General features: G+C 66.3%; 92 protein-coding genes and 2 pseudogenes (2 of these 94 only partly in view). 45 read left to right on the plus strand and 49 right to left on the minus strand.

Annotated features, from left to right (window positions below; genetic code table 11):
* From F6B93_RS01775 to F6B93_RS01790, 4 genes are all read left to right on the plus strand, one after another.
* A protein-coding gene (locus F6B93_RS01775) for a PE family protein (protein WP_211697455.1) crosses the window boundary here: on the plus strand, positions 1-1,705 show its end. The gene continues 4,772 nt to the left of window position 1, outside the view; only the last 1,705 of its 6,477 coding nucleotides appear in the window; its start codon lies off the left edge, out of view; it ends in the stop codon at positions 1,703-1,705.
* A 189-nt stretch (positions 1,706-1,894) separates the two neighbouring features.
* Positions 1,895-3,406 carry a class I adenylate-forming enzyme family protein gene (locus F6B93_RS01780; protein ID WP_211697456.1) on the plus strand — a complete coding sequence of 504 codons (1,512 nt, stop codon included), beginning with the start codon at positions 1,895-1,897 and terminating at the stop codon, positions 3,404-3,406.
* A 20-nt stretch (positions 3,407-3,426) separates the two neighbouring features.
* Positions 3,427-3,723 carry a hypothetical protein gene (locus F6B93_RS01785; RefSeq protein ID WP_211697457.1) on the plus strand — a complete coding sequence of 99 codons (297 nt, stop codon included), beginning with the start codon at positions 3,427-3,429 and terminating at the stop codon, positions 3,721-3,723.
* A gap of 108 nt (positions 3,724-3,831) precedes the next feature.
* On the plus strand, positions 3,832-4,911 hold the full coding sequence (locus tag F6B93_RS01790) for an NAD-dependent epimerase/dehydratase family protein (protein ID WP_211697458.1): 1,080 nt from the start codon (positions 3,832-3,834) through the stop codon (positions 4,909-4,911).
* 23 nt (positions 4,912-4,934) lie between these two features.
* On the opposite strand, the gene F6B93_RS01795 is transcribed toward F6B93_RS01790, so the two are convergent.
* Positions 4,935-5,555, minus strand: a complete 621-nt coding sequence (locus F6B93_RS01795) for a TetR/AcrR family transcriptional regulator (protein ID WP_246541075.1) — start codon at positions 5,553-5,555, stop codon at positions 4,935-4,937.
* A gap of 192 nt (positions 5,556-5,747) precedes the next feature.
* On the opposite strand from F6B93_RS01795, the gene F6B93_RS01800 reads away from it, so the two are divergent.
* Positions 5,748-6,581: a crotonase/enoyl-CoA hydratase family protein gene (locus F6B93_RS01800; protein WP_211697459.1), complete on the plus strand. Its 834-nt coding sequence runs from the start codon at positions 5,748-5,750 to the stop codon at positions 6,579-6,581.
* On the opposite strand, the gene F6B93_RS01805 is transcribed toward F6B93_RS01800, so the two are convergent.
* From F6B93_RS01805 to F6B93_RS01815, 3 genes are read right to left on the minus strand one after another with little or no spacing between them, the layout of a single operon-like run.
* Positions 6,582-8,051 carry an aldehyde dehydrogenase gene (locus tag F6B93_RS01805; protein ID WP_211697460.1) on the minus strand — a complete coding sequence of 490 codons (1,470 nt, stop codon included), beginning with the start codon at positions 8,049-8,051 and terminating at the stop codon, positions 6,582-6,584.
* 47 nt (positions 8,052-8,098) lie between these two features.
* On the minus strand, positions 8,099-8,944 hold the full coding sequence (locus tag F6B93_RS01810; protein ID WP_211697461.1) for a class I SAM-dependent methyltransferase: 846 nt from the start codon (positions 8,942-8,944) through the stop codon (positions 8,099-8,101).
* Between the two features lie 17 nt (positions 8,945-8,961).
* Positions 8,962-10,173: an IS110 family RNA-guided transposase gene (locus tag F6B93_RS01815; RefSeq protein ID WP_211697462.1), complete on the minus strand. Its 1,212-nt coding sequence runs from the start codon at positions 10,171-10,173 to the stop codon at positions 8,962-8,964.
* Positions 10,174-10,442: 269 nt separating this feature from the next.
* Between F6B93_RS01815 and F6B93_RS01820 the strand changes: the two genes are divergently transcribed.
* On the plus strand, positions 10,443-11,642 hold the full coding sequence (locus tag F6B93_RS01820) for a glycosyltransferase family 4 protein (RefSeq protein WP_211697463.1): 1,200 nt from the start codon (positions 10,443-10,445) through the stop codon (positions 11,640-11,642).
* Here F6B93_RS01820 and F6B93_RS01825 read toward each other — a convergent pair.
* Positions 11,639-13,444, minus strand: a complete 1,806-nt coding sequence (locus tag F6B93_RS01825) for an MmpA family trehalose lipid delivery protein (RefSeq protein ID WP_246540966.1) — start codon at positions 13,442-13,444, stop codon at positions 11,639-11,641. The two genes, F6B93_RS01820 and F6B93_RS01825, sit on opposite strands and share 4 nt — an antisense overlap.
* 19 nt (positions 13,445-13,463) lie before the next feature.
* Positions 13,464-14,762 carry a cell envelope lipid trafficking protein PgfA gene (gene pgfA, locus F6B93_RS01830; protein ID WP_211697464.1) on the minus strand — a complete coding sequence of 433 codons (1,299 nt, stop codon included), beginning with the start codon at positions 14,760-14,762 and terminating at the stop codon, positions 13,464-13,466.
* A 197-nt stretch (positions 14,763-14,959) separates the two neighbouring features.
* On the opposite strand from pgfA, the gene F6B93_RS01835 reads away from it, so the two are divergent.
* Complete coding sequence (locus F6B93_RS01835; protein WP_211697465.1) at positions 14,960-16,165, plus strand: acyltransferase family protein; 1,206 nt, start codon at positions 14,960-14,962, stop codon at positions 16,163-16,165.
* 72 nt (positions 16,166-16,237) lie between these two features.
* Here the strand turns inward: F6B93_RS01835 and F6B93_RS01840 are convergent, their stop codons facing one another.
* Complete coding sequence (locus tag F6B93_RS01840; protein WP_211697466.1) at positions 16,238-17,218, minus strand: phosphotriesterase family protein; 981 nt, start codon at positions 17,216-17,218, stop codon at positions 16,238-16,240.
* 132 nt (positions 17,219-17,350) lie between these two features.
* Between F6B93_RS01840 and F6B93_RS01845 the strand changes: the two genes are divergently transcribed.
* The 3 genes from F6B93_RS01845 (at position 17,351) to F6B93_RS01855 (ending at position 20,855) form a co-directional block, all read left to right on the plus strand.
* Positions 17,351-19,063, plus strand: coding sequence for an acyl-CoA dehydrogenase family protein (locus F6B93_RS01845; protein ID WP_211699217.1), 1,713 nt, complete (start codon positions 17,351-17,353; stop codon positions 19,061-19,063).
* Between the two features lie 157 nt (positions 19,064-19,220).
* On the plus strand, positions 19,221-19,895 hold the full coding sequence (locus tag F6B93_RS01850; protein ID WP_211697467.1) for a TetR/AcrR family transcriptional regulator: 675 nt from the start codon (positions 19,221-19,223) through the stop codon (positions 19,893-19,895).
* Positions 19,896-19,910: 15 nt separating this feature from the next.
* Entirely contained in the window at positions 19,911-20,855 is a 945-nt protein-coding gene (locus F6B93_RS01855; RefSeq protein ID WP_211697468.1) for a R2-like ligand-binding oxidase, read from the plus strand.
* Between the two features lie 21 nt (positions 20,856-20,876).
* On the opposite strand, the gene F6B93_RS01860 is transcribed toward F6B93_RS01855, so the two are convergent.
* The 6 genes from F6B93_RS01860 to F6B93_RS01885 form a co-directional block, all read right to left on the minus strand.
* Positions 20,877-22,250, minus strand: coding sequence for an NADP-dependent succinic semialdehyde dehydrogenase (locus F6B93_RS01860; RefSeq protein ID WP_211697469.1), 1,374 nt, complete (start codon positions 22,248-22,250; stop codon positions 20,877-20,879).
* Between the two features lie 104 nt (positions 22,251-22,354).
* Positions 22,355-23,749 carry an HNH endonuclease signature motif containing protein gene (locus F6B93_RS01865; protein ID WP_211697470.1) on the minus strand — a complete coding sequence of 465 codons (1,395 nt, stop codon included), beginning with the start codon at positions 23,747-23,749 and terminating at the stop codon, positions 22,355-22,357.
* 82 nt (positions 23,750-23,831) lie between these two features.
* A complete protein-coding gene (locus F6B93_RS01870; RefSeq protein WP_211697471.1) occupies positions 23,832-24,866 on the minus strand; it encodes an FUSC family protein in 1,035 nt (344 codons plus the stop codon).
* Positions 24,867-24,873: 7 nt separating this feature from the next.
* The gene (locus F6B93_RS01875; protein ID WP_211697472.1) at positions 24,874-26,334 is read right to left on the minus strand and encodes a lipase maturation factor family protein; all 1,461 of its coding nucleotides are present in this window, start codon (positions 26,332-26,334) and stop codon (positions 24,874-24,876) included.
* Positions 26,335-26,420: 86 nt separating this feature from the next.
* Entirely contained in the window at positions 26,421-30,758 is a 4,338-nt protein-coding gene (locus F6B93_RS01880; RefSeq protein ID WP_211697473.1) for an alpha-(1->3)-arabinofuranosyltransferase, read from the minus strand.
* 10 nt (positions 30,759-30,768) lie between these two features.
* Positions 30,769-30,942, minus strand: coding sequence for a DUF2613 domain-containing protein (locus F6B93_RS01885; RefSeq protein WP_023369784.1), 174 nt, complete (start codon positions 30,940-30,942; stop codon positions 30,769-30,771).
* A gap of 227 nt (positions 30,943-31,169) precedes the next feature.
* Between F6B93_RS01885 and F6B93_RS01890 the strand changes: the two genes are divergently transcribed.
* Both F6B93_RS01890 and F6B93_RS01895 read left to right on the plus strand, forming a co-directional pair.
* Complete coding sequence (locus F6B93_RS01890) at positions 31,170-32,345, plus strand: glycoside hydrolase family 3 N-terminal domain-containing protein (RefSeq protein ID WP_211697474.1); 1,176 nt, start codon at positions 31,170-31,172, stop codon at positions 32,343-32,345.
* Between the two features lie 66 nt (positions 32,346-32,411).
* A complete protein-coding gene (locus tag F6B93_RS01895; protein WP_211697475.1) occupies positions 32,412-33,038 on the plus strand; it encodes a TetR/AcrR family transcriptional regulator in 627 nt (208 codons plus the stop codon).
* Between the two features lie 6 nt (positions 33,039-33,044).
* Here F6B93_RS01895 and F6B93_RS01900 read toward each other — a convergent pair whose 3' ends face one another.
* Positions 33,045-33,857: a M15 family metallopeptidase gene (locus F6B93_RS01900; protein ID WP_246540968.1), complete on the minus strand. Its 813-nt coding sequence runs from the start codon at positions 33,855-33,857 to the stop codon at positions 33,045-33,047.
* Positions 33,858-34,004: 147 nt separating this feature from the next.
* Here F6B93_RS01900 and F6B93_RS01905 point away from each other — a divergent pair, with 147 nt between their 5' ends.
* On the plus strand, positions 34,005-35,285 hold the full coding sequence (locus F6B93_RS01905) for a chloride channel protein (RefSeq protein WP_211697476.1): 1,281 nt from the start codon (positions 34,005-34,007) through the stop codon (positions 35,283-35,285).
* Here F6B93_RS01905 and F6B93_RS01910 read toward each other — a convergent pair.
* Together F6B93_RS01910 and F6B93_RS01915 are read right to left on the minus strand one after the other, a co-directional pair.
* Positions 35,280-36,131 (minus strand): MaoC/PaaZ C-terminal domain-containing protein, encoded by an 852-nt coding sequence (locus tag F6B93_RS01910; protein WP_211697477.1) that lies wholly within the window; start codon positions 36,129-36,131, stop codon positions 35,280-35,282. The two genes, F6B93_RS01905 and F6B93_RS01910, sit on opposite strands and share 6 nt — an antisense overlap.
* A 32-nt stretch (positions 36,132-36,163) precedes the next feature.
* Positions 36,164-37,540 carry a 3-oxoacyl-ACP reductase gene (locus F6B93_RS01915; RefSeq protein ID WP_211697478.1) on the minus strand — a complete coding sequence of 459 codons (1,377 nt, stop codon included), beginning with the start codon at positions 37,538-37,540 and terminating at the stop codon, positions 36,164-36,166.
* Between the two features lie 151 nt (positions 37,541-37,691).
* On the opposite strand from F6B93_RS01915, the gene F6B93_RS01920 reads away from it, so the two are divergent.
* Positions 37,692-39,044: an acetyl-CoA C-acetyltransferase gene (locus F6B93_RS01920; protein ID WP_211697479.1), complete on the plus strand. Its 1,353-nt coding sequence runs from the start codon at positions 37,692-37,694 to the stop codon at positions 39,042-39,044.
* Between the two features lie 114 nt (positions 39,045-39,158).
* On the opposite strand, the gene F6B93_RS01925 is transcribed toward F6B93_RS01920, so the two are convergent.
* Entirely contained in the window at positions 39,159-40,994 is a 1,836-nt protein-coding gene (locus F6B93_RS01925) for an acyl-CoA dehydrogenase (protein WP_211697480.1), read from the minus strand.
* A 326-nt stretch (positions 40,995-41,320) separates the two neighbouring features.
* Between F6B93_RS01925 and F6B93_RS01930 the strand changes: the two genes are divergently transcribed.
* The gene (locus F6B93_RS01930; RefSeq protein ID WP_211697481.1) at positions 41,321-41,809 is read left to right on the plus strand and encodes a flavin reductase family protein; all 489 of its coding nucleotides are present in this window, start codon (positions 41,321-41,323) and stop codon (positions 41,807-41,809) included.
* 27 nt (positions 41,810-41,836) lie between these two features.
* Here F6B93_RS01930 and F6B93_RS01935 read toward each other — a convergent pair whose 3' ends face one another.
* From F6B93_RS01935 to F6B93_RS01970, 8 genes are all read right to left on the minus strand, one after another.
* Entirely contained in the window at positions 41,837-42,583 is a 747-nt protein-coding gene (locus F6B93_RS01935) for a succinate dehydrogenase/fumarate reductase iron-sulfur subunit (protein ID WP_211697482.1), read from the minus strand.
* Complete coding sequence (locus tag F6B93_RS01940) at positions 42,583-44,517, minus strand: fumarate reductase/succinate dehydrogenase flavoprotein subunit (RefSeq protein ID WP_211697483.1); 1,935 nt, start codon at positions 44,515-44,517, stop codon at positions 42,583-42,585. The genes F6B93_RS01935 and F6B93_RS01940 overlap by 1 nt, the downstream gene beginning before the upstream one ends.
* A gap of 61 nt (positions 44,518-44,578) precedes the next feature.
* The gene (locus F6B93_RS01945) at positions 44,579-45,400 is read right to left on the minus strand and encodes a hypothetical protein (RefSeq protein WP_211697484.1); all 822 of its coding nucleotides are present in this window, start codon (positions 45,398-45,400) and stop codon (positions 44,579-44,581) included.
* Positions 45,401-45,478: 78 nt separating this feature from the next.
* Positions 45,479-45,775 carry a hypothetical protein gene (locus F6B93_RS01950; protein WP_211697485.1) on the minus strand — a complete coding sequence of 99 codons (297 nt, stop codon included), beginning with the start codon at positions 45,773-45,775 and terminating at the stop codon, positions 45,479-45,481.
* Between the two features lie 470 nt (positions 45,776-46,245).
* Complete coding sequence (locus tag F6B93_RS01955; RefSeq protein ID WP_211697486.1) at positions 46,246-46,737, minus strand: hypothetical protein; 492 nt, start codon at positions 46,735-46,737, stop codon at positions 46,246-46,248.
* Entirely contained in the window at positions 46,734-47,957 is a 1,224-nt protein-coding gene (locus tag F6B93_RS01960) for a hypothetical protein (protein WP_211697487.1), read from the minus strand. The genes F6B93_RS01955 and F6B93_RS01960 overlap by 4 nt, the downstream gene beginning before the upstream one ends.
* Complete coding sequence (locus F6B93_RS01965; protein WP_211697488.1) at positions 47,958-48,269, minus strand: hypothetical protein; 312 nt, start codon at positions 48,267-48,269, stop codon at positions 47,958-47,960.
* Between the two features lie 239 nt (positions 48,270-48,508).
* Positions 48,509-48,988 (minus strand): Hsp20/alpha crystallin family protein, encoded by a 480-nt coding sequence (locus tag F6B93_RS01970; RefSeq protein ID WP_211697489.1) that lies wholly within the window; start codon positions 48,986-48,988, stop codon positions 48,509-48,511.
* Positions 48,989-49,203: 215 nt separating this feature from the next.
* On the opposite strand from F6B93_RS01970, the gene nirB reads away from it, so the two are divergent.
* A complete protein-coding gene (gene nirB / locus F6B93_RS01975) occupies positions 49,204-51,792 on the plus strand; it encodes a nitrite reductase large subunit NirB (protein WP_211697490.1) in 2,589 nt (862 codons plus the stop codon).
* Positions 51,793-51,861: 69 nt separating this feature from the next.
* Positions 51,862-52,218, plus strand: a complete 357-nt coding sequence (gene nirD, locus F6B93_RS01980; protein WP_211697491.1) for a nitrite reductase small subunit NirD — start codon at positions 51,862-51,864, stop codon at positions 52,216-52,218.
* Positions 52,219-52,224: 6 nt separating this feature from the next.
* Here the strand turns inward: nirD and F6B93_RS01985 are convergent, their stop codons facing one another.
* From F6B93_RS01985 to F6B93_RS02015, 7 genes and pseudogenes are all read right to left on the minus strand, one after another.
* Positions 52,225-52,680, minus strand: a complete 456-nt coding sequence (locus F6B93_RS01985) for a TetR/AcrR family transcriptional regulator (protein WP_211697492.1) — start codon at positions 52,678-52,680, stop codon at positions 52,225-52,227.
* A gap of 31 nt (positions 52,681-52,711) precedes the next feature.
* On the minus strand, positions 52,712-53,521 hold the full coding sequence (locus tag F6B93_RS01990; protein WP_211697493.1) for a sirohydrochlorin chelatase: 810 nt from the start codon (positions 53,519-53,521) through the stop codon (positions 52,712-52,714).
* On the minus strand, positions 53,518-54,663 hold the full coding sequence (locus tag F6B93_RS01995) for a uroporphyrinogen-III synthase (protein WP_211697494.1): 1,146 nt from the start codon (positions 54,661-54,663) through the stop codon (positions 53,518-53,520). Before F6B93_RS01995 ends, F6B93_RS01990 begins: the two co-directional genes overlap by 4 nt.
* 171 nt (positions 54,664-54,834) lie before the next feature.
* Positions 54,835-55,380, minus strand: coding sequence for a GNAT family N-acetyltransferase (locus tag F6B93_RS02000; protein ID WP_211697495.1), 546 nt, complete (start codon positions 55,378-55,380; stop codon positions 54,835-54,837).
* Between the two features lie 9 nt (positions 55,381-55,389).
* Positions 55,390-56,294, minus strand: a pseudogene (locus tag F6B93_RS02005) (5-oxoprolinase/urea amidolyase family protein).
* A gap of 49 nt (positions 56,295-56,343) precedes the next feature.
* Positions 56,344-57,003 carry a 5-oxoprolinase subunit B family protein gene (locus F6B93_RS02010; RefSeq protein WP_211697497.1) on the minus strand — a complete coding sequence of 220 codons (660 nt, stop codon included), beginning with the start codon at positions 57,001-57,003 and terminating at the stop codon, positions 56,344-56,346.
* A 112-nt stretch (positions 57,004-57,115) separates the two neighbouring features.
* Positions 57,116-58,147, minus strand: coding sequence for an ABC transporter substrate-binding protein (locus F6B93_RS02015; RefSeq protein ID WP_211697498.1), 1,032 nt, complete (start codon positions 58,145-58,147; stop codon positions 57,116-57,118).
* A gap of 238 nt (positions 58,148-58,385) precedes the next feature.
* On the opposite strand from F6B93_RS02015, the gene F6B93_RS02020 reads away from it, so the two are divergent.
* Positions 58,386-59,786 (plus strand): MFS transporter, encoded by a 1,401-nt coding sequence (locus tag F6B93_RS02020; protein WP_211697499.1) that lies wholly within the window; start codon positions 58,386-58,388, stop codon positions 59,784-59,786.
* On the opposite strand, the gene F6B93_RS02025 is transcribed toward F6B93_RS02020, so the two are convergent.
* Entirely contained in the window at positions 59,787-61,025 is a 1,239-nt protein-coding gene (locus F6B93_RS02025) for a DNA polymerase domain-containing protein (protein ID WP_211697500.1), read from the minus strand.
* A 67-nt stretch (positions 61,026-61,092) separates the two neighbouring features.
* Here F6B93_RS02025 and fadD2 point away from each other — a divergent pair, with 67 nt between their 5' ends.
* Entirely contained in the window at positions 61,093-62,781 is a 1,689-nt protein-coding gene (gene fadD2, locus F6B93_RS02030; RefSeq protein WP_211697501.1) for a long-chain-fatty-acid--CoA ligase FadD2, read from the plus strand.
* 5 nt (positions 62,782-62,786) lie between these two features.
* On the opposite strand, the gene F6B93_RS02035 is transcribed toward fadD2, so the two are convergent.
* Positions 62,787-65,012: an acyl-CoA dehydrogenase family protein gene (locus tag F6B93_RS02035; RefSeq protein ID WP_211697502.1), complete on the minus strand. Its 2,226-nt coding sequence runs from the start codon at positions 65,010-65,012 to the stop codon at positions 62,787-62,789.
* A gap of 281 nt (positions 65,013-65,293) precedes the next feature.
* On the opposite strand from F6B93_RS02035, the gene F6B93_RS02040 reads away from it, so the two are divergent.
* Positions 65,294-67,114, plus strand: a complete 1,821-nt coding sequence (locus F6B93_RS02040) for a PE family protein (RefSeq protein WP_211697503.1) — start codon at positions 65,294-65,296, stop codon at positions 67,112-67,114.
* Between the two features lie 143 nt (positions 67,115-67,257).
* Here F6B93_RS02040 and F6B93_RS02045 read toward each other — a convergent pair whose 3' ends face one another.
* The 4 genes from F6B93_RS02045 to F6B93_RS02060 form a co-directional block, all read right to left on the minus strand.
* Entirely contained in the window at positions 67,258-69,258 is a 2,001-nt protein-coding gene (locus tag F6B93_RS02045) for a PE family protein (protein WP_211697504.1), read from the minus strand.
* A 222-nt stretch (positions 69,259-69,480) separates the two neighbouring features.
* Entirely contained in the window at positions 69,481-70,461 is a 981-nt protein-coding gene (locus F6B93_RS02050) for a 2-hydroxyacid dehydrogenase (protein ID WP_211697505.1), read from the minus strand.
* Positions 70,452-71,585, minus strand: coding sequence for an alpha/beta hydrolase (locus F6B93_RS02055; protein WP_211697506.1), 1,134 nt, complete (start codon positions 71,583-71,585; stop codon positions 70,452-70,454). The genes F6B93_RS02050 and F6B93_RS02055 overlap by 10 nt, the downstream gene beginning before the upstream one ends.
* A 1-nt stretch (position 71,586) precedes the next feature.
* Positions 71,587-72,225 (minus strand): TetR family transcriptional regulator, encoded by a 639-nt coding sequence (locus F6B93_RS02060; protein WP_211697507.1) that lies wholly within the window; start codon positions 72,223-72,225, stop codon positions 71,587-71,589.
* Between the two features lie 113 nt (positions 72,226-72,338).
* Here F6B93_RS02060 and F6B93_RS02065 point away from each other — a divergent pair, with 113 nt between their 5' ends.
* Positions 72,339-72,920, plus strand: a complete 582-nt coding sequence (locus F6B93_RS02065; protein ID WP_211697508.1) for a VOC family protein — start codon at positions 72,339-72,341, stop codon at positions 72,918-72,920.
* Between the two features lie 10 nt (positions 72,921-72,930).
* Here the strand turns inward: F6B93_RS02065 and F6B93_RS02070 are convergent, their stop codons facing one another.
* Entirely contained in the window at positions 72,931-73,617 is a 687-nt protein-coding gene (locus F6B93_RS02070) for a TetR/AcrR family transcriptional regulator (protein WP_211697509.1), read from the minus strand.
* An 83-nt stretch (positions 73,618-73,700) separates the two neighbouring features.
* Here F6B93_RS02070 and F6B93_RS02075 point away from each other — a divergent pair, with 83 nt between their 5' ends.
* Positions 73,701-74,621 carry an oxygenase MpaB family protein gene (locus F6B93_RS02075; RefSeq protein WP_211697510.1) on the plus strand — a complete coding sequence of 307 codons (921 nt, stop codon included), beginning with the start codon at positions 73,701-73,703 and terminating at the stop codon, positions 74,619-74,621.
* A 40-nt stretch (positions 74,622-74,661) separates the two neighbouring features.
* Here the strand turns inward: F6B93_RS02075 and F6B93_RS02080 are convergent, their stop codons facing one another.
* On the minus strand, positions 74,662-77,409 hold the full coding sequence (locus F6B93_RS02080; RefSeq protein ID WP_211697511.1) for a PE family protein: 2,748 nt from the start codon (positions 77,407-77,409) through the stop codon (positions 74,662-74,664).
* Between the two features lie 313 nt (positions 77,410-77,722).
* Here F6B93_RS02080 and F6B93_RS02085 point away from each other — a divergent pair, with 313 nt between their 5' ends.
* From F6B93_RS02085 to eccE, 13 genes are all read left to right on the plus strand, one after another.
* The gene (locus F6B93_RS02085; RefSeq protein ID WP_211697512.1) at positions 77,723-79,399 is read left to right on the plus strand and encodes a PPE family protein; all 1,677 of its coding nucleotides are present in this window, start codon (positions 77,723-77,725) and stop codon (positions 79,397-79,399) included.
* A gap of 71 nt (positions 79,400-79,470) precedes the next feature.
* Entirely contained in the window at positions 79,471-80,391 is a 921-nt protein-coding gene (locus tag F6B93_RS02090) for a class I SAM-dependent methyltransferase (RefSeq protein WP_211697513.1), read from the plus strand.
* 312 nt (positions 80,392-80,703) lie between these two features.
* Complete coding sequence (gene eccA, locus F6B93_RS02095; RefSeq protein WP_425518521.1) at positions 80,704-82,545, plus strand: type VII secretion AAA-ATPase EccA; 1,842 nt, start codon at positions 80,704-80,706, stop codon at positions 82,543-82,545.
* Complete coding sequence (eccB, locus tag F6B93_RS02100; protein WP_211697515.1) at positions 82,542-84,152, plus strand: type VII secretion protein EccB; 1,611 nt, start codon at positions 82,542-82,544, stop codon at positions 84,150-84,152. Before eccA ends, eccB begins: the two co-directional genes overlap by 4 nt.
* Positions 84,152-88,159 (plus strand): type VII secretion protein EccCa, encoded by a 4,008-nt coding sequence (gene eccCa / locus F6B93_RS02105; RefSeq protein WP_211697516.1) that lies wholly within the window; start codon positions 84,152-84,154, stop codon positions 88,157-88,159. The genes eccB and eccCa overlap by 1 nt, the downstream gene beginning before the upstream one ends.
* Before the next feature lie 3 nt (positions 88,160-88,162).
* Positions 88,163-88,471, plus strand: a complete 309-nt coding sequence (locus tag F6B93_RS02110; protein ID WP_211697517.1) for a PE family protein — start codon at positions 88,163-88,165, stop codon at positions 88,469-88,471.
* Position 88,472: 1 nt separating this feature from the next.
* Entirely contained in the window at positions 88,473-90,044 is a 1,572-nt protein-coding gene (locus tag F6B93_RS02115; RefSeq protein ID WP_211697518.1) for a PPE family protein, read from the plus strand.
* Between the two features lie 48 nt (positions 90,045-90,092).
* On the plus strand, positions 90,093-90,386 hold the full coding sequence (esxG, locus tag F6B93_RS02120) for a type VII secretion system protein EsxG (RefSeq protein WP_211697519.1): 294 nt from the start codon (positions 90,093-90,095) through the stop codon (positions 90,384-90,386).
* Positions 90,387-90,416: 30 nt separating this feature from the next.
* Positions 90,417-90,707: a WXG100 family type VII secretion target gene (locus F6B93_RS02125; protein WP_211697520.1), complete on the plus strand. Its 291-nt coding sequence runs from the start codon at positions 90,417-90,419 to the stop codon at positions 90,705-90,707.
* A 20-nt stretch (positions 90,708-90,727) separates the two neighbouring features.
* Entirely contained in the window at positions 90,728-91,609 is an 882-nt protein-coding gene (locus F6B93_RS02130; RefSeq protein ID WP_211697521.1) for an ESX secretion-associated protein EspG, read from the plus strand.
* Between the two features lie 78 nt (positions 91,610-91,687).
* Positions 91,688-93,091, plus strand: coding sequence for a type VII secretion integral membrane protein EccD (gene eccD / locus F6B93_RS02135; RefSeq protein WP_211699219.1), 1,404 nt, complete (start codon positions 91,688-91,690; stop codon positions 93,089-93,091).
* Positions 93,088-94,524, plus strand: coding sequence for a type VII secretion-associated serine protease mycosin (gene mycP / locus F6B93_RS02140; RefSeq protein ID WP_211697522.1), 1,437 nt, complete (start codon positions 93,088-93,090; stop codon positions 94,522-94,524). The genes eccD and mycP overlap by 4 nt, the downstream gene beginning before the upstream one ends.
* Entirely contained in the window at positions 94,521-95,468 is a 948-nt protein-coding gene (gene eccE, locus F6B93_RS02145) for a type VII secretion protein EccE (RefSeq protein WP_211697523.1), read from the plus strand. Before mycP ends, eccE begins: the two co-directional genes overlap by 4 nt.
* Here the strand turns inward: eccE and F6B93_RS02150 are convergent.
* Positions 95,455-96,675 carry an alpha/beta hydrolase family protein gene (locus F6B93_RS02150; RefSeq protein ID WP_211697524.1) on the minus strand — a complete coding sequence of 407 codons (1,221 nt, stop codon included), beginning with the start codon at positions 96,673-96,675 and terminating at the stop codon, positions 95,455-95,457. The two genes, eccE and F6B93_RS02150, sit on opposite strands and share 14 nt — an antisense overlap.
* 154 nt (positions 96,676-96,829) lie before the next feature.
* Between F6B93_RS02150 and F6B93_RS02155 the strand changes: the two genes are divergently transcribed.
* Positions 96,830-97,615: a trans-aconitate 2-methyltransferase gene (locus F6B93_RS02155; RefSeq protein WP_211699220.1), complete on the plus strand. Its 786-nt coding sequence runs from the start codon at positions 96,830-96,832 to the stop codon at positions 97,613-97,615.
* Here the strand turns inward: F6B93_RS02155 and stf0 are convergent.
* The 4 genes from stf0 to F6B93_RS02175 all read right to left on the minus strand — a co-directional run bounded on the left by stf0 (position 97,604) and on the right by F6B93_RS02175 (position 101,053).
* Complete coding sequence (gene stf0, locus F6B93_RS02160) at positions 97,604-98,407, minus strand: trehalose 2-sulfotransferase (RefSeq protein WP_211697525.1); 804 nt, start codon at positions 98,405-98,407, stop codon at positions 97,604-97,606. The genes F6B93_RS02155 and stf0 overlap by 12 nt on opposite strands.
* A 10-nt stretch (positions 98,408-98,417) precedes the next feature.
* The gene (locus F6B93_RS02165) at positions 98,418-99,842 is read right to left on the minus strand and encodes a sulfatase family protein (RefSeq protein ID WP_211699221.1); all 1,425 of its coding nucleotides are present in this window, start codon (positions 99,840-99,842) and stop codon (positions 98,418-98,420) included.
* The gene (gene bluB, locus F6B93_RS02170; RefSeq protein ID WP_246541077.1) at positions 99,832-100,446 is read right to left on the minus strand and encodes a 5,6-dimethylbenzimidazole synthase; all 615 of its coding nucleotides are present in this window, start codon (positions 100,444-100,446) and stop codon (positions 99,832-99,834) included. Before bluB ends, F6B93_RS02165 begins: the two co-directional genes overlap by 11 nt.
* A 124-nt stretch (positions 100,447-100,570) precedes the next feature.
* Positions 100,571-101,053 (minus strand): hypothetical protein, encoded by a 483-nt coding sequence (locus tag F6B93_RS02175; RefSeq protein ID WP_211697526.1) that lies wholly within the window; start codon positions 101,051-101,053, stop codon positions 100,571-100,573.
* 57 nt (positions 101,054-101,110) lie between these two features.
* Here F6B93_RS02175 and F6B93_RS02180 point away from each other — a divergent pair, with 57 nt between their 5' ends.
* Positions 101,111-101,818: a phosphatase PAP2 family protein gene (locus tag F6B93_RS02180; RefSeq protein ID WP_211697527.1), complete on the plus strand. Its 708-nt coding sequence runs from the start codon at positions 101,111-101,113 to the stop codon at positions 101,816-101,818.
* A gap of 16 nt (positions 101,819-101,834) precedes the next feature.
* Here F6B93_RS02180 and F6B93_RS22645 read toward each other — a convergent pair whose 3' ends face one another.
* Positions 101,835-103,469, minus strand: coding sequence for a PE family protein (locus tag F6B93_RS22645; RefSeq protein ID WP_246540969.1), 1,635 nt, complete (start codon positions 103,467-103,469; stop codon positions 101,835-101,837).
* A 117-nt stretch (positions 103,470-103,586) separates the two neighbouring features.
* Positions 103,587-104,999 (minus strand): annotated as a pseudogene (locus F6B93_RS22650) (PE family protein); the annotation flags it as partial.
* Between the two features lie 207 nt (positions 105,000-105,206).
* Between F6B93_RS22650 and F6B93_RS02190 the strand changes: the two are divergent.
* A complete protein-coding gene (locus F6B93_RS02190; protein WP_211697528.1) occupies positions 105,207-105,863 on the plus strand; it encodes a L,D-transpeptidase family protein in 657 nt (218 codons plus the stop codon).
* 96 nt (positions 105,864-105,959) lie between these two features.
* On the opposite strand, the gene F6B93_RS02195 is transcribed toward F6B93_RS02190, so the two are convergent.
* Positions 105,960-106,451 (minus strand): nuclear transport factor 2 family protein, encoded by a 492-nt coding sequence (locus F6B93_RS02195; protein ID WP_211697529.1) that lies wholly within the window; start codon positions 106,449-106,451, stop codon positions 105,960-105,962.
* Positions 106,452-106,497: 46 nt separating this feature from the next.
* On the opposite strand from F6B93_RS02195, the gene F6B93_RS02200 reads away from it, so the two are divergent.
* From F6B93_RS02200 to F6B93_RS02215, 4 genes are all read left to right on the plus strand, one after another.
* A complete protein-coding gene (locus tag F6B93_RS02200) occupies positions 106,498-107,727 on the plus strand; it encodes a hypothetical protein (protein WP_211697530.1) in 1,230 nt (409 codons plus the stop codon).
* A gap of 154 nt (positions 107,728-107,881) precedes the next feature.
* Positions 107,882-109,858, plus strand: a complete 1,977-nt coding sequence (locus F6B93_RS02205) for an Hsp70 family protein (protein WP_211697531.1) — start codon at positions 107,882-107,884, stop codon at positions 109,856-109,858.
* A gap of 224 nt (positions 109,859-110,082) precedes the next feature.
* Positions 110,083-111,585 carry a DUF7159 family protein gene (locus F6B93_RS02210; protein ID WP_211697532.1) on the plus strand — a complete coding sequence of 501 codons (1,503 nt, stop codon included), beginning with the start codon at positions 110,083-110,085 and terminating at the stop codon, positions 111,583-111,585.
* A gap of 65 nt (positions 111,586-111,650) precedes the next feature.
* On the plus strand, positions 111,651-112,064 hold the full coding sequence (locus F6B93_RS02215) for a hypothetical protein (RefSeq protein ID WP_211697533.1): 414 nt from the start codon (positions 111,651-111,653) through the stop codon (positions 112,062-112,064).
* A 9-nt stretch (positions 112,065-112,073) separates the two neighbouring features.
* Here F6B93_RS02215 and F6B93_RS02220 read toward each other — a convergent pair whose 3' ends face one another.
* Complete coding sequence (locus F6B93_RS02220; RefSeq protein WP_211697534.1) at positions 112,074-112,775, minus strand: DUF3060 domain-containing protein; 702 nt, start codon at positions 112,773-112,775, stop codon at positions 112,074-112,076.
* A 126-nt stretch (positions 112,776-112,901) separates the two neighbouring features.
* Here F6B93_RS02220 and F6B93_RS02225 point away from each other — a divergent pair, with 126 nt between their 5' ends.
* The 3 genes from F6B93_RS02225 to F6B93_RS02235 all read left to right on the plus strand — a co-directional run.
* Positions 112,902-113,921: an NADP-dependent oxidoreductase gene (locus F6B93_RS02225; protein WP_211697535.1), complete on the plus strand. Its 1,020-nt coding sequence runs from the start codon at positions 112,902-112,904 to the stop codon at positions 113,919-113,921.
* 100 nt (positions 113,922-114,021) lie between these two features.
* Positions 114,022-114,906: a glycoside hydrolase family 16 protein gene (locus tag F6B93_RS02230; RefSeq protein ID WP_211697536.1), complete on the plus strand. Its 885-nt coding sequence runs from the start codon at positions 114,022-114,024 to the stop codon at positions 114,904-114,906.
* Between the two features lie 168 nt (positions 114,907-115,074).
* A protein-coding gene (locus F6B93_RS02235) for an MFS transporter (RefSeq protein WP_211697537.1) crosses the window boundary here: on the plus strand, positions 115,075-115,343 show its 5' portion. The gene runs 1,066 nt beyond the window's last position; the window shows 269 of its 1,335 coding nt (coding positions 1-269); its start codon is at positions 115,075-115,077; its stop codon lies beyond the right edge, outside the window.

Here is a 115,343-nt window from a genome sequence, read left to right on the forward strand (position 1 = left end):
CGGTGGCGACGGCGGTGGCGGCGGTGACGACGCCCGCCTCTTCAGTGTCGGCGGTGCCGGCGGTAACGGCGGCGCCGGTGCCAACGGCACCGGCGTGGCTGGCGGCGCCGGTGGGGCCGGTGGCATAGGCGGTGACGGCGGGAACAACTCCGGCTCTGTCAGTCAAGGCGGTAGGGGCGGTTTCGGCGGTACCGGCGGCACGAGCAACGCCAACGCTGGCGGCACAGGCGGCGTTGGTGGCGCCGGCGGTGATGGCGGCAGGAACGCCACTACCGACAGTATCGGCGGTGACGGCGGCGACGGCGGTCGCGGCGGCGCAAGTAACGGTACTAGTAAAGCGAGCGGTGGCATCGGCGGTGCCGGCGGCAAGGGCGGTGACGGCGGCGACGTCGCCGGCCGCAACAGTATCGGCGGTGACGGCGGCAACGGCGCCACCGGCGGTACCACCACCGCGACTGACGATGCCAGTGCCGGCGGTGCCGGTGGTGCAGGCGGTGCCGGCGGTGACGGCGGCGAGAACGCCACTCAAATCAGTCAGGGTGGCATCGGTGGTGCCGGTGCCGCCGGTGGTACGGGAACCGCGACAGGCGGTGCCGGCGGTTCCGGCGGTGACGGTGGTAACGGCGGTGGCGGAGCCCGCGCCATCAGTCTCGGCGGAGCCGGCGGTACCGGCGGTGTCGGTGCCACTGGCGGCAATACCGGCGGTGGTGGCGGTGACGGCGGCAGCGGAGGTGCCGGCGGCGACGCCGCCCGCTTGGACAGTCTCGGCGGCAACGGCGGCAAGGGTGGCGTCGGCGGCTTTGGCCTCACCAAGGGTGGTGACGGTGGTGACGGTGGTGCGGGCGGTGCCGGCGGCAAGGACAGCCAGGGAACCAGTGGCGGTGGCGCCGGCGGTGTTGGCGCCGCCGGCGGTGACGGCACCGCATCCGGTGGCAATGGCGGTAATGGCGGTAACGGTGGCAACGGCGGCACAGGCGCCCGCACCGTCAGTGTCGGTGGTGAGGCTGGTGGCGGCGGTGTCGGCGGCAACGGCAGCACCGGGGATGGTGGCATCGGTGGTAAGGGCGGTATCGGTGGTAGCGGCGGCAACAACGCCGGCGACAGTTTAGGCGGCAAAGGCGGTTTCGGCGGTACCGGCGGCCACAGCGTCCTTGGTGAGGGCGGTGCCGGCGGTGTCGGTGGCGCCGGTGGTGACGGCGGCCTCGGCGCCGTTACCGACAGTGCCGGTGGCGCTGGCGGCAACGGCGGTCTCGGCGGAACCGGCTTGACCTCCGGCGGTGACAGTGGCAAGGGCGGCGCCGGTGGTAACGGCGGCGACAACGCCGGCCGCGACAGTATCGGCGGCACGGGCGGCCGCAGCGCCACCGCCGGCACCGGCGTCAACGGGTCCGGTGGTAATGGTGGTCAGGGCGGTGACGGCGGTGCCGGCGGTAGCGCCGTCCGAAACAGCGTCGGCGGCGGCGGCGGCAACGGTGGCCTCGGCGGCGTTGGCGTCAACGGTAACGGTGGTAACGGCGGTGGCGGCGGTAACGGCGGTAACGCCGACACCGGTGCCTCAAGTGTCAGCGGCAACGGCGGCAACGGCGGCAACGGCGGCGACGGCGGCGACGGCAAAGTCGGCGGTGAAGGGGGTTCCGGTGGTGCCGGGGGTACCGCCGGGATCCAGGGTATCCCCGGTCAGCCCGGTATCGACGGGTCGCCGTGACGGACGCGACGAGGTCCGCCTAACTGGAGATCCTCTATTCCGGCAATCTATCGCTGCGAGCCGCCTATCAGTGCTGCCCGCTTGGATAAGCTGTGTCGCGGCGAGTTGGGAGTGGCAGACGACCGCCCCTGTTGAGTTACACTGCGACCTAGGTTTGTAAAGTGGCGGGGGATCCAGAAGGACTCGAGGATGAGTGTTTCGCTGCTGCTCGAGATGGCCGCGTCGAGCAATCCCGACCGCACCGCCGTTGTTTGCGACGGGGTTTCCGGAGATGTTCGGCTCACCACTCAGCAGCTCAGCGATCTTGCGGATGGCGGCGCGGGCGTGGTCGCGGGAACCAATGCCCGCCATGTGGTCTACCTCGGCGCCGGCGGGATGATGCTGCCGCTGCTGATCTTCGCCGCCGCGCGCGCCGGGCTGGCCTTCACCCCACTCAACTACCGGCTCTCCGCGGACGGCATTCACGCGCTGATCCGTCGGCTGCCCGAACCCCTGGTGATCGTCGACTCGCGCTACCGGGAGATGTTTCCCGAGCCAACGCCGCTGCTGATGTCCTCTGACGAATTCCTGACAGCCGCCGGCACCACGGAACCGACAACGGTGGTTGCCGACCCGGATGATGTCGCGATTGTGCTCTTCACCTCGGGCACCACGTCAGTCCCGAAAGCCGTCGAACTGTCGCACAACAACCTGACCAGCTACATCACCGGCACGGTTGAATTCGACTCGGCCGCGCCCACCGACGCGGCATTGATCTGTGTGCCGCCGTACCACATCGCCGGGGTCAGTGCCGCGCTGTCGAACCTGTACGCCGGACGCACCATGGTTTACCTGCCCGACTTCGATGCCCGCGAATGGGTCCGGCTGGCCAACGCAGAGCGGGTCACCACGGCCACCGTGGTGCCCACCATGCTGGAACGCCTGGTCACCGTGCTAGAGACGAGCCACGACAAGCTCCCGTCGTTGCGGAACCTTGCCTACGGCGGCGCCAAGGTGGGCTTGCCGCTGCTTCGGCGGGCCCTCGAACTGCTGCCTGACGTGGGTTTTGTGAACGCCTATGGCCTGACCGAGACCAGCTCGACGATCGCTGTCCTGACGCCCGAGGATCATCGCACCGCGCAGGCAGCATCGGATGCGGTTGTCGCCAACCGATTGGGCTCGGTCGGCCGGCCGGTGCCGGGTATCGAGGTACAGATTCGTGACGACGATGGCTCGGTTGTGCCTCCGGGGCGCACTGGTGAGCTGTTCGTCCGCGGTCCGCAGGTATCCGGCCGCTACACCGGGATCGGCTCGGTGCTGGACGAGAACGGCTGGTTCCCGACAAAAGACCACGCCATGCTGGACGAAGAGGGCTACCTGTTCATCCGCGGGCGCAGCGACGACACCATCATCCGCGGTGGCGAGAACATCGCTCCCGCCGAGTTGGAGGAGGTGCTGATCGAGCACCCGCAGGTGCGCGATGTCGCCGTGGTCGGTGTCGACGATTCACACTGGGGCCAGGCGATCGTTGCGGTCGTCGTGCCGTCCGCGGGCATAGACCCAGACGCGGAGGAACTACGCAACTATGTGCGCAAGAGTTTGCGGGGGTCGCGTACCCCCGACCGAGTAGTGTTTCGCGACGAGCTGCCAACTACCGCCACCGGCAAGGTTCTACGCCGCGAGATCGTGCGCGAACTGCTCGCCGCACCGGCCGAACACTAAGCGTTGGAGGGACGACCATCATGATCAAGAACGGAACCCGCCTGGCCAGTCAGGTGTGTGACACCCAGGTCATCATCGTCAGAAGCGCGGAGAGCCTCGATGATCTGCGTTGTGGCGGCGCAGCGATGGTGGGAATCGGCGCACCACGCTCGGGCGAACTGGATCCCGCATTCGCCGACGGCACCGTGATGGGAAAGCGCTATACCGACGACACCGGCGCCGAGGTGCTCGTGACTAAGCCCGGCGCGGGGACGTTGAGCATTGGCCCAACCCCGCTGCAGCTCAAAGAGGTTAAACCGCTGCCGGCCAGCGACTGAACCCAACTCGGCGGCGGGATCGGCGACATCTCATCGTCCACCGACTCCGATTTTTGCACTCGGTAGGTTGGACACGGTTGCGCAGGCATCGGAGGAAGGGAGTTCGCGATGACCGCCGAGCTGGAATTGTCGGGGATCGATGTTGACACGAGCGCTCCGGTGCTCGTCACCGGCGCGACCGGGTACGTCGCGGGATGGATCATCAAAGGCTTGCTGGGTGCTGGCGTTACCGTCCATGCTGCCGTTCGTGACCCGAAGAACACGGCCAAGATTGCGCACCTGGTCGACATGGCGGAGACGTCGCGCGGTGACATCCAGTTCTACCGCGCTGACCTGTTGGCCGAAGGCTCATACACCGAGGCGATGACGGGCTGCGGCATCGTGTTCCACACGGCCTCCCCCTTCGTCCGCGCGGTTGACGATCCCCAACGTGATCTGATCGATCCGGCCGTCAAGGGCACGACCAATGTCTTGTCCGGCGCCAACGAGGTCGCATCGGTGTCTCGGGTCGTCGTGACCAGCTCATGTGCGGCGATCTATACCGACGCCGTCGACTGCGAGAACGCTCCGGGTGGCACCATCACCGAGGAGATCTGGAACACGACGGCCTCGCTGACACACGAGCCGTATAGCTACTCCAAGGTGCTTGCCGAGCGGGAAGCGTGGCGGATCGCGGATGACCAGGATCGTTGGCGGCTCGTCGTCGTTAACCCCTCGCTGGTGATCGGCCCAGCGCAGGGGCCGGATCCGACCTCGGAGAGCTTCGCCATTGTCAAGCAGATCGGCGACGGGACAATGAGAATGGGTGCGCCCCAGATGGGGATGGGGGTAGTCGACGTTCGCGAGGTTGCGCGCGCACACATTGCCGCTGCCTACCTGCCAGAGGCGCATGGACGCTATATCGTTTCAGGCCACAACACCGACATGCTCGAGCTGGCCCAGTCGTTGCGGCCGCGTTTCGGGCGGGACTTTCCGCTGCCGAAGCGCGCGCTGCCGAAGTTCATGGTGTGGCTTGCCGCCCCATTCGTGGGTCTTAGCCGTGAGTTCGTCGCCAAGAACGTTGGCCACGTGTGGCGGGCCGACAACGCAAAAAGCCAGCGCGAGCTCGGCGTCACCTATAGGCCGATGCAGGAATCGATGGAAGACATGTTCTCCCAAATGATCGAACGCCAGGCCTTGGCTTCATAGGGCACCAATCGCTGCAGCCATCGCTACGATTGCTGGGCCCTGTTCGTGGTGACGAATTCTTTTGCCGTGATGAGGAATTCGAGCTGTTCGCTAACCTCACGCAGCGGGTCGGCGCTCCGCGTCGAACGACACAGCACGATGGCGCCTTCCAGCGCGGCGATGGACATCACCGCCAGCGAGGCCGCGCTCTTCTCGTCGAAACCGTCGGCCACGAAGGCCCCGGTCAACGCGGCACACCAGCGGTTCAGTATGACGCCGGCTTCGACCGATAGCGCGGGCTCGTCGTCGCCGGAACCGATCGCGGCCGCCGCCACCGGGCAGCCGGCGTTGAAGTCACCATCGGTCAGTACTCGTTCCCAGAACCGGACAAAACGTTGCAGGAGGACTCTGGCGCCGCGGTCGGCTGCACCATCGATCAAAGCGGTGATGGAGTCGCCGGCGAAAGACAGCGCCTCGGTCAGGATTTGGTTGCGCCCGTTGGGAAAGTGGTAGTAAACCGAGCCGCGGGGAGCGCCGCTTCTGGCGAGCACGGCATCGATGGTCACTCCCGAAGCTCCGCATTCACGCATCACCTCGGCCGCGCTGATCAGCATTTTTTGCCGGGTGTCGCGGCGCTTTGCGGTGGGACTGGGGTCAGTTGCCATCATGCGCTCGGCGACGAGTGGCGGCACAGCGATGTCGTCTGACGCACCCACCGTGATCCATAAATATGTTAGATACCATATCTGTGCGGGCCAGACCAGCGTTTTGCGCGGCATATTTCAGATTCTTCTTTCGAAATGGCCCAAATAATATGTACTCTTGCATAATAGCGATTGGTGCGGTTCACTGAGTTCATGACTGTTGCTTCCCAGAATGCTCCCCAGACCTCACCCCTTGAGCTGCCCAACCTGGAGCATGTGACGCTGGAGCGTGACGGTCATGTGCTGCTGATCGGTCTGAACCGGCCACAGAAGCGAAACTCGTTCAACCGGGCGATGATCGCCGATCTATCCCGCGCCTACGCACTGGTGGAATCGGATCCCTGGGTACGCGCCGGGGTGCTGTTTGCCCATGGTGACCACTTCACCGCCGGGCTGGATCTCGTTGACGTCGGTCCGAATATCGCCAGCGGCGAGACGTCGTTCCCGGACGATGGCCGCGACCCGTGGCGGTTGGACGGCTCGTGGACGACGCCGGTGGTTGCCGCGGTATATGGCTGGTGCATGACGCTGGGCATTGAATTGCTGCTGGCCGCCGACATCCGCATTGCGGCGGCCGGCACCAGGTTCACGCAGCTCGAGGTGCAGCGTGGGATTTACCCGTTCGGGGGTGCGACGATCCGGATGCCCCGCGATGCCGGCTGGGGCAACGCCATGCGGTGGCTGCTGACCGGCGACGAGTTCGACGCCGCCGAAGCGCACCGAATTGGGTTGGTCCAGGAGGTTGCCGACGATGCGTCGGCAGCCGTGTCACGGGCGCGCGAGATCGCGCACACCATTGCCGATCGTGCCGCACCCCTGGGGGTGCGGGCCACCCTCGAATCGGCGCACCTGGCACGCCAGCAGGGCGAGGCCGCCGCGGCCGAGCGCCTGCTCCCCGACATGAGGACGCTATTCACCACCGAGGATGCCGCTGAGGGCATGCGGTCGTTCGTCGAGCGCCGGCCGGCCCGATTCGAGGGCCGCTAGCTAGCTGACGGTGTAGCCCATTGGCAGCAGCACGCTCTTGTGCTGGGTGAAGTGCTCGACGCCTTCGGGCCCGTTCTCGCGGCCGATGCCGGAGTTCTTGTAGCCGCCGAACGGGCAGCCGGGGTCGAAGGCGTACCAGTTGATGCCATAGGTACCGGTGCGGATCTTCTGTGAGATCTCCATGCCTTTCGGCACGTCGGCGGTCCACACGCTGCCAGCCAGCCCGTATACCGAATCGTTGGCAATCGTGACCGCGTCCTCCTCGGTGTCGTAGGGGATGATGCTGAGCACGGGGCCGAAGATCTCCTCTTGGGCGATCGTCATCTTGTTATCGACGTCGGCGAAGACCGTGGGCTGTACGAAATAGCCGCTGTCGAGGCCCTCGGGGCGGCCGCCGCCGCAGACCAGCCGAGCGCCCTCTTCGATGCCCTTGGCAATGTAGCCCTCCACCCGGGTCCGCTGCTTCTCGGAAATCAGCGGACCGACCTGGACGGCCGGATCCGACGGCAGCCCCACCGGCAGCGCCTGAACGAAACCGCTTATCGCGTCCACAATTTCGTCGTACCGCGAGCGCGGTGCCAGGATGCGCGTCTGGTTCACGCAGCCCTGTCCAGCGTTCATCACCCCGGAAAACACCATCATCGGAATCGCGGTCGCCAGGTCGACATCCTCGAGGAGGATGGCCGCCGATTTGCCGCCGAGTTCCAGCGTGCAGGGTTTGAGCAGGTCCGCCGCGCGTTTGCCGACCTCTTTGCCGACGGACGAGCTGCCGGTGAAGGTGAACATGTCGACGTCGGGGTTGGATGTCAGTGCCTGTCCCGTTTCCACCCCGCCGGGTACCACCGACAGCACTCCTTCGGGCAGACCTGCCTCGGCGAACAGCTCTGCCAAAGCGTTTGCGGTGAGCGGGGTTTCTGCTGCTGGCTTGAGCACCACCGTGCAGCCGGCCAGCAGTGCCGGACCCAGCTTGTTGACCGCCAAGAACAACGGCACGTTCCACGCCACGATCGCGCCCACCACGCCCACCGGCTCGCGATGGACGATGGTCTGCCCGTATGAGCCCGTGCGGGTCTCGGTCCACTTGACCTGATCGACGGCGCTGGTGGCAAAGAAGTTCATCGCCCCCATGGTCCCCATCCAGTGCATCGTCTCGATGATGGTCGGTGGCTGGCCCGTTTCGGCTGCCAGCAAGGTGGTGAATTGATCCTTGCGGTCCTCCATCAACTTCACCACCGCGGCGAGGACGGCAGCGCGCTCTTTCGGCGGAGTCGACGGCCAGGGACCGCTGTCGAACGCGGCCCGCGCCGCGGCGACCGCGGCGTCGACGTCGGCGGCTGCGGCCGATGGCACCTTGCCGACGTACTCGCCGGTTGCCGGGCAATGCACCTCAATGACATCCGAGGTCGATGGATCCACCCACTTGCCGCCGATAAAAAGCTTGTCGTATTCCGTCGTGACGCTGTTGGTCATAGACGCCACCCTACCCAAGGTGAAAGCAAAACGAGAACACGTTTCAGTCAAGTATCCCCGCGGGCGTACCGGGGCTGTAGCACGAGCACCAGATTGCTCACCAGGAACTCGCGTAGCACCGGCACAGACGTCACCCACCATGCCCATCGTGGGTGGTAGCGAGGAAATGAGCCGACCAAAGCTCCGGTGTTGGCTGCCCAGCTCAGGCCATCGGCCGCGGACACCGCAAACAACGACGATCCGTAGTTGTTCTTTGCCGGATGTCCGTGTTTACGCAGGTATCGCGCGGCGGCGCGGGCGCCGCCGAGGTAGTGCGTGAGGCCCATCTCGTGCCCGCCGAACGGGCCTAGCCAGACGGTGTAGGAGAGCACCGCTAGGCCCCCCGGCCTGGTCACCCGCAGCATTTCGCGGCCAAGCTGCCACGGTCGCGGCACATGTTCGGCCACGTTCGACGACAAACAGATGTCCACAGAATCATCGGCAAATGGCAACGCCATGCCCGACGCCCGGACGAAGGTGCCCGCCCCAGCGACGGCAGGCGCGGCCGCGTGCATCTCGTGAGGCTCTGGTTCGACGCCGATGTAGCGAAGGCCGGCATCTGCGAAAGCTGCCGCGAAGTATCCCGGCCCACCCCCCACATCGAGCAACGTGCGGCGCATAGGCGGCTCCCCGTGCGTCGCGAGCCAGAGCTCACCGACCATGGCCGCGGTGTCGGTCGCCAGCGCACGATAGAACCTCGCGGGTTGCGACCGCTCATGGCGGAACTCGGCCAGCAGCCGCAGCGAGCGCCTCAGCGTCGCCCGATGGGCGAAGACGTCGGTGATGTGAGCAGTGCGTGCCACTGCGGACACCCTACGCAGTCGGCTGACCGGCGGTCCCCACCGTCTAGACATCCCAGGGTTTTAAGGTGTCAAGCGGCAGTTGGGGTGCGGTGTGCCCAGGCGGTGTGTTCGTTGTATCGGGTGTGGTGTCGTAGGCAGCCGTGCAGGATGGCGACGAGACGGTTGGCTAGGGCGCGTAAGGCTTGGTGGTGGGTGTCGCCGGCGCCGCGGTGTTGGTCGTAGAACGCGCGGGCGCCGGGGCTGGCCACCAGGGCGCAGAAGGCCCATTGGTCGATGGCGTCGTAGAGACGGCGGTTGCGTGCGTGGCGGGCCAGCACGGCGCGTTTCTTGCCCGACGCGACAGTCAAAGGTGAGGTTCCGGCGTAGTTTTTGCGAGACTTGGCATCGGTGTAGCGATTCGGGTCGTCCCCGAACTCACCGAGCACCCGGGCGCCGAGTACAGCGCCGAGTCCTGGCAGGGAGAGGTAGATGTCGGCGTCCGGGTGTGTCTCAAAATGGTCGGCGAGGCTGGCCTCGAGCTCGTTAATCTGGCGGTTGAGCTCTGCGATGATGCTGACCGCGGCGCGGGTGCTGGCCGCGAACGCGGCGCTGACCGCTGCGGGTGCCGATAGCTGCTCGGTGCGCAGCGCGGCGAGGATTTCGCGGGCGCGGGCGGCGATATAGCGCTGGCGCCCGCCGCGTTTGAGCGCAGACTGGATCGCTGGCAGGCTCAGCCGGGTGGCCTGTTCTGGGGTAGGGGCGCGCCTGAGCACCTCCAGGGTGTCGCCGTGGGCGAGGTCCTCGAAAGCCGCCAGTGCGCTCGGGTAGTACTCCCGCAACGTGCTGCGCAGCGCGTTGGTGTGGCGGGTGCGTGCCCAAATCAGGTTCTGATGTGCGCGGGCCAGAACTTTGATGGCTTCAGCGGTGGAGCTGTCGCCGGCGAGCGAGCGATGGTTGTGTCGATCAGTGCGCACCAAGTCAGCCAGCAGTTTGGCATCGCTGGCATCGGATTTGGCTCCCGAGACGTGGTGGCGATCGCGGTAGCGGGCCACCGCCAGGGGATTGATCGCAAACACCTGATAGCCGGCCGCCGCCAGGGCGCCCACCCACAAGCCCCGGTCGGTTTCGATGCCGATCACCACCTGACCTGGCTCCTCGGCGTGCGCCGCGATCAGCTCGTGGAGCTGGCGAACGCCGGTCAGGCCTTCAGAGAGCCGCCGTGACGCCAACCGCGTACCGGCCTGGTCCATCACATGCACGTCGTGATGGTCTTCGGCCCAGTCGTCTCCGATGAAAATCACCCGATGTCCTCCTCCGATTTCCGGTTGTGGGATGAGCCGAGGGCGCCCGGGCGGCAACCTAATGGATCAGTGCTCCACACCGGCACGACATCCCATCAGCGCTACGGGCAACCCCACCATCCGACCGGGGCACGATCTAGTCGTAGAAGTCCACACTCGCTTCAGGCTGCAGAAGTGCTCACCGGCCGGTGGCTCTCAGACCAGCCTCTCCCAACCGAACCCTTACCGATGGAAGCCCCGCCGATCCATTCCCATTAGGCTGTTGAGCGATGTCTGCCGTACGCCGTGAGCTGAACGCGGTACTGCTGTTGTGCTGGCGAGACACCGGGCATCCCCAGGGCGGCGGCAGCGAAACCTACGTGCAGCGCATCGGCGCTCAGTTGGCCGCATCCGGCGTTACGGTCACGCTACGCACCGCCCGCTATCCGGGTGCGCCCCGACATGAGGTGGTCGACGGCGTGCGGATCCGCCGTGCGGGTGGACGCTACACGGTGTACATCTGGGCACTGCTGGCGATGGCCTTCGCGGAGTTCGGAGCAAGGTTGGGGCTGCCGCGATGGCGCCGGGTGCGGCCCGACGTGGTCGTCGATACCCAAAACGGCCTGCCGTTCATGGCGCGGCTGCTGTACGGCCGGCGGTCGGTGGTGTTGGTGCATCACTGCCACTGCGAGCTATGGCCGGTGGCCGGTCCGGTGATGGGCCGACTGGGCTGGCTTGTCGAGTCGACGGTCTCGCCGCGGCTGCATCGGCGTAGTCAGTACGTGACCGTGTCGCTGCCGTCAGCCAGGGACTTGGTTGCGCTCGGCGTCGACAACAAGCGGATCGCCGTGGTGCGCAACGGTCTCGACGAGGCACCCGCACCGTCGTTGTCGGGCCCGCGGGCGGCCGCGCCGCGGGTGGTAGTGCTGTCCCGGCTCGTGCCGCACAAGCAGATCGAGGACGCCATCGACGCAGTCGCGCGACTGCGGCCGCGGGTGCCGGGCCTGCACCTCGACATCGTCGGTGGCGGCTGGTGGCGGCAGCGACTTGTCGACCATGCGCACAAGCTCGGCATTGCGGGAGCGGTGACCTTTCACGGCCATGTCGACGATGTGACCAAACACCAGCTGCTGCAACGCGCATGGGTGCATCTGCTGCCCTCCCGCAAAGAGGGGTGGGGTCTGGCGGTCATCGAGGCCGCCCAGCACGGCGTACCAACGATCGGGTACCGATCGTCCGGCGGCCTGTCCGACTCGATCATCGACGGGGTGACCGGAATGATGGTGGATGATCGCGTTGAGCTGGTGGCGCGACTCGAACAACTCCTATCGGACTCGGTGCTGCGTGATCAACTGGGCGCAAAGGCGCAGGCACGCAGCAGCGAATTCTCCTGGCGGCAAAGCGCCGATGCTATGCGAACCGTGCTCGAAGTGGTACAGCGCGGCGAGGTCGTCGCCGGCGTCGTCTGCCCGCCGCCTCCCGAGGCTTAATCCGCGGCGCCGCCTAGCGGCGTGTCTTCGCCCTGGTTTATGTGTCGGCGCACCCGACAGGCGGCCATGCCGGCCCCGCTGAGAAGCAGCAGCGCCAACCACGCCAGATGGGCGGCGACGGTCGCGCGCCGGCGGTTGGGTGCGATGTCGCTGCTCTCGCCGCCAATGCGGTAGGCGGCAAGGTGTTGGTCGCGGTAGACCGGTGGCAGCTCGTCCAGAGTGCGGGCGGCCAAGCCCATGTCGCCAGGGCTGTCGGATTCGACAACCAGCCAGGCCACTCCCGCCGCGGCCAAGCTCGACGGGTCGGATCCAGCCAGCAGCAACTCCTGCACCGCCCTGGCGTGGTCTCCCTCCCCGATTACGGTGACCCCCGATATGACCAGATCACCCGTGGTCAATACGTCCGCGCGCACCCATCGGGGCAGCGGATCGAGCACCGGTGCCGGACCGGCCCACGAAAAGCGTCGCATCGTGCCCGCGGGCAAGACGGCGACGGTCCCCGGATGTGCGTTGATCACCGCCGCCACGGCGGCCCACCCGGGCGGGTAGCGCACCGGCTCGACTCTGCCCCAGACGCCCCAGGCCAGATCGGGCAGCGCCACGATCAGCGTCAGGCAGCATGTCAACGCCGTCACCGCGGGCCGCAGCCAGCGCCGCGGCGTCACCACCGCGCCGGCTGCGGACAGCGTGTATCCGGGCATCGCCAACGCCACCCACTTCTGCCCGTCGCGCAGCACGCCGAAGCCGGGCGCAAGGTCGGTGACCGCCCGCAACATCCCAAGGCCAGGGCCGGTCGCCAAGACCGCCGGCACTAGCACTGCGCACGCGGCCAGCACCAACAGAGGTACTGCTCTCGGCCGGCGCGTCACCGTCGGAAGCCCAAGGGCCACCACGCCCAGTAGTAGGGCGGCCGAGGCCACCGCGAAAAGCGTTGTCCGCGAACTAGGTACGGCCTCACCATTCCAGATCCCGCCAAGACTGGCCAGGCTGGCGAGCGTACCCAGCCCGGGCTCCGCGCGCGGCGCGAACGCAGCAACTCCCACCGTGTTGGCGGATGTGTGCGGGGTCAGTGATGCGCCGAGAGCCGCGGCGGTGAGCCACGGCAGGGCACTGATCGCCGCGGTAGCGAACGTCGCTGCCGCACATCGCCAGCGTGGCCAACCCGAGCCCGGTGCCGCGACGCAGACCACGGCAACGGTCGCGGCAAGCAGCAGCCCGGTCGGGGTCAGTCCGGCCATCGCAATCCAGAACGCCAGGCCGAAGAGCCCCGACCAGCCGGCGCTATTGGTCGACCGCAGCGTTAAGACCGATGTCGCAACCCATGGCAGCACGCCATAGCCGACGAGCAGGCTCCAATGGCCTTGCAGGAGTCGTTCGGCTACGTAGGGGTTCCAGATTGCCAGCGTGGTCGCCACGAATTGGCCAGCCATGCCCGCCACCGGCAGTGTCGTCGCGACCAGATGCGCCGCACCCCATCCCGCCAGCCACAGCCCCACGATCAGCAGGGTCTTTACCACGACTCCGCCGTCGAGTACGCCCGACGCCAGCGCCACCGCGAAATCCTGTGGTGTGGCTCGCGGCGCCGCGGTCAAGCCCAGAGCGCCATCGGAGAGATACGACCGCGGCGTGGACACGGCATCGCGCAGCAGCAGGTATCCGGGGCATAGCAGCGGTCCGGCCACCACCAACGCCAGAATCAACGCGTAGCCCGGCACTGCCGACCGAGCGACGCCGCTCAGCACGGTCCGCCGCGAGCGGGCCGGACCCCGAGCGGGGCCGGAGGTATCCCCACCTCGGGCCATGGCCCGCATCGTCGGCGAGCTAGGACCGCTCCGGCGGGCTGGAGCCGGCGGGTGGACTGGAGTCGGGAGGCTCTGAATCACGCGGCGGCTCGGCAGAGCCCAGCTGGGGCGGATCAGAACCGGGCGGCGACGATTCCGGCGCCAGATCGGGGCGTTGTGTCGGCAGCTTCTCGGTCTCGGCCTCGGCCCCGGGCACCGGCTCCGCAGCGCCACCGCGGTAGAGGTCATCATCGGCGCGATCGAGGCCGGGATCGATCAACGCACTCTCGGTCCGCAAGCTGAACGACGCGAGCACGCCGCCGCCGATCAGTGCAATCAGGCCGGTCGCGGTAAAGGTGATCGGCAGCACCCGCGACCAGAGCGCCAGCCGGTCACGCTCGTCGCGAGCCGCATTGACCTGGGATTCGACCGTCTCTTCGGTCGAGGTGACCTCGTAGTCGGCCATCGTCAACTCTGGCTTCAGCGCGTCGCGGGCGAAGTAGTGGTTGGCGTGCTCGGTCTCCTTGACGATCGTTCCCGACACCGGGTCGACCCAAAAGCTGCGTTGTGCGGCGTAGTAGCGGGTCATGGTGATCTGCTCCATCGGATCACCCGGCAGCCCCCACATCGCCGCTGGCGCGGTGACTTTGCTGTCGTCTTCGCTGGCATACAGGGACGGATACTTCACCGGCGCCACCAGCTTTCCGTCGGCGCTGTAGCCGATGTTCTGCGTGAATCGGTACGTGGTGAGACCGTTGACGTCCTCTTCGCCCTCGTAGTTGGCGTCGAACGGCTTCTGCGCGATGGGATCGAAGTAGGGATAGGACTTCTTCTCGGTGTGGAACGGGAATCGGTAGGACAGCCCCTCGTGCCGCAGCGGGATCGCAGTGGGCGGACTCTCGTCATTGAAGCCGCGCGGCTTCTGGACCGCGCCGCCGGTGTGCGCGTCGTCGGAAACAGACATCGCCGTCTCCCGGTTGAGCGTGACGGTGTCGACGATCGCCAAGAGCAGCCCGCTGTCCTTCTGCCTGTCGGTGCGCCGGACCGACGTTCCGACCTGGAGGGTGACCACGACGGCGTTGGCGGGCGACTCGACGGTGACTTGCTGCTGTGACACCAGCGGCACGTTCTTGTTGGTGACGATGTGCTGTTCCGACAGAGACGCCGAATCGATCGCGGTTCCGCTGCCGTCGCTGACCAACGTGGTATCGATATCGAGCGGGATTCTGGCGATCCTGCTGCTGGTATATGTCGACAGCAGCAGCGCCGCGATCAGCAAGGCGGATCCGAGTCCGATACTTCCGCATGCAGCGATCCGCAACATGACTGCCCGGTTCACGTTGCTGTGACCTCCTTATGGTCCATGGACTCGTCGGTCGGAACCCTGTTCCGGCCTGACCAAGCGGCGAGGCAAAACCCGTTTGACCCTAACAGCAGAACGTAGGGGCTCGGCGGACGAACCTGTCGTGACATTTCCGTTATGCGGGGTGTCGGCTACGGTATGCCGATTCGCCAGCTGGACATCACAGGCACACTGTGTTGGTGACCGATGACCGGCAGGTAGGGGGGACCCGCCGTTTCCTGCCCGCCGTTGAGGGCATGCGCGCCTGCGCAGCGGTCGGGGTAGTGGTCACGCACGCCGCTTTTCAAACGGGGCACTCCAGCGGCGTCGCCGGCCGGTTGTTCGGCCGTTTCGATCTGGCGGTGGCGGTGTTTTTCGCTCTGTCGGGGTTCCTTCTGTGGCGCGGACATGCCGCGGCCGCGCGGGATCACCGGTCGCGCCCGTCGACAGGTCACTATCTGCGATCGCGGGTTGTCCGCATCATGCCTGCCTATGTGGTGGCGGTCGTCGTTATCCTGTCGCTGCTGCCCGACGCGGACCACGCCAGCATGACCGTGTGGCTGGCCAATCTGACGCTCACTCAGATCTACGTACCCCTGACCCTGACCGCCGGCCTGACCCAGATGTGGAGCCTGTCCGTCGAGGTCAGCTTCTATCTGGCGTTGCCGATCCTGGCGTTGCTGGCTCGCCATGTGCCGGTGCGCGCCCGCGTGCCGGCGATCGCCGTGCTGGCGGCCCTGAGCTGGGCGTGGGCCTGGGTCCCGGTGGCCGCCGGATCTGGGATCGACCCGCTGAACTGGCCGCCGGCATTCTTTTCCTGGTTCGCCGCCGGCATGTTGTTGGCGGAATGGACGCGCAGCGGCATCGGGTTGCCGCACCGGTTGGCGCGTCATCGCGTGCTGATGGCCGTCATGGCTGTGCTGGGATACCTGGTGGCGGCTTCCCCCGTGGCCGGTCCGGAAGGGCTCGTGCCCGGCAGTGCTCCGCAATTCGCGGTGAAGATCGCCATGGGCTCGCTGGTGGCGATGGCGTTGGTGGCACCGTTGGTTCTGGACCGGCCCGATACCCCGCACCGCCTGCTGGGTAGCACCGCCATGGTGACCTTGGGACGCTGGTCCTACGGCTTGTTCATCTGGCACTTGGCCGCACTGGCGATGGTGTTCCCGGTGATCGGCACCTTCCCGTTTACCGGGAGGATGCCGGCGGTGTTGGTGTTGACGCTGATCTTCGGTTTCGCCATGGCCGCGGTCAGCTACGCCCTCGTCGAGTCGCCCTGCCGGGATGCGTTGCGGCGCTGGGAACGCCGCACAACGTCAACCGGCACGACGCCGACCACCAAGCAACCGGAAGCGCCGCTGCGTTCCGTCGGCGACCTGCAAGCCGACGCCATCGCGCCGTGACGCCGCACTTCTCATGCCACGAATGAGCCCGCCTGGCCCCGAAAGCCTGCCATCGTCCGGCCGGCAATTGGGTCAGCTGTATGCGCCCTGCCGCTCAAAAATGCGGCGTGGATTGTCGACGAGCATGGTGTGCAGCTGCTCGTCGGTGACACCGCGTTCTCTCAGCGCGGGGATCACGTCGTTGTGGATATGCAGGTAGTGCCAATTGGGCATTGCCGCCGGCACCAGCTCCTCGGGTAGCGCGTCGAAATAGCAGTTGGCGTCATGGGAGAGCACCATCTTGTCGGCGTGCCCGCGCTCGCACATTCGGGCCACGATGTTCACCCGGTCCTCGAACGGGGAGATCAGGTCGATGCCGAACCGGTCCATTCCCAGGTAGGAGCCATTGCTGATGAGCTCCTCGAGGTAGTCGACGTCGGTGCTGTCGCCGGAGTGTCCGATGACGACCCTGCTCAGGTCCACACCTTCCTCAGCGAAGATTCGCTGTTGTTCGAGCCCGCGCCGCAGCCCGGCGTGGGTGTGGGTGGAGATCGGGACGCCGGTGCGCTTGTGCGCTTGGGCGACCGCGCGCAGCACGCGCTCGACACCTGGGGTGATGCCGGGCTCGTCGGTGGCGCACTTGAGAATTCCCGCCCTGATACCGGTATTGGCGATGCCTTCCTCGATGTCGCGCACAAACATGTCGGTCATGATCTCCGGGCCGTCCAGCATTCCGCCCGGGCCTAGATAGTGGAAGCAGAACGGTACGTCGTTGTAGGTGTACAAACCGGTCGCGACCACGATGTTCAGGTCGGTGGCTGCCGCGACGCGTGCGATGCGGGGGATGTACCTGCCCAGTCCGATGACGGTGAGGTCGACGATGGTGTCCACGCCGACTGCCTTCAGCTCGTTCAGCCGGGTGATGGCGTCGGCCACGCGCTGGTCTTCGTCGCCCCACGCTTCGGGATAGTTCTGGGCTACCTCGGTGGTCATGATGAATACGTGCTCGTGCATGAGCGTCACGCCGAGGTCCGTTGTATCGATGCAACCGCGCGCGGTATTGAGGTCTGACACCTAACCGATGCTAGGCCGCCGGCGGCGTTTGCCGACAGTGTTGGTTTGTCGGGCTGTGCCACGATGGCCGCATTGCAGTACGGTCACATCGTTGCGTCAAATCCTTTTCTGATCCGCCCGGGAGCCTCCACCATGCTGCTCAATCCCAACCGCTTGGAACGTAAGTACCCAGACCGTCGCTCGGGAGAGATCATGGCGGCGACGGTGGACTTTTTCGAGTCCCGAGGCAAGGCGCGGCTCAAGCACGACGACCACGAGCGGAGGTGGTACTCGGATTTTCTCGAGCACGTCGGGCGGGAGCGTATCTTCGCTTCGCTGTTGACGCCGGCGGCCTATGGCGCCGACGACTGCCGCTGGGACACCTATCGGATCAGTGAGTTCGCCGAGATCCTGGGCTTCTACGGGTTGAGCTACTGGTACCCCTTTCAGGTGACGTCCCTGGGTTTGGGCCCGATCTGGATGAGTGCCAATGAGGACGCCAAGCGCAAGGCTGCCGCGCAGCTCGAGGCGGGCGAAGTATTTGCGTTCGGCCTGTCAGAACAGACCCACGGCGCCGACGTCTATCAGACCGACATGATCCTTACCCCGAGCGATGACGGGGGGTGGCGGGCCAACGGCGAGAAGTACTACATCGGCAACGCCAATGTAGCTCGCATGGTGTCCACCTTCGGCAAGATCGCCGGGACTCCAGAAAGCCAAGAAAACCCGGAGTACGTCTTTTTTGCCGCCGATTCGCAGCACGAGCGCTATGACCTGATCAAGAACGTGGTGAACTCGCAGAACTACGTCGCCAATTACGCGCTGCGGGACTACCCGGTCACCGAAGCCGACATCCTGCATCGGGGGCCCGGGGCCTTCCACGCCGCGCTCAACACGGTCAACGTCTGCAAGTACAACCTGGGCTGGGGCTCGATCGGCATGTGCACCCACGCCCTCTACGAGTCGATCACGCACGCCTCCAATCGCCATCTCTATGGGCAGGTGGTGACCGACTTCTCGCACGTGCGGAGGCTGCTCACCGATGCCTACGTGCGGCTGGCTGCCATGAAGCTGGTGGCCACCCGGGCCAGCGACTACATGCGCAGCGCGTCGGCGGCCGATCGTCGGTATCTGCTCTACAGCCCGCTGACCAAGGCGAAGGTCACCAGCGAAGGCGAACGCGTCATCACTGCGTTGTGGGATGTCATCGCCGCCAAGGGAGTCGAGAAGGACACATTCTTCGAAACGGTGGCTCGCGAGATCGGCCTGCTGCCTCGCTTGGAGGGCACCGTCCACATCAACATCGGGCTGCTGGGCAAGTTCATGCCCAATTACCTGTTCGCCCCGGATGCCGAGCTTCCGGTAATTCCGCGTCGCGACGACGCCGCTGACGACTCGTTCCTGTTCGCGCAGGGGGCCACCGGGGGCTTGGGCAAGGTGCGCTTCGGTGACTGGCGCGCCGCATTCGCCAGCTTTGCTCATCTGCCGAACGTTGCGCTGCTGCGCGAGCAGGTCGAAGTGCTCACCGAGTTGTTGGCCAGCGCTACTCCGGATGCGGCCCAGCAGAAGGACATTGACTTCGCCTTCGGCGTTGGGCAGCTCTTCGCGACGGTGCCCTATGCGCAGCTCATTCTGGAAGAGGCGCCGCTCTCGGACGTGGATGAGGCATTGATCGACGAGATCTTCGCGTTGTTGGTTGCGGACTTCAACAGCTATGCGGTCGAGTTGAACGACAAGTCCGTCACGACGGACGAGCAGGCCCGATTCGCGATGCGAATGATCCGTCGACCGGTGCACGAGTCCTACGACCAGATCTGGAAGGGATACGTGCAGCCGCTCAACGGGGCCTACCAGATGCGCCCGTGAGGCGTCCCGTAACCAGCGGGCGCCGAAATTGCTTCTAGGGCGGTAGTTTCGGTCCCGTCAACGACCCTGACGGCAATCTCGTGGCTATCGACGCCGACCTTGACTGTGGTGCGCCGCACAGTAATATGACCAGTGGTCATCGAGGCCAGGAGGCCGTATGCCGACGGTTACATGGGCGCGGGTTGATCCGGTCCGGCGCGCGGCGGTCGTTCAGGCCGCGGAGGCCGAATTCGGGGCGCACGGTTTTTCCCAGGGCAGCCTCAACGTCATCGCTCGGCGGGCCGGGGTCGCCAAGGGCAGCCTGTTCCAATACTTCGCGGATAAGCGCGACCTCTACGCATTCATCGCCGACGTCGCGAGCCAGCGGGTGCGATCGTTCATGGAGGATCTCATCCGCGAGCTTGACCCGAATCGGCCGTTTTTCGAGTTCCTGACTGATTTGCTCGATGGGTGGGTCGCTTACTTCGCCGAGCATCCGCGCGAACGCGCGCTGCATGCCGCGGCAACTCTCGAGGTGGACGCCGATGCGCGCGTCAGCGTGCGATCCGTGCTGCACCGCCATTATTTGGAGGTGTTGCGGCCGCTGGTGCGTGACGCGAACGCGCGCGGGGACCTGCGCGCGGATGCCGACACCGATGCATTGTTGTCGCTGCTGCTGCTGATCTTTCCGCACCTGGCACTGGCGCCGTATCTGCGCGGTCTGGATCCGATCCTCGGACTTGACGAGCCGAGCCCCGAGCAGCCGGTGCTGGCGGTGCGCAGGTTCGTCGCAGTGCTTGCCGCGGCCTTCGCCGCGGTACCCAACCCGGCGCCGAGCCCAGCCCCGCAATGATCCGAGGAGGTCACTATGCAACGCACTCACTTAGGCTCGCTGGCTCCCGGCGGCCTCAACTGGGACAGCCTTCCGTTGAAGCTGTTTTCCGGCGGCAATGCGAAGTTTTGGGATCCGGCCGATATCGACTTCTCCCGTGACAGCCAAGATTGGGAACCGCTGTCCGACCTGGAACGCAACTACGCCACCCGGCTGTGCGCGCAGTTCGTCGCGGGCGAAGAAGCGGTCACCGAGGATATCGCTCCGTTCATGGCCGCCATGCGCGCCGAGGGGCGGCTGGCCGACGAGATGTATCTGACCCAGTTCGCGTTTGAGGAGGCCAAACACACGCAGGTGTTCCGGCTGTGGCTGGACGCGGTCGGGATCAACGACGATCTGCATCGCTACCTCGATGAACTTCCGGCATACCGGCAGATGTTCTACGAGGAGCTGCCCGCATCGCTGGACGCCTTGGTGACGGATCCCTCGCCGGCCGCCCAGGTTCGAGCGTCGGTCACCTACAACCACGTCGTCGAGGGCATGCTGGCGCTGACGGGATACTATGCCTGGCACAAGATTTGCGTGGAGCGCGGCATTTTGCCCGGTATGCAGGAGTTGGTTCGGCGCATAGGCGATGACGAGCGACGCCATATGGCGTGGGGAACCTTTACCTGCCGGCGCCACGTCGCCGCCGATGACGCCAACTGGACGGTATTCGAAACCCGAATGAACGAGCTCATGCCGTTGGCGCTGCGGCTCGTTGAAGAGGGTTTTGCTCTCTACGGCGACGAAGTCCCCTTCGACCTGTCCAAGGACGAATTCATGCAGTACTCGGCCGATAAGGGCATGCGGCGGTTCGGGACAATCTCGAGCGCGCGCGGTCGCCCGGTGGGCGAGATCGACCTGGACTACTCACCGGTTCACCTCGAGGACACCTTCGCCGAGGAGGACGCAAGAACACTCGCCGCCGCGTCGGCCTAGCGCGATGATCCAGGCCAGCCGTCAGGCGACCCACACGGTCTTGAGGTTGCAGAACTCGCGGATCCCCTGCGCCGACAGTTCTCGGCCGTAGCCGGACCGTTTGACACCGCCGAACGGCAGCTCCGGATAGGACACCGTCATCCCGTTGATGAACACCTGGCCGGCCTCAATGCCATCGATGAAGCGTCGCTGCTCGGTTGCGTCCCGGGTCCAGGCGTTGGAGCTGAGCCCGAAGGTGGTGGCATTGGCGATCTCGATGGCTTCGTCGATGTCGCGGACACGGTATACCGAGGCGACGGGGCCGAAAACCTCGTCGGTGTAAAGAGCCATGTCCTTGCTGATGTCGGTGATCACCGTCGGCGGGTAGAACCAGCCCGGCCGGTCCGGGCGCTGGCCACCACAGCGGATCACCGCGCCGGCCGCGGCGGCGTCTTCGACCTGCTTTTCGACCTCGTCCCGACCGGACTCGGTGGCAAGGGGACCGACATCGGTGTCCGGGTCGGTCGGGTCGCCGACCCGAAGCGCTTGCATTCCCGCGACGAATGTGTCGACGAACTGGTCGTAAATGTCGGTGTGTGCGATGAATCGCTTGGCGGCGATGCAGGATTGGCCGCAGTTTTGCACCCGGGCGGTGACCGCGGTGGTGACTGCCGCGTCCAGATCGGCGGATGGCATCACGATGAATGGGTCGCTGCCGCCGAGCTCGAGCACCGTGGGTTTGATCTCGTCGCCGGCGATGGCACCGACCGATTGGCCGGCCGGTTCACTGCCAGTGAGGGTCGCCGCGGCGACTCTGGGGTCGCGAAGGATCCGCTCGACGGCACTGGATCCCACGAGCAGGGTCTGGAAACAGTCGTCCGGGAACCCGCCGCGGGCCATGACGTCAGCCAGGTACAACGCGCACTGCGGGACGTTCGACGCGTGCTTGAGAATGCCTACGTTGCCGGCCATGAGCGCCGGGGCGGCGAATCGCACGGCCTGCCACAGCGGAAAGTTCCACGGCATGACGGCCAGCACTACGCCGAGCGGTTGGTAACGACCGTAGGCCTCGGATGCCCCGACCTTCCCCGGATCGGCTGGCTCGTCGGCGAGCATTGCTTCGGCGTTCTCGGCGTAATAGCGAAAACCCTTGGCGCACTTCAGTGCCTCGGCTTTGGCTGAGGCCAGCGTCTTGCCCATCTCCAGGGTGATCAGGGCGGCGGTCTGATCCGCCTCGGCTTCGAGCAGGTCGGCGGTGGCGTTCGCCCACTGGGCGCGTTGGGCGAAGCTGGTGTGACGGTAGCTGGTGAACCGCGCATATGCGCGGGCTATCGCCGCCTCGACTTCCTCGTCTGATGCCGCTGTGAAGGTTTGGACCGTCTCCCCGGTGGCCGGGTTGATCGTGGCGATGGGCACGCTGACATCCTTACGCTGGGTTGGTTTCTACGAGGCCGCTATCCAGCCTGCCACTATCCCAGCCCGAGCGAGGCGCTGCATCGGCACCGCCACACGCCAGGTGGTCAGACCTCTAGGTCGCTCTCGTCGTCCTCGTCGTCGTCCCCGTGCCGCAAGAGCTTTTCCGGGTGATGGAACGCGTTGACACGCGGTTGGCCTCGGTCTAGGTGAGGTGGTGCTAGCCATTCGGTGTCGCCGTTGGCGCTTTTTCGCGTGGTCCAGCCCCCGGGTTTGATCAGCCGGTGATGAGGGCCGCAACCGAAGGTCAGGTCATTCACGTCGGTGGCGCGGCAGTGGGCGTAGGGGGTGACGTGATGGACTTCGGAATAGTAGCCGGGCACATCGCAGCCCGGGGCTGTGCAGCCACGGTCTTTGGCGTACAAGACAATCCGCTGCCCCGGTGATGCTAGGCGTCTGCTGTGATAGAGCGCCAGCGTCTTGCCCTTGTCGAAAACTGCCAAATAGTGGCGGGCGTGGCGGGCAAGGCGGATCACATCGGACATCGGTAGCAGGCTGCCGCCGCCGGTGAGGCCGGTGCCGGAGGCGGCTTCCAACTCGGCCAAGGTGGTGGTCACGATGATCGAGGCGGGCAGCCCATTGTGTTGGCCCAGCTCGCCGGAGGCCAGCACCGCGCGCAGGGCGGCGTTGAGCCCATCGTGGTGGCGTTGGGACCGTGAACGGGTGTCGGCATCGATGGCCTCTTGGCTGGGCGGTCCGTCCACGCAGGCGGTGTCCTCGGTCGGGTTGCACACGCCGGGAGCGGATAGTTTGGCCCACACCGCCTCAAGGGTGGCGCGCGCTTCGGGGGTCAGCCAGCCGCGCAGTTCCGACATGCCGTCGGCGTGTTGGTTGCCCAGGGTGAGGCCGCGGCGGCGGGCGCGGTCCTCGTCGCGGAAGTTGCCGTCGGGGTTGAGGCAGTTGGCGATTTTGTCGGCGAATCCGGCTAGTTGCTCGGGCCGATACTGGGTGGCTTTGTCGGCTAGATCGGCTTCGGCGTGGTCGCGGGTGGGCTGATCGACCCAGCCGGGCAGCTGGTGGTAGAAGCGGCGGATGACCGCGATGTGTCCGGCGCCGAGACTTCCGGCGCGCTGGGCTTTGGCGGTGCCGGCCAATACCGGCGCCAACGGCTCACCGGTGAGCCCCCGCCGGGGTCCGAGGTCGGCGGCTTCGCGGATGCGCCGGGAGGCCTCGGCGCGACTGGTCCGGGTCTGGTCGGCGATCGCGTGGCAGAGCTTGCCGCCGAGCTCTTCGGGGTTGGCTTGGCGGGCCAGATGGTTGATCAGTTGATGTTCGGGTACCGGGACGCGTCGGCGCACCCGTTCGCAGCGTGCCAACAACGCCAACCATTCCCGGGTGGTGAGCGCGTCGAATTCCAAACCGGCCACGCTGTCGAGGGCGGCCTCGAGGGCATCGAAGGCCGCCGTGATCGCTTCGCGATCCGCCACAGCACCCGAACGCATACCCCGAAACTATCGGAGACCACCGACAAAATATGGCCGCGAAGAAACTGTTGAAATCACTGGGGCGAAGGCGATTTCCGGCTTATGCTGGCGCGAAGTCGGCGACTTCCAGCAACTCGCCTACGCAGGCGTCGATGGCGCCAGCGACGATGATTTGCGTCGTGCTACACGGGGCCGGTTCCGGCGTCGCGATGCGGTGGCGGATGGACACGGCGCGTGCGGCGGCGGTGGCCGGGTCGTCGACGGCAAGGGCTGCTACGGCGGTGGAGAGCTCGCCAAGGGCGGCGCGTATCGAAGCGTCGAGCCGCTCGCCGCCGGACCGAGCTCTCGTGACGGTGCCTACGAGCAGCAGTGCGGCGTTGGCAAGTTCCGCCGATCGCGCGGCGTGGCGATCAGCGGTGCGCACGGCGTAGCGGAGCCGCCACCGGCGAGGCGCGACGCGCACCAACAGTCGGGCGGCCTTGCGGACTTCGAGGAGTTCGGCCAGTCGTCGGTGCAGCTGGCCGGCGATGCCGACGGTCCCGTCTGGCGTCGAGGCCGAATCGGCGTTGGGGATTGCGATGCGCGCCAGCATGTCGGCCACTGCCTCAAGCACCGCGTTGCGGGCATCGCGCAGCATGTGCACTGGATTCTTCGGGAACAGCACCAGGCTGAACACCAAGGCCAGACCGCCCCCGATCAGCGCGTCAAAAATCCGTTCCAGGGCCAGGCCGCTGAGCGGGAAGGTGAGGAGCAGTATCGCCGACATGGTGGTCTGATTGACGAACATCGGTCGTTGCGGAACGAAGCCCTGTCCGATCAGCATTGCGACGCAGAGCGACAACAGCACAGCAGCAGCGATCGCGATTGCTCCGGTCGCGAGAACTTCGCGGACTACGGCGCCCAGCGCGATCCCGAGCGCTACGCCGACCATCATTTCGACGGCGATTTCGGCGCGCACCGCGCTGGTCATCCAGAGGCATACCGCTGCGGCGATCGGAGCGAAGAACGGGTACGGATGGTCGAGGACGTCGCGGGTGATATACCACGCCAATCCGGCCGCTGCCGCGGTCTGCGCGATCGGCCACAAGACGCTGCCGAGTTGGGACGCGGCCGCCCGGATGTGCTTGGCGTTCATCCGTGGGTCACCGCGCATGCGGAGAATCGCTGTTGGTCAACGCGATGGGGGAGACGTACCCACCGATCAGCGTGCGGTGCCACCAAGCGTGATCGCGGAGCAGTTCGGCCACCGTGGTAAATCGATACTCGTAGAGCTGCGCGCGCACATACCGGGGTGGAGATTGCGCGAAGGGATTGCGGCGAAGCAGGCGCACCGTCGGGGGATCGTTGCGTAACAGCCGCATCATGAATGGTGTCAACCACGGCAGCGCGTAGCCCGGCGAGATAGCAGCGAACCACATCAGCCAATCCAGCCGCAGGTGGTACGGCGCCCACTGCCGTGGCAGATGACGCACCGCACCGGGCTTTCCCTTGAATTCGTATTCCTTCCAGACGGTCTGCGCGGTGATTCTCGCCTCGTCGGTGCCTTCGATCACCACCTCTCGGCGGACCCGGCAGATGCTGCCGAATGCGCCGTAAGTATTGACCATGTGAAATGGGTTGAACGACATGTTCATTCGCTGATGAGGGGACAGCAAGTTGCGCGCTGGCCAGTAGCTCAAGACCACGATGGCTGCCGTGAACGCGAGGACGACCACGATGAACCATTGCGGGGGTCCAGGCAGCCCAGGCCGCGCGGGTATCGGCAGCAGCGCGGCGGCCCACGACTCCATCCAAGACTGATCGATCGCGCTGCATGCCAGCAGAATGGTCAGCCAGTTGAGCCAGGCGAAATTGCCCGAGACGACCAGCCACAACTGGGTGATCACGATGATCACGGCCGCGATACTTGCGACGGGCTGCGGGGCGAACAACCCGAACGGCACTACCAGCTGGGCAAAATGGTTGCCCGCCACCTCAACCCGGTGCAACGGCCTCGGTAGGTGGTGGAAGAACCAGCTCAACGGACCTGGCATGGGCTGGGTTTCATGGTGGTAGTACAGGCACGTCAGATTGCGCCAGCACCGATCGCCGCGCATCTTGATCAGACCGGCACCAAACTCGACCCGAAACAGCAGCCAGCGCACCAACCACAAGGTCAGAATCGGCGGGGCCGTGCGCTGGTTGCCGAGGAAGATCATCAGGAAACCGGTTTCCAGCAGCAACGACTCCCAGCCGAACGAATACCACGTCTGTCCGACGTTGACGATCGACAAGTAGAGCACCCACAGTGTCAGCCACATCAGCATGGCCGTCCACAACGGTGCCAGGTCTGCTAATCCGGCGACCATCGTCGCGGCTAGCGCCGCACCGGACCAGCAGATGATAGCGAAAAGACGGTCGCTATAACGAAAGTGAAAGATGCTCGGCGTTCTGAAGAACGATTGCTCGGCCAGATACCGCGGTACAGGAAGCATCCCCTGTTCTCCGATGAGCGCCCGGAATTGCCGCGCGGCCGCGACGAATGCGAGTAGATAGATTGCCGCCGCGCCGCGCTCGAGCACCAGCCTGCCCAGCCAGTATTCGGGCGCCGAAAACCACCCCATGGCCGCAACTCCTCGGACGGTGACCGCGAACCTAGTTAACCAGTCGGTGAAGGTGACGCCAAGCGGCAGGGGACTGGGCGTGGCGCCTAACGCGCACGTCGCGCGAGAGTCGGAGTCACCACCGCCGCCGCCAATGCGGCGAGCGAAATCAGCGCGAGCAATTGGACCCCGGCGGAGTGGCCGGCATAGCCGTCGACCGAGCGCCACGGATGCCGCGAAAGCGCCGCCCCGGCCAGGATCAACCCGCCCGCGCTCACCCCGACGGTAATCCGGTCGCGCAACTGATCGCGGTGGCGCAGCGCGTACTGCAAGCCCAAGGCCGCGCCGACTGCGACGGCCCCTGCCGCGCCGGCGATCACCGCCCCCCACGCCAGCACCGCGATCGCCGCCCCGGCTCCCGGCGTCCACGGTTGTGCCGGTGGTTCGTCGTCGCCACGTCGACGCCGCCGTGTTGGGAACGCCAACAGCGCCAGTATCGGCAGCAACGCCAGTCCCAGCCCGAGACCCGCCCGATACAGCGAGTTGGAAGCGAATGTGAGGGTGATCGTGTCGGCATCTCCGGGGGGTACTACCCAACCCTGTTGCCATCCGTTGACGGCGATCGGCGTCAACCGGGCACCGGCACTGGTGCGTGCCACCCATCCCGGGTTGATGCTCTCGGGAATGACCAGCACCCGCGAGGTTGCCGATTGCGGGGCACGCACCTCGCGGCGGCTGGCACCCCACGTTGCCGTTGCCGCGGAAACGACTGGGCTGCTGGCTAACTCGGTCGCACCCTCAGCCGACAGCCGGGCTCCGTCCACGACGAAGGCGGGTCCGGGGCTGATCAACAACTCCTGCTGCCCCGCGGGCAGCGCGATCGGATCGCGCTCGCACGGTAGCGCGGCTACCGGCTCGCCATCGAGCAGTGCACCCACTGTCGTATGGATCGAAGTGTGTACGAACCGGCCGGCGATCGCGATGACCGGGCCCGGGATATCCCCGTCGCAATCAACGGTGATCTCCCGAGCGCGGTTGCGGCCGCCGTCAGCCGCGGCAACCGGATTGCCGTCGGCGCCTAACACCAGAACCTCGGCCAGACCCGGCGGCTTGAGTTGGTCGAAACCCAGTGCATTGCGGTCGATGATGTCCGCCCAGTCGAGCAGGCTGACCGTGACGGTGTCGGTGACTCTGGGTTTCAGCGACAATGTCTGCGGCGCGCTCACCCCGTTGTCGCCCGGCGTCAGCGAGCGGACCTGAGGTCCGTCGCCCAGGTCCACGGCGACCATCGTCGGATGCGCAGGCAGGGTCGACTCACTGGGGAAGATCCGTAGCGCCGCTACCGTGGTGGGCCGCGGCAGGGTGACGGTGAGCGTCGGCGGGGTCTTGTGCTGGACCACTCGCTGCGGCGCCGTCCACGCCGTGGCCGCATCGCCGTCGCTAGCCGCGTAGGCGGAACCGAGCACGTCGACCACGTCGGAATCCCCTTGGGCCCGTGCGCTATCGGACTCGGCGATCAAGTCAGCGAGCTTCGGCCCCTGACGCGGCCGCACCCATACCATCGGGGTCACAGACATTGGGCTCGGCACGGTCAGCATGCGGCTGAAGTTGACCGGTTCTTCGGGCGCCAGCGCCATGGAAGCGGCACAGCGCATGCTGTCGGGCGCCCGGGCACAACCGGGCCGGCCCAGCAGTTCCGGCCCCAGATCCCATCGCGCGATCGCCGAACCCGCCGGTGGTCCGGGAACCAGCACCGTATGCCGCAGATCGACTGGATGGGCGAATCCGGAAGCGTCGTACTGCGTAATCCTGAGATCGGTGATCCCGAACTGGACGCCGGAAGATCCGTCGTCCGTGGCGGCCGCGGTGATCCGCACCCAGGGTGTCTCGCCGTAGGGCAGGGCTGCGGTGAGCGGCTTCCCAGCTTCGTCGAACCGCAGGGTGGTGCTGCCAGTGGCGGTCTCAACCTGGATGCGGCGGACCTGCGCGCCGACCGCCGTCGCACTCGGGGTCAATGTGATGACGGCATTGGCCACCGGATGATCAAAATCCACACGCAGCCATTGCCCGACGGCTGCCTGCAACGCGTTTGACACCCATGCCGTTGCCGGGTCACCGTCGATAGCCGCCGCGGGAGACGTCGCCGGAGCGACATCAGGCATGGCCGTGGAGTCCGACGAAGAACTCGACGCCGTGACCCGACCCCCGATCCAGCTACCGACGACCGTCTCGGCTCCCGGTACCGGATAGTCGGGCACTCGGTTGAACGTGCGCCGAGCATCACCGGGCGCCCGGATCGCCGACGAGTGCTGGTCTACTCGTCCGTAGTCGGTCTCGCGCGCGACCGGGGTGTCGGTGACGGTGACGACCGGAGCCGGAAGGCGAGCAGCCCGAGCATCTGAGGTCAGCAACACCGGCCCCAACGCCGGTTCGCCCAGCAGCCGGCGCCGGTCATCGAGACGCAACAGAACCTCGGGCCCGCCGTCGATGCGCGCCAACTGGTCAGCGTCGGCGAAGTAGGGTGCACCCGGATCACGGCTAGCCGCCACCCGGTAAATCTCAATCGCCGGATACCGCGGCCGCAATCCGCTGTCGGCGACGAAACCCGACAGCGACGGGGGACCCACGGGTGCTCCGAACTCGGCCACCTTCGAAAGTCCCGGCGATCCCGTGATGGCGCGGTGTACCAGGATGGGGCGCGCCGAGCGCGACGTCTCGGGATCCAGATCGTTGCGCACCACCACATAAGAGATGCCTTGGCGGGCCAGGGTATCGGCGAGTCCGGCCGATGGGCGGCCGGCCGCGAACAGGCGTTGCACCGAATCCAGCGCCCGGATGGTTTGCGGCGGAGTCAGCGGGATGGAGTCGCGTACTCCCCAGGGGCCCTCGCCGAGCACTTGCAACGGCTCATCGTGGCTGGTGCCCCACACCTGGGTAGCGAACGGCGCACCCGGGACCACCAACACCCGCCCCGGCATCGGCGCCCCCACGTGGTGTCCAGGCTCGCGACCCCCATCGTCACCGACATCGTGACCGGCATCCCGACTGACATTGTGTCTGCTGAGCCACTCCGCAGTGTCATGCCAATACCGCGGTATCGCGCTGAAGGTGCCCGGTGGTGCGAGTCGGCCAGTCCAAGCCAGCGAGGTGCTGACCATCAGTGCGGTCAAGGCCACGATCCCCACCGCTACCCGTTTGTCCCGTTCCGGGTGGGCGAACGCGCGCAGCCACACCGGGATCGCCGCAGTGCCCGGCAGCGGTACCCGGCCGAGCAGCGCCGCGAAGCCCAACACCAGCGGGATACGGATCAGTGATTCCAGCTTGTGAACGTTGCGCAACGGAGCCCCACTAGCGTCCAGAAACGCCTGCACCTGGTGGGCCACCGGGGAGCCAAGTCCACCGCTATAGCCGACGGCCAACAGGACCACCCCGGCCAACAGCATCGTCACCAGCCGGCCGGCGCCCGGCGCCCGGCGCACGACCAGCAGAGCCAGCCCGGCCAGCCCAGCCGCCGCGACGAGGCAGGTGCCCAAGATGGCCGCAGACCCAGTGACCAACGGCGCGCCCGCGGTTGCGGTGGGCGCTACGAACGGTGTCCAGCTGTCGGTGCCACGCAACATCTCTACGAGAGAGGACCATTGCGTCGTTACGCCGGAGGATTCGATGAAGTCGAGGAACGGTGGGCTGACGGCGCGCAGCAGCACCAGCGCCACGATCCACCACAGCATTGCCACGGTGAGCGACAACAGGCACCAGCCCGTGTAGCGCCACCACAATCGGTTTGGCCGGTGACACGCCCACCAGATGACCGCCGGCAGACACCCAGCCAGGGTGGCGATGGCGTTGACCGCACCCATCAGCGCCACAGCCAGCCCGGCCTGAGCGGCCAGCACCCGCACCGACCTCTCCGAAGCACCCCGCAACGCCAGAATGGTCGGCAGCAACACCCAGGGCGCCAGCATGATCGGCAGGGTCTCCGACGAGATCGACCCGAGCGTGGTCAGCACCCGCGGCGACAGAGCGAACGCCGCTGCGCCGACCACGCGTGAGCTTCCGGTGCCGATTCCCAACGCTTCAGCGACCCGCAGCAGGCCCCAAAAACCGGCGGTGAGCAGCAGCGCCCACCACAAACGCTGGGTTATCCATCCGGGTACGGACAGCAGGTGACCGACCACAAAGAAGCTGCCGTGCGGAAACAGGTAGCCGTAAGCCTGGTTCTGCACCTGGCCGAACGGCAGATCACTGTTCCAGAGGTTGGTCGCGCGCGCCAGGAACCGCAGCGGGTTGGCGGTGAGGTCGAGTTTCGTGTCGGGCGCGACGCGACCCGGCGATTGGGCGAACGTCAATACCAGCGCCACAGCCCCGACCAACAACAACCATCTGCGAGAAAGCGGAGCCGCCGGCGGGGCGGATGACGGTGCCGCAGGCGCCGCCTGCGTCGTCATCGCCGCCGGGCTAGCTACGGTTGCCGTACTCGACCCGGTTGAGCACCGACGACGACGGATCGCCCCCGGGCAATGGCGGCTTCGTGTCCTGCTGGACCATCAACGTGATACCGAAGATCGCGGCCGCACCCAGCAGCAGACCAACCACCACGCTCGCGGCGGCGGGCGCGACGATCCGGTTCATCGATGGCTCCTCGTGGTGTGCGGGCGCGGCCAGAGACGCTAGTGGCAACTTAGCAGAACGGCGTTCATGGCTCGTGCGAGCGATCCTGCGGCGGCAGGTCGGCATTCCGGCACGCCGTCGCGGTACCGCAAGCGTGATCCCGGTCCGGGACCCGGCTGAGGAAGTTCGGCACGCCAGCGGATCTACCCGGAAGTGCTGGTCGGTGGGCGCCGTGACAGCATGTCCGGATGGCTTTTGCGCGCGCACTGGCAGTGCTCGTTACGGCGTCGACGCTGGTCGCAGGCTGTGGGAGCGGCGGCACGGGCACCGGATCGGAGGCCGAGGCGTCAAGTCCGCGGCCCGCTGGCCCAGCTCCGCTCGCCGAGCCGGCACCACGGGTGTGTGCTGAGCCGGCGGCGGTGCCGGCCTTGCTGTCCACCCGCGACAAGCTGGCCCAGCTACTGATGGTGGGGGTGACCGATGCCGACGACGCACGGGCCGTGGTCACCAACTTCCGGGTCGGCGGAATCATCATCGGTAGCGATACCGACTTGTCGATGTTCGACGGGCCGCTGGCCGAGATCGCGGCCAACGCCGGGCCGCTGCCGCTGTCAGTGAGCGTCGATGAAGAAGGCGGCCGGGTGTCACGGCTGCGGTCTCTCATCGGGGGCAGGGGCCCGTCGGCGCGCGAGCTGGCACAGACCGAAACTGTCGAGCAGGTTCACGACGTGGCGCAAGAGCGTGGCCGGCAGATGAAGGAGCTGGGCATCACCGTGGACTTCGCCCCGGTGGTCGACGTCACCGACGCTCCGCCCGACACAGTGATCGGGGATCGGTCGTTCGGCTCGAATCCGGAACAGGTCACCGCATACGCCGGCGCCTACGCTCAGGGTCTACGAGACGCCGGGGTGATGCCGGTACTCAAGCATTTCCCTGGCCACGGGCATGGTTCGGGTGATTCGCACACCGGTGCGGTCACGACGCCGCCCCTGGGTGAGCTGGTCACCGATGACCTGGTCCCGTACCGGAGCCTGGTGACGGCGGATCCGGTCGCTGTGATGATGGGTCACCTGCAGGTTCCGGGGCTGACCGGCGATGTTCCGGCCAGTTTGAGCAAGGCCGCGCTGGACTTGTTGCGTACTGGTACCGGGTACGGTGGCCCGCCTTTCGACGGCCCAGTGTTCAGCGACGATCTATCCAGCATGGCCGCGATCTCCGAGAGGTTCGGCGTGGCCGAGGCGGTACTGCGAACATTGCAGGCCGGCACCGATATCGCGCTGTGGGTCAGCACCAAAGAGGTGCCCGCGGTGCTAGACCGCCTGGAACAGGCGCTGGCCGCGGGCGAATTGGATAGCTCGGCGATCGACGAATCAATAGTTCGGGTGGCGACGATGAAAAACGTCAATCCCGGGTGTGGCCGCTAGCGCGTGTGCGGCGACGGCGCATTGCTTACTCTGTAGTCGGATCGACAGGCTAGAGAGGCGCACGATATGGCAGGTGGTACCAAGCGGCTACCGCGTGCTATCCGTGAGCAGCAGATGCTCGACGCCGCCGTGCAGATGTTCTCGGTCAACGGCTACCACGAGACCTCCATGGACGCGATCGCCGCCGAGGCCCAGATCTCCAAGCCGATGCTGTACCTGTACTACGGCTCCAAAGAGGACCTGTTCGGCGCCTGCCTGAACCGCGAGATGAGCCGATTCATCGATGGCGTCCGCGCCGATATCGATTTCGAGCAGAGCCCGAAAGACTTGCTGCGCAACGCGATTGTCTCGTTCATGCGATACATCGATACCAACCGGGCGTCGTGGATAGTGATGTACACCCAGGCTACCAGCACGCAAGCGTTCGCCCAGACGGTCCGTGAGGGCCGTGAGCGGATCATCGAGCTGGTGGCAGAGTTGGTCAGGGCCGGCACCCGCAGCCCGAGGTCTGACGCCGACATCGACATGATGGCGGTGGCGCTGGTGGGTGCGGGGGAGGCGATGGCCACTCGGCTGAGCACCGGCGACACCGATGTGGAGGCGGCAGCCGAATTGATGATCAACCTGTTCTGGCTCGGTCTCCGCGGCGCACCGGCGGATCGGGATGTCGGCCCCAACCTCGCCGCGGGTTAGCGGTTGCTACTTGCGGTCCGCAAGCGATGCGGGCTCGATCGGGAAGTCAAAGTAGGTGGCTGGATAGGGCTCCGGTTGGTAGGTGAAGTGCCACCACTCGGACTCGTAGTTGACAAACCCCTGTGATTGCAGCACGGATTCGAGCAGAACCCGATTCCGCAATTGGTCACCCTGGATGCGGGCGTCGCGGGTGTGTGCGAGGGTATCGAAACAGTCGAAGCCCGAACCCATGTCGATGGAATCATCGGGGAACCGAACCGATACGGGTGCGGTGCAATCGATGAGCGGCTCACCTGCTAGGTAGGCCCGGGTCGGTAGGGCCGGTAGCTTCACCAGGGTGAGATCAACGGTGCTGCCCCGACTGTGTCCCGAGTGATCGGCGATGTAGCCGTCGCGGAAGAGAGACGCCTTGTCGAGGCGCGGGTAGAACTCTGCCTTCATCCGTTGATCACCGAGATCACCTGCCCACCTGACGAAATCGTCGACCGCCCGCTGGGGTCGGTAGCAGTCGTAGACCTTCAGGGTGTAGCCGAGCTCCACGAATCGCCTTTGGGCACGTTTGAGTCCTTCGGCCGCCGCCAGAGTCAGGATGCACATGGGTGCGCGATAGCCATCGACGCGGTCGCCGATGAAGTTGTGGGCGCTAAAGTAGCGAATATCCTGGCCGATGGTCGGATCGATGTCGGCAAGCGCGACGAAGTCCATCGGAGCAACGGGCTCCGGATGCGCGCGGGCCGGGCTTTCTTCGGCGGAAAGAGGCGCGAGCACCACAGTCAGTAACGCGACGACGCAGCGGGCCATGCGCACCGGGCAGGGCATGGGCTATCTTGGCTGCCGGATGTCTCGCCATGCAACCCAACCGGCGCGCAACCCAGGTGATTTGATCTGCGTGCGCGGGTGACGTCGGTCCAACTCGTCGACGAGTCAGGGCTGCCGGAATCGATCGCAACCGGCTAGATTCGGGCGGTGCCCCGATGGCCCGCATCCTCCTCGGACCGTGCGACGGTCGGAGGCGTCACCTCGCGGGCGTCGCGCAATGTGGACTTCTTCTGCGCCGTGGTCGTGGTCGGACTGCTGGCCGGGTTCGCTGGGTTGTCGACAACCGTGGTGCTGCGCTTCGTTGAGCACCTCACGTACCACTACACTTTCGGCTCGCTGCTCGACGCGATCGCCGGCACCAACCCAGTCCGCCGCGCGGTGGGTCCGATGGTCGGCGGCGGGTTGGCAGGGCTGGGCTGGTGGATGCTGCGGCGCAGAGCCGACGTGCCGCCGTTGGCCGGAACCATTGCCCGTCACGAGCGAATACCACGGTTGTCGTGGAGCATCGATGCGCTACTGCAGCTGGTGTTGGTCGGTTCGGGTGCATCGCTCGGCCGGGAGGGAGCGCCGCGCCAATTTGCCGCGGTGCTCAGCGATCTGTGTACCGGTTGGCTCAAGCGCCTGTCACGTGCCGACCGTGAAATCTTGCTGGCCTGCGCTGCCGGGGCGGGGCTGGGTGCGGTCTACGCCGTCCCACTGGCCGGTGCGCTCTATGCGCTGCGGGTGATGCTGAAGACCTCGCATCCGCGCGCGGTGGGCGCGGCGTTACTTACCTCCAGTCTGGCCGTCGCGATCGGCTCGGCTGTCACCCATGACCGACCGGAGTTGGATTGGCCCAGTGCGGATTCAACGTATGTGCTGACCGCGCATGGGCTGGTCCTGGCGCCGCTGGCGCTCGCAGTGGGGTTAGCTTTCAACCGGATCATGGCGGTAGCACGCCCGGCCACCCTGCTGCGGTCGTGGGTGTTGATCCCCGCGCTCGCCGCCGCAGGGCTGCTGACCGGCATCTGTTCGCATTGGTGGCCCGAACTGCCAGGCAACGGCAAGAGCATCCTCACGGTGAGCCTGGCCAGCGGCATGACACTGTCGGCGGCGGCCGTGATCCTGGTGCTGAAACCGCTGCTGACCGCGCTGTTCCTGAGGGCCGGGGGAGCCGGTGGGATGCTCACCCCGTCGCTGGCGACCGGGGCCGCAGCGGGATCGCTGTTGGTGCTGACGATCAACTCGGTGGCCGGGACGCACCTACATCTGCCGGCGGTATCGCTGGCCGGTGCGGCGGGTGTGCTCGCAGTCACCCAGGGGTCTCCGGTCTGGGCGGCGATCTTCGTATGGGAACTCGCTCGCCCACCGATTTGGCTGCTCGTGGTCTTCCTGGGCAGCGCGGTTGGCGCACACGGGCTGCGCATGCTGGCCAAACGCCGGCTATAGCCCTCGAACGGTCGCGGTCAGGTGTGGATAGCCCTTGGCGACATTGCGCAACGTGAGATCCCAGCTCTTGGCGCTCGCGTTGCCTTCGTCGACGTAAAGTCCCGCGGTGGCGGGCAGCACCATCGGTTTGGCGAACCGAACCGAATAGCGCACCGCATCGGGCAGCTGCGCTTCGATATTCGCCAAGATCGTCGCGGCGCTGAACATCCCATGCGCAATGACGGTCGGAAACCCAAACAACTTCGCCGCGATCGGATTGGTGTGGATCGGGTTGTGATCGCCTCCAACAGTGGCATATCGCCGGATCTGGCCGGGCGTGATTCGCAGGACACTGGCGGGCGGCGGTAGCTTGGCCTGTTTCTCCGGCGGCGGCTTCGGCTCGTCGGACAAGCTGGTGCGTTGCTGGTGCAGGAATGTGGTCACCTGATGCCAGGCAACCTCGTTGCCGACGCTCACGTCGGTAATCAGATCGACGAGCAGGCCCTTGCGGTGTTCACGGAGATTCTCCGCGTGCGTGCGCACCCCGACCGTATCCGTTGCCGCGATGGGCCGGTGCTGCGTGATGTGGTTCTCGATGTGTATCGATCCCATAGCCGCAAAAGGAAAGTCGAAGCCGGTCACCAGGGACATCACTGAGGGAAAGGTCAACACAAACGGGTAGGTCAACGGCACATGATTGCCATAGCGCAAGCCGGTGACGGCGGCGTAGGCTGCGACGTTCGCGCGGTCGATGGGCAGTTCGGCGACGGTCACTGTCCGGGTAGGCAGCTGGTTCCCGCGAGGCACCACGGGTAATGCCCCGGCCGCCGCGCGCAGCAGGTTCCTCAGGCCGCTTGGCTGATTCACTATATTCTCCTCCGAGCTCCGTCTCGCCGCACCTAAGCGCCGATCATGGCCTGGCCGCAGACCCTAATGACGTTGCCGGTCACCGCGTTTGAAGCCGGACTGGCGAAGTAGGCGATAGTCTCGGCGACATCGACCGGCTGACCACCTTGCAGTAGCGAGTTCAGCCGGCGGCCTACCTCACGAGTCGCCAGCGGGATGGCAGCCGTCATCTGGGTTTCGATAAATCCAGGGGCGACGGCATTGATCGTGATGCCCTTCTCGGCGAGTACCGGTGCCAGAGTTTGAGTAATGCCAATCATGCCGGCCTTCGTGGTGCCGTAGTTGGTCTGTCCGCGGTTGCCCGCGATGCCAGCGATCGAAGACAAGCCAATCACCCGGCCGCCCTTGCCGATGCTGCCGTTGCCGACCAACCCCTCGGTAAGCCGAAGTGGGGCAAGCAGATTGACAGCGAGAACGCTATCCCAGCGGGCATCGTCCATGTTGGCCATGAGCTTGTCGCGAGTGATCCCAGCGTTGTTGACCAGGATGTCGGCCTTCCCGCCATGGTGATCGCGCAAATGCTCGCTGATCTTCTCGACGGCGTCGTCCGCGGTGACGTCGAGCCACAGCGGAGTGCCACCCACCTTGTTGGCGGTTTCAGCCAGGTTCTCGGCAGCAGATTCCACATCGATCGCCACGACGCCGGCGCCGTCGCGAGCGAACACCTCCGCGATCGTCGCACCGATGCCCCGAGCAGCGCCGGTCACAATGGCGACCTTGCCGTCCAACGGTCGCTCCCAGTCGGCCGGCGGCGTCGAGTCGGCCGCCCCGACATAGAAAACCTGGCCGTCCACGTAGGCCGATTTGGCGGACAGGATGAATCGCATCGTCGATTCAAGGCCCGTGGCAGCCGGCTTGGCGTCCGGCGACAGGTATACCAGCGCCGCCGTTGCGCCGCGGCGCAGTTCCTTGCCCAGCGAGCGGGTAAAGCCTTCCAACGCCCGCTGCGCGATCTGCTCATCGGTGCTTGCGGCCGCTTCGGGGGTGGTGCCGATCACCACCACTCGCGCGGAGCGGCCAAGGTTGCGCAGCACCGGGGTGAAGAACTCGTGCAGCCCCTTCAGCCCGGCCGGCCCCGTGATACCGGTCGCGTCAAAAACCAGCCCGCCGAACGAGTCGGCCCAGCGACCGCCCAGGTTGTTGCCTACCAGGTCGTAGTCGTGGTCGAGCGCGGTGCGCAGCGGCTCGACGACCCTGCCCGGCTGGTCCTGGGGACCGCCGATCAGCAGGGGGCCGGCTAGCGGCGGGTCGCCCGGTCGGTAGCGGCGCAGTGTCTCGGGTTGCGGAACACCAAGTTGCTTGGCCAGAAACGATCCGGGACCGGAGCTGACAACCTGCGAGAACAGATCGGACGAACCTTTGGGGGCCACTGAGCTGCCTTCCGTTTTCGTGCGGGGTCGGGCGTTGGTCAATACGGCAACCGTATCGAGGACGAACTTACTTCAGAGTAAGAACAGTGGGTAGTATGGCCCGCGACGGCCGATCCCCCAAACTGACCAACCCGGAGACACGGAGAAAAAAGTGGCCCCTGCGAGTCCTGATGCAAGAAAGAAGGCGGCTCAGCCGAGCCCCACAAGCCGGCGACGGGTTGCCGTGCTGGGCGGTAACCGCATTCCCTTCGCCAGGTCAGACGGCGCGTACGCGGACGCGTCCAACCAGGACATGTTCACCGCGGCGCTGGGCGGGCTCGTGGACCGGTTCGGGCTGTCGGGCGAACAGCTCGGTGTGGTGGTCGGCGGCGCTGTTCTCAAGCACAGCCGTGATTTCAATCTGATGCGCGAATGCGTGTTGGGGTCCGAGCTATCTCCGTACACTCCGGCGTTCGATCTGCAGCAGGCGTGCGGCACCGGCTTACAGGCCGCGATCGCGGCAGCCGATGGCATCGCCGCCGGCCGCTACGAGGTCGCCGCCGCCGGTGGGGTGGATACCACCTCAGACCCACCGATTGGCCTGGGTGACGATCTGCGCCGCACCCTGCTGAAGCTGCGGCGATCCAAGTCCAACGTGCAGAGGCTGAAGCTGGTGGGCGCACTGCCGGCCAGCCTTGGCGTCGAGATCCCGGCCAACAGCGAACCCCGCACCGGGCTGTCAATGGGTGAGCACGCCGCCGTTACCGCCAAGCAACTGGGGATCAAACGTGTCGACCAGGATGAACTGGCCGCCGCCAGCCACCGCAACATGGCTGACGCCTACGATCGAGGCTTCTTCGACGATCTGGTCACGTCCTTCTTGGGGCTGTATCGCGACGACAATCTGCGGCCCAACTCCAGTGTCGAGAAGCTGGCGACGCTGCGCCCGGTCTTCGGGGTGAAAGCTGGCGACGCGACGATGACGGCAGGCAATTCGACGCCGCTGACCGACGGTGCCTCGGTCGCATTGCTGGCCAGCGAGCAGTGGGCGAAGGCACACTCGCTGACCCCCCTGGCTTACCTCGCGGATGCGGAGACCGCCGCCGTCGACTATGTCACCGGGAACGACGGTCTACTGATGGCGCCGACGTACGCGGTACCCCGGCTGTTGGCCCGAAACGGGCTGAGCTTGCAGGACTTTGACTTCTACGAAATCCATGAGGCCTTCGCCTCCGTGGTGCTGGCGCATCTGCAGGCCTGGGAATCCGAGGAGTACTGCAAACAGCGGCTGGGTCTCGACGCCGCACTGGGGTCGATCGATCGGTCCAAGCTCAACGTCAATGGGTCGTCACTGGCGGCAGGGCACCCCTTCGCGGCCACTGGTGGCCGGATCCTCGCGCAGACCGCCAAGCAGCTCGCGGAGAAGAAGGCCGATCGCACAGGCGGGACGAGCGAGCCCGTTCGCGCGTTGATTTCGATTTGTGCCGCCGGCGGCCAGGGCGTGGCAGCGATTCTTGAGGCCTGACCAGGCCTGACCAGTCCTGATACAGGCCTGGCCCAGCCCAGGACGCAAAAATCCCCCGGTCACCGTGACCGGGGGATTTCGCTGTGCTGCTCGGTTTAAGCGGCCTAGACAGGCCTAGAAAGCAGCCTCGTCGAGCTCCATGATGTCGTTGTCCAGCGTCTCGATCACCTCGCGGGTGCTGGTCAACAGTGGCAAGAAGTTCTTCGCGAAGAACGACGCCACCGCGACTTTGCCCTCGTAGAAGGCTCGCTCGTCGCCGCTGGCACCCGCGTCGAGGGCCGCGACGGCCACGGCGGCCTGGCGTTGCAACAACCAACCGATGATCAGGTCGCCAACGCTCATGAGGAACCGCACCGAACCCAGACCCACCTTGTAGAGGCTGGTGACGTCTTGCTGGGCGGCCATCAGGTAGCCGGTCAGCGAGGCCGCCATCGCCTGAACGTCGGTGAGAGCCTTGGCCAACAGCGCGCGTTCGGTCTTCAGCCTGCCGTTGCCGGACTCGCTGTCGACGAACTCCTGGATCTGGCCCGACACGTGAGCCATCGCGACGCCCTTGTCCTTCACGATCTTGCGGAAGTAGAAGTCCTGCGCCTGGATGGCGGTGGTGCCTTCGTACAGTGAGTCGATTTTGGCATCTCGGATGTACTGCTCGATCGGGTAGTCCTGCAGGAAGCCCGACCCGCCGAGGGTCTGCAGGCTCTCGGTGAGCTTTGCGTAGGCCTGCTCGGACCCGACGCCCTTGACGACTGGCAGCAACAGGTCGTTGATCTTGTTAGCCAACTTCGCGTCCACGCCGTGGATTGCCTCGGCAACCGGCGCATCCTGGAAGGTGGCCGTGTAGAGGTACAGCGCGCGCAGACCTTCGGCGTATGCCTTCTGGGTCATCAACGAACGACGTACGTCGGGGTGATGGGTGATGGTCACCCGCGGCGCGGTCTTGTCGGTCATCTGGGTCAGGTCGGCCCCCTGGACGCGGGACTTGGCGTACTCCAGCGCGTTCAAGTAGCCGGTGGAGAGCGTCGCGATGGCCTTCGTGCCGACCATCATCCGGGCCTGTTCGATGACCTCGAACATCTGGGCAATGCCGTTGTGCACCTCGCCGACCAGCCAGCCCCTGGCGGGCACTCCGTGCTGCCCCAAGGACAGCTCACAGGTCGTCGACACCTTCAGACCCATCTTGTGCTCAACGTTGGTGACGAATACGCCGTTACGCTCGCCGAGCTCTCCGGTTTCAAAGTCGAAGAGGAATTTCGGCACGAAGAACAGCGACAGCCCTTTGGTGCCTGGCCCGGCGCCCTCGGGACGGGCCAGCACGAGGTGGAAGATGTTCTCGAACAGGTCGCCGGAGTCACCCGAGGTGATGAACCGCTTGACCCCGTCGATGTGCCAGGATCCGTCGTCTTGTTGGACAGCCTTGGTCCGCCCGGCGCCCACATCCGAACCGGCATCCGGCTCGGTGAGGACCATGGTCGAACCCCAGCTCCGCTCAGCGGCCAGCACGGCCCACTTCTTCTGCTCCTCGGTGCCGAGGTGGTGGAGAATCTGGGCGAAACCTGCGCCGCCGGCGTACATCCACACGGCCGGATTGGCACCGAGAATGTGCTCGTTCAGCGCCCACATCAGCGAACTGGGCATCGGCATTCCGCCGAGTACCTCGTCGAGGCCTGCTTTGTCCCAACCGGCGTCGATGACGGCTCGGACCGAGTCCTTGAAGGACTCCGGCAGGGTCACCGAGTGCGTCTTCGGGTCGAATACGGGCGGGTTGCGGTCACCTTCGATGAAGGAGTCGGCGACCGGCCCCTCGGCCAATCGGCTGATCTCGGTCAGCATCTCGCGGGCGGTGTCGGCGTCCAGGTCGCTGTACGCGCCCTCGCCCAGGGCCTGGTCCAGGCCCAGCACCTCAAACAGGTTAAACACCTGGTCGCGGACGTTGCTCTTGTAGTGGCTCACTAGGGTTTCCTCCTCGTTGAGAACGCCACCTGATGGTTGGGTACTTGGCTAAGTTACCCACCAGTAACACGATTAAAATATATCGGCTAGATACTTCAACGCAAGTCCATGTGACCTACATTCCACCAACCGGTGGGTATGCGCCGAGCCCGGTCGCCGGCGAGCAGCTACGACCTGCAGCGATGATCCTCCGATGCGAGTATGAGGAGCATCACAGTGGGGTCCGTCCTGATGCGGCATGCCCGGACTGATACGTGCGCCGATAGGCACCCGAGTAGGGTCGGGTGCGAGAATTCCGTCCTCGGCTCAAGGGGCGAATGAAGTCCGTGAATTCACAGAGCAAGCTGACGCCATCGTCATTGCGTGAGGCTTTCGGTCACTTCCCGTCGGGGGTAGTGGCGATAGCCGCCGAGGTTGACGGCGTTCGGGAGGGTCTTGCGGCGAGCACCTTCGTTCCTGTCTCCTTGGACCCGCCCCTGGTCTCGTTCTGTGTGCAGAACATGTCGACGACGTGGCCCAAACTCAAAGTCGCCCCGATGCTGGGCATCAGCGTGCTCGGTGAGACTCACGACGAGGCTGCGCGCACCCTGGCCGCAAAAACGGGGGACCGGTTCGCGGGTTTGCAGACAGTGTCCAATGACAGTGGTGCCGTCTTCGTGAAGGGCACCAGCCTGTGGCTGGAGAGCGCGATCGAGCAGCTGATCCCCGCCGGCGACCACACCATCGTCGTCCTGCGGGTCAGCGAGGTCACCGTGGACGCCGACGTGGCGCCGATCGTCTTCCACCGCAGCGCCTTCCGCAGGCTCGGGGTGTAGGCGCGCGCCATCCGCGAGTTGACGACGTCAGCGGCGGAAAAGCTTGTTGCCCAGCCAGACGATCGGGTCGTACTTGCGGTCGGCGACGCGTTCTTTCATCGGGATCAACGCGTTGTCGGTGATCTTGATGTTCTCGGGGCACACCTCGGTGCAGCATTTGGTGATGTTGCAGTAGCCCAGGCCATGTTCCTGTTGTGCTTGGTTGCGCCGGTCGGCAGTGTCCAGCGGGTGCATTTCGAGCTCGGCGATCCGCATCAGGAAGCGAGGACCGGCGAATGCCTTCTTGTTCTCCTCGTGATCACGCACCACATGGCAGACGTTTTGGCACAGGAAGCATTCGATGCACTTGCGGAACTCCTGCGAGCGCCCGACGTCGACTTGTGCCATCCGGTACTCGCCCGGCTGCAGCTCTTTGGGTGGTGCGAAGGAAGGGATTTCTCGAGCTTTTTCGTAGTTGAACGAGACGTCGGTGACCAGATCTCGCATCACCGGGAAGGTCCGCATCGGCGTTACGGTGACGACCTCGTCCTCTGCGAAGGTCGACATCCGGGTCATACACATCAGCCGTGGCTTGCCGTTGATCTCCGCTGAGCAGGATCCGCATTTGCCGGCTTTGCAGTTCCAGCGCACCGCGAGGTCCGGGGTTTGGGTCTGCTGTAACCGGAGAATGACGTCCAATACGACTTCGCCCTCGTTGACCTCCACCGTGAAGTCGCGGAGTTCGCCGCCGCTCTCGTCGCCGCGCCACACCCGCATGCTCGCGTTATAGGTCATTAGCCTCTCCGTCCTGGATGCTCGGCCAGCTCGTCGTCGGTGTAGTACTTCTCCAGCTCGGCGATATCAAAGAGCTCCAGCAAATCCTGCCGCATGGGCAGCTGTGACTCCCGGGTGATGGCGATCTGGGCACCGCCCTGGGTGTCGGCATCCTCCGCGGCGCGGCAGACCAGCAGTGTATTGCGCCAATTGGGGTCCATGCCGGGATGGTCGTCACGGGTGTGACCGCCGCGGCTCTCGGAACGTTCCAGCGCGGCTTTGGCTATGCACTCACTAACCAGCAGCATGTTGCGCAGGTCGATGGCGAGGTGCCAGCCGGGGTTGAATTGGCGATGTCCTTCGACCGCGACGTTGCGGTACCGCGTCCAGAGCTCATCCAGGAGGGTCAGCGCCCGCGATATCTCGTCGGCGGTGCGGATGATGCCGACGAGGTCGTTCATCAAGAACTGCAGGTCCATGTGCAGCGCGTAGGGATTCTCCGGTGCCGAGCCGTCGCTTGGCCCATCGAACGGCCTCAGTGCTCGCTTGGCCGCTGCATCGACCGCCTCGGGCGAGGCTGACGGACGGCTGCTGAGGGCTCGCACATAGTCGGCCGCTCCCAGGCCGGCCCGTCGGCCGAAGACCAGCAAATCGGATAGTGAATTGCCGCCCAGCCGGTTGGAGCCGTGCATGCCGCCAGAGCACTCGCCGGCGGCGAAGAGCCCGGCCACGGTGGCCGCGCCGGTGTCGGCGTCGACTTCGATGCCGCCCATCACGTAGTGACAGGTCGGCCCGACTTCCATTGGCTGCGTGGTGATGTCGACCTCCGCCAGCTCCATGAACTGGTGGTGCATCGATGGCAGTCGACGCTTGATGTCGGCGGGAGTCAACCGCGATGCGATATCGAGGAAGACCCCGCCGTGCGGGCTTCCGCGGCCAGCCTTGACCTCCGCGTTGATCGCGCGCGCGACCTCATCGCGGGGCAGCAGGTCCGGGGTGCGGCGGGCCGAGTCGTTGTCCTTGAGCCACTGGTCTGCTTCCTGCTCCGTCTCGGCGTACTGGCCTTTGAAGACCGCCGGGATGTAGTCGAACATGAAGCGCTTGTCCTCGGAGTTCTTCAGAACCCCGCCGTCGCCGCGAACACCTTCGGTGACCAGGATCCCTTTCACGCTCGGCGGCCACACCATCCCGGTCGGGTGGAACTGGACGAACTCCATGTTGATCAACGACGCGCCCGCGCGTAGAGCCAGGGCGTGCCCGTCGCCGGTGTACTCCCAGGAGTTGGAGGTCACCTTGAACGACTTGCCGATTCCTCCGGTGGCCATCACCACCGCTGGGGCCTCGAACAGGATGAACCGGCCACTTTCGCGCCAGTAGCCGAACGCGGCGGCGATCCGCCCGTCCCGACCGGAACCGTCTTTGATCAATTCGGTGATCGTGCATTCGGCGAATACCTTGATCCGCGCCTCGTAGTCGCCGAGCTCGGCGTGGTCTTCCTGTTGGAGCGAAACGATTTTCTGCTGCAAGGTGCGGATCAACTCCAGGCCGGTGCGGTCGCCGACGTGCGCCAGCCGTGGATATGTGTGCCCGCCGAAGTTGCGCTGGCTGATCTTGCCGTCGTCGAGGCGGTCGAACAGTGCGCCGTAGGTTTCCAGCTCCCACACCCGATCCGGTGCTTCCCTGGCGTGCAGTTCGGCCATCCGCCAGTTGTTGAGGAATTTGCCACCGCGCATGGTGTCGCCGAAGTGGGTCTTCCAGTTGTCTTTCGGGTTGGTGTTGCCCATCGCGGCGGCGCAGCCGCCCTCGGCCATCACGGTGTGTGCCTTGCCAAACAGCGATTTGCACACCACCGCAACCTTGAGACCGCGTTCACGGGCTTCGATAACCGCGCGCAAACCCGCGCCCCCGGCACCGATCACGACGACGTCGTAGGTGTGCCGTTCGACCTCAACCATGAAACCTCGCTCAGCTTTTCGGTAATGACTTGCTATTTCCTGATGGGGGTGAAGGGCTGTTTCAGCCGATGAATCTGAGGTCCGTGATCGTGCCGCTCGCCACCAGCATGACGTAGAAGTCGGTGAGTGACAGGGAGGCAAGCGTGATCCACGCGAATTGCATGTGCCGGGTATTCAGCTTGCTAACTTGAGTCCAAATCCAGTACCGCACTGGGTGCTTGGAGAAATGCTTGAGCCGACCGCCGGTCACGTGTCGGCAGGAATGACACGAGATCGTGTAGCTCCACAGTAGGATCACGTTGATCGTCAGAATTAGGTTACCCAAACCAAACCCGAACCCCGACGGGGAGCGAAACGCCACTATTGCGTCATACGTGTTGAGTACCGACACGGCCGTCGCAAAATAGAAAAAGTAGCGGTGGCTGTTCTGAATGATCAAGGGAAACCGTGTTTCACCCGTGTAGTGGGCGCGCGGTTCGGGCACAGCACAACTGGTCGGCGACTGCCACACCGACCGGTAGTAGGCCTTGCGGTAGTAGTAGCAGGTGAGCCGGAACCCGAGGAGGAACGGTAATGCCAATGCTCCCAGGGGGATCCACCACGGAAAATGGCCAAGCCAGACGCCCAGGTGGCTCGAGCCCGGCGCGCAGGACGCGCTGATGCACGGCGAGTAGAACGGCGTCAAGTAGTGGTATTTCTCCACCCAGTAGCCGCTGCCCCAAAACGCCCGGGTGGTCGCGTAGACGATGAATGCCAGCAGCCCGAGATTGGTAGTCAGCGGCGCCGACCACCACAGATCGGTGCGCAGAGTGGGCTGCGGGATTTGTGCGCGAGTGGGTGAGAAAACGCCGGTATCAGGACGGTTCGCCGTCGGTGCGCTCATCTAGTTTGATCCTCTTCGAGTGGTATCTGGTCGAAGGGTACACAGATAGAGGGTCCCCATTACGGCGGGGCTTGGTTGTCAGTACCTGCTGTGACCTCCGACACCTTCGTCGTCGACATCGCGCCAGAAATCGCGGTCGTACTCGGTGTCGGGGATCGCGATCTTCTCGCTGGATTGCTGGACGGTGGCCCGCTCCAGGTCCAATTCGGACATGTCGGTGTCGAGCAATTGGATATCAGTGAGGATCCGATCGGCGTCGATGACAATCCGCCGCATCGCGGGATTGTCGCCGTATCGCGACTTGAGCGAGGTCACACACCGCCGCAGGCCGCCGATGAGGTCGTAGAGTTCGGCGAGTTCAGTGGTGGCGGACACGTATGCTCCCTGGGCGGACGGTGTTACGGATCACAATACGCCACCCGATGGTATCCGCGGCGCGAGCCAGATTCCCCGGAAAGCCTCAGAAACCATGGTCGTCATGCGACCCGAACCCAGTCACACCACCTGAGTCCAACGCGCCGCGACGTTGCTGGGGCGGCATCAGCCGGGCAACCCGGTGGTGCTGCCCACGGTGCGGGACGCGTGGTCGGCGCGCTGACCGCCGACGCTGGGTTCGCCGCTCTGACGGTCGGTAGCCGTCCGCTAGCTGATTCGATCGGCAAAGCCGACAGCGAGGGGATGTCGTTCGAGCACGTGCTCGCCTGGGCTACCCGATCACCGCGGCGGTCGATATCCCGGTATCGCTGGACCTGGAATCGGGCTCTGGGGTGCCGGCGCCGCGGCTGATCGAAGGGCTGTTCAGGGTGGGCACTAGCCACACAAGAGCTGCTGAACGAGTACTTACGTCAGGGTTGCGGAAACGGCCATCCGTTCGGGCACATCTGCCTCAGATCGTTGGCAGTGTCATAAATCAAATCCCCTGCCTCGTTCAGGTCTGCCAACTCGCCCGGCTGCCAGCCCACTTCGAAGGGCTGCTGGATTGCGTCACGTTGGAGTTGGGCAAACAGCGCGAACCCGTCCGCCCACTTATTCAAGTCTTGCCTCAATGCTGGCGTCGAAACTGCGTCGGCCCCAGCACGGGCCTTGTCACTCATCACCGACCATCGGTGAAACACCGACGATGGGTCGCGCTCCTCAGAGCCTGTCGTCGCGGTGTTGGCCGCCGCCCTCACCTTCCAGTCTTGTGCGAGCCGTTCAACGATGGCGCAGTCCTCGGCGGGGGGATTGGTATCGGTGTTCTGCCGCACTATCACAACCGTTGCTGCTGCGCCGCAGACAACGAAAACGGTAGCGATCAGCACAAACAACCAAGGTCTTCGGATTGTGGTCATGGTCACGGGCTCGCTACTACCCTGGGTCGATTCGTCGGAAGCTCGTATTGGTCGCCAAATGGGTTCGGTAGGTAGAGGGGCAACCGGGGGTTGTCGACCTGGATTCCGTAGATGTCCTTGATACCAATTGGGTTCCAGTGATTTTGGTCTCTAATCACCGGCATGTAACCTCCGGCACTGTTGTGCGGGACCAAGGCGGTCACGTGCTCGGCCTCGAAGTCGTACCCAACCCAGGTCGCCTGATACCAATTCCCGTCTCGCTGAATCCAGCGGATGTGGTCTGAGGCACCATCGAAGCCCTCGCCCACCAGACGAAACCGATATTCCTCCTGCATAGTCCAGGCCGGCTGCACACCCCATCCATTGGGCGGTGTCGCGACTACGTCCTGTAACCCCGACGTCGGCCCGGTCACCGGGGATTCTGAAAAATCCTTGCGCCATGGTTTTGGCTGGGTAATGGGTCCCGTGGGTGGCCCACCGCCGGGACCGCTCGGGTAGGGGTGGTCGCGGTCGATGTCCCAACGGCCGCCACCGGGGGCAGAATCAGGCGGCGGCGGCGGATCCCACGGATAATGCCACGGCTCGTCCTCGAGCACCCCGGGACCACCGTCGTGTTTGACCGTGTGGTCGACGGGTTGGACCGTGTCGTGTTTGTCGTCGTCGACGATGGTGTCGTCGGGGTTGGGTGCCTCGGGAAAGTTCAGGCTGCCGATGCCGTAGGTGGCGGCGGTGATGTTGGTGGTGAGCTGGTGATCGGTGGCCATTAGGGTACCGAGCCGGTGGCGGATGAAGCTCGCGTGTCCTTGAGCGTGGACTTGCCGCGCCGCCCGGAACTCGGCTGAACCGCCGTAAGAGTGATCAGTCACCGAATACAGTTCGCCGACCTCAAAGCCCTCCGCATGCGCCTCATGCACGGCCTCGAGCACCCCTTGCCTGCAGGCCTGTAACTGCTCGTCTCCACGAATGGCGAGGCTCGCCGCCTCCTGCAATTGATCCGACGCCTTGCGCACCCTGACCAAATCGAGGTAAGCGCGCTCCTGCGCGGCGGCCGCGGCCTGACCCCACCACGGGGTGCCTCCGGGGGTCGAGATCCGCGCGTGGACCTCGGCGAATGCCTGCGCCCAGAGGTTGGCGGTGTGCGTCCAATACTCGGCTGCCTCCCGCAGATACCCGGTGTCTAGAGTCTTCACCTGCGACAACGTCGGTACCGACAGGCTGGCAGGCATTTAGGTCACCGTCGTCGGGGAGAGCGCCCGCAACTGGGCAGCCGAGCGGGCTTCGTTTGCGCTGTAGCCGGTAGCGGCGGAAGCGAGTTCGGTGGCCGTGGCTTGCATGCGCAACGTGCACCGGATGCCTGCGGCAACGACTTCGGCGTGCGCACGAGTGACCGCTGCCGCGTTGCCCAGCGGCGACGATAATCCCGTCGCACTCGGCGCACTATTGCTCGCCAACGCGCCCGCAGCGGACTCACACCAGCCCGCCTCCGAATGCAGGCCGCCCCCGCTGACCCGCAGTTCCGCGGCTGTTCGTGATTCCACTCCCAAAGGCTAGCGGCCAGGACAGAGGACCGCCCGTCACCCGTGGGTGACACGAGGAGCGCCGGCGCGCGACTTGGCACGGCCGGTGCCGACGTCTTGTATCCGGTAGGTACGACCAGAATGTGTTGTGACGCTTGGTGACTGAGCTAGCGCACGCTGACACAGACCAGGGCAGCCCAGACCCAGATACGCCGATCCGGCGGAGCTGACTACCCCGCCGGATCGGTTCCTATAGCGAATTACTTCGTGATCGCGATGCGTTGCGGTTGGGCTGCCGCCGGGTCCTTGTAGGCGTCGGTGACCCGGACGGTCAACACGCCGGCGTCATACGAAGCCGCGATGGCTTCACTTGTGACGTGCTCGGGCAGCTGGAAGGACCTGCGGAACGAGCCGTAGCGGATCTCACGCAGCGCCCGGCCGTCCTTGCCGGCCGCGTCCGGCGCATGCTCGTCGCGGTGTTCGCCCCGGATGACCAGGACGCTGGCTCGGTGGCCGGGTTCCAGTTCGACGGTGACGTCCTTGTCGACGTCGACACCGGGCAATTCCAGCCGGACCACAGCGTTGTCGCCATCCCTGACGATCTCCGCAGCCGGGTTGAATTCGCTGGTGAGAGGCTTGTACCAGTCCGCAGTCGCGGCTGGGCCGAAAAAGTTACGTAGCCAGCGGTCGGTGTCCCAGGCCGGACGCACCGGTCGCGACCAGAGGGTGAGGTTGCTCATGGATAGCTCCTTCTGCTTCGTTGTGTGTTAGCTGTGTCCGGCGCCGTTCAGGCCGGCTACTAGCAGAACATGAGCGGACCACGCTTAAGTTCCACCTGGGCGTTCGCCGCGAGCGAACGCGGTCACACGGGTGTGTGACCAGCGGTGAGGACGACGTCACCGGGGCGTCACATTTGGCGATTCTCATGTAATTTGCCCCTCCTACCCTCAACAACATGTCTTCCGCGGTTAGTTCGCGCGCGCACGCCGCGGCCCGCCACGTCATCGTGGTCGGGCACGGCATGGTGGGCCACCGACTGGTGGAAGCACTGCGCGCCCGCGACACACACGGTTTGTGGCGGGTCACCGTGCTGGCCGAGGAGGCCGACGCCGCCTATGACCGAGTCGGCCTGACCTCCTACACCGAAAGCTGGAATCGCGGCCTGCTGGCCTTGCCCGGCAACGACTACGCCGGCGACGAACGGGTTCGCCTGCTGTTGCGCACGCGGGTCACCGAGATCGACCGTGCGACAAAATCGGTAATCACCTCTGATGGCCAACGGCACAGCTACGACGCGCTGGTGCTGGCCACCGGGTCCTACGCGTTCGTACCTCCAGTGCCCGGACACGATCTGCCGGCCTGCCACGTCTACCGCACCCTGGACGACCTCGATGCCATCCGCGCCGCCGCGCAGCGCACCCTCGACGCAGGTCACACCAAGGCCGGGGTGGTGATCGGAGGTGGACTACTGGGGCTCGAAGCCGCCAATGCGCTGCGCCAGTTCGGGTTGCACACCCACGTCATCGAGATGATGCCGCGATTGATGGCTCAACAGATCGACGAGGGTGGCGGTGCGCTGCTGGCCAGAATGATCGCCGACCTCGGGATCGCGGTGCACGTCGGCACGGGCACTGAATCGATCGAAACCGTGCAGCATTCCGACGGCGCGGAATCGGTACGTGTGCGAGTGCGCGACGGGAACAACGAGAAAAACAATGAGAAAGTCGTCGACGCTGGCGTGGTGGTCTTCGCCGCCGGCATCCGGCCGCGCGATGAGCTGGCGGAGGCCGCGGGCCTCACACGTGGTGAACGCGGCGGTGTTCTTACCGACTTGTCTTGCCGGACAAGCGACCCCGATATCTACGCGGTCGGCGAGGTGGCTGCCATCGAGGGGCGCTGCTACGGCTTGGTCGGGCCTGGCTACACGAGCGCCGAGGTAGTGGTAGACCGACTGCTGGACGGCGCCGCGGAATTTCCGGAAGCTGACCTGTCAACCAAACTCAAACTGCTCGGCGTCGACGTCGCCAGCTTCGGTGACGCGCTGGGGACAACTGCCAACTGCCTCGAGGTCGCCGTCAACGACGCCGTTAATCGCACCTACGCGAAACTGGTTCTCTCCGATGACGCGAAGACCCTGCTCGGCGGCTTGCTGGTGGGTGACGCCTCGTCGTACGGGGTGCTGCGCCCGATGGTGGGCAGCGAACTGCCGGGCGATCCGTTGGAGCTGATCGCTCCCGCCGGTTCCAGCGGCAGCTCCGGCGCGCTGGGAGTCGGGGCGCTGCCGGACTCGGCGCAGATCTGTTCCTGCAACAACGTGACCAAGGGTGCGCTCAAGTGCGCGATCGCTGACGGTTGCAGCGACGTGCCCGCACTGAAGACGTGCACGGCGGCCGGCACCTCGTGCGGATCGTGCGTGCCGCTGCTCAAGCAGCTACTCGAAGCCGAGGGCGTGGCACAGTCCAAAGCGCTGTGTGAACACTTCAGCCAGTCGCGCGCCGAGCTCTTCGAGATCATCTCTGCCACCGAAATCCGGACTTTCTCTGGTCTGCTGGAGCGTTTCGGGCGAGGGAAGGGCTGCGACATTTGCAAGCCGGTGGTCGCCTCGATTCTCGCGTCGACTGGCTCCGACCACATCCTCGACGGTGAACAAGCGTCCCTACAGGACTCCAACGACCATTTTCTGGCCAACATCCAGAAAAACGGCAGCTACTCGGTGGTGCCGCGGGTCCCCGGCGGTGACATCAAGCCGGAACACCTGATTCTTATCGGCGAGATCGCCCAGGATTTCGGGCTCTACACCAAGATCACTGGCGGACAACGGATCGACCTGTTCGGCGCTCGCGTGGATCAACTGCCGCTGATCTGGAAGCGGCTGGTCGAGGGTGGCATGGAATCAGGCCACGCGTACGGCAAGGCGGTGCGCACCGTGAAGAGCTGTGTTGGCAGCGACTGGTGCCGCTACGGGCAGCAGGACTCGGTGCAATTGGCCATCGATCTGGAGTTGCGCTATCGAGGGCTGCGGGCACCGCACAAGTTGAAGCTCGGTGTCTCGGGTTGCGCTCGGGAGTGCGCCGAGGCGCGCAGCAAAGATGTGGGCGTCATCGCCACCGACCAGGGCTGGAACCTCTATGTCGGCGGCAATGGTGGTATGACCCCCCGGCATGCCCAGCTGCTGGCGGCCGATCTGGACACCGAGACGTTGGTCCGCTACATCGACCGGTTCCTGATGTATTACATCCGGACGGCTGACCGGTTGCAGCGCACCGCGCCGTGGGTCGAATCGATTGACGGCGGGCTTGATCATGTGCGCGAGGTCGTGTGTGCCGACTCACTGGGTCTGGCCAGTGAATTCGAGGCCGCGATGGAACGCCATGTGCAGAACTACAAGTGCGAATGGAAGGGCGTCCTGGACGATCCGGAGAAGATGTCGCGGTTTGTCTCCTTCGTCAACGCACCGGACGAGGTCGACTCGATGGTGACGTTCACCGAGCGGTCCGGACGCAAAGTTCCGGTGCCCATTGGTATTCCACGGGTCCGGCCATGAACAGCCGCAGCCAAGCAGGTCCGGGCGTGGCCAGAATCGCCAAGCAACGCAATTGAGTAGGGAGGGACTATGACACTTCTCAACGACATTCAGGTATGGATCACGGCTTGTGACTATGACTACCTTATTCCGGGTCGTGGTGTCGCTGTCCTGCTCGACGACGGTACTCAGGCGGCATTGTTCCGGTTGGACGACGGGTCGGTGCGCGCCGTGGGAAACGTTGACCCCTTTTCCGGCGCAGCGGTCTTGTCACGCGGGATCGTCGGCGACCGCGGAGGTCGTGCCACGGTCCAGTCACCGATCCTGAAGCAGGCTTTCGCGCTCGACGACGGTTGTTGCCTCGACGATCCACAGGTGTCGGTGCCGGTGTACGCGACGCGGGTCACGCCCGACGGTCGCATTCAGGTCGCGCGGGTGGCCGCCTAGCGCCAGCTATTCCCGCCGGATATCTCCGACGAGGTAGCGCTGCATTGTCGGGCCGATGGCGTCGACGAGCATATCCACCGACATGGAGTGCAGCGGTTCCGAGCGCACTCCATAACGCATGATGCCCAGGCCGACGAGCTGAGAGGCGCACAACGACGCCCGGATGGCGATCTCGTCGGCACCCAGCATCTTGAGCACCGGGTTGAACACCGGCCCGATGAACATGCCCTGCACGATTTCGGCGGTCTTGGCCAGTCCGGTGGACGCGATGGCGCTTGCGGCAAAGGGGCCGCCGCCGGCCGCATCCCATGTGGTGATCAGCAGGTACAGTGTGCGCCGACCGACCTGGTTGATGCTTCCGGTGACGATTCTGTCGACGAACTCGGGTGTGCTGAAAGGCAGGCGCAACATCTTCGCCACCGGGTCGAAGAGCCCCCACGATGGCTCTTCGCGACGGGACATGGTGTCAGGATCACCTGAATGTGATCAAAGATCAAGCGTCGTAGCCCTCGGCGCGGCTGACCGTCAAAGCATTGCGCTCCACGCCATTCGGCGGACGCTGCAACCGCTGATCGACGGACTGGCACGGCATGACGCTGCGAAATCGGCCTGCAATCAGCCGTGCCAAACCGGGATGGGTGCCAAGCGGTTGCGTAGCAACATCGGCCCCACAGGTGCGCAGCCGTTGTTGAAACAGACCATCGGCCAACAGGTAGGAGGCGACGACAACGCGGTGCGAACGCGCGCGGCTGGTGCTGGCCCGCGCCTGCTCGCGTGCCATTCTTACCGCGGTGCGCACATCCGGATCGCCGGTGGCCGCGTAACCCAGGTACACCGGTGACCCCGTCAGTTCGGACAGGAGCGCCCGGGTGGTGTGCAGGTCGGCACGCGCCGTGCGATCCGAGGTGCCCGCTGCCGCAAGCACCACTGAATCGCCTGGACACCAACCAGATTCCACCAGCCGCTGGAAGACGATCCCGGTGATCTCCGGGCCTGGCCCTAATGCCGGAGTGACGGTCACATTCGGGTGACCGCTGGCGAGGATGTGGGCGGGCAGATCGCTGCGCACGTGATACCCGCGAGACAGGAAGGCGGGCACCACGACCACGGCGTCGGTCGCGGCCCGAGACCCGGACTGCGAGGAAAGATTCGAGAGCACTTCACTGGGTGAGGGACCCAATACGTCGACAAAGGCAACCTGCACGGCGTGACCGACGAGCGCACCCACTTCGGCGGCGAGGTCACCTATCATCGCCACACCGGATGCCCTGCGGGTTCCGTGGGCTGTCAGGAGCAGATTCATGGGCTACCGGTTTGGCCGTCGATGTCGAGCCGGTAGCCACGTTTGACTACCGTCGCCACGATGTTCTTGTCGCCGAGAGCCGTTCGTAGCCGGAGCACGGCCGTATCCACGGCGTGCGTGTCGTCGCCGGCGCCAGGGAGCACGCGCAGCAACTCGTTGCGCGCTACAACGTCGCCGGGCCGATGTACCAGTGCGCGCAGAATTGCCATTCCGGATGGCGAGATCTGCTTCACCGAATCATCCACCAGCACGGAGGTGCCGCGGATCTCGATCACGTGGCCTGCCGCCTTGAAGGTGCATGATCCCAGCAGCGGTAGCTCTTCGGCGATGTGTCGGGCCAGAGCTCCCAATCGCATCCGCTCGGGCGCTGACGTCGGGACGCCCTTGCGGATCAGCGGTCGGGCGGTCACCGGGCCTACGCACATCGCATGCACGTCGGTGCGCAGTGCGTGCAGTAGCTGGTCTTCGATATCCAGTTCGCGACCGCGCTCGAGCACCGCGGCGGCGGCCGGCGCGGATGTGAAGCTGACGGCATCGAACTGTCGGCGAGCGATTCCCGTGACCAGCTGATCGAACACCCCGCCCGGTGGGGCTGGCTTCCACCGATAGACCCGGATAGGCACGACCTCTGCACCAGCAAAACGTAAGCCCCCGAGGAATTCCGGAAACGGGTCCCAGCTATCGGCGGCACCGTGCAACTGGACGGCGATGCGCGCACCGGACACGCCAGATTCCAGCAGGTATTCCAGCACTTCCTGAGAGGATTCGGATTCCGGGGACCACTCCTCGAACAGGCCAGCGGCACGCAGCGCGCCGGTCGCTTTCGGCCCGCGAGACACGATACGACCCGCTGACAGCGCCGCGACGAGCTCGTTGACTATCCCCCACCCCTCAGCCGCGGCCAACCAGCCGCGGAAACCGATACCGGTGTGCGCGACCAAGATGTCAGGAGGATCAGCGATCAACGCTTCGGTGTGGCCGTGCAGTTCGTCGTCGTCGGGCAGCGCGATCATCTTGATGGCCGGGGCATTGCAGACTTCGGCGCCCTGGCGGCGCAGCAGAGCGCACAGCTCTTCGGCGCGGCGCGCCGACGTCACTGCAATCCGGTAACCGGTCAGCGGCGCAGACTTATTCTGGGCCATACGAAGTGTCTAAGCCTGTGAGGTTTCCGCCGCGTTACCGGTCAATTGCTGACGCATTGCCCCCAGCCACGGTGGCTCGGACCGCGCGTGGTCAATCCGGGATCCGGCCCGCCGGGGGGTCGCCGTCGCCGCGATCGCTGCCTTCGACCACGACCGCGATACCCCAGTTCGCTACCAGGCATCTCCCGCGCGCCAGTCGCACATCAGCTCCGCGGAGGTGTCCACCGTGACGTCGACCGGCAACACAAAGACCGTTCCGTCATCGTCGGGGGTGCGGGTGGGACCCGACGGCGCCAGTACCGACGTGGGGCCGAGCCAGGGCAACCAGCCACGCGACGCGTACAACCTACGGGCCCGCTGCGACGAGCTCAGTGCACCGAGTTGGTAGGCTCCCCGGACTACCTGCTCCACGCCGTCCAGGAGGGCTCGTACCAAACCCTGGCCGCGCCAATCCTCGCGCACGGCAACACCTTCGAGGTATCCGCACCGCAACGCGTCACCCTCGTAGATCAGTCGGCGCTGGACCACCGCGGCGTGTGCGATGATCGCGCCGTGATGCCAGATCAGGGCGTGCATTCCGCCCAAAGCATGCTCCCAGTCGCTCTCGCCGAAGTCGCCAGCGAAGGCTTCGGTGAGCATCCGGCTGATGCCCCGCAGTGCCCCGCTGTCGAGGTTTGACGTGTGGACCAGGCGGGCGGTGGGTACCTGGCTGTGCACAAGCCCTGTCTACCAGGCTTGAGTTACGGCCGGGCGGCACCCAGCGGAGACCGTGCCCGTGCCCAGTGCAGTCGCACGTACTGGCCGGGTCGCACCTGGGCGACTTTGTCGATGTCTTCGTCGGCCACGACGCCAACGACCGGGTAGCCACCGGTAATGGGGTGATCGGGCCCGAGGATCACCGGTAACCCGTTGGGCGGCACTTGGATCGCGCCCCGGGTGACGCCTTCGCTGGGCAGTTGCCGGTCCGGGGTGCGGTACTTCATGGGGCGGCCTTCCAGCCGCGTCCCCACCCGGTCGCTGCGGTTGGAGGCCATCCAGATCGTGTGTACCAGGGCGTCGGGATCGACGAACCAGTCCTGGCGCGGCCCCGGCACCACCATAAGGTCCACTAGATGTTCATCGAACGCGGCAACTGGAGCCTGATCGAGTTCCGGATAGTTGTCCGTGTGCTCGCCGACCGGAAGCACGTCTCCGGCCTGCAGCGGCGACGGCCCGATTGCGGACATCACGTCATAGCTGCGCGACCCCAGCACCGGTGTCACGCTAATGCCGCCACGGACCGCCAGATACGTTCTCAGGCCGGCGTGCGGGGTACCCAGCGAGATCAGTTGACCGTCGCGAACATGATGAATGCTGTTGGTACCAAACATTATTCCGTCTACGGTCGGGTCGGTGTCGGCGCCTGTGACCGCAATGTCCACATCGCCGCCGCGAACCCGCGCCGAGAAACCACCGAACGTTACCTCGACGGTGGCGCGATCGTCGGGATTGGCGACCAGCCGGTTCGCCAGCGTGTGTGAGCGTCGGTCGGCGGCCCCGGAGCGGCTGACCCCAAGGTGGGCCAACCCCGCCCGCCCAAGGTCTTCAACGACCGCCAGTGGTCCGCTGCGCAGGATTTCCAGGGTTGTCACGGCTCCTCCTTCAGCGTGTGGCTATTAGGGCTAGTGGGCTCTATTAGGCTTAAGCGGCCCGGAACTGGACCCACGTGCCCCGCGTGAGGAGCGCCGGTTCGGGCCGGTCGAGATCCCACAGGACCGCGTCGGTGTGGCCGATAATCTGCCACCCGCCGGGAGACTGGCCTGGATAGACTGCGCTGAATTCGCTGGCGAGGGCTACCGAGCCGGCAGGCACCGCAGTTCGCGGCTCGGCGCGCCGTGGAACGCGCAGGCGCGGGTCGCCGTCGATGAGATAGGCAAAGCCCGGTGCGAAACCGTTGAACCCCACCCGCCACGGGGTGGCTGTGTGCGCGTTGATGACCTGCGCGGTGGTAAGGCCGGTGTGGTGGGCGACGTCGGCGAGATCCGGCCCGTCGTAGATGACGTCAATGACCACTTCGCGGCGATGATTGACCTCAGCGGGCACCGCCATGTCCGCAGTGACCCGCAACCTGCGCAACCGCTGGCGAGTGACCCCTTGCCAGCGTGGTCCGGCGAGTTTCAGGAGCACAGTTGCCGCAGCCGGAACAATGTCGACGACACCGGGCAGTGCCGCCTCCCGCACCGCGTCCGTCCAGGCCAAAACGTCACCCGTGGTGTTGCATTGCAGCAGCAGCGCCTGGTCGCCGTAGTCGAGCACGGTGGCTGCCACCGATGCCTCCTGTGAGATGTCCATCACGCTCATACCTCGAAATTAGCGCCGGAAACCCGGGTCCGGCGAGGGATTTTCGAGCACTGCCAGAGGTGCCTTAGCAAACGCTCATCCGGGCGCCGGTCAGCGCCGTCCGGCGGCGGCTCTAGCCAAGAATCTCGGCGATCTTCGGGGGCAGCTGATCGGCGACGACGGGATAGCTCAGCACGGACGAGAATGCGATAGCGCCGGCGAGTTCCAAGGTGGTGAAGATGTGCCGATTCTGTTCGGTCGCTTGTGACGCCGCTACCTCCGGGTCGGCCAGGAGCGCCTTTTCGGCATCCGGACTCTCGGTCGTCCAGATCACCACGTCTGCGGAATCGAGCACCGCCGTGATGTGATCGCGTGGGATGACGGCGCGCTGACCCGTGCCGAAGGGTTTGATGCTGTCGGCGATGACCAGACCCATGTCGTTGAGGAAGTCGGTCCGCCAGCCAGCGAGGGTCGCCACCACGGTGCCGCGGAAAAGGCTGCCCTGCATCAGCAGTGCCTTCTTGCCCCCCCAGTGCGGATTTCGCTGCGCAACCGCGGCGAATTGCCGATCGACGTCGTCGACCAGCGACTTCATCCGGTCGGCGGCGAACACCGCCTGGCCGATCGTCGAGGCCTGGTCCTTCCACGGCTCGAAGAATGCGTCATCCGCCGACTGCGGAACCGTCGGGGCGATCGCCGACAGCTTCTGGTAGGTAGCGGCGTCCACGCCGGCATTGATGGCCACGATCAGATCCGGCTTGAGAGCGGCGATCTTATCCACCTGAATCCCATTGTCGAGGTTCAGCACCACCGGGTGCGCGGCGCCGAGCTTGGGCTGTGCCCACGGCCACACCGCAAAGGGCTGGTCACCGAACCAGTTGGTCACCCCGATCGGGACCACTCCGACGGCGAGCAAGTCGTCCTGCTCGGTGTAACCCGCGCTGACGACACGGCTGGGTGGCTCCTTGATGACAGTTTGACCGAACAAGTGGGTAATCGTCACCGACCTTGGGCTCGAGCCCTCCGACGCCGGTTCGGGGGACGAACACCCCGATAGGGCGCCGGTGACCCCGGCCGCCGCTACCGCGCCGGTGACCTGACCAAGAGATAGCCCTGCGGCCCCTGCGAACTGCAAGAATCCCCGGCGACTCCATCGTTGTTGCACAGCGTGAGGGTAGCGCGCGAGGCACCGGCGGCGCCGCGCCCAGCAAATGGGCCGGTGTTGCACGCCGACTCCTCACAGCGGCCCACCGGCCGAAGCGAGCTAAAGGTATCTCCGCCGTAACAGTCAGCATCCGGCCTGTTAACAGGGCCTTCATAGCGTCAAGCCGTCACTACACGCGCCGCGAAATACCGCCGGTAACCGCCACGGAGTCGCACGCCTGTCGACAGGAGACCCATCAATGACGATCGCTTCAGCTCCGAAGCCCCCCGAAGTTGGTCACGCGCCGCAGCCCCAGCGCCATCTGGGAAGGCACTGGATCGACGACTGGCGTCCTGAAGATCCCGAATTCTGGGAGACGACGGGCAAACCCATCGCTCGGCGCAACCTGATTTTCTCCATCTTCGCCGAGCACGTCGGCTTCACCGTGTGGATGTTGTGGAGCATCGTGGTTGTCCACATGACGGCCAGCGCCCCTGGCATCGCCGCAGAGTCCGGGTGGGCGCTAACACCCAGCCAGGCCCTGACCCTGGTTGCCGTCCCCAGCGGGGTCGGGGCGTTCCTGCGTCTGCCGTATACCTTCGCGGTACCGATCTTCGGCGGTCGCAACTGGACGACCATCTCGGCGGCGTTACTGCTCATCCCGTGTCTGTTGCTGGCCTGGGCGGTGAACCACCCCGGCCTGCCGTTCGGGGTGCTGGTCGCGATCGCCGCGACCGCTGGGTTCGGCGGCGGCAACTTTGCCTCGTCAATGGCCAACATCTCGTTCTTCTTCCCGGAGAAGGACAAGGGCTGGGCGCTGGGCCTCAACGCGGCCGGAGGCAACATCGGCGTGGCGGTTGTGCAGAAGGTCATTCCGCCGATCGTGGTCGCCGGCGGCGGGGTGGCCCTGGCGCGCGCCGGACTGTTCTTCGTGCCGATGGCCGTGGCCGCTGCGGTGTGCGCATTCTTGTTCATGAATAACTTGACGGAGGCCAAGGCCGATGTGAAGCCGGTGTGGCAGTCGATGCGGCACGCCGACACCTGGATCATGTCGCTGCTGTACATCGGCACCTTCGGGTCGTTCATCGGGTATTCGGCGGCTTTCCCAACGCTGCTCAAGACCGTCTTCGGCCGCGGTGACATTGCGTTGGGATGGGCGTTCATCGGCGCGGCTATCGGTTCGGTCATCCGTCCGCTGGGCGGCAAATTCGCCGACCGGATCGGCGGTGCGCGGATCACCGTCGTAAGTTTCGCGATGCTCGCTGCCGGCGCTGCCGCGGCGCTGTGGTCGGTGAAGGCCGTCAACATGCCGATGTTCTTCATCAGCTTCATGTTCTTGTTCGTCGCTACCGGTATCGGCAACGGTTCGAGCTACCGGATGATTTCGCGGATCTTCCGGATCAAAGCCGAAGTCGCCGGCGGTGATCCCGAAACGATGGTCCACATGCGCCGCCAGGCCGCCGGTGCGCTGGGCATCATCTCCGCGTTCGGCGCGTTCGGCGGATTCATCGTGCCGCTGGCCTACGCGTGGTCGAAAGTCCACTTCGGCAATATCGAACCGGCTCTGCGCTTCTACGTGTTCTTCTTCCTCGCCCTGCTCGGCGTCACCTGGTACTTCTACCTGCGCAAGGGCACCCACATGGCAGAGGTAGGGGTGTAATCAGGATCTGTGCCAGGGGCTGTAATCCGCGATCAGCTCCTCCTGGGGTGGGCGCTGGTCCGCCGGCACGTGGCGCAGATTGATCCGGATCCGGTACCAGATCGAGCTCGGTCCACGCATACCGTCGACCAGGACGTCGGCCGGCTGCAGCCGGCCGGCGGCGGCGGGATACCGATCGCGCCACGTGTCCAGCGCGGCCATCGCCTCGTCCTTGGTTTTGGTGCGGGCGATCTCGATGAGCGGCATCGTGGACTGGCGTCGGTTGCGTGGTCCCCCGGCCGATCCCGAGCCTTTCGGAGCCCTTTCCGGTGGACCTAGCTCTTCGGCCAGCATCAGCAGTCCGTCGAGCCCGCCGACCGTGTCGTCCATCCCAGCCCACGGGTCACCGATGTCGGCGAAACGGCGGGGAACGGTGGCCATGGTGAACGACGCTGGATCACAATGTGAGACCTCGTCCCAGTGCAGCGGCGTCGACACCCGGGCGTCGGGCGTAGCGCGTACCGAGTAGGCGGACGCGACCGTACGGTCCTTGGCGTTCTGGTTGAAGTCGACGAAGACACCCTCGCGTTCTTCTTTCCACCAGCGGCTGGTCGCCAGCTCGGGGATGCGCCGTTCGACCTCACGCGCTACCGTCTGGGCCGCCAACCGTACCTGTCGAAACGGCCAGTGCGGGGCGATGCGGGCATAGACATGGAAGCCCCGCGACCCGGACGTCTTTGGCCACGCGACCAGGCCGTGGTCTTCGAGTACCTCGCGCGCCACCAGGGCGACGTTCACGATCGACTGCCAGGCAACCCCGGGCATCGGGTCCAGGTCGATCCGCAGCTCGTCTGGATGGTCGAGATCGTCGTCGTGCACCGGGTGCGGGTTGAGATCGACGCACCCCAAGTTGATCACCCACGCCAGTCCCGCGGCGTTGCGAATGACGGCTTCTGCGGCGGACCTGCCCGACGCGTAGTGCAGTTCGGCAACGTCGACAAAGTCGGGCCGGTTGGCCGGAGCGCGTTTCTGGAACACCGCCTCGGCCGAGATGCCTTTGACGAACCGCTTCAGCATCATGGGCCTGCCGGCCACCCCGCGGAGCGCTCCGTCAGCAACGGAAAGGTAGTAGCGGACCAGGTCCAGCTTGGTGTAGCAGTCCAGGTCGGGTTGTCCCTGGTTCCCAGGGAAAACAACCTTGTCGGGGTGGGTGATGGTCACCTCGTGTCCAGCCACATGGAGCGAAACCGGGCCGGTCATGGGAGATCATGCTAGTTCTGCGAATACTTCCTGCCGCTTTGCGACCTGCGTCACATATTGTGAGGTCATGCCGAACCTCAGCGACCTGCCCGGGCAGCCAGCCAAAATCGGGGCCAAAATCCAGGAATACGTCGAACGCGGTACCGCCGAATTGCACTACCTCCGCAAGATCTTCGAATCGGGCGCCATCGGGCTGGAGCCGCCGCTGAACTACGCTGCCCTGGCGGCCGATATCCGCAAATGGGGCGAGATTGGCATGCTGCCGGCGCACAACGCCAGGCGCGCCCCCAACCGCGCGGCGGTGATCGACGAAGAGGGCGAACTCACCTACGCCGAGCTCGACAAGGCCGCGCACGCGGTCGCCAACGGCCTCCTCGACATGGGGGTCGGCGGCGGCGACGGCGTCGCCATCCTGGCCCGCAACCACCGCTGGTTCGTCATCGCCAACTACGGCGCCGCCAGGGTCGGTGCCCGCATCATCCTGCTCAACAGTGAGTTCTCCGGCCCCCAAATCAAGGAGGTGTCGGAGCGCGAAGGCGCGAAGATCATCATCTACGACGACGAGTACGCCCAAGCCGTCAGCAAAGCCAAGCCGGCTCTGGGCAAGCTGCGGGCACTGGGTGTCAATCCCGATGCCGACGAGCCATCCGGCAGCACCGACGAGACGCTGGCCGAGTTGATCGCGCGCAGCAGCCAGGAACCCGCCCCGAAGGCGAGCAAGCACGCGTCGATCATCATCCTGACCAGTGGGACAACCGGTACGCCCAAAGGCGCCAACCGCAGCACTCCGCCGACGCTGGCACCGGTCGGCGGGATCTTGTCGCATGTTCCGTTCAAGGCCGGTGAGGTGATGTCGTTGCCGTCGCCGATGTTTCACGCGCTGGGTTACGCCACGGCGACGCTCGCCATGTTCCTGGGTTCGACAATGGTGCTACGGCGCCGGTTCAAGCCACCGCTGGTGCTGGAAGACATCGAGAAGCATCGGGTGACTTCGATGGTGGTGGTGCCGGTCATGCTGTCGAGGCTCCTCGATGCGCTCGAAAAGATGACGACGAAGCCGGATCTGTCCAGCCTGAAGATCGTGTTCATCTCCGGATCGCAGTTGGGCGCCGAGCTGGCCACCCGCGCGCTGCGGGATCTCGGCCCGGTGATCTACAACATGTACGGTTCGACCGAAGTCGCATTCGCGACGATCGCCGGCCCAAAGGATCTGCAGTTCAACCCCAGCACCGTGGGGCCCGTCGTCAAGGGCGTCAAGGTCAGGATCCTCGACGACAACGGCAACGAGGTGCCCCAGGGCGATGTCGGCCGGATCTTTGTCGGAAATGCTTTCCCGTTTGAGGGCTACACCGGCGGTGGCGGCAAGCAGATCATCGATGGTCTGTTGTCATCGGGTGACGTCGGCTATTTCGACGAGAATGGCCTGCTGTACGTCAGCGGCCGCGACGACGAGATGATCGTGTCCGGTGGTGAGAATGTGTTCCCCGCCGAGGTCGAGGATTTGATCAGTGGGCACCCCGACGTGGTGGAAGCCACCGCGCTCGGCGTCGACGACAAGGATTTTGGGGCTCGGCTGCGCGCTTTCGTGGTGAAAAAGCCGGACACCACCGTCGACGAGGAAGCGATCAAGCTCTACGTGCGCGAGCACTTGGCACGCTATAAGGTGCCGCGCGAAGTGATCTTCCTCGACGAGCTGCCGCGCAACCCGACCGGCAAGATCCTCAAGCGCGAGCTGCGCAACATCGAGGTCGACTAGCGCGCTTACGGGTCGCGGGGCAGGCCGAGCAGCCGCTCGGCGATGATGTTGAGCTGTACCTCCGAGGTGCCGCCGTAGATCGTGGTGGCGCGGCTGGCCAGCAGGTTCTCGCCCCATTTGCCGGGCGATTGCTCGGGGTCGCCGATCACGGCATCGGTGCCGAAGGACGACACCGCAAATTCGGCATAGCCCTGACCGGTGCGCATCGACAGCAGCTTGGAGATCGCTGCCGACGGCATGGCGTCACCGCCGGAAAGGGTCAGCAACGTCGAGCGCAGGTTGAGCACTTTGGCGGCGTGACCCTCGGCAATCAATTGGCCGGCGCGGTGTCGCGCGACCTGGTCGAATTGGCCGTCGCGAACGAAGTCCACGAACTCGTCCAAGGTGGCCAGGAAATTGGAGTCGCTGCTGCCGATCGATACCCGCTCCGCGGTCAGGGTGTTGCGGCTGACCTCCCACCCCCGGTTCACCTCTCCCAAGACGTGGTCATCCGGCACGAACACGTCATCGATGTAGACGGTGTTGAAGAACTCATTTCCAGTGAGCTCTTTGAGCGGCTTGACTTGTATGCCTTCACTTCTCATGTCCAGCAGGAAATAGGTGATGCCGTTGTGCTTCGGAGCTGTCGGATCCGTTCGCGCCAAGAGCGCACCCCATTGGGAAAATTGCGCAGCGGTGGTCCAGATCTTCTGTCCGGTGATGCGCCAGCCACCGTCCACCCGGGTCGCCTTCGTGCTCAGGGCGGCGAGATCGGATCCCGCACCTGGCTCGGAAAACAGTTGGCACCAAAAGATTTCGCCGCGGAAGGTCGGCGGCAGGAAGCGCTGCTTCTGTTCTTCGGTTCCAAACGCGACGATCGACGGCACGATCCACGCCGCGATGGCAATCCGCGGTTGCTTGACCCGCCCGGCGGCGAGCTCCTGGGCGATGATGATCTGCTCGACCGGGCCGGCCGCCCGCCCCCACGGTGCGGGCAGATACGGCAAGACCCACCCGCCTTCGGCGAGCGCGGCCTTGCGCTGCTCGCGGGGCATCGCCTTCAGTGCGGCGACTTCGGCCCGGATCTCGGCCCTCAGCTCCTCGGTATCGGGGTCCAAATCGACGTCCACCGAACGCAGACCGATGCTTGTTGCGGTGTCCACCACGCGCTGCGGGTACTCCGAGGAGCGGCCGAAGCACGCGGCCACCATCAGGGCGCGGCGGTAATACACGTTCGTGTCGTGCTCCCAGGTGAAGCCGATGCCGCCATGCACCTGAATGCAGTCCTGTGTACAACGCTGAGCTGCGGCCGGCGCTAGCGTGGCCGCTACCGCGGCGGCGAACTCCACACCTGAACCTGCCTCGGTTGTCTGGCCTGCCTCGCGCGCTTCGTCGAGGGCGCGTGCGGCATCCCACACCGCGGCGGTGGCCCTTTCGGTTTCGGCGATCATCTCCGCGCACTTGTGCTTGATGGCCTGGAACTGACCGATCGGCCTGCCGAACTGCTCGCGGATCTTGGCGTATGCCGATGCGCTGTCAGTTGCCCACCGCGCGACACCCACGGCTTCTGCGGACAGCAACGTGGACATCAGCGCGTGGGCGGTCGTCATGGTCAGGTTGCTGAGTACGGCATCGTCGCCGACATCGATCGCGTTGGCCCGCACATGTGCGATCGGCCGCAGCGGATCCACGCTGGCAACCGGCTCGATCTCGAGCTGATCGTTGCGCAGCACAACCCACTCGTCGCCGCTGTCGATCGCCACCGGTAGGACCAGGACGGATGCTTGTGCCGCGGCTGGTACGGCCCGCACTTCGCCCCGGATCACCAGGGCTCCTTCGCCCTCCGGGCCGTGCCGGGTGGCGGTGAGCCCGGAATCCAGGGCATAGGCGGCGATGGTTGCGCCGGACGCCAGTTCGGCCAGCACCGCCGCATGGGGGTCGTGTTCGGCGATCAGAGCGCTGGCGATCGCCGACGGGACGAACGGTCCGGGCATCGCCCCATAACCGAATTCCGCGAGCACCACCGCCAGCTCGAGGATGCCGAAACCCTGTCCGCCGACGGCTTCCGCGAGGTGCACACCCTGCAAGCCCTGTTCTGCCGCTGCCTGCCAGTACGCCGGCGGGTTTTCGACTGGGGTTTCGACGGTTGTTTCCAGGGCCGCGTGCAATACCTCCGACGGCGCGACCCGCGCCACCAGGGATCGCACCGAATCGGCCAGGTCTCGATGCTCAGCAGTTATCGCGATTGGCATTGCTTGCCTTCCCTTGCTCGTGCCGGGCACCCACCAATCTAGTGATCATTCGCGTTTGGTTAGCGACGCGGTCCAGGGGCTGCCCATAGAGCAGCTGACTGCAGATGGCGCCGGCTTCGGACAGATAGCGCCGGTGTCGGCGGCCCACTCGTCGAGGAGCGATGTCAGTTGCTATCGCGGTCACACCGGTGGATCAGTCGAAACGCTAGCGGGGTGTAGGAGTTGCGGATACTATTTTGACGTTTCCGAAAATAAACTCTCTCGACAGGAAGAGGCCGGCTGTGTCATACCTGGTGACGGTCCCGCAAACGGTCGCGACAGCAGCCGGAGACTTGGTCACGATCGGATCGTCGATCGTCGAGGCGAACGCCGCAGCCGCGGCCCCGACCACCGCACTAGCCGCAGCAGCCGCCGACGAAGTATCGGCCGCCATCGCGCAATTCTTCGGCGCGCACGCACAGACCTATCAGCAGATCAGCGCCGAAGCCATGGCCTTTCACCACCACTTCGCACGCTCGCTCAGCGCGGCCGGCGCGTCCTACGCCAGCGCCGAAACGGCCACATTGCAAAGCCTGCAACAAGACCTACTGAGCGTCATCAACGCGCCCACACAAGCCCTGCTCGGACGCCCACTGATCGGCAACGGCGCCAACGGGACGGCGGCAAATCCGAACGGCGGGGCCGGTGGGTTGCTGTACGGCAACGGTGGCAATGGCTACAGCCCCACCAGCGGCGACAGCGCGCCCGGTGGTGCCGGCGGTGCTGCGGGGCTCATTGGCAATGGCGGGGCCGGCGGGGCCGGTTTCCTGGGCGGTGTCGGCGGTGCCGGTGGGCACGGTGGCTGGCTGTACGGCAATGGTGGGGCCGGTGGGGCCGGCGGGGCTGACGGCAACGCCGCCACCGGTGGGATGGGTGGTAACGCCGGGCTAATCGGATTCGGTGGTGCCGGCGGGGCCGGTGGAGCCGGTAGTGCGACCGGCGGTGCTGGCGGCACCGGTGGAGCCGGCGGCACGGGCGGGTGGCTGTATGGCAACGGTGGAGCCGGCGGCACCGGCGGGGACTCCATCGGGGGTAGGGCCAATGGCGGCGACGGTGGCGCCGCGGGGCTGATCGGGGTCGGCGGGGCCGGCGGTGATGGCGGCGACGCCTCGGGCACCTTTGGGCAGGCCGGCGGAAACGGAGGAGCTGGCGGCCACGGTGGGCTGCTCATTGGCGCCGGCGGGGCCGGTGGGACCGGCGGCATCGGCGGCACCGGCAGCCCGGGCGGTGGCCCTGGCGGCGACGGTGGCAGTGGTGGTGACGCCGGGCTGATCGGTGTCGGTGGGGCCGGCGGTAGTGGCGGCGACGGTGTCGATACTGGTGGCGTGGCTGTCGGTGGGAATGGCGGGACTGGCGGGGCGGGCGGGACCGGTGGGTGGTTATTCGGGACCGGCGGTGCCGGCGGGACCGGCGGCAATGGCGGAACCCACGGTGGCTTGGGATCGGCCGGCGGTATCGGTGGGGTCGGCGGGGCCGCTGGACTGATCGGCGCCGGGGGTGCCGGCGGCGCCGGCGGCCTTGGTGGACCCACCTTTCCAGGCGGTGATGGCGCTGCTGGCGGGCGCGGTGGCGACGGTGGTAGCGGCGGGTGGTTCTTCGGTGATGGCGGGGTTGGCGGGGCCGGCGGCGGCGGCGCGGATGGTGCCGGTACGACTAGCAGTGGCGGGGGCGGCGGGACCGGGGGCGGCGGCGGTTCTGCCGGGTTGATCGGTGCCGGTGGCGCCGGCGGGGTGGGGGGAAGCGGCGGGATTGGCCTCGATGCTGGCGAATCCGGCGGTGCTGGCGGTCTGGGAGGGACGGGAGGCAGCGGTGGGGTGCTTGTCGGTGGCGGCGGCTCCGGCGGCTCCGGCGGTCTGGGCGGTCCTGGGTTAGCCTCCGCCAGCGGCGGGAGCGGTGGGACCGGCGGTAGCGGGGGTGGAGGCATCCTTATCGGTAACGGTGGTAGCGGGGGGGCCGGCGGTCCTGGGGGGTCTGGCTCTCCCGACGGGACCGGCGGCAGCGGTGGAATGGGCGGTTCCGGCGGGCTGTTGGGTCTTAACGGGGCGCCCGGCCCGTCGGGTTAGGGCATAGTGTCGCTGCTCAGTCACCGGGCGTCGCACTCATGGATCGCCGTGTGATGGTTAGGCCTCTACGGGTCATCGGGGGGCATGCGGCAACCGGCTTCGATACTTCGATCGGGCGGTCTACCAGCTAATCCGACATGTCGCTACGGCTGCACGATCCCGTCTGATCCATCTATTCCGTTGGTGCCCAGCAGCGTGCCGCCGCTGCCGCCCGTGCCGCCGGTGCCGGCGGTACCGCCAAACTGGCCGTCTCCACCGTTTCCGCCGCTACCGCCGATGCCGATCAGCCCGGCGTTTCCACCGGAACCACCGTTCCCTGCGCCGGAACCGATGCCGTCACCGCCGGTACCGCCGTTGCCGCCCACGCCGATCAGCCCGGCGTTGCCGCCCGCCCCGCCGTTGCCCGACGTACCGCCTGCGACGATGGTGCCGGCCCCCCCGGCCCCACCGAAGCCCAGGAGCGTCCCGCCAGCTCCGCCGGTGCCGCCAGCCCCGCCGCTACCAACAGCGAATTCGCCGCCAGATCCTCCGGCCCCGCCAATGCCGATCAACCCGGCCCTACCGCCGCTCCCGCCGGTCCCGCCGGCCCCGGAGGCGAATATCGATGCGGCCCCGCCGGCGCCACCGGCACCGAAGAGGAGCCCGCCAGCACCGCCGCCCCCGCCGCTGCCGCCGTCGTCGGTGGTGAACAACGATGCCGCGCCACCGGCGCCGCCGACGCCGAAGAGTAGCCCGGCGTCGCCGCCGGCGCCGCCGTCATTGCTACCGCTTTGACCGCCGGACCCACCGGCCCCGCCGTTACCGAACAGGCCTCCGTTGCCGCCGGCCCCGCCGACGCTTGGTAGGCCCCCGGAGATGTTGTTGCCGGCGTTCCCGCCTGCCCCGCCGGTGGCGCCGGAAAGCATCCCGGCGTCGCCGCCGGCTCCGCCGACACCGGCGGGGCCGCTACCTTCCTCATTGTCCCCGCCTGCCCCGCCGGCTCCGCCAGCACCGGCAAACAACCCGCCGGTCCCACCGTTTCCACCCGCCCCGCCGGGACTGCCCGTCGTCGTTGCGTCGGTGAGATTGTTGCCGCCCGGACCTCCGGCACCGCCGGGACCGAACAATCCGCCATCACCGCCGTTTCCACCAGGCCCGGCAGAGCCGCCGCCGGGGTTTGCCGCGCCCGCGCCACCAGCGCCGCCGGCGCCGAAAAACATCCCGCCGGCACCGCCGTGTCCGCCAGGTCCCGCGCTGCCGCCGCCAGGGTTCGGTGCACCATTGCCGCCAGCACCGCCGGCGCCGAACAGTCCGCCATCCCCGCCGTTTCCGCCCGATCCGGGGGAGCCGCCACCGGGGTTCGGCGCACCGTTGCCGCCGGCACCTCCTGGGCCGAACACTCCGCCAGGCCCACCGTTTCCGCCGTCCCCACCGCCGCCACCGCCGCCCGGGTTTACCGCGCCGTTGCCGCCGGCACCTCCGGCACTGAACAGCCCACCGGCCCCGCCGGTTCCGCCAGCCCCGCCGCCGCTGCCGTTAATGGCGGTGCCGATTCCGCCGTTACCGCCGACACCGGCGGCCCCAAAGATTAGGCCGGCGCGTCCGCCGCTTCCCCCGGTGCCGGCGCCACCGCCGGAGTCAATTCCGCCGGTCCCGCCAGCACCACCGGAGCCGAACAACCCCGCGTTGCCGCCGTTGCCGCCGTTCTGGCCGACGCCGCCGGACCCGCCGGCCCCACCATTGCCAAACAAGATCCCGCCCGCTCCGCCGTGTTCCCCGGTCCCCGCCGTCCCGTTGGCGCCGTTGCCGATCAGTGGGCGTCCGAGCAGGGCTTGTGTGGGCGCGTTGATGACGCTCAGTAGGTCTTGTTGCAGGCTTTGCAATGTGGCCGCTTCGGCGCTGGCGTAGGACGCGCCGGCCGCGCTGAGCGAGCGTGCGAAGTGGTGGTGAAAGGCCATGGCTTCGGCGCTGATCTGCTGATAGGTCTGTGCGTGCGCGCCGAAGAATTGCGCGATGGCGGCCGATACTTCGTCGGCGGCTGCTGCGGCTAGTGCGGTGGTCGGGGCCGCGGCTGCGGCGTTCGCCTCGACGATCGACGATCCGATCGTGACCAAGTCTCCGGCTGCTGTCGCGACCGTTTGCGGGACCGTCACCAGGTATGACACAGCCGGCCTCTTCCTGTCGAGAGAGTTTATTTTCGGAAACGTCAAAATAGTATCCGCAACTCCTACACCCCGCTAGCGTTTCGACTGATCCACCGGGCTGATCGAGACAACCGCACGCGGCGCAGCCCCGCGCATCACAAGAGACCAACGTCTGCGGCCGCGAGGTCGCCTCGGTCCCCTAGAAAGGACGGCCGCGGTCCAGTGATGCGCAGGCGGGTCGAGCTAGGGATCGCCCGGTTGGTTAACGACATGGGCCAGCGGCTGCTCGTTGAGCAGCCGACGGCAGTTGGCGAGCGCTTCACTCAGATAGCGCTGCATGGTGTCAGCGGTGTACCAGGTCACGTGTGGTGTGAGCACCACGTTGTCCAGGCCGAGCAGAGGGTTGTCGGGTGCTATCGGCTCCACCTCGAAGACGTCGAGTCCCGCGGCCGCCAGCGATCCGTCACGCAGTGCGTCCACAAGCGCGACTTCGTCGACGACGGCACCGCGTGAGGTGTTGACCAGAACTGCGTTGGGTTTCATTCCGGCCAGTGCATGCTTGTCGAGAAGGTGATGGGTGTCCGTCGTCAGCGGCAGGTGCAGCGAGACGACGTCGCTGGCGGCCAGGAGTTCCGCGAGGGGCCGCCAACCGGGCCGTCCGTCGTCGCGGGTGCTGGTGTGCAGGACGGTGGCCCCCATGGCGGAGACGATGCTGCCGACGTGTTTGGCGACGTTTCCGTAGCCGACCAGACCGACGGTGCAGGCGCCGATGTCGCGCACTGTTTCGCCCAGGTCGGGGTCGGCGGGCCAGCCGCGCCCATCGCGGACCGCGCGGTCGAGGGTCGGCAGTCGGCGCAACGCCGCCAACATCAGCAACACCGCTCCCTCGGCGACCGACGGCGCGTTGGCACCGGGCATATTTGCCACTGCGATGCCATGTTTGGTCGCGGCCGCCACGTCGATGGTGTTCACACCCGCGCCGAGTTTGTGCACCAACCGCAGCCGGTTCCCTTGCTGCAAGTCGGTGGCCGATAGCGGGCGAAGCACATGCCAGATCACGTCCGCGCTCGGTAGCTCCCGGTAGAAACACTCATCGTCATTCTCGGCGCACCAGCGGACATCAAGCCACTCGCGTTCAGCCGCGACAATGTCAAGCACAGTGGCTCCAGCAACGAAGTGTGCGAGAACGCGCAGGGGAGGTGTCGGGGGTTGTTTCAGCGCCATCGCTGGGCTATCCAGGTGGCTATGGTGTCCGCTTGCTGCGTGCGCGCGCCGGTAGTGGTGAAGTAGTGGTCGCTGTCGATCGAGCCCTGCGTCTTGTCGGTGCTCGCCAGCGCGTCGTAGATGTGCTGTGCGTCGGAGGGGAAAACACCGGTGTCGGCTTCGGCATTGATAACCAGGGCCGGACAGGTGATGCGGGCCAGGTGCGGCTCGGCCCGTGTCTGTGCCACCCGCAGGCTCCACATTCCGAGCCAGCTGCGTAGCGTGCACGCCGCGGCGATGCCGTGTGCGGACCGGTTCGCCTTGGCCGGTGTGCCCGCGTAGCACTGGTTGGGCTGACGTTTCGTCGGTTCGATGCTGGGATCGACCATGCGCGGGTCGGCCCAGGTGCGCATCACGCTGAATGGCCGATCGGAGAACCCGGCCGCGCGAACACGTTGAAGTTCTGCTTCGGCCCACTCGGTGATGGCGTGGTTGCGAGTGACCTGCGCCGCGCGGTAGCGGCCGAGGAACTCCGCCGAATATGGCGGGCCGTTGCGGACGTTGAACAGGTCCAGTTCGGGATCTGTTGCCACCGGATCGTTCTCGTCCACCACTGCCGCGTCCATCCAGGACGTCAGGACATCCGGTCGCCCGGGATGCGCGGCGGTCGCGACGTAGCCGTCGGCAGCGGGCAGTTCGGCCAAACCCGTGGCTGGCCGCATGCCTTGCAGCGCAGTCACGTTCGGTTCAACCGCCTGTGACTGATAAGCACCCATCAACGAACCACCCCCCGAATTACCAAGCAAAACCACCGTTTCCACACCCTGAACTTCGCGCAGCCAGCGCACCCCGACCCCGATATCGACCAGGGCATGATCGAGCAGAAAGCTACTTTCGAAGCCGCGGAATCTCGTGTTCCAGCCCAGAAATCCGATACCACGGGTGGCGATGTAGTCGGCGAGATAGTGCTCGGAGAAATCGATCTGATAGTGCGTGGCGATGATCGCGACCGTCGGTTTGCATCCGGCGGCGTAGTGGTAGAGCCCCTGGCACGGGTGCCCGCCCGCACCGGCGCGCCCAGCGGTTGGCGACGCCAGCCCGACGAACTCTCGAGTGATCTCCGGTGCGCCTGTGTGGGCAGGCAATTCAGCGAACCTCCTCGCCGTAAATGGCTCGGTAGTAGATATTGGCCAGCGTCTGTATGCAGGCCTGGTCGTCGGGTTCGCTGGATCGCGGCCCGCTGAGCTGGATGTAGCAGAACTGATTGAACATCGCCACGATCGCCACAGCGATCAGCTGGGGGTCGTCCCCGGGACAGTAACCCTCGGCTTGGGCGCGTTTCACTGTCTCGGCGATGAAGGAGATTGGGATGGCACACATCTGAGCCCAGTACTGCGCGAAGTCATCGTTGACCATCGCCAGCTGCGAAACGCTGATCACTTCGGCAAGGCGGTTGCGATAGGTGTGCCAATGCGCGGCGGCCGCCTCGTACGCGCGCTCGCGGTTGGATAGCCCGTGGCCGGTTACCGAGAGCGCCCGCTGGTTGGCTTCATCGCGGAAGCGCACGGCCCACTGCCGCACCATCGCCTCTTTGGAGTCGTAATAGTTGTAGAACGATGCGGCCGAGCGGCCCGCCGCAGCGGCGATATCGGCGATGGTGGTCGCCAGGATCCCTTTGCGCGCGATGACTACTCGCGCCGCGTCGTCGATTGCGGCTTGGGTCCGGCGGCCGCGATGGGTGGGGAACCGGCCGGGTCGGCCGTGCTGCTCGGACGCGGTCGCCACCTGCTGCGCCCTCCCTTCGGCAGCTCTGGTCCAAATCTGAATCTGATGTTAGATTCAGATTTGGATATCGGCCAGACCTTGCACCCAAGGGAACGGGACCGATGGGAGCCGCGATGATCAAGCCGCACAACACCAACACCGAATTCGAGCTCGGCGGGATCAACCATGTCGCGCTGGTGTGCTCGGACATGGCACGCACTGTCGACTTCTACAGCAACATCTTGGGTATGCCGTTGATCAAGTCGCTCGATCTGCCCGGCGGACAGGGTCAGCACTTCTTCTTCGACGCGGGCAATGGGGACTGCGTCGCGTTCTTCTGGTTCGCCGAGGCGCCCGATCGCGTTCCCGGCATCTCGTCGCCGGGCGCGATCCCGGGCATCGGGGACATCACCAGCGCGGTGAGCACCATGAACCACCTCGCCTTTCACGTGCCAGCCGAGAAGTTCGACGCCTATCGGCAGCGACTCAAGGACAAAGGTGTGCGGGTCGGTCCGGTGCTCAACCATGACCAGAGCGCAATGCAGGTGTCCCCGACGGTGCATCCGGGGGTGTATGTGCGGTCGTTCTACTTCCAGGACCCAGACGGTATTACGTTAGAATTCGCTTGTTGGATAAAGGAATTCGCAAAAAGTGACGTGCCTGCGGTACCGCGGACCGCAGCGGAGCGCCGCCCGCGGATAGCGGCGGGTCGCTAGCCGATGTGACTCACCTGGCGAGCCCGCCTCCGGATGATGGATTCGCGGCGTCGACCGCGACATCCGCCAAATCGGGGCTGTACACGGTGGGGTCAGTGAGCTGGTCGAGCAGTGCGGCCAGCTGATCGACGAGTTGGTCGGGATCGAGTTGCACATCGCCGGCAAGCCAGGCGCTGATGGTCTGTACGACCCCGCCCACCGCGAAGTGTGCACCAGCTTTGATGCGGTCGGTTGCCGGCGTTTGCAGGGCGTCGGCGGCATGTTGGCCGGACAGCATGGCGAACAGCGCGGCGGATTCGGCGCGCTTGCGCACGACCACCGAGTTCGCCAGCTGTGTGCTGAACAGCAAACGTCCGATGCGGGCGTCATCGGCGATCGTGCGCACAATGTTGGTCATACCCGCGCGGCTCTGCTCGTTCGGCGGTGCCGCCGCTACCGCCGCCTGGGTGGTGGCGGCTATATCGGCGACCACCCAATTGAAGACACCGGCGACGAAAGCGTCCTTGTCGGCGAAGCTTTCGTAGAAATAGCGTGGTGTGAGGCCGGCCCGACTGCAGATCCCACGGACGGTCAGCTCGGAATAGTTCTGCGGATCGGCACCCAGGAGGTCCAGGCCGGCGCTGAGCAACCGGCCACGACGGTTTGCCAGCCGCTCGGCGGCTTCGATGCCCCGGTACGGCCGGTCACTAAGAGTCATAGACGCCTCCTTGAGACTAGGGTAACGTACGCGAATATCAGACAACCAACGTTGTCGCAATTTGCGCGGCGGGAGGTCTTCGGGTGGTGTTTCAGCAGACCGAACAGTACTCCATTCCGCATGTCGAGCGTGCCGTCGCGGAGCCATTCGGCTCTCGGCGAGGTGGCCAGCGTCGACCGGCTAACAGCCGGGCGCGTAACCGGGATCGCCTGATCGGAGTGGGGCTGCTCGCCGGCCCGGCGAACGTGATCATGGAGTTGGCGCGTCCCGGGGTTGGCTATGGGGTGATGGAGAGCCGTGTCGACAGCGGCCGAATCGACCGCCATCCGATAAAGCGGGCGCGCACCACATTTACCTACATCGCGGTGGCCATATCGGGCAGCGACGCGCAGAAGGCGACATTCCGTCGCGCGGTGAACCGTGCGCATGCACAGGTTCGCTCGACACGCGAGAGCCCGGTCGAATACAACGCGTTCGATCCCGAACTACAACTGTGGGTCGCGGCGTGTCTCTACAAGGGCACTCTTGATGTTCACCGCATGTTCGTTGGCGAGCTGGAGGAAGAGGAAGCCGAGCGCCACTATCGCGACGGGATGACGCTTGCCACCACGTTGCAGGTACCGCCGGAGATGTGGCCGGCGGATCGGGCGGCCTTCGACCAGTATTGGCAGGAATCGTTGGACAAGGTTCACATCGACGACGCCGTTCGCGAATACCTGTACCCGATCGCCGTGTCGCGGATACGAGGCATCGTGCTGCCGGGTCCGCTGCGGTGGTGGCTGGAGAACGTCGCGCTCCTGATCACCACCGGCTTTCTGCCGCAGCGGTTTCGTGACGAGATGCGGTTGCCCTGGGATGCCGGCAAGCAGCAGCGCTTCGATGCGCTGATGACAGTGGTGGGCTCGATTAACCGGCTGATGCCACGGATTGTCCGAGAGTTCCCTTTCAATCTGATGCTCTGGGACCTGGATCTGCGCGTGAAAACTGGGCGGCCACTGGTGTAGTAGCCGTCGGAGCCCGTGCCGGCTGGCCCAAGCCCGCCGGTTACGTCAAGCCGTTGAGCCCGTCCTCGCCGATGATCAGCCCGCTGGTGCCGCCGGCACCGGGCGCGCCCCCGGCTACTCCGCCGTTACCACCGTTGCCGCCGTTGCCGATCAGCACGGCGTTACCGCCGGTCCCGCCAGCCCCGCCAGCAGCGCCGTCGCCGCCAGCCCCGCCGTTGCCGCCGTTGCCGATCTGACCGGCCGTTCCGCCGTTCCCGCCGGCTCCCCCCGTGTTGACCGCCCCGCCGGTGGCCCCACCGGCTGCGCCGGCTCCGCCGGAGCCAGCGAGGAGCCCAGCGCTACCGCCGGTCCCGCCGGCCCCACCGTTGCCGGCAGCACCGAATCCGCCGCCGCCGCCGGTGCCGCCGTCACCGAAGAGCAAGCCCCCGGTGCCGCCGGTCCCGCCGACACCACCGGTGACGAGGCCGCCCCCGCCGGTCCCGCCGGCGCCGCCGGAGGGACCGATGGCCAGCACGCCGGCATTGCCGCCGGCCCCCCCGGTGCCGGCGGTGGACCCGGCGCCGGTACCAGAACCCCCGCTGCCGCCGGTGCCGCCGCCGCCGAACAGCCCGCCGCTGCCGCCGGCACCGCCGGTCCCGCCGGTTGTGCTGCCGTTCCCGCCGGCTCCGCCGGTACCACCTTCGCCGAGCAGCACGCCCTCCCCGCCGTTCCCGCCGGCCCCGGCGGTAACGCCGAACCCGCCGGTTCCGCCGGCCCCGCCGTTGGCGAACAGCCCGCCCGCTCCGCCATTGCCGCCTACGCCGCCTAAGGCGGCGGCCCCAGAGCCGCTGCCGCCGCTGCCGCCGGTTCCGGCGGCACCTGAGAGGAACCCGGCACCCCCGCCGGTCCCGCCCGTCCCGCCTACGCCGACGCCGATCCCGAGCCCGCCGCTGCCGCCGGTGCCGCCGGAGCCGAATAGGAAGGCCACGCCGCCGGCTCCGCCGAGTCCGCCGACGGCGGCGCTGTTGCCGCCGGCCCCGCCGGTGCCGCCGCTGCCGAAGAGGAACCCGCCGTCTCCGCCGGCCCCGCCTTCAGCAGCGAGTACCCCGGACCCGCCATTTCCGCCGTTGCCAAACAACCATCCGCCGGCCCCGCCGGCGGCCCCGGAAGCCGCGGCTCCGTTGGCGCCATTGCCGATCAGCGGCCGTCCGGTCAGTGCCTCGGTCGGCCCATTGATTGCAGTCAGCACCTGCTGCTGTAGAGCGTGTATTGGGTTGGGGCTAGGCCCGGCGTTGAAGCCGTCCGCGCCCAACAGCGCGCCGCCGAAGCCGCCGGTGCCGTCCGCGCCCAGGGTTGCGCCGAAGCCACCGCTACCGCCGTTACCGCCATTGCCGATCAGCACGCCATTGCCGCCGGCCCCACCGGCGCCGCCCGTTGTCCCCGGCAAACCGTCGGCGCCGGTACCGCCGCTACCTCCATTACCGCCATTGCCGATCAGCCCGGGCGTGCCGCCAGTACCACCGGCGCCGCCGGTGCTACCGAGCACAGCGCTGTTGCCGCCGGAACCTCCGGTGCCTCCGGAGCCCGCGAGCAGGCCGGCGTTGCCACCGGCCCCGCCCGCGCCACCGTTGCCATTGACGGGGCCGCCATTGCCGCCCGCGCCGCCGGCTCCGCCGTCGCCGAAGAGCAAGCCGCCGTCGCCGCCGGCTCCACCGACCCCACCGGATTGAGCGGCACCGAAGCCCTGCCCACCGGCTCCACCGGCCCCACCGGCGGCACCAAGGCTGAGGATGCCGGCGTTGCCGCCGCTGCCGCCGGCGCCGCCGGCGCTTATGCCCGACCCGCCGCTGCCGCCGGTGCCGCCGGCACCGAACAGGCCGCCGGCACCGCCGTCCCCTCCGGTCCCGCCGTCGGTGGTGATGGAATGTCCGCCGACCCCGCCGGTTCCTCCGGTTGCGAATAGCCCGCCGGCCCCACCGTCCCCACCGGCACCACCATCCCCGGTGTTGCCTTGCCCGCCGGCTCCGCCGGCTCCACCGCTGGCGAACAGCCCGCCGGCCCCGCCGGCACCACCGGCCCCGCCGGTGGTGCCGCCCAACCCGACGGTCCCGCCGGCGCCGCCCACGCCGGCGGCACCTGCGAACAACCCGGCGTTGCCGCCGGCCCCGCCGGCCCCGCCGGCCCCACCTGTTGCGCCGCCGCCGGCGCCGCCAGCACCGCCGGCACCGAATAGCAGGGCGGACCCACCAGCACCACCGAACCCGCCGGTCGCGATGTCGGAAGTGCCGCCGGCCCCTCCGGCCCCACCCATGCCGAGGAGACCGGCGGCCCCGCCGTTACCGCCGTTACCGCCGTTGGCGCCCACACCGGCCGCCCCGGACCCGCCGTTACCGCCGTTGCCGATCAACCAGCCGCCATCCGCGCCATTGGCGCCGGTCCCCGGGGCGCCGTTGGCGCCGTTGGCGATCAACGGGCGCCCGGTGTTCGCCAGGAAGAACTCATTGATCGGGGCGAGCAGTGGCGATGTAGCCGAGGCCTCGGCGGCCGCGTACGCGGCGCCACCGCTGGTCAAGTTCTGCACAAACTGGGTGTGAAAGGCCATCGCCTGGGCGCTAAAGGCCTGATAGGCCTGTCCATGGGCGCCGAACATTGCCGCGATCGCTGCCGACACCTCGTCGGCGCCTGCGGCGAGCACGTTCGTCGTGTTGGCTGCCGCGGCGGCGTTGGCCGCGCTGATCGTCGATTCGAGACCGGTCAATTCTGCTGATGCGGCCGCGATAATTTCCGGCGCCGCGATGACGAAAGACATCTGTCCTCCCAGAGCTATGACTGCGCTGTCATGCCGACCTGGTCCCACGGTCTCCAGGGGAAAACGGCCGTTCTTACGATATCCCCCTTCCTGGCCAAACGACCGAAGTATTTCTCAAGACTTTGCTCTTCGTTCTTGGTCGTTCCGGGTCGCGGCGCTGACGATTGGGGTGTGCCGTCGAATACCCTCCGAGCCAGTCACCGCGGGTCCGTCGTCCACCGCGGCGCGAGTCGGACTTGCGATGTCTCACCGCGTGGTGTCGAATGTCGCTAATGAAAATCATGTTCATCAAGGCCGGGCGGTTCGTTCGGCGATGACAGCTCCGGTGTGGATGGCTTCCCCGCCCGAGGTTCATTCGGCAATGCTGAGCAGTGGCCCGGGACCTGGGGCGTTGCTTGCGGCCGCGGCCGCATGGTCGTCGCTGAGTGCTGAATACACCGACGTGGCTGACGAGCTCACCGCGGTGCTTGGCGCAGTGCAGGGCGGCGCATGGCAGGGGCCTAGTGCCGAGCAGTATGTAGCTGCCCACGCGCCGTATCTGGCGTGGTTGACTCGGGCCAGCGCGACCAGCGCGACCGCGGCGGCCCAGCATGAAACGGTCGCCGCCGCCTACATCACGGCCCTGGCGGCCATGCCGACCCTGGCTGAGCTCGCCGCCAACCACGTCGTCCACGGAGTGTTGTTGGCGACGAACTTCTTCGGGATCAACACCATCCCGATCGCGCTCAACGAGGCCGATTACGTCCGCATGTGGATTCAGGCAGCCGCGACGATGGGTGGCTACCAAGCCGTCTCCGACACGGCACTCGTTGCGACGCCACAGTCCGGCGCGGCGCCGCCGATTCTGAAGTCCGAGGTTGCAGACGAGGACGACGACCACGGCGAACACGACGACGATCACGGGGACCACGACGACGACCATGATCATGACCATGACCATGACCATGACCATGACCACGGACATGACCACGACCATGACCATGGCGACCCCACCCTGATCGACTACTTCGTTGCTGAGGTTTTGCGCGTCATCAGTGGTGGCCGGGTGATTTGGGACCCTCTCGAAGGCACCCTCAACGGCGTCCACGTCCACGACATTTCCGATGCAACTCAACCGATTTGGTGGCTTGCGCGTGGCCTCGAACTGGGTCAGCAGTTCCAAACCTTTGTCCAACAATTGTTCACCAATCCGACCGGCGCCATGGAGTTCATCGTTGAACTTGCCCTGTTCGACTGGCCCACCCACGTGGCCCAACTCGGTCAGGCGCTCGCTCAGTCGCCGCAGTTGCTGGCAGTCGCGATGAGTGGCGCCGTCTCGAACCTGGGGGTGGTGACCGGCTTTGCTGGGCTATCCGGGCTGGCTGGCATCCAGCCGGTGCTTCCGGCGCTAGCACCCGTTGCGGCCGTGCCCCCGGTATTGCCGGCGGTCGGCATGGCTCCCAGCGTCGTGGCTGCGGGTGCGGCACCTGCCGCTCCCGCGGCTCCCGCCTCTGCACCCGCGGTGAGCACCGTCGCTACCGCGGCCGCGCCCCCGCCACCGGGTATTGGGGGTGGAGGTTTCGGCTTCCCCTACCTCATCGCTCCTCCCGGCATTGGATTCGGTTCGGGAATGAGCGCCAGCGCGAGCGCACAACGGAAGGCGCCCGAACTGGACAGCGCCGCGGTGGCAGCGGCGGCCGCCGCACGCGAACAAGCTCGCGCCAGGCGGCGCCGACGCGCGAAGAGGCACGGGCACGGCGACGAGTTCCTGAGTATGGATATCGAGGTCGACCCGGATTGGGGCACCCCGGACGGCGAAGACTCGGCCGCGGAGGCCTCGGACCACGGTGCCAGAGCGCTGGGTTTCACCGGAACCGCGCGCAAGGGGGCGATCCGCGAGGTCGCCGGGTTGACCACGCTGGAGGGCGATGGCTTCGGTGGCGGACCAACGATGCCGATGACGCCGGGCACGTGGGATCCCGATGCCGCGGGTGACCCCGGTAAGGGCTAGCTGTCGCCGTCAAGGACACGTGACCGGCAGCAACGGCATGCGCCGCGGCGGCGACGCGTAGGGTCGGTTGAGTGCGCACCGAAGGCGACAGCTGGGACATCACCACGAGTGTCGGCGCGACCGCGCTGTTTGTCGCGACCGCGCGAGCCCTGGAGGCACAGAAGCCCGACCCGCTGGTCGTCGATCCTTATGCGGAGGTGTTTTGTCGCGCCGTTGGCGGTTCGTGGGCCGATGTCATCGACGGCCGGGCTCCCGACCACCAGCTGAAGTCCGCTGACTTTGGGGAGCATTTCGTCAACTTCCAAGGGGCTCGCACGAAGTATTTCGATGCGTACTTCGGCCGTGCGGCCGACGCGGGTGCGCGGCAGGTGGTCATCCTGGCGGCCGGACTCGACTCGCGCGCCTACCGGCTGACCTGGCCCGCCGGGACAACGATCTTCGAGTTGGACCGTCCGCAGGTTCTCGACTTCAAGCGTGAGGTGCTCACCGGCGGCGGGTTCGAGCCGCGGGCACAGCGTCGTGAGGTCGCCGTTGATTTACGCGACGACTGGTCGCGCGCTCTGCAGGACAGCGGTTTCGACCCGGCCAGGCCGTCGGCGTGGCTTGCCGAGGGCCTGCTGATCTATCTCCCGGCCACCGCCCAGGAACAGCTCTTCACCACTATCGACACGATGACCTGCGGTGGCAGCCACGTCGCCATCGAGGACGGTGGTCCGCTGCCTGCCGACGAGTTTGCCGCCAAGCTCGAAGAAGAACGCGCGGCCGCCGCGGGTGGCCAGTGTCCATTTTTTCAGTTGGTCTACAACGAGCAGTGTGCGCCAGCGACCGAATGGTTCGGTGCGCGAGGCTGGACTGCGATCGGCACCCCGTTGACCGACTACCTTCGCGAGGTCGGCCGGCCAGTGCCGGGACCGGATAGCGAACCCGGACCGATACTCATCCGCAACACCCTGGTTAGTGCGGCCAAACCGGCGGCCACGCCGGGAACTTAGGTCGGGCCGGGCGCGACCCATTCAGGGTGACTGCGCGATCGGTTCCTTGTGCTGGCTAGGCCCCCACCCCGGTCGGTAATGAAAATCATGTTCAGTAAGCTAGGCTGTGCTGCGTGCCCCTGCCAGTGGAGGAATACCTGTCGTGACCTTGCAGATCGTGCCCGATGACCTGCCTAGAGTCTGGGAAAGACCAGATTTGAGCGTCTGTACAGTTAGCTTATGCAATGCTAACTTCGGGGCAGATTTCAGTCGGGTTGTCCATTGACGACGTTAGGTGCAGAGGGCGGGGGCGTGGAACAAAACAACACCGGCATGCTTGCAGCGAACTCCGTGCGGTCGCGGGTACCCGACAAGGTCGATGCGGACGTCATCAGCAGGTTTGCGACGTGCTGCCGGGCGCTCGGTTTGGTGGTCTACGACCGCCAGCGTCCAGCCGACTTGGCCGCCGCTCGGTCGGGCTTCGCTGCTCTCACGCGTGTCGCCTACGACCAGTGTGATGCGTGGACTGGCGTGGCGGCCGCGGGTGATGTGTCCCGACCCGTTCTCGAAGCGATCGTGGCTACCGCGGCCACCGCAGGCGCATTGCAACGCCAGGTCGACCTTGCGCACGGGCTCCTGGGGTTCCGCTACGACGCCGGCCTTTACTTGCGGTTTCGTGCTACCGGCCCAGATGATTTCGATCTCGCATATGCCGCAGCGTTGGCCTCAACAGGAGAGGCCGAGCAGTTGGCCAAGGCCAACGAGTTGGTCTCGGCGATCACCAAACGTCGTCCCCAATGGCGAGACGCCCGCTGGGTCGAGGTTGTGATCAATTACCGTGCCGAGCGCTGGTCGGATGTCGTCAAGCTGCTGACCCCGATAGTCAATGCCCCCGATCTCGACGAGGCGTACGCACACGCGGCCAAGATCACCTTGGGCACCGCGCTGGCCCGGCTGGGCATGTACGCGCCGGCGTTGTCCTACCTGGAGGAACCTGACGGTCCTGTCGCGGTCGCCGCGGTCGACGGTGCCCTGGCCAAGGGGCTGGTGCTGCGTGTGCACGTCGACGAGGAAGCAGCCAGCGAGGTTCTGCAGGACCTGTACGCCGCCCACCCCGAAAACGAACAAGTCGAGCACGCTCTGACCGACACCAGCTTCGGGATTGTGACCACCACGGCGGCACGGATCGAGGCTCGAACCGATCCGTGGGATGCGGCCACCGAGCCGAGTGTCGAAGACTTCGTCGACCCCGCGGCTAAGGAACGCAAAGCCGTGCTGCTGCACGAGGCCGAACTCCAGCTCGCCGAGTTCATCGGCCTGGATGAAGTCAAAAACCAGGTATCCCGGTTGAAGAGCTCGGTCGCCATGGAACTAGTGCGCAAGCAGCGTGGGCTTACCGTCGCCCAGCGCACCCACCACCTGGTGTTCGCCGGCCCACCCGGAACCGGCAAGACGACCATCGCCCGGGTCGTGGCGAAGATTTATTGCGGCCTGGGCGTTTTGAAGCGAGAGAACATCCGCGAGGTGCATCGCGCCGATCTCATCGGTCAGCACATCGGCGAGACTGAGGCGAAGACCAACGCGATCATCGACAGTGCCCTCGACGGTGTGCTGTTCCTCGACGAGGCCTACGCCCTGGTGGCCACCGGCGCCAAGAACGACTTCGGTTTGGTGGCCATCGACACGCTGCTGGCCCGCATGGAAAACGACCGTGACCGCCTGGTCGTCATCATTGCCGGCTATCGGGCGGATCTCGACAGGTTTCTGGATACCAACGAGGGCTTGCGGTCCCGGTTCACCCGCAATATCGACTTTCCGTCGTACGCCTCAAGTGAGTTGGTGGAGATCGCGCACAAGATGGCCGAACAGCGGGATAGCCTCTTCGAACAGTCCGCGCTCGACCATATGGAGGCGTTGTTCGCCAAGTTGGCCGCAGAGTCGACACCGGACGCCAACGGAGTCTCGCGACGCAGCCTCGACATCGCAGGCAACGGCCGCTTTGTTCGCAACATCGTCGAACGTTCGGAAGAAGAACGAGAATTCCGACTGGACCATTCTGAACATGCGGGAACCGGTGAGTTCAGTGACGAGGAGCTGATGACGATCACCGACGATGACGTCAGTCAATCGGTGGAGCCGCTGTTGCGTGGTCTGGGATTGTCGGTGCCGGCATGACAAGTAACGAGCCGGACGACGAATGGGGCGAGCCGCGGCGTTCGTTTGCCTCGCGAACCCCGGCCAACGACAACCCGGACAAAGTGGTCTACCGCCGCGGTTTTGTCACCCGCCACCAGGTGACCGGTTGGCGGTTCGTGATGCGGCGCATCGCGTCTGGTATCGCCTTGCACGACACCCGGATGCTGGTCGATCCGCTGCGCACCCAGTCGCGCGCGGTGCTGATGGGCGCGCTCATTGTGATTACCGGCCTGGCTGGCTGCTTTGTATTCGCGTGGATCCGGCCGAGTGGGTCGGCGGGTAACGACGCAGTGCTCGCGGATCGGTCGACCCACGCGCTGTATGTGCGGGTGGGGGAGGAGTTGCACCCGGTGCTCAATCTGACCTCGGCTCGGCTGATCGTCGGTCGCCCGGTCAGCCCGACGACCGTGAAAACCAGCGAGCTGGATCGGATTCCGCGCGGCAACCTGATTGGTATTCCGGGTGCACCGGAGCGAATGGTGCAAGACACCTCAAGCGACGCGAACTGGACGGTGTGTGACACCGTCGTGGGGCCCGCCCAAGGCGGCCGTCGTGCCCACAGCGCGGGCGTGTCGGTCATCGCGGGTCCACCGGAGGGCGGCGGCGCCCGCGCGGCCGCGCTCGGCCCGAGCCAAGCGGTGCTCGTCGATAACGGCGCAGCTACCTGGCTGCTGTGGAACGGTCGACGCAGCCGGATCGATGTGGCCGATCGCGCGGTCACCAGTGCCCTTGGATTGGGTGTTGATCTGCCTGCCCCGCGCGCGATCGCGCGGGGGCTTTTCAACGCGATACCCGAAGCGCCGCCCCTGACGGCGCCGGCCATTCCGAACGCTGGGGACCTGCCGGACTATGGCTTGTCCACACCGATCGGTGCGGTTGTCGCGGCGTACTCGCTGGACAGCTCAGCCGAGGACGGATCTGAAGGGATGCGCTACTACGCGGTGCTGCCCGACGGTCTGCAACAGATCTCGCCGGTGCTGGCCGCGATCCTGCGCAACACCGACGCGTTTGGTCTGCGGCAGCCGCCACGACTTGGGCCCGACGAAGTCGCCAAGCTGCCGGTGTCGCGGACTCTGGACACCACGCGCTACCCGGACCAGCCGGTCACGCTGGTCGATGTCACCCGCGACCCGGTCACCTGCGCGTACTGGAGCAAGCCGGCTGGTGCGGCCGCGAGCTCACTGAGCCTGATGGCTGGCTCTGCGCTGCCGCTGCCCGAGGATATGCGCACTGTCGACTTGGTCGCCGGTCCAGCCACCCGCGTCGCAATGCCACCAGGCACCGGCTATTTCACCCAGGCAGTGGGCGGCGATGCCGCGGCACCCGCCGCCGGATCGTTGTTCTGGGTCTCCGACACCGGGGTGCGCTACGGAATTGACACCGAGTCCGGCAATGGAGCCGGTGGCCAAGGCAAAACGGTTGAAGCGCTAGGCCTCAACCCGCCCGCGGTGCCGATCCCGTGGTCGGTGCTCTCGCTGTTCGCCGCGGGCCCGACGCTGTCACGCACCGACGCACTGCTGGCCCACGACAGCCTGGCACCCGATCCCAAGCCGGGTCGGCCCGTCTCGGCAGAAGGGCAACCCTGATGAGCCGCTTGATCTTCGAGGCCCGTCGGCGGCTGCCGGTGCCAGCCAGCCGCAAAGGCGCCATCGCCATCGAAGCGCCTCCCGAGCTGCCCAGGGTTATTCCGCCCTCGCTGTTGCGGCGCGCGCTGCCGTTTTTGATCGTGATGCTCATCGTCGGCATGATTGTCGCGCTGGTCGCCACCGGAATGCGGCTGATCTCGCCGCAGATCCTGTTCTTCCCGTTCGTGCTGCTGCTGGCGGCCACCGCGCTCTACCGCGGCAACGACAAGAAGATGCGGACCGAGGAGGTCGACGCAGAGCGCGCCGACTATCTGCGATACCTCTCGGTGATCCGCGACAACATCCGGGCTCAGGCCGCCGAACAGCGTGCCGCCGCCCAGTGGTCCCATCCCGAACCCGCGGAACTGAGATCGGTGCCTGGGTCCCGCCGACAGTGGGAGCGTGACCCGCACGATCCCGATTTCCTGGTGCTGCGCGTAGGCCGGCACACGGCACCGCTAGCCACTGCGCTGCGGGTGAACGACTCCGCCGACGAGATCGATCTGGAACCGGTGTCGCACAGTGCATTGCGCAGTCTGCTCGATACGCAGCGCATCGTTCGCGACGTGCCTATCGGCATCGATGTGACCAAGATTTCTCGGATTACGTTGGTCGCCGAGGATGATGGGGGCCTCGAGAAAACCAGAGCCGCGTTGCGGGCCTGGATCGCGCAAGCGGCGAGCTGGCACGACCCGACGGTCCTGGGGGTAGCGCTGGCTACGCGCGGTCTCGAGAGCCGCGACTGGTCGTGGCTGAAATGGTTGCCGCACGTCGATATCGCCGGCCAGCTTGACGGTGTCGGCCCGGCGCGCTACCTCAGCGACGATCCCGATCATTTGGTCGCATTGCTCGGGCCAGCCCTGCTGGACCGGCCGGCGTTTACCGGTGGCCCCGCTGATGCGTTGCGGCACTTGCTGATTATCGTCGACGACCCGGACTACGACGTGACCGCGTCCACGCTGGGTATGGGCCGTGCGGGCGTCACGGTTGTGCACTGCTCCGCAACCCCGCCACACCGTGAGCAGTATTCGGATCCCGAGAAACCGATCTTCCGTCTTGTGCACGGCGGTCTCGAGCGTTGGCAGGCCGGGGGCTGGCAACCCTTTGTCGCCACGGCCGACCAGCTCGGGGCAGACGAGGCTGCCCATCTGGCCCGTCGGCTGTCGAGGTGGGATTCGAACCCGACGCACACCGGATTGCGCTCCGCGGCGACTCGCGGCGCCACCTTCACCAGCCTGCTGGGAATACCGGACGCGTCGCGGTTGGATGTGGCAGACCTGTGGGCGCCGCGACGCCGTGAAGACGAGTTGCGCGTTCCGATTGGAGTCACGGCTACGGGCGAGCCGCTGATGTTCGACCTCAAAGATGAGGCTGAAGGCGGAATGGGTCCGCACGGCCTGATGATCGGAATGACCGGCTCGGGCAAGTCCCAAACGCTGATGTCGATTCTGTTGTCGCTGTTGACCACTCACTCCGCCGACCGGCTGATCGTCATCTACGCCGACTTCAAAGGGGAGGCCGGCGCCGACAGCTTCCGGAACTTTCCGCAGGTGGTCGCGGTGATCTCCAACATGGCCGAGAAGAAGTCGCTGGCAGATCGATTCGCCGACACGCTCCGTGGCGAAGTGGCCCGCCGCGAGGTGCTGCTGCGCGAGGCCGGCCGTCGGGTGCAGGGCAGCGCATTCAACTCGGTGCTCGAATACGAAAACGCGGCTGCGGCGGGGCACGATCTCCCGCCGATTCCAACATTGTTCGTCGTTGCCGACGAGTTCACCCTGATGCTGGCCGATCACCCGGAATATGCCGAGTTGTTCGACTACGTCGCGCGCAAAGGCCGCTCGTTCCGGATCCACATCCTGTTCGCATCCCAGACGTTGGACGTCGGCAAGATCAAAGACATCGACAAGAACACGTCATATCGGATTGGCTTGAAGGTAGCGAGCGCCAGCGTTTCGCGCCAGATCATCGGCGTGGAGGATGCCTATCACATCGAGTCCGGCAAAGAGCACAAGGGCGCCGGTTTCTTGGTACCGGCTCCCGGTGCCACCCCGATCAAGTTCCGCAGCACCTATGTCGACGGGATCTACGACCCGCCGCAGGCCACTAAAGCGCTTGTAGTGCAATCTATTCCAGAACCAAAGATATTCACCGCCACAGCTGTTGAACCGGACCCGGGCACCGTGATCTCCGGCGGCGACCAAGAAGAGCCGACCGGTCCGCCACGTAAGCTCATCGCGACCGTCGGCGAGCAGCTTGCGCGTTGCGGGCCAGTGGCTCCGCAGCTGTGGCTGCCGCCGCTCGACGAGCCGATCCCGCTGACCGACTTGCTAGCGCGCGCCGGCAGGCAGGGGCAGTGGCGCTGGCCGCTCGGTGAGATCGACAAGCCATTCGAGATGCGCCGTGATCCACTGGTATTCGACGCGACGTCGGCGGCCGCGAATATGATCATCCACGGCGGCCCGAAGTCCGGCAAATCTACCGCGCTGCAAACCTTCATTCTGTCCGCCGCGAGCCTGCACTCGCCGCGTGCCGTCACATTCTACTGCTTGGACTACGGCGGTGGGCAGCTGCGAGCGCTGGAGCATCTGGCGCACGTCGGCAGTGTGGCTTCCGCGCTGGAGCCCGAACGCATCCGCCGCACTTTTGGTGAGCTCGAGCAGCTGCTGCTGTCCCGGCAACAGCGGCAGGCATTCCGCGGTCGCGCTGGAAATGGCGACGGCAATGGTTCGGGCGGCGACTCGCCCTTGGATGACGGTTTCGGCGAGGTATTCCTGATCGTCGACAACCTCTATGCCTTCAGCCGCGACAACACTGACCAATTCAATACCCGCAATCCGTTGCTGGCTAAGGTGACTGAGCTCGTCAACGTTGGTCTGGCATATGGCATCCATGTGATCATCACGACGCCGAGCTGGCTGGAGGTGCCGTTGGCGATGCGCGACGGCCTCGGGTTGCGGCTCGAGCTGCGGCTGCACGACCCGCGGGATAGCAATGTCCGGGTGGTCGGGGCGTTGCGTCGCCCGGCCGAAGCCGTTCCGCACGACCAGCCGGGACGTGGTTTGACCATGGATGCACAGCATTTCCTCTTTGCCGCGCCAGAATTGGACCAGGTGGCCGCGATCAATGCCCGCCATCCTGGGGTCAGTGCTCCGCCGGTGCGACTGCTGCCGACGAACCTCGCGCCCGAGGCAGTTGGCGCGCTCTCGCGAGGAACGGATCGCGTCGTCATCGGCCAGCGTGAAGAAGACCTGGCACCGGTGGTGCTCAACTTCGCCGAGAACCCCCTGCTGATGGTCTTCGGTGACAGCAAGTCCGGAAAGACCACCCTGCTGCGTCACCTCATCCGCACCATCCGTGAGAACACCACCGCTGATCGAGTGGCATTCTCCGTGCTCGATCGCCGGTTGCACCTGGTCGACGAGCCGTTGTTCCCCGACAACGAATACACCGCCAACATCGACCGCATCATTCCGGCGATGCTCGGCCTGGCCAACCTGATCGAGTCGAGGCGCCCACCGGCCGGCGCCTCTGCCGCCGAGCTGGCGCGGTGGAGCTACGAGGGTCATACGCACTACTTGATCATCGATGACGTCGACCAGATACCTGATTCACCGGCAATGACCGGCCAGTACATCGGACAGCGCCCGTGGACTCCGCTAATCGGGTTACTTGCTCAGGCGGCGGATTTGGGGCTGCGGGTGATTGTTACCGCGCGCGCCACCGGATCAGCACACGCGCTGATGACCAGCCCCCTGCTGCGCCGTTTCAACGACCTGCAGGCGACCACGTTGATGCTGGCGGGCAATCCGGCTGACAGTGGCAAGATCCGCGGTCAGCGATTCAGCAGGTTGCCACCCGGGCGGGCAATTCTGTTGGGCGACAGCGATACCCCGACCTATATGCAATTGGTGAATCCGCTCGCGGGTGCTACCGCGATGCTGGGTGAAACGCAAACAGAAGGAGAGTGAGGCATGACGCTGCGTGTGGTTCCGGAGGGATTGGCCGCGGCAAGCGCGTCGGTGGAGGGGCTAGCGGCGCGGCTGGCTGCCGCTCATGCAGCAGCAGCTCCATTGATTACCGCGGTCGTGCCGCCGGCGGCCGATCCGGTGTCTCTGCAGACCGCTGCCGGGTTCAGTGCCCAGGGTCAAGAGCACGCTGTCTTCGCCGCCGAAGGTGTCGAAGAGCTGGGGCGCGCCGGCGTGGGTGTGGGGGCCTCCGGCGCAAGCTATCTCAGCGGTGATGCCGCCGCCGCCGCGACGTACGGGTTCGCAGGCGGCTAACGTGACTGGGCCCATCTGGATGGCTTCGCCGCCGGAGGTACATTCGGCGTTGCTGAGCGCTGGCCCCGGGCCCGGGTCGCTGTTGGCGGCCGCTGGGGCCTGGAACTCGCTCAGCGTCGAGTACTCGGCTACGGCGGCGGAACTCACTGGGCTCTTGGGGGAGGTTCAAGCGGGGGCGTGGCAGGGGCCTACTGCCCAGCGATATGTGGCGGCGCACGTGCCTTATGTGGCGTGGTTGGCGCAGGCCAGCGCGGATGCGGCGGGGGCGGCGGCGCAGCACGAGGCCGCTGCGGCGGCCTACGCGGCCGCGTTGGCGGCGATGCCGACACTACCGGAGTTGGCCACCAATCATGTCGTTCACGGTGTGTTGGTAGCGACGAATTTCTTTGGGATCAACACGATTCCGATCGCTCTCAATGAGGCCGACTATGTGCGGATGTGGATGCAGGCCGCTGCCACCATGGGTCTGTACCAGGCGGGCTCGGGTGCCGCGCTGGCGTCGGTGCCGCCGGCCACACCTGCACCGCCTGTGGTGAACCCTGGCGGCGGCGTGGCCAGCAGCGTCGCAGCCAGCTCGGCCCAGAGCTCGGCCCAGGCGCTCGCCGTTGCCGATATCTGGCAGTGGTTGCTGCAGTTGCTCCAAAACCTCTGGAACGCTTACGTCAACTTCTTCGGCGGGATGTTCCAACTCATTGGGGAGTTCTTGCAGAATCCCATCGGGAACTCGATCCAAATCATCATCGCCTTCCTCACCAATCCGGCTCAAGCGCTGGTTACGTACGGGCCGCTGTTGTTTGCGCTGGGCTACCAGACCGTCAGCCTGCTCGGCTGGCCGACCTGGGCCATGATCCTGAGTTCGCCGTTCCTGGGTCCGGTCGGGCTGAGCGTGGGCCTGGGCGCAATAGCGTTGCTGCCCACTGCGGTTGCCCCGGCCATCGTGCCGGCCGCCGCCGCACCGTTGGCCGGAGGTGCGGTCGCCGGGTCCGTCTGGTCCGTGGCTGGCGTTACGCCAACGGGGGCCGGCGCCGGCGCAGCACCCGCGGGACCCGCTGGCGCGGGTGCGCCAGCAGGTGGTGCTCCCGCCCCGGCAGCTCAGCCGGCTTCGATGGTTGCTTACGCGGTGGGTCTCGGCGGCGATGACGGGCCGAGTCTCGGGCCGACGGTGGGTGGTCGCAGCGGAATCAAAGCGCCCGCCGCGACGGTTCCGGCGGCCGCTGCGGCCGCGACCAGTCGCGCACAGGCACGAAGGCGGCGCCGCAAGCGGACCGAATTGCGAGACTTTGGCAACGAGTTCGCGGACATGGAATCCGATATCAGCGTCGCCCCCCCGACCGTAGATGAGGGCGCACAGGCTTCCGACCAGGCGGCCGGTTCGCTGGGTTTTGCGGGGACCGCGCCCAAAGAACACGTGGTCGCGGCCGTAGGGCTGACCGCGCTGCCCGGTGATGAATTCGGCGGCGGCCCCCACATGCCGATGATGCCCGGGACCTGGGATCAAGGCGGTAGCAACCCGGGTGAATCTGCCCCGTGGGAGAGAGGGGGAGACGACGTTTTGCAGCGTGACAGTAGGTGATCGAGTTCCCAATCGAGTGGCCCCGAAGGGGTCGAAAGGAGAGATGTTGTGAGTCTCTTAGATGCCCATATCCCGCAGTTGGTGGCTTCGCAGTCGGCGTTCGCCGCCAAGGCCGGCCTGATGCGGCACACGATTAGCCAGGCGGAGCAGGCGGCAATGTCGGCCCAGGCCTTTCACCAGGGTGAGTCCGCGGCCGCGTTCCAAGGTGCCCATGCCCGTTTTGTCGCGGTGGCGGCCAGGGTCAACTCCCTGCTGGATATCGCACAAGCGAACCTGGGTGAGGCCGCGGGCACGTATGTGGCCGCCGACGCTGCGGCTGCGTCGACCTACACCGGCTTCTGAACCGAGCAATTCTGACCGAGAGGACTTCTCATGTCGCAGATCATGTACAACTACCCGGCGATGCTGGCGCACGCCGGCGATATGTCCGGATATGCCGGCACGATGCAGGGGCTCGGCGCCGACATCGCCGCTGAGCAGGCCGCATTGTCGAATGCCTGGCAAGGCGACACCGGGATCACGTATCAGGCGTGGCAGGCCCAGTGGAACCAGGCCATGGAAGACTTGGTGCGGGCATACCAGGCGATGGCGGGCACGCATGAAGGCAACACGCTCGCCATGATGGCCCGCGACCAGGCCGAGGCCGCCAAATGGGGCGGCTGACAGCGCTGCGCCGGATTTAGATGCATCCTCAACCCAATGCCGTCGAGCTGACGGTGGACAACGCGTGGTTCATTGCGGAAACCATTGGGGCGGGCAACTTCCCATGGGTGTTGGCCATCACCCCGCCGTACCGCGATGCAGCAGAGCGCAACGCGTTCCTCGACCGCCAAAAAGTCGACCTGACCAGGATGGGTCTGCTGTCGCACGACGGTGTCATTGACGCGCGGGTTGCCGACTGGATCAAAGTCGTGTGCTTCCCAGACCGGTGGCTCGATCTGCGCTATGTGGGGCCTGCGCCGGCCGACGGCAATGGCGACCTGTTGCGCGGTGTCGTCGCGCAGCGTGTCAGCGCCACTGACAAGTCGTCCTACGCGACTATCGTTGCGCTGCGCAGCGCGCAGCTGATCACCTTCACCGCAATGGATATCGACGACCCCCGGGCGCTGGTCCCCATCCTGTGCGTGGGGCTCGCGGGGCGGTCGCCGGCGCGGTTCGAGGAGTTCAGCATGCCAGCGCGCGTCGGCGCGCGGGCCGACGAACGGCTGAGGTCTGGTGCACCGCTCGGCGAAGTCCTTGAATACCTGAGCATCCCGGCATCGGCACGACCCGTAGTGGAGTCGGTGTTCTCCGGTCCGCGCAGCTACGTCGAGACCGTCGCCGGCTGCAATCGCGACGGTCACCACTCCACCACCGAGGTCGGCTTGAGCGTGGTCGACACCACCGCGGGCCGGGTCCTGGTCAGCCCCTCCCGCGCATTCGATGGCGAGTGGGTTTCCACCTTCAGCCCGGGGACTTCCTTTGCGATCGCGGTCGCGATCCAAGCGCTGACCGGGTGCCTACCGGATGGCCAGTGGTTCCCCGGCCACCGGCTTTCCCGAGATTTTTCTGTCCAACCCACGTAACGAAAACCAGAAAGAGACGACGATGTACGAAATTCGGCCCCAACGCCTTTGGAGGGCACGGTGAACTCGAGCGCCGTCATGCCAATTGTCCGCGTCGCAGTCCTGGCGGAGAGCCGGTTAACGGAGATGGCGCTGCCCGCGGAGTTGCCGTTGCGTGAAATTCTGCCTGCGGTAACGCGTTTGGTGGTTCCCGTCGGTGAGAACGGTGACGGCGGTGACCCTGATGCCAGCGCACCCGTCCATTTGAGCCTGGCGCCGGTGGGCGGTGCGCCGTTCAGCTTGGACGCCAGCCTGGACACCGTCGGCGTCGTCGACGGCGATCTGCTCGTGTTGCAGCCGGTGCCCGCCGGTCCGGCCGCGCCCGGGATTGTCGAAGACATCGCCGATGCCGCGATGATCTTCTCGGACTCGCGGCTAAAGCCCTGGGGCGCAGCGCATATCCAGCGCGGGGCGCTGGCCGCGGTGATTGCAGTGGCATTTCTGGTCACTGGACTGGCAACGACGTACCGGGTCGCCACCGGCGCGCTCGCCGGGTTGGTAGGGGTCAGCGTCATAGCGGTGGTGATCGCGGCGGCCGGGCTGCTCGTCACCGCTCGGTCGGCGCGGACTGGGATCGCACTCTCGATCGCAGCCCTGGCACCCATCGCTGTCGCGTTGGCGTTGGCGGTGCCCGGAACGTTCGGACCGGCTCAGGTACTGCTGGCGGCAGCCGGGGTAAGCGCATGGTCGCTGATCTCGTTGATTGTTCCCAGCCCCGAGGGTGAACGTGTGGTCGGCTTCTTTACAGCGGCGGCGGTGGTCGGCGCCGGAGTGGCGCTGGCAGCAGGTGCCGAACTAGTTTGGGAACTACCGCTTTTGAGTATCGGCTGTGGACTGATCGTGGCCGCGTTGTTGGTGACGATCCAGGCTGCGCAGCTCTCCGCGCTCTGGTCGCGCTTTCCACTGCCGGTGATCCCGGCACCGGGCGATCCGACGCCGTCGGCGCCATCGTTGCGGGTGCTTCAAGACCTCCCGCGGCGGGTGCGGGTCGGCGACGCCCATCAGAGCGGATTCATCGCGGGCGCGGTGTTGCTCAGTGTTCTGGGATCTGTGGCGATCGCCTGGCAACCTGAGACGCTGCGTGGGTTGGGTTGGTACGTCGTGGCTGCGACCGCGGCGACGGCAACCTTGCGTGCCCGAGTCTGGGATTCGGCCGCGTGCAAGGCGTGGCTGCTGGCCCAGCCCTACTTGGTTGCCGGAGCACTGTTGGTGCTCTACGCGGCGACGGGACGCTACGTTGGCGCCCTTGTTGGGGCCATCGTTCTCCTGGTGTTGATGCTGGCCTGGGTGGTCGTCGCGCTGAACCCGGGTATCGCCTCGCCGGAGAGCTATTCGTTGCCGATGCGCAGGCTGCTCGGGTTCGCTGCCTCCGGTTTGGACGCGTCGCTGATCCCCGCCATGGCCTACCTGGTTGGTCTGTTCAGTTGGGTACTCAATCGATGATTCGAGCCGGACTTCGAACCGGGACCGCGAGTCTGACGGCGTTCCTCGCCGTCGCGTTGGGCAACCCCGCGCCGGCATTTGCGGTCATACCGCCGGTAGTTGACGACGCCGTGGCGCCACCGGAGGGAACCGCCGGTCCAGTCGCGCCGATGGAGCAACGCAGTCCGTGCACCATCGCCGGGACTATTCCCGGTACCGATCCCGGTGAGCCAACGCCCAGTCAGTCGATGCTGGACCTGCCCGCGGCCTGGCAGTTTTCCCGCGGCGAAGGTCAGCTGGTGGCGGTTATCGACACCGGGGTGCAGCCCGGTCCGAGGTTGCCCAACGTCGATGCCGGTGGCGACTTCGTCGAGGACACTGATGGCCTCACCGACTGTGACGGGCATGGAACCTTGGTTGCCGGGCTCATCGCCGGCCAGCCCGGCGAGCCGGGCGACGAGGACGGTTTCTCCGGGGTGGCGCCCGAGGCGCGAGTGCTATCCATCAGGGTGACGTCCGCCAAGTTCTCGCCGCGGACGCCGGGCGAGGATCCGCTTCTCGGCCGAGTATCGCTGGATGTCACGGCGCTGGGACGGGCTATTGTGCGCGCGGCCGACCTCGGTGCCAGGGTGATCAACATCTCCGCGATCACGTGTCTACCGGCTGATCGGAGCATCGACCAGGACGAGCTGGGTGCCGCCATTCGCTATGCCGCTGTGGACAAAGACGCGGTGATCGTGGCCGCGGCGGGCAACAGCGGGTCCGTTTCATCGGCCGCCGGCAGTGCTACTTCGGGGCCCTGCGAATCCAATCCGCTCACCGACCTGGGCCGGCCGGACGATCCACGCAACTGGGTGGGTGTCACGTCGGTCTCCATCCCGTCGTGGTGGCAGCCGTACGTGCTGTCGGTGGCTTCGCTGACACCGGACGGTCAGCCATCGAGGTTCACCATGGCGGGGCCGTGGGTGGGTATTGCGGCGCCCGGTGAAGACATTGTGTCGGTGAGCAACGGCGAGGGCGGCGGCCTCGCCAACGGCCTCCCCGATGATCATCAGCAACAGCTGCCTCTCAACGGCACCAGCTACGCCGCCGGCTACGTATCGGGGGTGGCTGCGCTGGTCCGCGGTGCGTATCCGGACTTATCGGCGACGCAGGTGGTGCACAGGCTCACCGCGACCGCGCACGATGGTGCCCGGGCGCCGTCCAACGTCGTCGGCGCCGGCAATTTGGACCCGGTCGCGGCACTGACCTGGAAACTGTCGGGAAGCTCCGACGACGACGCGGCACCCGAAACCGCTCCCACCAGAGCGGTCGCGCTGCCACCGGCACCCGCCCCGAAGGACACGACACCGCGGACCATCGCGTTCGTCGGAACCGGCGCGCTGGCTGTGATCGTCGCCGCCACTGCAGCAATCGTCGCGATAGCGCGCCGACGAAAGGAGACCACGGCGTGAGCCTGCACCGATCGATCCTGTGGCCGGGCACCGGCCGGATCACCCTAGCGTTGCTTGCGGTGGTACCTGCGGTGATGGCGTATCCCTGGCAGTCCGGGCGCGACTGGTGGGTAGTCGGTATCGCGGTCGTTGTCGTAGCCGTGTTGTTTGGCTGGTGGCATGGACTGCATTTCACGACGATCCTGCGCCGCCGGCTGGCCATGATGCGGTCCCAACGGGAGGTTTCCGAATCTCGCACCGATAGCCGAACAACGGCGCTGTTGCGGGTGGGCACGGGCGACGGGGGCCCGGATTCGCTTCCGCTGCCGGTCATCGCCCGGTACCTCGACCGCTACGGCATTAGGGGCGACACGATCCGAGTTACCTCCCGCACCAACGGATCCGATGAATGCCAGACCTGGATCGGCTTGACGTTGTCAGCAGCCGACAATCTGGCGGCGCTTGCGGCCCGGTCAGCGCGAATCCCGTTGCACGAGACTGCCGAGGTCGTTGCTCGCCGGCTTGCTGACCACCTCCGAGAGATGGGATGGGAAGCCAACACGGCTGTCCCTGAGGACATCCCGGCCCTGGTGGCTCCAGACGCCCGCGAAACGTGGCGCGGAATGCGGGCGGCGGAGACGGATTACGTCGCGGCATATCGGGTCACCGCAGATGACGAGCTGGCCGACACCTTCGCCGCGATCCGATCGCATCCGGCACGCGAGACCTGGACGGTCTTGGAGATCGCCGGTGACCCGGCCGGCTATACGGTGGCCGCGGCATGTGCCCTCCGCACTGACGCAGAGCCGGAAGTGGCCGCGCCGGTGTCCGGGTTGACGCCGCAGCGCGGAAACCATCGGATGGCGTTGACGGCATTGGATCCGTTGTCCGCCCAGCGCCTCGAGGGCCACACGGATGCGCCCGTCACCCTGTCGCCCGGGTTTGCGGCCACTAGTCAACCATGAATTGTTGCAGGAATCGGGTCATCCGGCGCAGATAGTCCAGTTGACTCACGTGCAGCACATGGCTGCCGGGGAACCAGTGCATCGCGCACCGATCCCAATGCTCCCAGAGCTTTACGGCCTGTTCCGGCGGCGCCATTCGATCGCCTAGTCCGGTGATGACCATACGGCGTTCCGGGGCAATCAGTGGCGCGTAGTTCAGTGGGCAATGGTACGCAAGCCCGTCGGCGAGATCTTGACGGTTGATCCTGCTGAGCCACAGACCCAGCTCTACGAGCTTACTGGCCGGAAACCATTGGTCGAACATCGTTGCCAGGGTGACGACGGGGCAATTGGGTATGACCGCTTCCAGTCGGTCGTCGACTGAAGCGACCAGTGCGGAAGTGTAGCCGCCCAGTGATATTCCGGTCAGAGCGATTCGGTCCACCCCGGTATGCCGCAGATAGTTGATGATGGAGCGGAAGTCATGCACGGCCTGGGCCATCGACTCGGCGAAACCGTTGAGCCCGGCGGCGAAATAGCCGAAACCGCTGAAGGGTGAATGTCTTTCGGCTCGCCGACCGTGAAAGGGCAACGTGTACAGCAGGACGTCGTAACCCGATCGGTAGTACCAGGGCAGTGAGAAGAACACCCCGTTGAGCAAGTAGGACGATCCCATGAACCCGTGGATGACGCAGAGCGTGGGGCGCGGCCCGTCGTCGTGACGCCAGTGTTGGGCGCGCACGATGTTATTGGAGGTCAATGCGCTCCAGCGGCGACGCATCGTCGGGTTGATCGCCCGGAAGCTGCTCGCGAACTCGATGTTGTCGACCATGCCGCGCGCGATGTATTCGGCCAGCGGGTTGGCCTGCCGGGCCGAGATCCGGGGCACCTCTGTCGGAGCTGGAAACGACTTCGCGGGATCGTGCTCGGCCGCGAGGTCGGCGTAGAACGCCAAGTTGGCGCGCTCGCTGCCGGAGTGGCGCACGACGCTGGCAAGAACGGCCGGCGGCACCGTCGTGGAAAGCAGTGTCGAGACGGCGGTGCGGAGCGTGATGTCGCCGATGGCAGATGATTCGACGAGGACTCGCTGGCGAAGCGACAGCGAGGAACGCGGGGGCAATCCTTCCGCGCTGGCGTCAGCGCCCGGCACGTCGGGCATCAGCCGCGGATCGATGGGATCGGCCCCGGCCGTCCCGGACGTCCCTGCAGCCTCAGACATCTCAGACATCACGCTGATGGTATCCCGTCGGTCTCGTCAACCGCTGGCAGATTCGACAGTCTTGTCAATTTCTCCCGGTCTGCGCCGGCGCGCGTGCGCGCGCGCGACAATCGGTTTGTCTATAGTCACTCGACGAGCGGCGGTGCCGATCAGGAGGACCGATATGTGGGATCCCGACGTCTACTTGGCCTTTGCGGATCATCGCAATCGTCCATTCTATGAGATGCTCTCGCGGGTCGGCGCTACGCGGGCGCGGCGCGTGGTGGACCTTGGTTGTGGCCCGGGGCACCTGACGCGCTACCTGGCGCGCCGGTGGCCCGAGGCAGTAGTCGAGGCGGTGGACAGCTCGCCGGAGATGGTTGCGGCCGCTCGGGAACGCGGAGTCGACGCCACTGCCGGTGACTTGCGCAGCTGGAAGCCCAAGCCTGATACCGACGTGGTGGTGAGCAACGCCGCGCTGCATTGGGTGCCGGAGCACCCTGACCTCATGGTCCGATGGGCCGGTGAGTTGGCCCCGGGATCATGGATCGCCGTTCAGATCCCCGGCAACTTCGAGACGCCATCGCACTCGGTGGTCCGCGCGTTGTCGCGCCGCGAGCCCTACGCAAAGATCATGCGCGACATACCGTTTCGAGTAGGTGCGGCGGTGCAGTCCCCGGCGTACTACGCCGATTTGATGTTGACCGCCGGATGCAAGGTCGATGTCTGGGAAACCACCTACCAGCACCAACTGTCCGGTGAGCGACCGGTGCTGGAATGGATCAACGGGACCGCGCTGGTCCCCGTGCGGGAACGGCTCAGCGAACAGATGTGGGAGCAGTTCCGTCAGGAGCTGATCCCACTGTTGGACGACGCGTACCCGCCGCGCTCGGATGGTACGACCCTCTTTCCGTTCCGACGGTTGTTCGTGGTTGCCGAGGTTGGGGGCTCGGGTCGTTCACGTCGGTAGCCCGAGGCGTGGCGCCTCGAGCCGGTAGCGATCGACCCACGCGTCCGAGCGTTGGTTGGCCTGGCGCTCCAGCATCGGCGGCGGCGCCAATGTCGGATCCTGCCCGATTGCCTCCAGCACGCTGCCCACGATCGCAGTCAGGTTGCGCCACAATACCGGGTAGGCGACGTCGAACGGCGTGATGCCCTCATGGGAGAACCAAGCGCGCCAGCTGCTTTCCTGATCGCGCAGGTTTCTGATGATGTGGGCGATGGCGCCAGGGTGGTAGGTGGCCTGGGAGTCGCGCTTGGGGTCCGGGTGGCCGCGCCAGACCTGGGTTTGTACGGCGCGCCAGAAGGACACCGCCTGAGACACCACGTCCGGACGGTGGACGTGGACGAAGACCGGTTCGCTGCCCACCACATCGCGAATCGCCGCGCGCAATCCGACGCCGGAGCGGTCGGGTAGTTGCGATGCCCGCTGCTGCAGCAGGGCGGTCTGGTTCCACATCAGCTTGCCGCCCCAGACACCGTTGGGTGTTCGGCCAGAACTGCGGATGTGTTCACGCCAGGCAATCGGTGTCGCGGTGTCCGGTGTGCCCGGCGTCAGCGGATCGAGCAATCGCAAGATCGATTCATCGTCAACTTCGGCGAACCATTCCCGAGGCTGGGGTGCCATGCCCGTGCTCGGCAAGTACTGGAAGAACTCTTGCGGCTCCCCAGCACTTCCGGTGGCGCGCAGCGACTCCACCAGCAGCGTGCTGCCGCTGCGCTGGGTGGCGAGCACCAAGTATGAACTCCCCGGACGGTGCACTGGACCGGCCTTAGCGACCAGAACTGTTGTTGCTCGGCGGGGTGGCTGCCTCGTCGATACCGCGGTCGACGGCGATCGCCGACCTGCTGGTCGGGCTCGCGCGGTGGATCTGCAGATACGTTTCGGTATAGCGCTGGGCAATGCGGGAACCGGCGAAGTCCGACGGTATGACATCGTTGGTTTGCTGACGCCAATCCCGGAGTCGGACAGCAAGGTCGGCGGCGATCGCCGCCACGTCGTGACTGCTGTCGTGTTCGGCCAACAGATTGTTGGCTTCGTCGGGGTCGGCCCGCAGATCGTAGAGCTCGCGTTCCGGGCGCGGCGACGTGACCAGTGGCGCGACAACCAGCCCGGATGGGCTTTCCTCGATATCCCAGGGTAGGTCCAGCAATGGCCGGGGCACATAGTTCTCGATATAGCTGAATTCCTTTGTGCGTACTGCCCGCATGGGATCGAACGAGTCGTGGTAGGTCTTCATGGTGTACACGTGGTCGCGCACCGCGCGGGTGTGTACGCCAGGTGCCAGCAAGGTGTCTGCATGCGACACACCCTCGACGTCGGCGGGTATTTCGAGTTCCAACAAGCCCAATAGGGTGGGGACCAGGTCGACCCCGCTGAACAGCTCGTCGTAGACGTAGGGCTGTGCCGCCCTGCGGGTCGGCGGGCGAATGATCATCGCGATACCGGTGCCGGCGTCGTACAAGGTGGATTTCGCGCGGGGGAATGCCGGTCCGTGATCGGTGAGGAACACCACCCAGGTATTGGCGTCCAGGCCGGTCTGGGTCAGCGTGTCCAATAGCTGGCCAACCGCGGCGTCGGCGGTGGCGATGGATCCATAGAACTCGGCCAGGTCCGCGCGTACCTCGGGGGTGTCGGGTAGATAGGCAGGCGGATCGACGATGTCGGCATCGGCTGGTTGGTAGCGGTCCCGCGGATAGGGGCGGTGTGTTTCAAAGAAACCGACCGTCAGCAGAAACGGTTGCGGGGATAGGCTGGGGACGCGCTCTCGCAGCCATTCCTGGGCCTTGGGGACAACGTATTCGCAGTAGGAATTCGACACATCAAATTCGTCGTAACCCAACCGTTTCGGAAAGGACGTCTCGTGTTGCATGCCGAAAAGCGCGGAGTACCATCCGTTGTCCGACAGCAGGTGCGGAAGCGTCCGGACTCCTGTTCGGTATTCCCAGCCATGGTGTGCCAGGCCGACCAATCCATTGCTTTGTGGATAGCGGCCGGTGAACAGCGAGCCGCGCGACGGTGAGCACAGCGGCGCGGTGGCATGGGCCTGGGTGAGCAGAATACCTTGGGCAGCAAGCTGATCCAGTCGCGGGCTGGAGACGTCGGGGTGGCCGTAGACGCCGAGCTGGCGGCCCACGTCGTGCCAGTGCACGATCAAGACGTTCTCGTGTTCGGTGGTCACGTCCTCACCCGTCATCGTCGTCACCTCTCCAGGCTGCCAGGCCGGCGCCCCATTGGTTCTCCGAGACAAAGTCTGGCAGGGGTCTTGCTAGCGCCCAGCCGTCCAACTCCAATGCGGGCCGATCCGGAAAAGTGGGGACCGGGCCCAGACACAAGACGGCCACCGGTTCGGCATCGGCCGGCATGGCCAGCAGGGCCGCCAATCGCTGCGGATCGAACAGGGACACCCATCCCATACCGAGGCCCTCGGAACGAGCTGCCAGCCAGAGGTTTTGGATGGCGCAGGAAACCGACGCGAGATCCATCTGCGGCAGTGTCCGTCGGCCGAAGATGTGGGCATCGCGGTCGTCGCACAATGCCACCACCATCAGCTCGGCGCAATCGAGAATGCCCTCGACCTTGAGGGCCAGAAACTCCTCCGCCCGCTCACCGAGGGCGCCCGCGGTGAGCATGCGCTCTTCGTCGACGAGTGCGTGGATGTCTTTCCGGAGCTGGTCATCGGTGATCCGGATGAAGCGCCATGGTTGCATCAGTCCGACGCTGGGGGCGGCATGCGCGGCGTGCAGCAACCGCGCCAGCACTTCTTCGGGCACTATGCCGCCGGGGACGAACCTCCGCATGTCGCGGCGCTCGGAGATCACGCGGTAGACGGCTTGTCGCTCTTGCGGGCTAAACGCGTGATCGGTCACTTGCTGGGTTTCCTCCCCGGGTTGGCGTCGACGGCGATCGGCAGGCAGTTCACCGTCAAGGACTGTACGTAACGCCGACAGCGCGAAAGACGTACTCGGCTGGCACGTCGAAGGCCAGGGATCGCAACGGCAGGCGGGCGAGGACATCGTCATCGATCGCCGCCTTGAAATAAAGCGAGAGCCCACCGCTGAATCGTGGGTCGACGGTGGCCACGTCGAGATCGAGCCGCAGGCCCGTCGCCGAGATGTGGGCGCTGGCCGCCCCGGCCCCTGCGCCGTCCCAGCGCACATCAACGGCACGGCCGGCCAGCTTCGGCACCACCGACAGCGTCGCCAGCACTCGTAGCGTGGTGAAAGTCAGCGAACCTACGTAGCTCGCGACACTGTGCGAGGCGCGCAGCCCGGGGATGACACCGCTAAACCGTCTTGTGACCGCGATCTGTTCGGCGAGGTAGATGAGTCCTTCGCGATCCAGCTCGGCACGCAGATCGGCCGGTAGCCGACCGAGGCCAAACAACCGCCGGACAATCACCGCCATGACGCAAGTATGCGGCCGTTTCGCCGGCGCTGCATTGGTGCTGGTATCGATTGAGTCATGACCCGGCGCGAGATCATCCTGACTGTTTCGTTTGCTGTAGCCGCCTGCGCGGGCTACGCCACGATGTGGGTGGGGTACTCCCAAGAGTGGGTCTGGTTGCACAACCTCGACTGGTCGTTGTTGGATTCGGCCCACGATATTGGGTCAAAGCATCCGGTGTGGGTGCGTTTTTGGGATGTTGTGTCCGTCGTGATGGGCCCGGGGCTGCGACTGCTGGGTTTGGCGGCCGCCGTGATTGCGCTGGCAAAGCGCAGGGTGCGGATAGGGTTGCTGTTGTTGGCCTGTCTGCCGCTGAGCGGGTTGATCGGGCTGGTGGCCAAAGGCCTCGCGGACCGCCCTCGGCCGGCTTCTGCGTTGATTGCGGAACATGGGAGCTCATTTCCGTCCGGGCACGCGTTCGAGGCGACCGCTGGCGTGCTCGCGCTGTTGACCGTGCTGTTGCCGATGATCAGCAGCGAGGCGATGCGTGTTGCTGCGGTCGCGGTGGGCGCATTCAGTCTGTTGATGACCGGCGTTGCCAGGGTCGCGTTGAATGTGCATCACCCGTCCGATGTGGTTGCCGGTTACGCGCTCGGATACCTGTACTTCCTGGCCTGCCTGTGGGTATTTCGACCCCCACCACTGTTCGGCGACCGGCCCGCGCGTGCGGACTCCTCGCCAGGTTCGGCCGCTGGGCAACCGGTGCCGGACGCCAACGCTCACTGAAAGCGCGTTGTGTCGATCAGCCCGGTGAGCCGGTCGCCCCGGGACTTCCTAGCAGGGACCCGCCGGCACCACCTGCACCACCGTCGCCATCGGCGCCGTCGGTAATGCCCGGGCCGCCGGACCCGCCGGCGCCACCGTCGCCGCCGTTGCCGATCAGGCCCGCGTTGCCGCCGGCGCCACCGTCACGACCGGCGCCACCGGGACCAGACAGCGGCGATCCGCTCCCACCGGCACCGCCTGCGCCGCCAGCCCCGCCGTTGCCGTACAACCAGCCGCCAGACCCACCGGTCCCACCGAGGCCGCCATCGCCACCGGCAATGCTGGCTTCACGGGTGTCGCTGCCGCCGGCCCCGCCGGCCCCTGCGTCGCCACCGTCACCGATCAGTCTGGCGGCACCGCCAGCGCCGCCGGCACCACCGGTCCCGGCGATCCCACTCGCGACATTGTGATCACCGCCGGTCCCGCCATCCCCGCCGGCCCCGCCGTTGCCGTACAGCCACCCGCCGGCGCCGCCCGCCCCGCCGGCCCCGCCGGCTGCGCCGTTGAGAGCGACGCCCTCGCCGCCGCCGCGCCCGCCGGCCCCACCGGCTCCGATCAGCCCGGCCGCACCGCCGTCACCGCCAAGCCCACCGGTGGCACCCGGGGCGGACACGAGACCGCCCGCCCCGCCGGCGCCGCCGGCTCCACCTTCGCCCACAAGCCACCCGCCGCGGCCGCCAGCCCCACCGTCGCCGCCGAAGCCGCCACTCGTGTCGGACGGTCCGGCCCCGCCGGCCCCGCCGGCACCCCCGGCCCCGATCAGCCCGGCCGCACCCCCGGCACCACCAAGCCCGCTGCCGCCGCTGCGGGCGCCGACACCGCCGTCCCCGCCGGTGCCGCCGGCGCCGTACAGCCAGCCACCCCTACCCCCGGCTCCACCCTCGCCACCATCAGCGGAAACACCGCTGGTGGAGTCCCCGCCGGCCCCACCGGCCCCGCCGGCCCCGAACAGCCCGGCGGCACCGCCGCCACCGCCCAGCCCGCCTGGGGCGCCGCCCGGGGAGATCCCGCCGACCCCGCCGGCGCCGCCGTTGCCGAACAGCCAGCCACCGCTACCCCCGGCACCACCGGCGGCATTGGCCCCACCGACCCCGCCGGCGCCGCCGTTGCCGATCAGCCCCGCCGCGCCACCCGCGCCGCCAGCAACCCCGGGGTCGACGCCGTCTGCGCCGTTACCGCCGTTGCCGTACAACAACCCGCCGGCCCCGCCGGCCTGACTCGGCGCGGTGCCGTCGGCGCCGTTGCCGATGAGCGGCCGCCCGAGCAACGCCTGGGTGGGCGCGTTGATCGCACCCAAAAGGTCGTGCTGCACGGCCTGAAGCGGGGAGGAGTTGGCCGCCTCGGCGGCCGCGTAGGCACGGCCGGCACCGTCGAGGGCTTGGAGAAACTGGGCGTGAAACCCCGCCGCTTGGGCGCTGAGCGCTTGATAGGTCTGCGCGTGGGCGGAAAACACAGCCGCGACCGCCGCCGACACTTCGTCGGCACCCGCGGCCAGCACGGTGGTTGTCGGCATCGCTGCGGCCACGTTGGCCGCGTTGAGCGTCGAGCCGATGCTCGCCAAATCGGTTGCCGCCGCGGCCAAGACCTCGGGGGCGGCCACCACAAATGCCATCTCGTTGCCCTCATCCGGTAGCTCGTCGACGCATCGGGGAAAGGCTCAGCCTAGCGGCGGGTCGCCCAACACATGCGTGCTTCGGCCGAACCCTCGAGAGTCTGCTGAACCCGATCAGCCGGGTAGGCCGGTCGCGCCGGGGCCGCCCAGCAGCGATCCGCCGGACCCGCCGGCACCCCCGCCGCCGCCGGCACCCTCGACAAGGCCGTCCCCGCCCGCCCCGCCGGGGCCACCGCCGCCGCCGTCGCCGATCAACCGGGCGTTGCCGCCCACACCACCGTCGCCGCCGTTGCCACCGCTCCCGACCGGAGCGATCCCGCCGGCCCCACCGAACCCGCCGGCCCCACCGGCCCCGTATATCCACCCGCCAGACCCGCCGGTGCCGCCCACACCACCGCTCCCGGCCGGGGGCCCACCTCCGTTGTTGGTCCCGCCGACCCCGCCGGCCCCGCCGACCCCGCCGTTGCCGAACAGCCCGGCGGCACCACCGACACCACCGCGCCCACCGTCCCCAGCCTCGGGGGAGCCGCCAAAGTTACCGCCGCCGTTGCCGCCGTGCCCCCCGGCCCCACCGTCACCCAATAGCCAGCCGCCGGTGCCGCCAGCCCCGCCGTCTCCGCCAGCCTCACCCAAGTCATTCAAGCCCGCCCCGCCGGTCCCGCCGGCACCGCCGACCCCGATCAGCCCCGCGGCACCGCCAGCACCGCCAAGGCCGCCAGCACCGGCGAGCCCGCTGACTCCACCGTTGCCGCCGGCCCCACCGGCACCGTAGAGCCACCCGCCGGCCCCGCCGACTCCACCGGTACCGCCGTTACTCCCGCTCCCCGCATCCCCGCCGCGCCCGCCGTCGCCGCCAAGGCCGAACAACCCGGTCGCACCGCCGGCACCACCAGGCCCCGCGTCACCGCCGAGGAGGGTGGTCGACCCGCCGGCGCCGCCGAAACCGCCGTTGCCGAACAACCATCCACCTCGGCCGCCGAGCCCACCCGCGGCCCCGGCCCCGCCGACTCCGCCGGCCCCGCCGTTACCGATCAACCCCGCCGCGCCCCCGGCACCCCCGGCCACCCCGGCGTCGACCCCGGCCGCACCGTTGCCGCCGTTGCCATACAACAACCCGCCGGCGCCGCCGGCTTGCCCCGGCGCGGTGCCATTGGCGCCGTTGCCGATCAGTGGGCGCCCCAACAACGCCTGGGTGGGCGCATTGATCACACCCAACACCTGCTGTTGCACGGCCTGCAGCGGCGAGGCGCTGGCTGCTTCCGCGGCCGCGTAGGCGCCGCCGGCTCCGTTGAGCGCCTGCACAAACTGGGCATGAAATCCCGCCGCCTGGACGCCGAGCGCCTGATAGGCCTGCGCATGGGCGGAAAACAGCGCCGCCACCGCCGCCGACACCTCATCGGCACCCGCGGCCAACACCTCCGTCGTAGGCACAGCCGCGGCGACATTCGCGGCACGAAGGGTAGAGCCGATGCCCGCCAAATCCGTTGCCGCCACCGCTACCACCTCGGGGACTGCCACCACATACGACATCGCTACGCTCCCACCCGGTCATCTTCGACCGCTACGGAAAACGATCGTTCCGGAGAACTCAGCCTATCGGTGTGTACCCACCACATCCAGAGTCCGCGCGTGAAATCCACCCGCCCTCCGATACGGCGGATGTATCACAGCGCAGTGACCCAAATGCATCCCAACCTTGACTTGACCTCGAGGTTCGGTTCGCCTGACGATAATGCGATGCGCCGACTGGTGGCTCTGCTGTGTGCTGCGGTGTGCATGTGTGGAACGGCTCTCGTGCTGGCGCCGGTGAGCGCTGCGGTCGTCAACCCGTGGTTCGCACACTCGGTCGGCAACGCCACACAGGTGGTGTCGGTGGTCGGTACGGGCGGTTCGAAAGCCAAGATGGATATCTATCAACGCACGGCTGCGGGATGGCAAGTGCCGAAGGCCGGGATCCCCACCCACATCGGTTCGGCTGGTATGGCGCCGGAGGCCAAGAGTGGGCATCCGGCCACCCCGATGGGGGTCTACAGCCTGGATTCCGCCTTCGGAACCGCGCCGAATCCGGGTGGCGGGTTGCCCTACACCCAGGTGGGGCCGAATCACTGGTGGAGCGGCGATGACGACAGCCCTACGTTCAACTCCATGCAGGTGTGCCAGAAGTCTCAGTGTCCGTTCAGTACGGCCGCAAGCGAGAACCTGCAGATCCCGCAGTACAAGCACTCGGTCGTGATGGGCGTCAACAAGGCCAAGGTTCCCGGCAAAGGCTCGGCGTTCTTTTTCCACACCACCGACGGTGGGCCGACCGCGGGTTGCGTGGCCATCGACGACGAAACACTGGTGCAGATCATCCGCTGGTTGCGGCCCGGAGCAGTGATCGCGATCGCGAAGTAGCTGCCGGAGGTTCGAACGTGATTCGAGTGTGAACTGTGCGACGGGTCCGCGGGGGGTCTCGTCGCACAGTTCACCATCGGGTCTGCGCCGCGGTCGTCAGGCCAGGGCGCGGCCCGGTTGTAGCGTGAAGTTGAGGCCCGCCAACGACATTGTCGCCTCGTAGGTTCGGTCGTAGCCGGTGGCGCTGATCCGCCAGCCATCGGCCGTGCGCCGGTACTGGTCGCGATAGAACGCCGCGCCGATCAACATGAAGTTGAGGTCTGCGGCGATGACTCGGTCTTGCAGGTACCAGCTGCCCGTCGCGGTATCACCGGTCACGGTGATTTCCGGGTGGGTGACTCGGTGCTCGGTGATGATGTTCGGGCCAAGCGATGAGCGCATGTAGTCCACCACGTCGGCGCGGTTGGTGAAGTGCAGCTCTTTGCCGAGCGATGGTCCGTAGTCGCCGGCAATGTCCTCGGTGAGCGTGTCAGCGAAGTCATCCCAGTGTTTGGTGTCAAGTGCCCGCAGGTACCGGTACTTGATTCGTTTGATCGCTTCTACATCGGCGGCCACATCTGGCGGACTCATTACGCCATTGCAACACATCCAGCCCGGCGCGGCGCGCGAGGCCTGAGCTGGCTACTTTGGGGACATGAGCCGATCTCGGTATGCGGGGCTGTCCCGCAGCGAGCTGGCAACGCTGGTGCCCGAACTGCTCCTGATCGGGCAGATGATCGACCGCTCGGGTATGGCCTGGTGTATCCAGGCGTTCGGCCGCGAGGAGATGCTGCAGATCGCCATCGAAGAATGGGCGGGCGCGAGCCCCATCTACACCAAGCGGATGCAGCGGGCGCTGAGCTTTGAGGGCGACGACGTACCGACCATCTTCAAGGGGCTGCAGCTCGACATCGGTGCTCCGCCGCAGTTCATGGACTTCCGCTTCACCCTCCGCGACCGTTGGCACGGGCAGTTCCACCTTGACCACTGTGGCGCGCTGCTCGATGTGGAGCCGATGGGTGACGAGTACGTCACCGGCATGTGCCACACGATCGAAGATCCGACATTCGACGCCACCGCGATCGCGACCAACCCGCGCGCGCAGGTGCGCCCCATCCACCGGCCGCCCCGCAACCCTTCGGACAGGCATCCGCACTGTGCGTGGACAGTGATCATCGATGAGTCCTATCCCGAAGCTCAAGGCATCCCGGCGCTGGATTTGGTCCGTGAAACCAAGGCCGCAACTTGGGAATTGGACGCGATCGACCCCTCGGACGAGGGATCGGCCGACTATTCAGGTGCGTTGCTGTCCGATCTTGACTTCGGTGCCTTCTCGCACTCCGCGCTGGTGCGGATCGCCGAGGAAGTATGCCTGCAGATGCACCTGCTGAATCTCTCGTTTGTCATTGCGGTGGCCAAACGCGCCGCAACCGACGCCGAACTGGCTGTCTCGGTGAACACGCGCCAGTTGATCGGCGTTGCCGGGCTCGCCGCGGAACGCATTCACCGTGCCCTGGGATCTCCCGGCGGAATCGAAGGTGTGCGGCGGGTATTGGAGTTGCATCCGCTGCTCAACCCTGCCGGCTACGTTGCTGCCGAAAACTCGGCCGGCCGGCTGGCGGTCCACCCGTCCCCGGCCCACGTCGACGGTGCCTGGATCTCGCTCTGCACACCCGACAGCGTGGCGCCGCTGCAGTCCATCGCCACGGCTGTTGACCCGTATGTCCAGGTTCAGGTCACTGGAACGCCCACCGACTGGATCGCAGAACTCACACACACCGATACCCCGGTGGCCGAGTTACCAGAAGTGCTGGTAGCCAAGGTCAGCGGGGGAGCCGACTTCCGGTTCGAACCGAGGCGCTCGCTGCCGCTGACCGTGGTGTGAGCCCGACGCCTCCTGTCAAGGCGATTGCGGTACCACTTGGGTGACACCTGGGCATCGAGCGCGTACCAATGAGGTTGGGACCGAACTGGATACGGTGACTGCGCAGCTAGGGTTAACGCTGGCCGAAACCCCCATCGACGAAAGTCTTCGCTCTATGTACGACCCGCTGGGGTTGTCGATCGGGACCGCGAACCTGGTTGCCGCTCGAAATGGGATAACGCCGGTGTGCCGACGCGCCGCGCTGACCCTGTATCCGCACTGTGCTCCGAAAATCGGCGCGCTTGGCGAGAACCCGAATGCGACCGACTCCGGAACCCGGATCACTGGTTTTGTGGAGCGCATCGTTGACGCGGCGGAGCTGGTGTCTCCAGACGGATCCGTGCACGATCCGGAGCTATTGCTCGTTGAAGCGCTCGACGCGATGGCGGTCGCCGCCGGCGCGGATACGAGTTCGTCGGAGATTTCGATAGCCGTTCCAGCGCATTGGACTCCGGCAACCGTGCAGGCGTTACGTAACGGGTTGCGGACGCACATCGGCTTCGTCCGCAGCGGCATGGCGCCGCGTCTGGTGTCGGATGCGGTCGCGGCGCTAGCGGCGGTGAACTCTGAGTTGGAACTTCCGCTTAGCGGTGTGGTGGGGCTGCTTGACTTCGGTAGTTCTGGTACGTACGCAACGTTGGTTGAAAGAACTGCCGATTTTGCAGTGGATTTCGGGGCATCGGATCTCGAGCCGGTCAGCGACACCATGCGCTACGAAGGCTTCTCGGGAAACGGGATCGACCAAGCGCTGCTGGCGTATGCACTTGACGAACTAGGACACAGCGACCACCCTGCCACCGCCAACACCGCGGTCGGACAAGTCTGCCAACTCAGAGAGCAGTGTCGTGCGGCCAAGGAACGGTTATCGGCCTACGGTGTAACGGAATTGGCTGCGGAACTTCGGGGACGACGGCTCAGCGTACAGGTGACTCGAGCGCAGCTGGAAGACCTGATCTCCGACGGGCTGAACGGTTTCATCCGCGCGTTCGACGACATGCTGGCGCGCAATCGCGCCGGTTTCGCCGACCTGGCGGCGGTCGTCACCGTGGGTGGCGGTGCCAATATCCCGCTTGTCGCGCAACGTCTTTCGAGTCACATCGGCCGGCCGGTGCTGACCGCGTCGCAACCGGCGTATTCGGCGGCTTCGGGCGCATTGCTGCTCGCCACCCGCGGCCGGGAGCACAATGTCGCGACGCGAGCGTCGATAGGCCTGCTCGCGAAGGCGGCTCCGGGCACCAATGTGATCGAACTGCCGGCCGGTGACGTGATGGTCATCGACGCGGAGGCTTTAACGGATCGGGAGTTGGCCTGGTCGCAGACTGACTTCCCGAGCGATGCGCCGGCGCGCTTTGACGAGGATCCCTACAACGAAGAGGGTCCCTGCTGGTCGATGCGGTTGAACGCGATCGAGCTGCCCAAGGAACCGCCGTGGCGCCGGTTGCGGGTATCGCAGTTGCTCATCGGGCTCTCGGCAGCGGTGGCTATGACCGCGATTGGGGGCGTGGGATTCACCGTGACGGCCATCGAAAGGCGCCAGGCCTCCCAGATCCCGATCGTTCCGAGCATCGCGCCCGTGCCGCCCTCCCGATTCGGGGAGACTGAGCCGGAAGCTGAGATTTCCCTCCCGCCGAGCCCCACCGCCGTGCCGATCCCCAGTGCGGCTCCGACCAGCGCTGCCGCGCCACCGATGCCATCGGCGGCAGCGCCGGCGCCCGAGGTGACACCGACAACGGTGCCGCCAGTCACACCCGCGACGACAACCCCCTCGCAAGCACCGGCGGCGACAACCACCCCAACGACGACTGCGCCGCCGGCCACCACCTCGCCGACGGTCACAACCCCGTCCACTACTCCCATGACTCCCACGCTTGAGGGGACTGCGACGACTGCTGCGGCTCCCGAGGCTGCGGCTCCAATGACTCCGGCGAGTCCGCCTGCTGCAACTCCGGCGTCTCCCACGGCGCCGACGCCGAAGATGAAGACGGAGTGGTTACACATCCCGGGGATACCCATCCCGATCCCGGTCCCGGTCCCGAAGCATTTCGGTGATCTAGCACCAGAGAACCCCTTCTTGATTCCTGGCCCTGAATGAACTCTGAGCTGGCGGGGGATCGGCCGCGCCGCTCCGACATGTGAGCTTGGCCAGAATTCGGCTTCGGCTGGCCCCGCACGAAGTAGGCTTGAGCAGGCAAAACTGCACAAAGTTCCAGCTAGTCGGGGTGTCGTCGCCGCATCGATGTGCGGCGTAATTTGTTGCGCGCCAAACCCGTTCGCCAAGACCCCATGGCTAGCGAGCCGATGGCCGTGGAGGGCCGGATGGACATCGTACTTGGGGTTTCGATGGAGCCCACGATGGTGCGTTTGCTGCTGATCGAGGGCGAGAACGCCGACGGTGTCACCGTTGAAGAAGGCAACTTCGACGTCGTCCCGCAATCGGACAAGGCCCCGCGCCCGGCAAGTTCTCCTGGGGCCGATTCGGCGATGGCCGCGATCATCGGCACCCGAGAAGGCGCTGCCGAGGGCGGCCACCGGCTGTTGACGATCGGTGTGACGTGGACCGACCCAGCCGAGGTCAGCGCGCTACGAACCCGGCTCGCTACCCACGACGTCGGCAGCGTCATGCTCGTATCCCCGTTGCTAGCGGCGGCCGCTCTGGCGCAGACGGTCGGCTTCGCGATCGGCTACGAACACATCGCCATGGTGTTCGTCGAGGCGAACAGCGCGACATTGGCCATTGTTGATGTGGCCGACGGTTCGATCGTCGATTTGCACCGGCAGCCTTTGGCAGACCCCCAAGGCTCACAAGGTGCCGTCGCGGCCGTACTGGCGACCATGGTCGCCGGTCTGGATGGCCCGGCCTCGCGGGCCGACGGGTTGCTGCTCGTGGGGTGCGGGGTCGATGTTGTCGCGGTCAAACCCGCACTGGAGGCGGCCACGTCGCTTGTGGTGAACGTGCCCGAGGAACCGGCGCTCGCGTTGGCCCGGGGGGCGGCGCTGGCGTCGGCGAACGCGCCGCTGTTCGCGTCGTCCACCGCCGCCCTGGCCTACGCGCTCGATCCCGGTACCGGCGAGGTGAACCCTGCAGCCCTGAGTCCGAGCTATCTCGACGTATGTGCCCAGGCCGATCCGGGAGCCAGCGGCCTGGCCTACAGCGCCCTGAACGACGACCCGGACGAGTACGAGGAGAGTGGTCGGCGCCGCAGGCCGCTCGTGCTGGCCGGTAGCGCGATGGCCGGGGCCGCGGCCGTCGCGGCGGGATTGCTGATGGTCTCGTCTGATGTTCGGCCGTTGGCCGCGCAGCAGCCCGGTTCACCGGCGGGTACACAAAGCATCTCCACCCCTGCGGTCGAGTCCTCGGCGGCCGATGTCCCGGCGCGGATCCCGCCCGAGGTTCCAGCCTCGCTGCCGGCGACGATCGACCCGGAAACGCAGGAGGCCGCGCCGCCTGCTCCCAGCCCGGTGCCGGTAGCACCCGCGGCGGAGGTGCTGAACCCGCCCGAGCCGCCGCCCCCACTACCGCGGGCGCCGCGCACCGCGGCGAACGTGGTACCGGCCACACCGCGTCCGGTGCCGACTCGGCGCTCGGTGCCCATCCCGGTCCAACAGACCCCGCTTCCGGTCGCCCCGCAAACCACACCCCCGGCCGCAATACCCGCACCGCCGCCACCGGCGCCACTACCGCCACCTACCCCGATGATGACGGTCTACCTGCACTTGCCCTTCGTCACGATCCCGATTCCGATTGCACCGCCGCCACCGCCACCGCCACCACCGCCGCCACCGCCGCCGATCGAGCCGGGCCTAGTGCCCCTCCCGTAGCGCGTGGCGGATTGCGTCGACTGAGCGCACACTGGGCATAGCGGTACGAGCGATGAGGAGGTCGCGTGGGCGACGATGATCGGTTCGGATTTGATCCCGACGAATTCGAGCGGGTGATCAGGGAGGGAAGTGAGGGACTGCGCGACGCATTCGAGCGGATCGGCAGGTTCCTCAGCGGACCCGGAGTCCGGTCGGGGTGGTCGGGGATCTTCGAGGACTTGTCAGCGCGGTCGCGCCCCGCGCCGGAAACAACTGGCGAGGCGGGTGATGGCATCTGGGCCATCTACACCACGGATGCCGATGGTGGTGCCCGCGTCGAGCAGGTCTATGCGACCGAATTGGATGCCCTACGCGCCCACAAAGACAACACGGACCCGACGCGTAAGGTCCGTTTTCTCCCGTACGGCATCGCGGTCAGCGTGCTCGACGATCCATCAGAGCCGACCGGTCCGACCGGTCCGACGGACGAGACGCCCTAAGCCGCCGGGTCAGCCCTGCTCGACGACGTTCGCTCTGCCGGATTTGGTGATCTTCGGCGCGCCTGAGTGATACGTGACCTGGTTGTTGAGACCAGACGCGATGATGGTGTCGGAGCTATCGACGGTGACCGAGTTCTGCATGCCGGACACGGTGAGGGTCGCGCAGTGGCCGGTGATGATCACCGTGTTGGACATCCCGCTGACGGTGACGATGCTGTCGTTGCAGACGATCGTCTTGTCGGCGTTGACGCCGGACACGCTGAGCCGACCACCAAGGGGCGGGAGCGAAGTGGCCGGTCCCGCAGTCGGCGTCGCAGTCCCGCGGTCGGAGGGGGGCGAGCCAGGGGGGTTCTCCTTGGGCCACGCGGTCGCACCCGGGGCACTCGGAGACGGAGACAGGCTGATTACGCCGTCACCGGAGAGTTGGCGGGCGGTGAACGCGGCGATGCCGCCCACCAGAGCCAGCACGCCAAAAACTCCGACTGCGGCCACGATCCACCAGACCCGATTACCCGTCGATGATCTCGGCGTTGCCCCGGGGAACGGGGAGCCATAGCTCGGCGGCGGTGGCGCCGGTGGGTAGGTGTAACCGTCGGATGAGTAGGAGTAGTCGCCCGGTTGCGTACTTCCGATTTCGGATGCACGGGCCACGTCGGCCAGTGGTCGCTCCAGCTCCCGAATCCGGGCCTCCGGGTCATCCTCTGGGTTCATGCACAGATGCTCCCACACAGGGGCGGGCCTCGAATAGCTCGAATAGGTTGACTGGGTAGTTTCGGCCTGACTGGGTAGTTTCGGCCTGACTGGGTAGTTTCGGCCTGACTGGGTAGTTTCGGCAGAGTGGCCGAATTGTCGAATCGCCAGATCGTGTTGCGCCGACGCCCCACCGGACTCGTTGCGCCCGGCGACACCGAATTGGTCGTCTCGGCGGCCCCCGAGCCGGCCGCTGGCGAGGCGCTCGTGCGCACGACATACGTGGGCATTGACGCAGCCGCCCGGACCTGGCTCGATGACCAGGCCGGCTACCTTCCGCCGGTGCAACTCGGCGAGGTTGTGCGGGCGGCCGGGATCGGCCAGGTCGTCGAGTCGCGCTGTGCGGCTTACGCCGTCGGCGACGTGGTCACCACGCTGACAGGCTTTCAGGAGTACGTCATCGTGCGCGACGACGTATTCAGCACACCGATCCCGGGCGAGGATGACCAGCTGGCGATCATGTCGGTATACGGTCCGACCGGCGCCACCGCCTACTTCGGGATGACCGACATCGGCCGCCCGCAGCCGGGGGAAACGGTGGTGGTCTCGGCAGCGGCCGGTGCAACCGGATCGGTGGCTGGTCAGATTGCCAAGATCGCCGGAGCCCGGGTCGTAGGGATCGCGGGCGGGCCGGCCAAGTGCCGCGCGGTGGTCGACGACTTCGGGTTTGACGCCTGCATCGACTACAAGGCGGGCAACCTGGCCGCTGCACTCAAAGAGCAGTGTCCGCGACGGGTCGATGTCTACTTTGACAACGTCGGTGGTCCGATCCTCGACGCGGTCTTGGGCCGGTTGGCATCGAGAGCGAGAGTCGTGTTGTGCGGCGTCATCTCCAGCTATCTGACCGGTGAGCATCCGGGACCGGCCAACTACGTGAACCTGCTGGCCAAGACCGCACTCATGCAGGGTTTCAATGCTCTGGACCAGTGGGGCCGTTTCGACGAAGCCTTCGCCGCGCTTCGCCAGTGGGAGGCGCAGGGGCGGCTCGTGCACCGCCAAACCATCTTCGAGGGAATCGAGTCGTGCGTCGACGCCCTCAATGGCCTGTTCACCGGCGTCAACATCGGCAAGACGCTGGTCAAGCTCAGCGATCCCACACCGCGCTGAACCCGTCGGGCGTCGGGCGCTGAGCCGGGGGTTCCTTCCGATCTCGATCGCCGCCCGATCGCCGAGTTCTTCGTGATTCGGGTTGGCCTGCTATCGTCCCATGCTTATGCCTCAGATGGATCGTCGCCACATGATGATGATGGCGGGGTTCGGCGCTCTGGCAGCCGCGATCCCCGCCCCGAAAGCCTCGGCCGACCCGTCGCGACCGGCGGCACCGGCCGACCCGGCGCCCGCACCTGCCGCACCGGCCGCGGCACCCGGGGGACTCCTGTTCGCCGACGAGTTTGACGGTCCGGCCGGTTCGGCCCCCGACCCGTCGAAATGGCGGGTGTCGAACCACCGGACGCCCATCAGGAACCCGGTGGGATTTGATCGGCCGCAGTTCTTTGGGGAGTACCGCGACAGCCGCCAAAACGTGTTCGTCGACGGCAACTCCAACCTCGTTCTGCGCGCCACACGGGAGGGCAACAACTACTTCGGCGGCCTGGTCCATGGCCTGTGGCGGGGCGGGATCGGAACCACCTGGGAGGCACGCATCAAGTTCAACTGCCTCGCTCCGGGCATGTGGCCCGCCTGGTGGCTGTCCAACGACGATCCCGGTCGCAGCGGGGAAATCGACCTGATCGAGTGGTACGGCAACGGGAACTGGCCGTCGGGAACGACCGTGCACGCCAACCCCGACGGCACCGCGTTCGAAACCTTCCCCATCGGCGTCGACGCCGCCTGGCACAACTGGCGCGTCACCTGGAACCCCACCGGCATGTATTTCTGGCTGGACTACGCGGACGGGATGGAGCCGTACTTCTCAGTTCCGGCGATCGGCATCGAGGATCTGAACGAACCCATCCGCGAGTGGCCGTTCAACGACCCCGGCTACACGGTGTTTCCCGTCTTGAACCTGGCGGTGGGTGGTTCCGGTGGCGGCGACCCCGCGGCTGGCTCTTATCCGCAAGAGATGCTCGTCGACTGGGTACGCGTCTTCTAGGACGCACCCTATTGTCGGGTTGCACGTGCGCCGGCCTGACTGGTAATCGGTCCAGCAGGCGGGGATGTCGCACGCGTCGCCGCAACCTCAGGTCCGATTCCCGGTAGCCGTGCTGCGTCGCGAGCCGGGCCACGACAGTGCTATCGGGGCCGGTCGCTGGGAGGCACGATGCACGTCGTAGCCGCGGGCGCGCGATCAGTGTCGGCGCGCACGATTCGCAGCGCGAGTATCCGCATCGTCCCGTTCTTGATGGCCCTGTACTTCGTCAACTACCTGGACCGCATCAACCTGGGTATCGCCAAGAACGACATCAGCACGCACCTGCAACTGTCATCGACAATGTTCGGGCTCGTCTCGGGGATCTTCTTCGTCGGGTATGTGCTCGTCGAGGTTCCATCCAACCTTGCCCTGTACCGCTACGGTGCGCGCCGTTGGCT

Origin of the sequence: Mycobacterium spongiae (genome assembly GCF_018278905.1) — a bacterium.
Taxonomy (GTDB): domain Bacteria; phylum Actinomycetota; class Actinomycetes; order Mycobacteriales; family Mycobacteriaceae; genus Mycobacterium; species Mycobacterium spongiae.

Excerpts from the sequence above, each read along its gene's own strand:
- F6B93_RS02205 (WP_211697531.1), top strand. The coding sequence starts at position 107,882 with ATGTACGACCCGCTGGGGTTGTCGATCGGGACCGCGAACCTGGTTGCC.
- F6B93_RS22645 (WP_246540969.1), bottom strand. The coding sequence starts at position 103,469 with ATGGCATTTGTGGTGGCCGCCCCCGAGGTCTTGGCCGCGGCGGCAACC.
- F6B93_RS02195 (WP_211697529.1), bottom strand. The coding sequence starts at position 106,451 with ATGTGTTGCAATGGCGTAATGAGTCCGCCAGATGTGGCCGCCGATGTA.
- F6B93_RS02065 (WP_211697508.1), top strand. The coding sequence starts at position 72,339 with ATGATCAAGCCGCACAACACCAACACCGAATTCGAGCTCGGCGGGATC.
- F6B93_RS02020 (WP_211697499.1), top strand. The coding sequence starts at position 58,386 with ATGACGATCGCTTCAGCTCCGAAGCCCCCCGAAGTTGGTCACGCGCCG.
- bluB (WP_246541077.1), bottom strand. The coding sequence starts at position 100,446 with ATGCGGAGGTTCGTCCCCGGCGGCATAGTGCCCGAAGAAGTGCTGGCG.
- F6B93_RS01810 (WP_211697461.1), bottom strand. The coding sequence starts at position 8,944 with ATGTCTAGACGGTGGGGACCGCCGGTCAGCCGACTGCGTAGGGTGTCC.
- F6B93_RS01780 (WP_211697456.1), top strand. The coding sequence starts at position 1,895 with ATGAGTGTTTCGCTGCTGCTCGAGATGGCCGCGTCGAGCAATCCCGAC.
- F6B93_RS01845 (WP_211699217.1), top strand. The coding sequence starts at position 17,351 with ATGCTGCTCAATCCCAACCGCTTGGAACGTAAGTACCCAGACCGTCGC.
- F6B93_RS01880 (WP_211697473.1), bottom strand. The coding sequence starts at position 30,758 with ATGACGACGCAGGCGGCGCCTGCGGCACCGTCATCCGCCCCGCCGGCG.
- F6B93_RS01900 (WP_246540968.1), bottom strand. The coding sequence starts at position 33,857 with ATGCCCTGCCCGGTGCGCATGGCCCGCTGCGTCGTCGCGTTACTGACT.
- eccB (WP_211697515.1), top strand. The coding sequence starts at position 82,542 with ATGACAAGTAACGAGCCGGACGACGAATGGGGCGAGCCGCGGCGTTCG.
- F6B93_RS01875 (WP_211697472.1), bottom strand. The coding sequence starts at position 26,334 with ATGGGGTGGTTTTCGGCGCCCGAATACTGGCTGGGCAGGCTGGTGCTC.
- F6B93_RS02130 (WP_211697521.1), top strand. The coding sequence starts at position 90,728 with ATGCATCCTCAACCCAATGCCGTCGAGCTGACGGTGGACAACGCGTGG.
- F6B93_RS01885 (WP_023369784.1), bottom strand. The coding sequence starts at position 30,942 with ATGAACCGGATCGTCGCGCCCGCCGCCGCGAGCGTGGTGGTTGGTCTG.
- F6B93_RS01865 (WP_211697470.1), bottom strand. The coding sequence starts at position 23,749 with ATGCGTTCGGGTGCTGTGGCGGATCGCGAAGCGATCACGGCGGCCTTC.
- F6B93_RS01795 (WP_246541075.1), bottom strand. The coding sequence starts at position 5,555 with ATGGCAACTGACCCCAGTCCCACCGCAAAGCGCCGCGACACCCGGCAA.
- F6B93_RS02010 (WP_211697497.1), bottom strand. The coding sequence starts at position 57,003 with ATGAGCGTGATGGACATCTCACAGGAGGCATCGGTGGCAGCCACCGTG.
- F6B93_RS01800 (WP_211697459.1), top strand. The coding sequence starts at position 5,748 with ATGACTGTTGCTTCCCAGAATGCTCCCCAGACCTCACCCCTTGAGCTG.
- F6B93_RS02080 (WP_211697511.1), bottom strand. The coding sequence starts at position 77,409 with ATGTCTTTCGTCATCGCGGCGCCGGAAATTATCGCGGCCGCATCAGCA.
- F6B93_RS01895 (WP_211697475.1), top strand. The coding sequence starts at position 32,412 with ATGGCAGGTGGTACCAAGCGGCTACCGCGTGCTATCCGTGAGCAGCAG.
- eccCa (WP_211697516.1), top strand. The coding sequence starts at position 84,152 with ATGAGCCGCTTGATCTTCGAGGCCCGTCGGCGGCTGCCGGTGCCAGCC.
- F6B93_RS02180 (WP_211697527.1), top strand. The coding sequence starts at position 101,111 with ATGACCCGGCGCGAGATCATCCTGACTGTTTCGTTTGCTGTAGCCGCC.
- F6B93_RS02050 (WP_211697505.1), bottom strand. The coding sequence starts at position 70,461 with ATGGCGCTGAAACAACCCCCGACACCTCCCCTGCGCGTTCTCGCACAC.
- F6B93_RS01870 (WP_211697471.1), bottom strand. The coding sequence starts at position 24,866 with ATGAACGCCAAGCACATCCGGGCGGCCGCGTCCCAACTCGGCAGCGTC.
- F6B93_RS02085 (WP_211697512.1), top strand. The coding sequence starts at position 77,723 with ATGACAGCTCCGGTGTGGATGGCTTCCCCGCCCGAGGTTCATTCGGCA.
- F6B93_RS01990 (WP_211697493.1), bottom strand. The coding sequence starts at position 53,521 with ATGAATCTGCTCCTGACAGCCCACGGAACCCGCAGGGCATCCGGTGTG.
- F6B93_RS01960 (WP_211697487.1), bottom strand. The coding sequence starts at position 47,957 with ATGCCTGCCAGCCTGTCGGTACCGACGTTGTCGCAGGTGAAGACTCTA.
- F6B93_RS02220 (WP_211697534.1), bottom strand. The coding sequence starts at position 112,775 with ATGAACCCAGAGGATGACCCGGAGGCCCGGATTCGGGAGCTGGAGCGA.
- F6B93_RS01995 (WP_211697494.1), bottom strand. The coding sequence starts at position 54,663 with ATGGCCCAGAATAAGTCTGCGCCGCTGACCGGTTACCGGATTGCAGTG.
- F6B93_RS01820 (WP_211697463.1), top strand. The coding sequence starts at position 10,443 with ATGTCTGCCGTACGCCGTGAGCTGAACGCGGTACTGCTGTTGTGCTGG.
- mycP (WP_211697522.1), top strand. The coding sequence starts at position 93,088 with ATGATTCGAGCCGGACTTCGAACCGGGACCGCGAGTCTGACGGCGTTC.
- F6B93_RS02175 (WP_211697526.1), bottom strand. The coding sequence starts at position 101,053 with ATGGCGGTGATTGTCCGGCGGTTGTTTGGCCTCGGTCGGCTACCGGCC.
- F6B93_RS01970 (WP_211697489.1), bottom strand. The coding sequence starts at position 48,988 with ATGAGCAACCTCACCCTCTGGTCGCGACCGGTGCGTCCGGCCTGGGAC.
- nirD (WP_211697491.1), top strand. The coding sequence starts at position 51,862 with ATGACACTTCTCAACGACATTCAGGTATGGATCACGGCTTGTGACTAT.
- F6B93_RS01855 (WP_211697468.1), top strand. The coding sequence starts at position 19,911 with ATGCAACGCACTCACTTAGGCTCGCTGGCTCCCGGCGGCCTCAACTGG.
- F6B93_RS02210 (WP_211697532.1), top strand. The coding sequence starts at position 110,083 with ATGGACATCGTACTTGGGGTTTCGATGGAGCCCACGATGGTGCGTTTG.
- F6B93_RS02200 (WP_211697530.1), top strand. The coding sequence starts at position 106,498 with ATGAGCCGATCTCGGTATGCGGGGCTGTCCCGCAGCGAGCTGGCAACG.
- F6B93_RS02150 (WP_211697524.1), bottom strand. The coding sequence starts at position 96,675 with ATGTCTGAGATGTCTGAGGCTGCAGGGACGTCCGGGACGGCCGGGGCC.
- F6B93_RS01825 (WP_246540966.1), bottom strand. The coding sequence starts at position 13,444 with ATGGCCCGAGGTGGGGATACCTCCGGCCCCGCTCGGGGTCCGGCCCGC.
- F6B93_RS02025 (WP_211697500.1), bottom strand. The coding sequence starts at position 61,025 with ATGACCGGCCCGGTTTCGCTCCATGTGGCTGGACACGAGGTGACCATC.
- F6B93_RS02190 (WP_211697528.1), top strand. The coding sequence starts at position 105,207 with ATGCGCCGACTGGTGGCTCTGCTGTGTGCTGCGGTGTGCATGTGTGGA.
- F6B93_RS01985 (WP_211697492.1), bottom strand. The coding sequence starts at position 52,680 with ATGTCCCGTCGCGAAGAGCCATCGTGGGGGCTCTTCGACCCGGTGGCG.
- F6B93_RS01805 (WP_211697460.1), bottom strand. The coding sequence starts at position 8,051 with ATGACCAACAGCGTCACGACGGAATACGACAAGCTTTTTATCGGCGGC.
- F6B93_RS01890 (WP_211697474.1), top strand. The coding sequence starts at position 31,170 with ATGGCTTTTGCGCGCGCACTGGCAGTGCTCGTTACGGCGTCGACGCTG.
- F6B93_RS01940 (WP_211697483.1), bottom strand. The coding sequence starts at position 44,517 with ATGGTTGAGGTCGAACGGCACACCTACGACGTCGTCGTGATCGGTGCC.
- F6B93_RS01790 (WP_211697458.1), top strand. The coding sequence starts at position 3,832 with ATGACCGCCGAGCTGGAATTGTCGGGGATCGATGTTGACACGAGCGCT.
- fadD2 (WP_211697501.1), top strand. The coding sequence starts at position 61,093 with ATGCCGAACCTCAGCGACCTGCCCGGGCAGCCAGCCAAAATCGGGGCC.
- F6B93_RS02110 (WP_211697517.1), top strand. The coding sequence starts at position 88,163 with ATGACGCTGCGTGTGGTTCCGGAGGGATTGGCCGCGGCAAGCGCGTCG.
- F6B93_RS02070 (WP_211697509.1), bottom strand. The coding sequence starts at position 73,617 with ATGACTCTTAGTGACCGGCCGTACCGGGGCATCGAAGCCGCCGAGCGG.
- F6B93_RS02125 (WP_211697520.1), top strand. The coding sequence starts at position 90,417 with ATGTCGCAGATCATGTACAACTACCCGGCGATGCTGGCGCACGCCGGC.
- eccA (WP_425518521.1), top strand. The coding sequence starts at position 80,704 with ATGCTTGCAGCGAACTCCGTGCGGTCGCGGGTACCCGACAAGGTCGAT.
- F6B93_RS02165 (WP_211699221.1), bottom strand. The coding sequence starts at position 99,842 with ATGACGGGTGAGGACGTGACCACCGAACACGAGAACGTCTTGATCGTG.
- F6B93_RS02155 (WP_211699220.1), top strand. The coding sequence starts at position 96,830 with ATGTGGGATCCCGACGTCTACTTGGCCTTTGCGGATCATCGCAATCGT.
- F6B93_RS01945 (WP_211697484.1), bottom strand. The coding sequence starts at position 45,400 with ATGAGCGCACCGACGGCGAACCGTCCTGATACCGGCGTTTTCTCACCC.
- F6B93_RS02035 (WP_211697502.1), bottom strand. The coding sequence starts at position 65,012 with ATGCCAATCGCGATAACTGCTGAGCATCGAGACCTGGCCGATTCGGTG.
- F6B93_RS02230 (WP_211697536.1), top strand. The coding sequence starts at position 114,022 with ATGCTTATGCCTCAGATGGATCGTCGCCACATGATGATGATGGCGGGG.
- eccD (WP_211699219.1), top strand. The coding sequence starts at position 91,688 with ATGCCAATTGTCCGCGTCGCAGTCCTGGCGGAGAGCCGGTTAACGGAG.
- F6B93_RS01785 (WP_211697457.1), top strand. The coding sequence starts at position 3,427 with ATGATCAAGAACGGAACCCGCCTGGCCAGTCAGGTGTGTGACACCCAG.
- F6B93_RS01935 (WP_211697482.1), bottom strand. The coding sequence starts at position 42,583 with ATGACCTATAACGCGAGCATGCGGGTGTGGCGCGGCGACGAGAGCGGC.
- nirB (WP_211697490.1), top strand. The coding sequence starts at position 49,204 with ATGTCTTCCGCGGTTAGTTCGCGCGCGCACGCCGCGGCCCGCCACGTC.
- F6B93_RS01850 (WP_211697467.1), top strand. The coding sequence starts at position 19,221 with ATGCCGACGGTTACATGGGCGCGGGTTGATCCGGTCCGGCGCGCGGCG.